This is a genomic window from Wolbachia endosymbiont (group B) of Ablattaria laevigata (assembly GCF_964277395.1).
Lineage (GTDB): Bacteria > Pseudomonadota > Alphaproteobacteria > Rickettsiales > Anaplasmataceae > Wolbachia.
Genome location: NZ_OZ195519.1, coordinates 1 through 115,343, shown reverse-complemented (window position 1 = coordinate 115,343; position 115,343 = coordinate 1). Strand labels below are relative to the sequence as shown.

Below are 115,343 nucleotides of genomic sequence, written 5' to 3'. Positions count from 1 at the left end.
AGGGAGAGCCAGGTCTGAGGGGCTTCAATGGTACGCAAGGTCTTACAGGTAACAAGGGTAAGCCGGGTATAGAAGGATTAAAAGGAGATATAGGACCTCAAGGTATAAAAGGTGAGCCAGGTATAAATGGAACAAAGGGAGATATAGGTCCTAAAGGATTAGACGGAGCTATGGGAATAAAAGGTGATATGGGTGAGAAAGGAGAGATAGGTTCTAAAGGTGACAAAGGAGAACCAGGTGCGAATGGGTTGCAAGGACCTAAGGGAGAGATAGGTTTGCAAGGACCTAAAGGTCAAGTTGGTAGATCTGGTCTTAAGGGTATGCCAGGTCCACAAGGTCCAAAAGGAGATACCGGAGCTCCAGGTGCGAATGGATTGCCAGGTTCCAAGGGAGAAGATGGAATAGGTGCTACATTAGCTGATCAGTTTTTACGTGAGATAAGAAAAGCAAAAAATGAAACTCTGGATGCTAAAAAAGCAGCAGAGGCAGCTAAAAATGCTTCAGAAGGTTTTGCCAAACAAGCTAAAGATACGGAAGATAAGGTTAAAATACTACACAATCAAACAGTGAATCTTACAGGAGAAGCTGAAGATTCTGCTGATCAAGCACTTCAATCCGCAGAAAATGCGGAAGCATTGCATAGTAGCGTAAGAGATATGTTTTGTACAACAAATCCTGCAGATCAAGTTTGTAGTGCACGCAGAAGAAGGAGGGAAACTAAAAAATCATCAGTGACAAGCGGAGCAAGCAGACCAACTTCATTTATATCTCAAGTAATAAATTTCTTTTACCCTGCGGTAGGACAGGACGAATATAAAGTAAAAAATGAAATACAGGAAGTGGCAAAAATAATAGATGCAGCAGATGTTGTAACAAAATTTGAAGAAGTATTGGGAGCAACAGCTGTGAAATGTGGCATTTCAAAGAAAAGTCTAAATTTTGATCCAGTGGAACTGCAGTCAACCATTATCAATAAGTCATTACTTAATGATGAAAATCATAATGAGTTGTTGAAGTTCTTGTGTGTAACTGCAAAAAAATCACTCCCTAATTACAAACAAACTAGTAAATGTTTGTTTACTTTTAAAGATCATATGGAAAAAAGATTAAAAGACAATGAGCAGCAAAGAGCTTTCGTTAATACTGAAAAAATAGTGGCAAATAATGAGCAGCCAAGGAGTTTTATGAGTTATGTCTCTCCTCCTAGTAGCCTCAGTGCTATTAATCAGCAAGTTGTCGGTTATTTAAGGTAATATCATGGAAAAACATATATTTAAAATAGAGGATAAAAACCCGCTCTATAAAAAATTGATTAAACTTCCTGCTGAATATTATATATTAAACAAAAATAGTAAGGTTATCCATTCACATATTGGTACAATTAAAGTAGAGAATATTAATAGTTTAAAGTTAAAGAAGCAGGGAGATAAAATATCTTTATATGAAGGAAACTTACCCCTGCAGGCAGAAAGATCTGATGAAAGTGGAAACTCTATTAAAGAGGATCTTATTGTAGAACAAGAAGCTATAATAAGTACAAATAGAAACAATATTATAGAAAAGCTTGAATCAAAACCTATCTTGATTTCGCTTTACAACATAAAAGATAGTCCTAACTTTGGCCTCAAATTGTCTGGTAGAGATATAACTGGAGTACTCAATTTTATCAATTTTAACGATGAAAATGACCCAGTACTACAAAAAATTCAAGAAGAAAAAGGTGGACTTTATTTTACAATAGAAGGTGATTATATCTATATATCAGATGAAGAAGGAAAATGTCTTCCAGTATGTGAAGATGGTAGTTGCTATAAGTATCAATACACAAAAAATGAACATGATATATTAGAAATTAGTGAGATATCAACAATAATAAAAAACTTAACTAAAACTGAGCAATGCAGTGCGCCAGCTAAGGCAGAGCAGAATTTTACTTTGCAGCAAGGAGAGAAGTTATCGGATAATATCTATCAAGCAGATATCATGTTAAACGGTAAGCTCGTAGCTACTTTACCGAAAATAGGTTACTGCATGCTTGATGACCAATTGGTCATACATAATCACGTTACAGAAGAAGAGATAAAAATTCCTAGAGACTTTCATTACCTTAAAGTCGTTAAGTCTAGTAATAATGATGATTATCAATTAACGTTTTGTAATTTCTTAGGTAATGAGTTTTTTGAACATAAAAAATACGATTCTCAATACTCAAATATTCCAGATAAATATCAATATATAAGTTTAAACTGTATGAAAAAGGAATATAAGCCAAATTTCTGCAAGTTACTTAACGATAAACCATCTTTTTTTATTGCAAAAGGAACTACTAATCAAGATTCTTCAGGCCACTGCCCAGCTGATGTATTTGAATTAACAAAAAGTGGAAAAGGTAAGAAAATGGCTACATTAATTGATCAATTTGGCGTTTTTAATAAAGAGGGTAAGTTTCAATATTGTGATTACCATACAAAAGCAGATTACGATGTTTATGATTCTTATAAAATTAATAAAGAGTACAAAACAACAGATGAATTTCTCTTCAATGATGACATAGTTCTTTATACTATTCCAGAGCTATCTTAACCACGCACAAAGTATATTATAATTGTTTCAATAATTGTTTTTAAAATTGAATCGAGTAGACTTTCAAGCAGTGTAAAAATGTATTCTTTTTAGTTTAGATTCGGTACCATTTTGCCGCTCGTTAGTACCGCAGTGGTTTTGTAATAGAACACAAGCTGCAAAAACTTAAGGAAAAAATGGTCAGTGCTTGACACTGGCATCTAGTTCTTTCTATCAAAAATGCTGTAAAGTGTTCACCAATTTAGTTGGATCCCAGTACTGGGATGACATTATGAAGGCCTAGCAGTTTATGACGGTGTCATTCCAGCGCGTGACGCTGGAATCTAGTTCTTATTACCTGAGTCTTCTGAATCCCAGTACTCGGATGACAAGAAAAGAAACACTGGTTTCAATATTTGCATGCATCTGAACAGATACAGATGGCTCAAATGTTAAAAAAAGTATACGCGTCAAGTTAAGAGCAACTACCTTCTTTGACTTGTCAAGAAAGGTCTTTTTTCCCCAGATTCTATTATCACATGCTGAAATGACATCTCTTGCTTCTTCATGTGATTATGCAAAAAGCCCTTTGAATTTTTACAGCTTGAAAAATCTTTATAAAATTTACTTTCTTTAAACACTTTAACTTTCTCTTCATTGTTTAGTGAGCCATGTTTAGAAAAATACTCATCTGTTATTTGAATATATAAACTAATCAGCTCAGGAAAAGTGTAGTCAGTTTTGTTGGAAGACTTTAAACACGTAATTGGCAATTTATGTATATCTTTATCAGCTTTTTTAGAATCAATACATTTATCATTCTTTCTTAATATTATATGCTGCTTGAAAAATTCTTCATATTCCTCAAAACCTTCAAACACTTCTTTTTCTTGGTTTCTACCGCTTTGATCTATTTTTTCTATTTTTGTTGCAAGTTGTGCTGGTTGTTTTATCGTCTTGTCTCCCTCTTGATTAAAGTATAAGGTGTAAGGGGTAATTGCATTAATAATTTTGTGTGTTTTCCAATGGCAACCAAAAACCTTTAGTACTAATTTGATTATTGGAGCAAGAAAAATTTTTAATTTCGCTATGAATCCAAAATAATAAAGAGAAGCTTGTTTGAGTGAACTAGCAGCCTTATTAACTATACATCTTAGATGTATATCCTTATCTTTAAAATTTTTATGAACCTCTGCTGCTACATGTCCACCTAAGCAGTTTCCGAACAATATAATATCATCTGGTTTTATACCTTTTTCCAACAAGTTAGTTACAACTGATATACCAGATTTAACTCTATTGCTACGTATCAGTGAGTTATTTTTACTTAAACCAAATCCAGGATAATTAAAAAGGTATACAGTAATACCTTGATCTGTAGCCCAATCGAAGTTTTGGAAATAATCTTTGCTAGGACTTAATGCTTTATCTCCGCCAATAAAGTATACCAGATGTTTTTCACCTTGATTATTGTTTTGATTTTTACCAAGAAGCGTAATTGTCTCTATTTTCATCCCGTTTTGAGTTTTTATAAATTCTCTCTCAGTTTGCTCTCTTATTTCTTTCATATTTTAACTCTCACTATAATTATACAAAAAAATCTTAAAAAATCAACAAAATCTCAATTTTATGAACAATATAAACTTTTTAAAATTCATTGAATTATGCTTTCAAACGGTAGTACCGGGGTGTGAGTATAATGATTATCAATATATAAAAGTCATAGCGGATAGGCTTGAAGCGGCAAGTTCAGGTGAAGTGAAAAGAATAATATTCAATATGCCTCCGCGTTCAATGAAGTCTATTTGTGTAAGTGTTGCATGGCCCGCATGGATACTCGGAAATCATCCAACTGCAAGAATAATAGTTGCAAGTTATTCTCGGCTCCTCAGCGAAAAGCACTCACTCGATACAAGGTGCATAATGCAATCTGATTGGTATAGAGAGCTATTTCCGAAAGTAGAATTATGCAAAGATCAAAACACTAAATATAAATTTCAAACAGTGCAGAGAGGATGTCGAATTGCAACATCAGTTGGAGGAACATTAACCGGTGAAGGTGGAGATTTCATTATCGTGGATGATCCACTAAGTCCCGCACAAGCTTTGAGCGAAACATTTAGAAAGCGTGCTGCAAACTGGTTTGATCAGGCTTTAGTAACCAGGCTCAACGACAGAAAAAAAGGAGTTATCGTTCTTGTGATGCACAGACTCCATTTAGAAGATTTAACTGGTCACCTCCTCTGTAAACCAAGAAACATATGGCATCATGTCTGTTTACCAATAATAGCTGAAGATAAGGAGATTATTTATTCAGTTAATAATCATATTCCAGAGCATGAACAGGAAATATACTCAAGAAAAGAAGGTCAATTGTTGTATTCCCTAACTGAAGGAAAAGAAGAAATTGAGATGATAAAAGCTGAACTTGGGAGTTATGGTTTTGCTGCTCAATACCAACAAAACCCTCTACCACTTTCAAGTGCTATAATTAAACGAGAGTGGTTGAAGCGCTATAAAAATTTTCCTGATAGCCTCTTGCATGTAACACAAAGTTGGGATACTGCAATTTCAACAAACAATACAAGTGACTTTAGTGTCTGCACTACCTGGACAAAAGTAGATAATACATTCTATTTACTCGATGTATATCGCGCAAAACTTGAATATCCAAAACTTAAAGAGAAAGTTCTGTCGCTGGCTGCAAGGTGGAAGCCACACGCAATTTTAATCGAAGCAAAAGCAAGCGGTCAGCAATTGGTTCAGGAGCTCAGGAAAAACAGTGATTTACCTATTATTCAAATAGTACCACATGATGACAAATTAACTCGATTTCACCGAATTGTCCCAATTATAGAATCTGAGCGGGTTTTTCTCCCTAACCAAGCAGTATGGCTTAGCGACTTTGAGTATGAGATTTTAATGTTTCCAGAAATCCGTCACGACGATCAAGTAGACAGTACCGTGCAATATCTTCAGTGGGTGAGAAATAATATTGCTAGAGTGGTAGCTATACGTTCATTGTAGCTTGAAAAGGTTCCTCGGAATTGTGTATAATTTTTTTAACTGAGCTTATTTAACTTATCCATTTTCTGAATGATATTTTAGGGTTTATTGAAATAAATACTACGCAAAAATTCTATCTCTGGGTGCTTAGATGAATATCTTTATATTAGACGAAAATCCTGTAACTGCAGCACAAATGTTATGCGATAAGCACATAGTAAAAATGCCGCTAGAAACTGCTCAATTGCTTAGCAGTGTTTTTTCAATAGCATTAAAAGAGCCAAATCCTTTAGTCAGCATTACAAACCAGAATATAGAAGTTCCATATAAACTTACTCACAAAAACCATCCTTGTTCTTTATGGGCTAGACAATCAAAAGGAAACTTTGATTGGTTAATAAAACATGGAAAAGAATTGTGTATAGAATATAGCTTGCGATACAAAAGAACGCATAAATCCGAAGAAGTTATAGATTGGTGCGATAATAACAAGGATTTGCTAATATTTCGATCAGCTGATATACAAGCTTTTACACAAGCGTTACCTGATCGATATAAATGTAATAACCCAATAGAAGCATATAGAGAATATTACCTAAAAGAAAAGATGAGATTTGCTAAGTGGGAAAAAGGTAGAGAAGCACCAGATTGGTTGCTAGACAAAATGCTATAGGTTATAAAATTATCCAAACCGATCATAAAAAAGGTAGAATTGAAGTTGCAAAAGCAATGCTGGCTGATAATGTTGATGTTTATCAAGTTTATTGATCTTTCTATTTGTGAGATTAAAGAATTCAGTAAACTGTTATTCCCAGTATATGGTAGGCTACTTGCACTATAGAGTGTCATGTACACATCTGTACTAAAAAGCAGAGGTAAATCTAAGTCAGTTTAGATATAACATTTACTTTAAAAAACTTTATTTTACGCTGATATTCTAGCGCTTTTCTGTGGTATTTTGTTGGGGTATAATTTGCAAAACTATCTTCCTTATAGGTTAAAAAATTACACTGCTTTATATGTAACTCTATCCACTCTGCATAATCCTGATGATCAGTTGCAATAAATATTTCACCTGTGACAAGTATTTTTTTTGCTAATAAATTTAAAAATTCCGTATTAATTAACCGTCTTTTGTTGTGACTTCTTTTTGGCCATGGATCTGGAAAGAGAATAAAGAATTTTTCAACACTGTGGTCAGGAAAATTGACAATTAATTCTCTTGCATCTTCTGTCCATATTAAAATATTTTTTATGCTGTGTGCTTCTATGCTTTTTAGCAAGGAAGAGACCCCCTTTAAATAAGGCTCACATCCTATAAATAATAGATCAGATTCATTGAATGCCTGATGGAGCATATTTTCACCATTACCGAAACCTATTTCTACTCGTATTCTTTTTTGTAAGTCTACGATCTTTTTTATAGATTCCTTGCTGTTTTTAATAGAATACTTCTTCAAAACATTCAACTTCAACCTAGATCTTCTGGAAAATGACCTAATCCAATTATTATTCCTAGATAACATATCTTACATAACTTAATCTTTTATAGCTTAAACAATTCTCGAAATGAATTAATGAGAATTTACTTGTCACTAATTATTAATATTATATAATATATGAGTTCTAATGAAGTTAAAATTAAAAGGTATGGAAAGTACAGTTGCTATCAAGAGGCTATCATCAAATAGGTTCATAGAAGAGATATTTCAAGATCAATTTGATAATCAAGACAATGACTTTTGTGAAGATTCTTTTGCTAACAAAATCAAAGAAGGAGATGTGGTAGAAGGTATAATCACAAGAAGAAATTCTAATGATATTGTGGTTGATGTTGGTTTAAAGTCAGACGGAAGAATTCTGATTAAGGAGCTCAGTTGTAATGATGATATCACTGTTGGCTCGAAAATTAGAGTTTATGTTGAGAGAATTGAAGATTACCATGGTAATGTTGTTCTTAGTCGTGAGAAAGCAATCAGAGACGAAAAATGGAATAAATTGGAAGAAAGCGCAGTTACAAAAGATGAAGTAACAGGAATCATTAAACGCTCAATTAAATGCGGTTTTATTGTTGATCTTGGTGATGGAATAAGTGCGTTTTTACCGCTGAGTCATGTGGATTTGAAGCAAATAAAAGATGCTAATCACCTTATTGAAACTGAACAAAAATTCATCGTGCTTAAAATGGATAAGAAGCAGGGGAATATTGTAGTATCAAGAAAGCTGGTATTAGAGAAATTGCATGCTGGTGAAAAAATTAAGTTTTTAGAATCTTTAAATGAAGGTGATGTAGTAGAAGGCAAAATAAAAAGCATCACTCACTACGGTGCATTTGTTGGCATTCATGAATCAGATACAGTGGGAGTTATAGATGGGCTGCTACATATTACAGATATCTCTTGGAGTAATGTAAGTCATCCATCTGCAATTTTTTCTTATGGTCAGCATATAAAAACTAAAATTATAAAAATAGATAGAGAAAATGGAAAAATCTCCCTGGGTGTAAAACAATTAGGAGACAATCCTTGGCAAGATCTAGAGTCAAAATGTCCAATTAACAGCGTACACAAAGGATGTGTAACGGGTATAAAAGATTGTGGATTCATTGTTGAGATTAAACCTGGGATTGCGGGTTTGGTACACTCATCAGAAATAACTTGGAGCAAGAGTAATTTACCAATCAGTAGTTTTGTAACAATAGGACAAGAAGTGGATGTAAAAATTCTCGGTATTGACATTATTAAAAATAAGATGAGTTTAAGCACAAAAAGGTGCGTAGAGAATCCTTGGCAAGTATTTATTGATAAATATCCTCTTGGTTCTATTGTTTCTGGTAAAGTTAAAAGCAACAATGGTTCACAAATATCTGTGACTTTTGATAATTCTGAGATATCTGAGGACGTAGAAGGAACAATTTATATGCAAAATCTAAGTTGGTCGAAAAACAATTCAGATGAGATAAAAAAGTATAATGTAGGTGATGAAATAGAAGCAAAAGTGATAAGGGCTAACGTAGATCGGACAAGAATTTATCTTGGAGTAAAGCAAATAGAGTATGATCCTCTTGAAGAACTGATAGAGAAAGTTAAAGTAGGGGATAAAATTCAGGTTACTGTAAGTAAGAGAGAGGAAAATGGTCTAATCGTTGAGGTTGAGAACAATGTAACCCTTTTAGTAGATCAAGAGCATTTACCAGAAAATAAAAAGTTTTCTATATCAGAAAAAATACAAGTTGAAGTAGTAGGTGTTGAAAAATATAATATAATATTATCTGCCAAATAACTTCTTGTGCTTCATATAAATGGCAACGAAATCTGATATAATAGCAAAAGTGGCAAAAAAACACCTTTTGTTAGATAAGGTCATTATAGCAGACATAGTTGATAGTTTCTTTCGAGTGTTTTCAAACACGTTGAAATATCATAATAGAGTTGAAATCAGGGGGTTTGGTTCTTTTTCAATTAGAAGCTATAACTTGAAAGAAGCAAGTAATTTGACGTCACAGAAGGTTGCAAAACATCAATACTTTAAAACTTATTTTCGTAGCAGTAAAAAGTTATCCCTCTTGATAAATGAATAAAAATCTATATTGTAATTTTGAAAGTTGTACAATATAGCATCATATGCAAGTAGTAGAAATAGTTATACATAATAACACATATAAAATATCTTGCGAAAGTAAAAAGAAGGACCATTTATTACAACTTGCTAATAGCTTCAACAAGCTAGTTAGCTCCATATCTCAAAGAACTGGAGGTAAGGGCTCAGATGCATTAAATTTCTTACTTGCAGCATTGACTCTCGAAGACAAAATTTTAGAATTAACAAAGCGATTAGACGAAATAAATCAAGAATGCAAAAAGTATAGGGAGGAAAAAAGAGTAGAATATGCTGAAGTATTAGATAGGGTAAACAAGATTATTGGGTGCATAAGTGATTAAAGCAAGCAATCAAATCGACTACCTCACTACTCAAATCAGGGGGGAGAAGTTTCTTACGAGTGATGTAACAATATAATTCGCAATCATCAAGATCAACTATTTTTTCGTATTCAATTAGTTCACTTAAGGAAAATTTATCAAGATATTTCAATGCAAAATGACCTAAAAGTATATCAGTTTCTTTACAACCCCTATGCCAACTCCTATACATCAGTTTTCTTCTTAATAAGGAGATATCTATCATTGTCATTAAACTTTTTTTTAATTTAAAGACTAAACTAAATACTTGTCAAGCAAGGCGCATTTTAATATACTCAACGTTTGATTAAGATTTAAAACATAGGTGGAATTAATTTCTCATCAACTTAGTGCTGGAATATATTATTTTTTATCGTTTTCTTTAATAATTTCTATCATAGTATTCGTGCATGAATGTGGGCATTATATTGTCGCTAAAGCATGCAAGGTTAAAGTTGAATCTTTTTCTATAGGCTTTGGTCCTGAAATTTTTGGTTTTAACGACAAATCTGGAACTAGATGGAAATTAAGTGCCTTTCCATTGGGTGGCTACGTTAAAATGTTAGGGGATACTAATGCAGCAAGCGTTCCTGTTGATCAACAAAAATTAACTGAAGAAGAAAAATTATACTCATTCCATACAAAACCTCGATATCAAAAAGCAGCAATAGTTTTTGCAGGGCCTTTTGCAAACATGATATTTACCGTTATAGCTTTCACAATATTTTTCAGCGTGGCAGGTTATTATCGTACTCCACCAGTAATTGGTAATGTAATTGAAGAAAGTGCAGCAAAGCAAGCTGGCCTATTACCAGGTGACACTATTACACAGATCAATGAGTACAAAATAAAATACTTTGAAGATATTTCACGCGTGATAATGTCCAATCCTGAAACAAGAATAGAAATTAAGTATAGAAGAAATAACGAAGAGTACAGAACTATTCTAACTCCGTTTACAGTTGAGGATAGAGATGTCTTTGGTAACATAATAGAAAGAAAAACTATAGGAATTACCTCAATTAATATGATAGGGTTAAAACAGTCATCTTTTCTTGGAGCTGCTAGCCTATCAGTGAATGAAACCTACCACACTATGTGTTTAACAATCAAAGCACTCTTTCAAATTGTTGTTGGTAAAAGGAGTATAAACGAAATAGGTGGGCCAATAAAAATCGCAAAATATTCAGGGCAATCAGCCAAAAAGGGATTTATTATGGTTCTATATTTTATGGCAATCATTTCAGCTAACTTAGCTGCAATTAACTTGCTGCCAATACCACTACTAGATGGTGGGCATTTATTTCATTATATTATAGAAGCAGTTATACGTAGAGATTTGAGTTTGAAATATCAAAAATATGCAGTCACTTTTGGTGCTACCATACTGTTTTTGTTGATGGCAGTTGCAATCACAAATGATATTAGGCATCTTTTTTAAGATACATATGAAAAAGTTATTTCACATACTAATAATAATATTTATTTCTTTTCCCACTCTACTTGTTGCTCTAGAAAATAAAGAAAAAGTACAGATAAAAAATATTAAGTATATTGGCAATGAGCGAGTAAGTGATCAAACAATAAGGTTTTATACAAAATTAGAACCAGGTAGTCATATAAATGATGATGATGTAGATTCAGTTATAAAAGATTTATACAAAACAAAGTTATTTGCTAGTATTAACGCCTATATCGATGATGAAAAAAACTTAGTAGTAAAAATTCATGAGAATCCATTGATTAACAAAGTAATATTGAAAGGCAATAAGTTATTTAACAGTAAAGAGTTGCTAAATAACGTTATCCAGTCAAAATCACTAACTATTTTCACTGAAACAAAATTACAAAACGATTTAATAAATCTAGCTACTCTTTATAGGAACAGTGGTAAAATTGGTGTTAAAATTGCATATGAGCTAGATAAGCTTGGTAGCAATAGGATAAACCTAATTTTTAAGATAAAAGAAGGAAGAACATCTAAAATTAAGGGTTTACGATTCATAGGTAATAAAAGCTTTTCAGCAAATGAGCTAGAGCAAGTTATCAAAAGGCATAGCAATGATATATTTAGTAAGTTATTTAGAGCCATTTTTAAAAGCGGAACTCATTATTCACCTCAATATCTACTGATTAACACAGAACTGCTTGATCGCTTCTATTCATCTAAGGGATATATTCAAAATAATATCCAACCAATTGTTGAGGTTGATAATAACAACCAAATAGAGTTAACTTTTTTGATTGATGAAAAGCAGCAATACTTATTTGGAAATAATGAAGTTGATATTGAAACTGAGATTAAGGATTTAAGTTTAAGGGAAGAAATATTAGAATTTATCAAAGAGGAAAATAATCAAATATTTAATAGAGTTAAAATTAACAATACAGCAGAAAAAATAAGTAAACATTTAAACGAAAAAGGATATATATTTGCAAAAGTTAATCCAGAATATACACAACATAACAATATTGTGGATGTAACTTACAAAGTGCTACCAGGTAAAAAGATTTATATAAACCAAATTACTATTGATGGCAATGACCGCACTTTAGATAAAGTAATTAGAAGAAAACTTAGCATGGCAGAAGGCGACGCATATAACACATCTGAGATTCAAAAATCACGTAGAAAACTTATATATAGCGATTTTTTTGAAACAGTAAAAATAAATAGTTATATAGTGGATGAAAATGCAGTAAATCTTGATTTAAATGTCAAAGAAAAAAGAACTGCCTCGTTATCTTTAACAGGTGGCATGTCTCTTCCTGGTGGAGTATTTGTTAAAACCGATTTCACAGATCGTAATTTATTTGGTAGTGGTAAAGAGGTATCTTTTGCTCTTGAAAAAAGTCAATATGTTCTTTCTACTAGTATAGACGCTGTTGAAAATAATTTTAACGATTCTGATACTTCACTAGGCATGAGTATTTTTTATGAAAAACAAGACAAACCAAACACTACTTTCGATACCTGCAACTGGGGAGGAATAGCAAAAGTATCATATAAAATCTCAGAAAATCTAACCAATTCCTTTCAATATTCTTATAAGTATAATCACATACACATGGACAATAAGGGTGGAAAAGATGAGGATATCTCTGAGATAATAAGAGATCAAGAAGGTGAGTATCAGGTTTCATCAGTGGGATACACGTTAGCGTACAATAAACTGGATAACCTCTATACTCCTAAAGAGGGATATTTATTGCGTTTAAGTCAGGATATTTCAGGATTATGGGGAAATGTAAATTTCCTAAAATCTGAATTCTTATCTTTTTATACACACCCTATATTAAGCAAAATTGATGATGATATAACATTGCGCTTTAAAGTAGCAGCAGGTCATATTTTTTCCTATACTAATAAAGAGCTCAACATTGGCCAGCACTTCTTTAAAGGTGGCAATGAGATTAGAGGATTTGACCTTTCCGGCATTGGACCAAGAGCAGAAGACAAAAATCAAAGCTCATTGGGAGGCAAAACTTATTTTAATTTAACACAGCAAGTAGATTTTCCACTATCTAAATTATACGACTATGCTGGTATCAAAGGCTCACTATTTGTTGACTATGCAACACTTTTTGGTTTAGATGAAAAGAAGGGATATAGTGGGAAATATTACGATAGTAAGCTTATAAGAGTATCACCAGGTTTTGGCTTTTCAATGCCTTCTCCTTTTGGTAGAATTAGATTAGATTTTGGGTTTCCTTTAGTAAAGGAAGCTTATGACATAATACCATCGACAAACGTTAAAATTTCTATTGAAGCGGGGATTTAAATGAAATATATACAGTTATTTACATCAGTTATTGCCTTAATTATTTCCTTATTTGTGGGGTATAAGTTTGTAGGGTATCAACCTCAGAGCACGCTTAATACAAAGGCTGCCATTATTGATAGTGATAAGGTTATCAATGAATCTCTGGCTCTGCAAAATATACAACAACAAATAAAGGAGCAGAATTCTAGATTACAGAAGGAATTTGAAAATGAGTTAGAAAAATTTAAGCCATCGAAAGAAGAATTTGACCTTTTGTCAGAAGAAGCAAAAAAAGAAAAGACAGAACAATTTAGTAAGCATACTGTAAGTGTTAGGGATAATTACGCTAAGAAAATGTCAAATTTAGAAGAAAACTATAGAGAAGCAGTAGAAAGTGTCTTTAACAAAATAAAAGAAGTGGCTAAAAGAACGGCAGAAAAAAACAATGTAGATTTAGTACTATTTATTTCAAAAAAGAACCAAGTTCTATACTCTATGGATGAGGTTGATTTATCAGATGTGGTATTAAAAAATGTAAACAAGGAAATACCTGAATTTGCTTTGCAAAGCATTGAGTAGGCTTATGCAATGTAATATCAATGATATTATAAAAATACTACCACATTCTTATCCTTTTCTCTTAGTAGATAGGGTTATAGAATGCGAACCTGGTAAAAGTATAAAAGCAATCAAAAATGTGACTTTCAACGAGCCATTTTTTATTGGTCATTTTCCTGGCCATCCGATAATGCCAGGAGTTTTGATAATTGAGTCTTTAGCTCAGGCATCTGCTATATGTGTCCTCGGTAAAGAAACAATAGAAAATAAAGTTGTTTACTTTATGTCTATTGAAAACGCAAAATTCAGAAGACCAGTTATTCCAGGGGACACGTTGGTTCTTCAATCCAATATAAAAAATGCGTGTTTGGGTGCATGCAAATTTGAGTGTGTTGCATATGTTGGGGAAGAAAAAGCTGCAGAAGCAACAATCTTAGCAAGACTGCAAGAAAAATAAAATCTTCATCTGCAAGAAACAGTATGTACACTGTATAGTATAACAATGCAAATGAATTTCAAAATCTCATTTTCAAACTTATACACTTGTAGTGGATTAATAAAATTAGATGAGACGTTTTTAGATTATATAAAATCGTGCGATGAAAGCTTGTTTTGTTCATTAATTGAAGCAAGAGAAAAAGCAGCTTCTTCTTTGATGTCATCCCAGTGCTTGACACTGGGATCCATAGAACAACCAATGTTGGCCACTCAAATGACAGATAGTCAGTTAATAATAGACCTCTCATATTTACTTGATGAATTTATTGCAAAACTTTTTAATATTGGAAAAGAAGCAGAGGAGCTAAAGAAAAAGCACAACGACTTTGCTGCAATATATAAGTGTAAAAGGTTATTTGTTCAACGCTATGCATTAAAGAAGTACACTGATATAGCAGATATAGATATTGATTATGTTACCAGCAAATTAAATCGCTTTCTTGCCCTACCAACAACAGAAAAAAATTTTGCTGAGCAGGTGATGCGTTGGTTGGAAAATAAAGAGGATCACAAAGAAGAAATAGAACTTGCAGCGCAATATGCAGCGTGGAGAGTGAAAAATAAACAGAGTATACTTTTTAGTATTCACAGAAAAATTGATCACGAAAATCTCGTATCGTTCTTCAAAAAAGAAGTAGACGAAGTTGAGGTATTGTATTCAAGCAAAACAAAAAGACGACATGGTTTTGATCTGACAAGTGAAAAGGTGAGTTTGAATAAAGCATTGGATAATGCTCATTACTGCATATTTTGTCATAAGCAAAATAAGGATAGTTGTTCAAAGGGGCTAAGTAATAACGACAATACCTTTAAACAGTCCCCACTCAAAGTTGAATTGCACGGCTGTCCACTAGAACAGAAAATATCAGAAATGAATCTGGTGAAAAGCGAAGGGTACAGCATAGCAAGCCTTGCAATTGTAGTAATAGATAACCCATTATGTGCAGCTACTGGGAACAGAATATGCAATGATTGCATGAACTCATGCATATATCAGAAACAAGAACCTGTAAATGTGCCAATGATTGAAACAAGGATTCTAGATGATGTGCTCAGTTTACCGTATGGATTTGAAATATATTCTCTGCTTAGCCGTTGGAATCCTTTAAATTTTCAGCGTCCATTGCCAAAAGGAAACACAGGAAAAAACGTCCTAGTTGTAGGGCTTGGTCCTGCGGGTTTTAATTTAGCTCATCATTTATTAAACGATGGGCATAACGTTATCGCCATTGATGGACTAAAGATTGAACCTTTGATCGATAATTTTCAGCTAATTAAAGATTTCGAGCATGAAAAACTAAGTGAACGCACAGCTGGTGGATTTGGTGGAGTAGCAGAGTATGGCATAACCTCTAGATGGAACAAAAATTATCTAAAAATCATTAGACTTTTGCTGGAAAGACGTGAGAATTTCGCACTTTATGGAGGTATTCGTTTTGGTGGCACGATTAATGTTGATGACGCGTTCAACTCGGGTTTTGATCACATCGCCCTAGCACTTGGCTCTGGCAAGCCACGAATGATCAAAATAAAGAATATACTAGCTCGTGGAGTGCGTATGGCATCTGACTTTCTTATGTCGTTACAACTGACTGGCGCTCTTAAATTTGATTCTATAGCAAGTCTGCAAGTTCGTATGCCGATAGTTGTAATAGGGGCTGGGCTTACTGCGATTGACACTGCCACTGAAGCTTTAGCGTATTATCCAATTCAAGTAGACAAATTTCTACTTCGTTATGAGATATTAGTTGATAAGTATGGAAAGGACTGTGTTGAAAAAGATTGGACAGAAGAAGAGCACGAAATTGCGAATGAGCTCATATCGCACGCAAAGTTGATCCAAGCAGAGCAAGAATTAGCAAAAAAAGAAAGTAGAGAAATAAAAATATTAGAGTTAATGCAGAGTCTTGGGGGAGTGAAAGTTGTATATAGAAAAGAGCTGAAAGACTCGCCAAGTTATCGATTAAATAGCGAAGAGGTGCAAAACGCATTATCAGAAGGGATTTACTTTATTGAAAACTTAGAGCCAGTTGAAGTTGTGACAGATAAATATAACCATGCTGAGTCAATAAAACTGATAGACACAAAATCCGGCGAAATCAAACGTATAAAAGCACGTTCTATTTTTATAGCAGCAGGTACTGAGCCAAATACAGTTATTGCAACAGAAGATAAAAAGCATTTTAAATTAAGTAATGGGTATTTTACTCATTTGAATTCATCAGGAAAAGAAATAGACCCAATATTTTCTCCTAAAATGCAAAATAAAGATAGAATATTAGTGTATAAGCAAGGCAATAAAACAATCAGCTTTTTTGGTGATCTTCACCCTTCGTATAGCGGCAGCGTCGTGAAAGCTATGGCAAGTGCTAAGAACGGCTACCCTATTATTTCTCAGCTTTTGAGTGGAGTGATCCAAACAGCTAATCAGCCAGCGTCACGCGCTGGAGTGACGCTGTTCCGTCAAGCTAACAAAGAATTCTTTAATAGAATCAAAGAGCAATTCACTGCAAAGGTTATAAAAGTTCAATATTTAACAGACAAAGTTGTGGAAATAGTGATCAAAGCACCACTTGCGGCAAAGAATTTTAAACCTGGACAATTTTTTAGGTTGCAAAATTTTGAAACCAATAGCAGAAAAACTCACCTCACTATGGAAGGTATAGCAGTAACCGGCACTGAAGTAGACAAAAAAAAAGGATTTATTTCTACTATTGTGCTTGAAACTGGCGGTTCCACTAATTTATGTAAATGTTTTAAAAAAGGTGAACAAATAATTCTTATGGGTCCAACTGGCAGTCCTACTGAGATTGGTTAAACCTATTTTGTACTAACTATACCATAATGTATATTATTTATTAATAAATCTATACTATAATAATGATTTTTATTAAGGTAGTATTATGACACATCAGTTAATATTCACACTTCCAAAAGAAAGCTACTCTATAGCTATAGGACCATGTTCTGCAAAAAGTAGAAAGTGTAAGGAGTTTATAGCAAAAAACGAAGACGTAGGTATGAAATTTCTTATTTCTACTAAAGATGATACTGGCAAAACAGGAAAAATGTCCCTTTGTAAAGATAATAACGGTCAAGATGAGTGTACAACATCCTACACAGTTCAATCTCCAGTAATTTATAATGATCTTTTTAATGATAGCTTTAGCTACGTAAGTGTTCTTTCGGATCATGATAAAGGACATTTAACTAGGATGCGCAATGAATTCGATAAATATAATATTGATTACAAAGTTATGGATGACGGTAAAACACAGAATGTGCTGTCAGAGGATTTTATGATCTAATTTTCATTATACAGCTACTAAAGAGCTTTCTTGATTCCAGTGTCCGCTACTCGAATGCCGTCATTACAGTACTTGATACAGGGATCTATAGCTAAAACAATTTAAGATTCCGCTACGTGTTAGCGGAATCTATGCTGAGACACCGCGGCGGTATCTAAAAAAAGCGTTAAAGACTAGATTAGCAAAGAATTCTTTAATAGAATCAAATATTGCGAAGAGCATAAAAGTCGAATGAGTGCATTGAAAACTGGCAGCTCCATTAGATTTATGCAGATACTTAAAACAAAGAAAGTAAATCACTCTCAACTAGCAGACTTACTGAAGTTCTGGATATTGAATTGATGCCAAATTTTATTTCAAAAAGTAAATAATTTACTAACGCTCGTGCACAAATTAAAAATAAATTATGCACGAGTGTAGCACTGTGAATTAGGAGTGCTATATTAAAGCTTACCTCACTATTAAAGCTATCGGTCAGATTAGATTAAAAACCTAATCTGACCGGTTTCTCTATAACCTTCTAAACCCTGATATAATTATATGGTAATTAGCTTAACTAGTGGTTAATATGCAAATTGATTTTATTTGTATGTTGAGGTAGCATAAACCATACTGTTTTACATCATTGTGCAACTTTATAAATTTTTATTGCTATTTCTATTGACTACATTAATAGTGATAGTCCTAATATTACCTAAAAATTTAGGTACTACACTGAATTGCTCTCATCCAGTTCTAAATTTTGATTTATCTTTTCGCATCGTACTAATATCTTTTTTATCAGTTGCATTTTTAGCTGTTCTACCAACACAAAATTTGACTTTTTCAGAGATGCTATCTTTTTTTGCTTATACTACCTGCTCACTCTGTGCAATTTTATCCAAGCAGATAATGTTGGTTATAATATTCTTTGAATTAATGACCATCAGTGCATTTTTTATTATCGCAGCTAGCTGTAGAGATAGTGGATCTGCAATAAGGTACGCTTGTGTACACTTTTTGGTTGGAGTTATATTGACAGCAGGATTGGCACTTCAAAGCACTAACCTGATAATTTTGGGTTTATTGATAAACTGCGCTTGTTTTCCTTTTTCGTTTTGGGTTGTTGATGCATATCCTGCTGCATCACTACATGGCACTACATATCTCTCTTTATTTACCACTAAAGTCTCTTTTTTAGTGATGCTTTTACACACTTACACCCTATGGCAAGATTGTACTGAAATATTAGCACTTGTAGGCGCCATCACTGTAGTTTACAGCATTATATTTGCTTCTCTTGAGCAAAATATTCGTAGATTTCTATGCTATAATGTTGTAGGACAAATGGGCTTGCTGATTATTGCAGGAGGTTTACTCAGCCCTTCGGAAAAGGCAATACCAATTTTGATGCTACACATAATTTTCTCTCTTGTTTATCAATCATTATTGTTTGTGGTTAGCAATGCGATTATTTCGCGGACAAAAACAATTAGTTTTAATGGAGTGGGTAAATTGATGTCAGTCGAAGGCATGTGTGCTATAATTGCGATATTCACAGTGGCTGCATTTCCTGGAACCGTTGGATTTATTAGCAAATCATACATTACAGCCGAGATTGAAGCAAGTGGTGCTAATTTAGAAGTGTATAAAAATTTATACAAGATTCTAAATTTACTGCTTTATTTAAGCGTGGGGCTCAAGTTTTTCTATTACATATTTATCGCTAAAAGCAAGTCCAAACCTTCAGAAGGGAAAGAAGGTAGAATAACAATGATTATTTTAGCATTCATATGTATAATTGCTGGCAACCCTTACTTGCCTATTTACAATAACCCTTCGATTTTCGATTTTGTGTACAACACAAAAAATATTTTGTCGCAATTTAATTTGTTATTATGTACCACTTTATTGTTTATTCCTTTACGCAAGTTATTTTACCCAAGAATAAATTTTAAAATGGATATTGATTGGATTTTTAGAGCTTTCGTACCCTATATTGTCTTGCTGTTCAATCAATTGGTCTTTAAAGCGAGAGAAATGTCTGCCAACGTACTGCAAAACTTGACTAATTCACTTACTAATTTATACTTTAATAATATTACTAAACTTAAAGAAGTGCTAAGTTATAACTCAGTAAGTTTTGTTTCAGCTTCTTCTCTCTTTTTAATGAGTATTCTACTAATGCTATTATGTTTAAATCGTTAACTGAAAGTTTAAATTCTGTATTTAGTAAACTGAGAGGAAAGTCGATCATTTCTGAAAATGATTTTAATCTTGCCATGCGTGAAATACGTATAGCTTTAATTGAAGCTGACGTTTCACTTGAAGTTGCAAAAAAATTCATCAACGACATTAAAGATAAAGTGATTGGGGAAAAAGTCATAAAAAGTGTTTCTCCAGCACAAATGATAATTAAAATTGTGCAGGATAATTTAGTTGCAGTTCTCGGATCAGAGAAAAGTGACTTAAATCTAGCAGTTAAACCCCCTGCTGTGATTATGATGGTGGGCTTACAAGGTGCAGGTAAAACAACTACCTCAGGAAAGCTTGCTTTAAAGCTAAAAAAGCAAAAGAAAAAAGTGATGCTTGCCTCTTTAGACATTTATAGGCCGGCTGCCCAGAAACAACTTGAGGTGCTAGGTAAACAGATAGACGTACAAACTTTATCTATAGTAATAAATGAGGAGCCTATTGCAATTACAAAAAGGGCACTGGCAGCAGCAAAGAACGATAATTATGATGTATTAATACTAGACACCGCAGGCAGGCTTCATATTGACAATAATATGATGAATGAGTTGAAAGCCTTAAAGGAAATAGCTTCACCTGCAGAAGTTATTTTAGTAGCCGACGCAATGATAGGCCAGGATGCGGTCAACATTGCCAAATCATTCAATGAGGTAATAGGTGTAACCGGCATTATTCTCACCCGTGTTGATGGTGATGCACGTGGTGGTGCTGCTCTTTCTATGAAAATGATCACCGATTGTCCAATTAAATTTATTGCTTGTGGTGAAAAATTAAGTGACCTCGATGATTTTTATCCCGATAGAATTGCAAAAAGGATACTTAGCATGGGTGATGTTGTATCATTGGTTGAAAAAGCTGCTGAGATTGTTGGTCAGGAAGAAATTGATAAGTTACAAAAGAAAGTAAAAAAGGGTAAATTCGACCTAAACGACCTAGTGGGAATGTTAAAAACTCTGAGTAAAATGGATGGCATTAGCAACATAATGAAATTCATCCCTAGTTCATTCACAAAAAAGCTAAGTAGCAGTGTGCCAGACGACAATAAAGTGAAAAAATATATAGCCATCATAAACTCAATGACCGAAAAAGAAAGGCAAAATCCAGATATTTTAAATGGCAAAAGAAGACTTAGAATTTCTAAGGGGTCCGGAACAAGTGTAACTGACGTTAATCTTCTAATTAAGCAGTATAATCAAATGAGCTCTATGGTGAATAAATTCAGTAAAGTTGATCATAATAAACTCAAAGAATCTGATTTAATGGATATGCTGAGCAGAAAATAAATCAGCAGGTAGTAGAATGAAATAAAATCATCAGTTGTAACTGCTTTTGAGTAGTGAAGTAACAAATTCAATAAATTTCCGCAGTTGGAATTGGCATAATAATAAAAATTGATATAAGTTACTTTAGCTATATTTAATGCGTTGTTTTATAGCTAACACACCATACCACCGTGGCACTACACTAGTAACAGAACGACAATTGTCAGTAGCTCAAGTTAGGCTAGATATGGCATTCACAATATCGTTTGTAAACCTATAGCTATATATAATGAATGAATTTTTTTATATATTCGTTATTAGTATTTTGTATTTCTTGGACAGTTCCGTGGTAGATAATATTCCCTTCGTATAATACTGCTATTTTATCAGCTATTTTAAATGCACTATGAATATCATGTGTAATCGTGATAATTGTAGGGTTAAAGTCTTTAGATAATTTTATTATTATCTCGTTTACCATATCTGACATAATTGGGTCCAATCCTGAAGTTGGCTCATCCAATACAATAATTTCTGGATTGTGCGCAATCGCCCTTGCAAGTGCTACTCTTTTTTTCATTCCGCCTGATAGCTCGATTGGAAACATATCTGCTATGCTTTCCTCCAGTCCAACATCATTTAACTTCTCGATTGCTAGCTGTTTTGCCTCCTTTTCGCTGATATTAAAGCGCTTTTTATAATTAAAAGATATATTTTCCCACACTGTAACGTAGTCAAATAAAGCAGAATTTTGAAATAAGACTCCAAATTTATTTTTGCTTTCACTATTTATTTTAATAGACCCTGAGTCTGGTTTTAGCAATCCAATGATTATTTTTGTTAATACAGATTTACCACTTCCTGAGCCGCCAAGTATGACTAATGATTCCCCCTTCGATATATTAAAACTTATGTTGTTTAATATCGTTCTATCATCAAAAGACAAGCTTAGGTTCAATATTGATATTATGGGGCTATACATGTATCAAAGTAATCAAGTAGTTTGCTAAAATGATCAATATGGACGAAAAAACAACAGTTGATGTTGTAGCAACACCTACTCCTCGTGCACCTTCTCTACAATGGTAACCGTAATAACAACTTGAAACAGAAATTATAGCGCCAAAAGCAGTCGCTTTCATTAGCCCAACAACAAAATCGTTTATATTAAAGAATTGAGCTGTATATTTTATGTATATATTTAAATTGTGGTTAAATTCAAAGACTGCGGTGACATACCCTCCAAATATTCCTATTAGATCTGCACATACTGTAAGTATTGGAAATACTATAACTGACGCTAGAATTCTTGGTGCAATTAAATATTTGAAAGGATTGATGTCCAAAGTTGTAAGTGCATCTATTTGTTCAGTGATGCGCATCGTGCCAATTTCTGCTGCAATTGAGGACCCAACCTTTCCTACCATTATTAAGCTAATCAAAACTGGCCCTAACTCTTTAATGATAGTGATCGTAACAAGCTTAGGTACTACTTGTTCTTGATTAATCAATAGACCACTTAAGCTACTTTGTAAAACTATCACCGCTCCTATAAAAACTCCAGTGAGCCCAACAATTGGTAAAGAGAAAAAGCCTATCTCTATAATTTGTTTTGCTACATTGCTAAAATAATACGGTGGCACAAAGCAGTGGTATAGAGATTGAATAAAAAACACAAATGCGTTACCAAGCCTCAACAGAAAGTTGATAAAGCACCTACCGATTATTCTAACACTGTTTACATCAAAGGAACTCACTTTGCATTTATCTTAGCTAAAAATTAGTTTTACTGATTTTATTAAAATTTTTATTAACTCTATCGCAGAGTATAGTCAAGATATATCTTAAGTTCAATATACTTTGATCAAAATGCTTGAGTTTAAGTTTATAAGACTGAATTGTATAAGAAAACCTTACTTATTTCGCTATTTACTTCTTGTAAAAAACATGCTACTAATAAATTGTGTTATATAATTGAATTGGAGTAAGTTTTGGCAGTTCCGAAGAGAAAAAAGTCAAAGTCAAGGCGTAATATGCATCGTTCTCATCATGCTATTAAGCCTAAGAATATTGTGGTATGTGCAACAACTGGAGAATTCATGTTGCCTCATAACATAGCAGTTGACAATAGTTACAAAGGAAAACGTGTTTTCATTAAACAAAAGGCGGAGTAACTCATGATATGTTACCCACGGTCAACAACAACATAGTTATCGCACTTGATGCTATGGGAGGGGATTTTGCACCTCTTTCCGTAATTCAGGGTGCTAGTTTTTTCTTGGATAATCTTGTTGATCCAGGTGTTGAAGTTTTTTTTCATATTTATGGAGATCAGAAAGAAATATCTCCTTTGCTTTCAAAATACAAAAAAGTAATCGATAACTCCGAATTTACCCATTGCTCTGATAATGTTCTTCCAAATGATAAACCCTCTTTTGCACTGAAACATCGCAAAGATTCAAGTATGAAGGCAGCTGTTGAAGCAGTGAAAAAAGGTAAAGCTTTTGGAATGGTGTCTTCAGGAAACACTGGAGCATTGATGGCTATCTCCAGATTTATTTTAGGAACATTACCCAATATCTATCGTCCTGCTATTGTATCTGTCTGTCCAACTAAGACAAAAAGCTTTGCATTGCTTGATCTTGGTGCAAATGTTGACTGTAATACTGACTCATTATTTCAATTTGCATTAATGGGGAGTATATTTGCAAAAATAGCATTAAAAGTTGAAAATCCTGAAGTCGCTTTGCTAAACATTGGTACAGAAGAAGTGAAAGGTACTGACTCAGTAAGAGGAGCTTTTGAGTTACTCAAAAATGCTCCAAGTATTAACTTCAAAGGATATATAGAGGCAAGTGAATTTTTAGATGGTAATATAGACGTAATTGTTGCTGATGGTTTTGTTGGTAATGTAATGCTCAAGACAGCTGAGGCAACTGCTGGTACTTTTATCAGTCTAATAAAACAGGAAGTATTTAACTCATGGATGACAAAAATGCTTGTCGGCATATTGTTGAAACCCAAGCTAAATAAAGCATTAGAGCGTTTTAATCCTAAAATTAGAAGTGGAGCTATGTTTTTAGGGCTAAATGGTATCATTATAAAGAGCCACGGAAATTCTGATGCTATTTCTTTTGCTCACGCTATAAAATTTGCAGTAAATGCAATCAGTGAAAATTTAAACCAGAAGATAATTAACGGGGTAAGTCATATTGAATAAAAGTTTCATATTGAGCACTGGTTCTTACCTACCAAAAAAAATTTTGAGTAATAACGAAATTGCATCGATAGTTGAAACAAACGATGAATGGATAAGGCAAAGAACAGGAATAGTTCAAAGACATATAGCAGATGAAGGAGAACTAACGTCAGATTTAGCTGTTAATGCAGCGAAAAATGCTATAGAAAAAGCGAAAATTTCAATAGATGAAATTGGTTTGATCATAGTTGCAACAACAACACCTGACAAAACTTTTCCTAGCTGTGCAACGATTATACAAAGTAAATTAAAGTGTAAAAACGCATTTGCTTTTGATGTACAGGCAGCATGCTCTGGTTTTATATATGCAGTTACAGTTGCTGATTCACTTATAAAGTCTAACGATAGAATTAAATACGCGCTTGTTATTGGTGCTGAAATAATGTCTAGGATTGTTGATTGGGAAGATAGGTCAACTTGTGTACTCTTTGGTGATGGTGCTGGTGCAGTGATAATGAAATCAGAAATGAGTAGCAGTAGCATTATATCAACAAACTTACACTCTGATGGCAATGTGGACTTATTATGTACAAACGGAGGAATATCCTCTACTCGTGATTCTGGAAAGATACTTATGAATGGAAGAGAAGTGTTTAAACATGCAGTAGAGAAATTAACAGCCTCAGTAGAGGAAACTCTAAAATGCAATAGTTTAAAGATTACTGATATTGACTGGTTAATTCCCCATCAAGCAAACATTCGCATTATTGAAGCAGTAGTAAAGAAATTAGATTTTCCTATAGAAAAAGTAATTAATACAGTTGATAAGCATGCAAACACCTCAGCAGCGTCAATTCCACTAGCCTTAGACTATGCAGTACAAGAATCAAAAATAAAGTCAGGAAATCTGATATTGCTGATTTCAATAGGTGCAGGTTTAGCCTGGGGTTCTGTGTTACTGCGCTATTAGACTTCCTATTACCCACGCTTCTTTTTTCTCAGTTTTATCGTTACATGCTGTACTGACAAAGTTTTGAGATATTATCACAAACATTATATTCACAAGAAATACTTGACTTCACGTGTACTAAGAAGCATTTTATATATGATGTGTGCCCGTAGCTCAGTTGGATAGAGCAACAGCCTTCTAAGCTGTGGGTCGTAGGTTCGAATCCTACCGGGCACATTCTTCTATCAATGCTTTCTATAAATTTTCAAGTATTCTGGTACCACATTTTCAATTGCTAGTGGTCTAATTTTCATTGTTTCGAGATCATCTGACTTTTCGATTGAACTACTCATCATAACTTTCACCTGATCTCGAGTAAGTATAGGGCTTGCATCTCCAGTTATAGGTTTTAACAGCACAGAAACAACTTTACTTTCTAAGAAAAAGGCTATCAATCTTGCCATTGGAAAAGGTACATTGATCAGTAGACACTTTCTGTTAGTCACATTCAGAATAAACTTTAATAAGCTTTTAAAAGAGTAAACTTTTGATCCACCTATATTATAAATTTTTTTATCTTGCTTATTAAAGCTGATAATACGGTATACCACTTCAGCTAAGTTTGTTACACATATCGGCTGAAACTTCGTTATTCCACTACCGATCAACGGCAAAAAAGGAAGAATTGTTGCTAATCTTGCAAATTTATTAAAGAAATTATCTTCTTTACCAAATACAAGACTGGGCTTAATTATCATTGCTCCTTGAAACGCCGAAGCTACAGCTTTCTCACCTTTCAATTTACTTTGGGCATATTTTGATAACTTATCATTTTCTATTCCCATGGCAGAAAAATGTATCATCATGGATACATTTTTTATTTGCGCAGCTTTTGCTATTCTTTCAGCTATTCCAACATGAACTGTATAGAAATCGTATTTTCTTTTTTCATATAATATTCCTACTAAGTTTATAACAACATCACACCCCTCCATACTTTCTAAAATTGATTTTTCATTAAAAAAATCTCCTTCAAGTATTGATATTTGCCCTAAGTTGCCACATAACTTTAGACAAGCAGCTTTTTCCTGATCACGAGTAAATATTCTTATTAAATACCCCGCCGCTGCCAAGCGTCTTACGATGTGTTTTCCTATAAATCCCGTTCCACCAAAAATAACTATACGTTTTATCACAGTTAAAACTTCCAATAACTTAACTTTAAATTAATACAATAGTTTTATTTAATATTCTATTGTGAATTCCTGCACTATAAGGTCCATTCTCATTCCATGAGAACCTTTAACTAAAATTACATCATTACCTTGAACAATATTAGCTAAATTACTTTTCAATTGGTTAGAATCATCGAAATGCATGCCTTTTATATTCTCCGGTAAAAGTTTATTCAATTCTAACATAAATTTACCAACTGTATGAACTTTATTCACATTTTGTTCTACTATAGAGTCAAGCAATTCTGTATGAAATACTATGCTTTCATTACCAAGTTCTAACATATCGCCGAGTAGTGCCACTTTTCTTAAATTAGAATATGTACCTAAAGTTCTTATTGCAGCCTTCATTGAAGTAGGGTTAGCATTATAGGAGTCGTTAATCAAATGTACTAATTTTCCATTGTATTTAGCTTGATGAACATTACCTCTACCTTCTGTTACAGTAAAATTCTCAAGTGCTAGTGGTAATTTCGATAAATCAAGTCCTAGACTTTGCACAACTGCTGTCACAACTAATGCAGAGTATGTAAAATGCTCACCCCGCAAACGTAAATTACAGTTTATAATTTGACCGTTGTGCGGTTTAATTTTTAAATTTATACCGCTATCGTTTCTTATTAGGTCTAACAAACGAACAGTAGCACTTTCATTCTTACCAAAGCTCACTACATTTCTGTCAGCATTTGATAAAAGATAATCATAATGTTTATTATCCTTGTTCAAAACCAAAGTACCATTATTTTTCATACCACATAGGACTTCTAACTTCGCTTGCGCAATATCAAGTAGAGATGAAAAATTTTCAACATGCGCAGGTTCGATGTTGGTAATAACTGCAATATCCGGATTGCTAATCTTCGATAGCTCTTTTATCTCACCAGCTCTATTCATTCCCATTTCAAGGATTAAGTACTGGCAGTTTTTTGGGACTTTTAGAATAGTAAAAGGTAATCCTATATTATTATTCAAGTTATCTTTGTTTGCATAAGACTCTCCATATTGCGATAGAACAGTGTGCAGCATGTCCTTTGTAGTCGTTTTCCCGACACTACCTGTAATTGTAATAACTTTAGCATTAACAAGAACATTTCTAATGTAATATGATGCCATATTATGCAAAGCTTTTAGAGTATCTTGCACAATAATTAGAGGAAAATTTCTATATTTATCTTCGCTTACTACCGCAGCAACAGCTCCTTTTAAAAATGCTTCATGTAGAAAATCATGCCCATCAAATTTCTTTCCCTTGAGAGCAATAAATAAATCACCTTTTTTTATGCTTCTTGTATCCGTTGAAATATTTGAGCTATATACCGAATTACAAACACCCTCCCCTCTTCCGCCAGTAGCATCGATAATATTATTTGCGTTCCATTTTAACATAATTTATCTTTAAAGGTAATTTGAACAAGAAAAGCAGCAAAAATACTACATACTTTGGTAATGTACAAATAATGATTGCTATCTCTATAATTTCATCTTATAATAGATATACAAGCTTAAATATTTTCGTCTATAATTGGGTGTATTTTACTATCTGATTGTAGAAAGTGACTTGGAGGTATGTATGGCAGAAGATGAGTCAAATAAAAAGTCTATTTTGGCTAAGATAAAAGGCGTGTTTTTTCTTGTGCCTAAAGCACTTATTTATCCTATAAAGAAACCGTTTGCTTCAATTGATGAAATGAAGCATGATGCTAAAGTTTCATTAAAAAAGGCTGTGAGTGATGTACCTAAAGAAGAAGAGAAATATGACCCACCTATAAAAACCACAGAAGCTAGTAAGTACCTTGGCATACAAATAACAAAACAAGGAAAAGGAAAGGTAAGTTTTTTAGCGTCAAGAACTTTAACGGGGGATATACCTTACTTGAGTCCAGAGAAATTAGATAAAATAAGGAAAGATCTGCCAAATATAACTATTTCTAGAGAAGAAAACAAAATTGTAATTGAAGTTGATGTTGAGAAGATTATCCAAGAAATAAAAGATAAAAATCCAGGTATAGATGCAAAAGTAATGAAAAAGTACGCTCTTGAAGGAATTTATAATAAAATTGATTATGATCTCAAAAATTTGGCAAAAATTACTGGTGGAGAGTTTAAAGTTCACACAGACCGAAAGTTGCTGTATGATATTGCAGAAAAGTTGTATAGTGGATACGATAGTAAAAAGCAGCAGTCAAAGGAAGTTGTAAGGCCCATGGATAAAGAAAAGTCATCAGAGAAAATTCTAAATAATTGGCAAAAAGCTATTAAACAAGATTTTGAAAGTTGCGAAAGCATAAGAGGTAGGGGGAAATAAATTATGGAGAGTGTTATGAAAGAAGTTAAAATAGAGGAAAGGTATCATAGCCTAACTGTTCCTGGAGATATGTATCATTTACAACCAGAAGTTATTGCTGCAAGAAGGGCAAAAAGAATAGAAACGTTTTCAAAAAGACACCAAATGGACTATGGGTCAGTTTTGCGTGGACAAGATATACAGCTAAAAGACGTTTCAAGTCTTGAAGATGCTTCTAGCGAAGCAGCAATAAGCCCACCTTCTACACCAAATCATAAGCAAAATAGAAGAGGACCAGGAATTTAATAAAGTATGGGTAGTACAGCTTATGATGACACTAATATTTTTGCTAAGATATTAAGAGGTGAGTTGTCTTATGAGGAAATACATAAAAATGAAAATGTGCTAGCTTTTCGTGATAAGTATCCTGATGCACCAGTTCATATTCTAGTTATACCAAAAGCTCAATACGTTTCATACGATGATTTTGTTCTGAAAGCTTCCGAAGAGGAAATAGTAAGTTTTTTTAAAACTGTTAGAGAAATAGCACATAAATATAACTTAGAAAAAACAGGATATAGATTAGTTACTAATCACGGTAAAGATGGAGAGCAAGTTATACCGCACTTTCACATACATATTTTAGGTGGTAAAAGATTAGGAAAGCATGTAAATTCATAGTGTTATATGTTTTTTAAATGAGTGAATATTTAACCATATTAATTTTTATCTGTGTATCAATTGTAGTATCCTTTACTTTAGGTGTATTACCTATGTTTCTTGCAGTCAGTAACCCAGATGGTGAAAAGCTTTCTACATATGAGTGTGGCTTTAATCCTTTATCAAGAGCCAGAAAAAGTTTCGACATAAAATTTTACTTAGTTGCAATATTGTTCATAATATTCGATTTAGAAATTGCTTTTCTTTTCCCTTGGGCCGTTTCTTTATCTAAAATAAGCTATTGCGGATTTTGGTCTATGATGATATTCCTTGCAATACTTACTATAGGCTTTATTTATGAGTGGTGTAAAGGTGCGTTGGAATGGGAGTAAATTTATCTAATGACGACTGGAATCGTTACAAAAAAGAAGGTTTTCTTATCACTAAATTTGGCGATTTAATAGATTATATAATGAACTGGGCAAGGTCTGGTTCATTGTGGCCAATGACATTTGGTCTTGCATGTTGCGCAGTAGAGATGATGCACACTGCATCCAGTCGTTATGATCTTGATAGATATGGCATAATCTTTCGTGCAAGCCCAAGGCAAGCAGATGTTATGATTGTTGCTGGCACGTTAACTAATAAAATGGCAGCAGCATTGCGTAAAGTTTATGATCAAATGGCAGATCCCAAATACGTCGTTTCTATGGGAAGTTGTGCAAATGGCGGTGGCTATTATCATTATTCTTACTCAGTAGTCCGTGGTTGCGATAGAATTGTGCCAGTTGATGTGTATGTTCCTGGATGCCCTCCAACTGCTGAGGCGTTGCTATATGGAATGCTATGTCTACAAAATAAAATAAAACGAACTAAAAATATATAGCATGGATAAAACTGCAAAATACATACAAAAAAAGACTAAATGTGAATGTATTCAGAAAAATGATGGCACTATTGTAATATATTCAGCTTTGAATGACATTCAAAATCACTTACTCTTTCTACGTGATGATGAAAAGTGTAGGCTTGAATTATTAGTTGACGTTTTTGGAGTTGATTACCCAAATAGAGAAAAACGTTTCGAGCTAATATACAATTTGCTCAGCGTTGTACACAATATCAGAGTGCACATAAAGCTTCAGTTATGTGAAGGTGATATACCTCTAAGTGTAGAAAAGATATTTAACGCAGCTTCGTGGTTTGAGCGTGAAGTATTTGATATGTATGGAATAGAGTTTTCTGATCACCCAGATTTACGTAGGATTTTAACGGATTATGGATTCAAAGGTCATCCAATGTTAAAAGATTTTCCTCTCACTGGCTACGAGGAAGTAAGATACGATATAGAGGCAAAAAAGGTTGTATATAATCCTATAGACTTACCACAAGATTTTCGTATGTTTGACAGCTTATCCCCTTGGGAAGGTAGTAAAGCCACAAAAGTAAATATAAAGGAGTAGAAAATGACAGCACAAAGAAAAAAAATATCTTTGATTGGTGCAGGAAATATCGGTGGGACTCTTGCCCATATGATTGCACTAAGAGAGCTAGGAGATGTTATTTTGCTTGATGTAAGCGATGGAATACCACAAGGTAAAGCGCTTGACATTACAGAATCATCTCCTATTGATCGATCTAATGTCAATATTACTGGTACAAATAGGTATGAAGATATAAAAAACTCTGACGCAATTATAATAACTGCTGGCATTGCCAGAAAACCTGGAATGAGCAGAGATGACCTTCTGCAAACTAATGCTGCAGTAATGAAAGAGGTTGGGGAAAATATTAAAAAACATTCTCCAAACGCATTTGTAATAGTGGTTACCAATCCTTTAGATGCTATGGTTTCAGTAGTATACAAATCTTCAAGTCTGCCAACTAATATGATTGTTGGTATGGCAGGAGTGCTTGACTCTGCTCGTTTTCGTTATTTTCTTGCAAGTGAGTTAAATATTTCTGTCGAAGATGTATCTGCTTTTGTGCTTGGAGGACATGGTGACACTATGGTACCACTAATCAATTATGCTTCAATTGCTGGCATTCCACTTACCCAAATCATTGAGATGGGTTTGATTACGCGAGGAAAAGTTGATGAAATAGTTGAGCGCACTCGTAATGGTGGAAAAGAAATAGTTGATCTACTTAAATCTGGATCTGCATACTATGCTCCTGCATCTTCAGCCATAAGTATGCTAGAATCATACTTAAAAGATAAAAGGCGTATATTACCATGCGCTGCTTATCTTAATGGTGAATATGGTGTGAAAGACTTATTCATTGGTGTTCCTACTATTATTGGCAAAAATGGAGTTGAGAAAGTTCTAGAAGTTAAAATGAACGATAGTGAACAAGAGATGTTTTATAAATCTGTAAGTGCAGTAAAAGAGCTCTGTCAGCTAAATTAATTGCCCTATAGAATTTCTTTGAGCTCAAGCTTCGAAAACAGTCTAAAAAAATTATTTGTAGTTATTTTTGCTACTTGTTCCGGCGATTCATTCCATAATTCTGCTAAACAATTCACAACATATTTCACCATTGCCGGTTCATTTTTTCTTCCTCTGTAAGGCTCAGGAGATAGATAAGGTGCATCAGTTTCAACTAAAACACGCTCACGTGGCACATTTTGTGCAATTTCTCTTAGTAAGTTCGCATTTTTAAAAGTAATAATTCCAGAAAATGAAATGTATAATCCCAAGTCCATAGCCTTATAAGCAAGCTCTTTAGAAGAAGCAAAGCAATGCATTACTCCACTAAAAGCGTCCTTCTTCATTTCTGAATTTAACATATCAATCATCTCACTATCAGCATTTCTAGTGTGAATAACTAAAGGTAATCCTGTTACTTTTGCCGCTTCTATATGTGATGCAAAACTTTTTTTTTGATTGCTTTTGTTATCAGATTTATAAAAATCTAATCCAGTTTCACCGATACTAATTACCTTTTTGCCCTTAGTAAATTCAATCAATTCATCAGCATTTATACATTCACCTTTTTCCACATTAGTATCAAGCGGATGTATACCAACGGAGCAGTAGACTTGATCATAGGATGAAGAGATTTTTAATAATTTAGGGATATCATTAATGCTTATACATATGTTATGCAAAATTCTCACACCATTTTGCTCTGCTCTTGAAATTACCTTTGGTATTTCATCATCAGAAAAATAAATTAGATGACAATGAGAATCAACTATCATAAATAGATCCTTTTATGATAGAAGAAAACTCTTCTATCACTTTTTTATAAACTTCTTTTTTGAACGGTATGGCACTGGCTACCAAATCATCCACATTTTGCCAACGCCACTCTTTGAACTCTGGATGATCAGTATAGTTAATATTAATATCCTTATCCTTCCCACAAAATTTCATTAAGAACCACCTTTGCTTTTGGCCAGAATATCTCCCATTCCAGCATATCGGTATAACTTCCTCGGGTAAGTTGTAATATATCCACTCTTTATTTTGAGCCACAACTTCTGCTTCATCAGTACCAACTTCCTCCAATAGCTCACGTAGCGCTGCCTGCTCTAGTTCTTCACCTTCATCAACTCCTCCTTGTGGCATCTGCCAATAAGAGTCACTATCAAAGCGTTTTCCAATAAAAACATTTCCCTGTTTGTTAAATAGCATTATGCCAACACAAGGGCGATACTCTTTCTCCTGGCTAACCACAAATATTCTCTGTTGCTAAATTATCTATCATAGAAGTTCCAACTACTTTTTTACTATTCATTTTTTCAACAATTTTTTTTGCAACTTCTTTTGCGCTTAAGTTTGAGTTATCAATTTCAAGTGAACCTTGAGGCACAAATAGTTTCTTTCCTTTAATTCTTCTCATAGCAAAATCTGAATCAGTAATTTTTCTCTCCTGCTCTCTTTCCTTTAATTGAACGCGCTTTACTAGTTCTCCACTATTACAATATAACACCACAGGGAGAATCTCCACGTTCATTTTTTTACTTAAATTCACCACTGAGTTATATACTTTTTGATCATAGGAATCACCTTTTATCAATTCGTTTGTAAATATATAATGCTTTGATTCTATATGGTATTTTTCCAATATTGCTAACATATTCTCTCTAATCACAAAAATTTCTTCCCATATTTCACTTGTAACCTCAGCGTTTCTGAAATCAATCATATCAAATATAATATTATTAAACAGGTTATTGTCTACTATCACCCCATCAATAATATTACACAGCTCTTTTGCAATCGTAAGTTTGCCACTACCCGGAAATCCGATTAAGTAAATGATCATACCATCAGAAAACTATCATATATTACAAATATATGTATTATAAACGTTACACTAGAAACATATCAAAAATAGTTCATATTCAGAAATTTTGAGTGTATCATTACAGATAAATTATATAATTTAGAATAATGAATGGTGATACAGAATCAATAAAAAATACAATTGTAGATGTAATAGATCAAAACAAAGGTCAAGATATAGTTACTTTTGATGTACAGAATAAAACTGTCATTGCAAAATATATGATCATTGCATCCGGTGATTCGAGCCGCCATGTAAAAGCATTAGCTGAGCACGTGATGAAAAATCTCAAGCAATATGATAAAATAGATGTAGAAGGTATGGATGAAGGTAACTGGGTGATTGTGAATTTTCAAGGTATAATGGTTCACCTATTCAGGCCAGAAGTAAGAGAATATTATAAGATAGAAGAGTTATGGAATTGATTATCCAGGTAGCTGGTATACACTTGCTCAAATGTTGTAATTTTGAAGGCAACCCTTATGAAGTTGGTGGTGTCATTCCAGTGCTTGACACTGGAATCTAGAAAACTTAATCATAAACGAGCACACTATACAACATTTTTGATGAAATTTCATAATAAACTGGATTCCAGCGTCAAGCACTGGAATGACGCCATCGTTAACAACACCGTTTACACACAAAATAACATATTATGAAACATAAATCCGAGTTTTTAAACTTCATTCAAGAAAGAGGATACCTATATCAATGTACAAACATTGATAGGTTAGACCAGCTATTATCACAAGATAATTATATAATTGCATACATTGGGTTTGATTGTACGGCACCAAGTTTGCATATTGGCAGTCTCATTCAAATCATGATGCTCCGTCACCTACAAAAATTCGGTTATAAGCCAATAATTCTACTTGGAGGTGGCACAACAAAAATTGGTGACCCATCTGGTAAAGACAAAGCAAGAAGCGTCTTGCCGATAGAAGATATCAATCAAAATATACTTGGTATAAAGAAAACCCTCGAGAAGATGATATCTTTCGATTATGGAAAAACTGGTGCAATCATAGTAAACAACGCAGATTGGTTAGATAACATAAAATATATAGACTTTTTGCGTGATATAGGGACACATTTTTCTGTAAATCGCATGTTAGGCTTTGATAGTGTGAAAATTAGGCTAGATAGGGAGCAAAATCTAAGCTTTCTCGAGTTTAATTACATGTTGTTACAAGCCTATGATTTTGTCGAGTTGAATAAAAAGTATGGCTGTCGTCTCCAGATTGGAGGGTCAGACCAATGGGGAAATATAGTAAACGGAATTGAACTTGGCAAAAAGTTAAATTTACCTGAGCTGTTTGGTCTTACCACACCTCTTTTATTAAACGCACAAGGAAAAAAGATGGGCAAAACTGAAAGTGGAGCAGTATGGCTTGATGGTAGCATGCTAAAGCCCTATGACTACTGGCAATATTTTCGCAATGTTGATGATCAAGATGTTGGTCGTTTTTTGAGACTTTTCACTGATTTATCAATTGATGAAATTAAAAAACTAGAGTCCTTGAAGGATCAAGAAACAAACGAAGCAAAAAAGGTCTTGGCAACAGAAGTGACAAAAATATGTCACGGTTGTAAAGAAGCGAAACTTGCACGATCTGCTGCAATCTCTGCTTTTGAAAATGAAGACAGTTCATTGCTTTCTGGTTACACTATCACAAGAGAACAAGTTGCAAATGGCATACTCCTGATAGACTTGCTTCATGACACCGGTTTTGAACCTTCAAAAGGCGCGGCAAAGCGTTTAATACAGGGCAATGGATGCAAAGTTAATGATAATACTATAAATGATGTTAACTATATAATAAATTCTGAGAGCTTCAAAGATCAGTCATTCATAAAATTGTCTGCAGGAAAGAAACGCCATATTAAAATTTTAGTGAGTGAAGTAAGAAAGTAAATTTGTCTCTGTTCAGCAGAATAGCAAAATAAGGTAGCCAAGAAAAGATAATTATAGGAACAAATGGATATCATTGAAGCAGCTGACACTGTGGCAGAATCGCTAGGCAACCCTACTATCGCTAGCAGTTTCTTGCTGTCGATTTGCTAAGATTGGTTTATCAACTTGAGTATCAGGCTTTGACAATTTATATATAGCATTGCCAACTATTAGTGCTGTTGCTGTAATTGCAACTACTGCTATAACTATAGGTATTAACTCAGCTGTAATTGCTCCGGCTGTAAAAAGTGCTATAGATATAGCAGTACCTAATAATGCAGTTACTCCACCGGGGCTTTGTTGCATCACTATCTATGAAAGGCTAACTATACAAGCAGCTTATTGAAAATCTTATTTTTTGCAATCAATCTGATCAAATTTAAGAATAGTAATTTATTGTTTGTACTAGTAAATTTAATTCTACTTAAAATAGCTAAAGCATTGAAATTCTTGAATTCTAGCTAGATTAGTGAATGATAGTAAAACTTCTTTTACTTAAATTTAGATATTTACTGACTGTCCTTACTATAAATGCTAGAATAATAAGCTATTGATATTCTACATTTTATCTTTTATTCATCGTAGATAGCGATGCAACAAAACCCAATAGCGTTAACTTAAGGAAAGATGTTAAGGAGTAAAATACTGTGAAAAATAGGACCTTTGGTTTCTATTTTATTTCAATAAAGAAGATATCAGTAAAGCTTATTTATTAAGGTGTCACATAGAGGAGTGCTATAAACGACTCAAAGTAGAAGTAGAATTAGAGAATTTTTCTGAGATAAATTTAGAGATAAGAATTTTGTGCAAACTTGGTCATGTGCAATACTTCATATGTGTGATGCACAAGAGCCTTGGAACCCAGATCAAATTGCTGAGTATCGTTTAAATTTTTCAGTTTTATTTGGTGTAATGAGACAGAAACTTTATCAGGTGCTTATTAGCACCAAAAAACTTTCAAGCCCTTTTTAAAATACGCACTAAAGTTAACGTGAAGATTGTATAGCCGCAATAAAGTAGATAAGCCTAAACGTCATAATGTCTTTAGGAGAGCTTGCTAATTTATTCTCTTAAGTTAACGCCATTGCCTGAACAGATACATAAAAAAGTAGTACTTGCAAGAAAGAGTTACTTAAGAAATTAATTGACTTTGCTATTTTCTCTAACATACCTAGAAGAAATAGATACATTATCTAATGCACTACTAATCCTAGTATTCCTTTCATTAATCGCTGCAGTTGGTTGAAAGGCAGCATAGATGATGTATTGCGGCATATCATTAATTTGTGCTAGAATAAAATTAATACATTCAATATTACCTTTATATATAGCAATGCCAAGTGGTATTAAGCTGTACGTCCGACCGTCTTTATAGTTTATAGTATTTTCAGTAGTCAGAATCTCTTGCAATATACCGCTATTTTGAGCCTGAGTTAAAATCGAATTAATATGTGCATGATTACCTTCATGTATAGCAAAGCCAAGTGATGTTAAGTTGTACGTCCAACCATCTGGAGAATATACAGTATTTTTAGCAGCAAGAACATTTTGCAATATACCACTATTTTGGGCCTGAGTTAAAATCGAATTAATATGTGCATGATTACCTTCATGTATAGCAAAGCCAAGTGATGTTAAGTTGTACGTCCAACCATCTGGAGAACACATAGTATTTTTATTAGCAGTAAGAACTTCTTGCAGCGTACCATTATTTTGAGCTTGTCTTAAAATAGTATTAATATACTCATTGTTATTTCTATATATAGCAAGGCCAAGCAATGTTAAAATGTATGTCCAATTATTCAGAATATCTTGCGATACAACATTATTTTGAATCATTGTTGAAATGTAGTTACAACATTCCTTATTATTTTCATATATGGCAAAGCTAATTGGTGTTAAAATATGCGTCAGACCATCTGAAAACTGTAAAATATTTTCAGCAATAAAAACGCCTTGCAGCATATCATTATTTTGAGCTTTTTCTAAAATAGAACTGATACATTCTTTATTACCTTTATATATAGAGAAACTGAGTGGTGTTAAAGCATACTCCTTAGTATTGAAATACTGTACAATATTTCTAGCAGCAAGAATATCTTGTAGTATTCCACTGTCCTGGGCTTTTGTTAAAATATCATTAATATATCTTGGCTTATTGTAATGTATAGCAAAGCCAAGCGATGTTAAGTTGTACATCAAACCATCTTGATAATTTATAATATTTGGAGCAGTAAGAATATCTTGTAGTATACCATTGTTTTGAGCTTGTTCTAAATAGAATTAACACATTCATTATTGTCTCTATGTATAGCTAGGCTAAGCAGTGTTAAAGTGCGTCCTCCATCTGTTGGAAATCGTGTAGTATATCCTATTGTAAGAACTTTTAGTAAATCATTCTCTGAGGCTACTTTCAAGATATTACTAATTCCCTCACCATTTGATATTACCTTTTTCAACTTAAAATGCAAATTTCGTTGTGCTTGTGTTAAGTTGTTATCATTTAGCATACTCTTGTAACCTCGTTTTAAAGTCAGTGCAGTTTAATTATTCTATGTTAGTATACACCAATAGAAAAAATTTCATCATATGTTCTGGAAAAAATTTACACAGGTTAATGAGGAAACCGTAAGAGAGAGCCTAAAAAAGGTTATAGAGAAGAAAAGTGGTAAGAATGTTGGTGTAGTATCCTCAATTGTTATTAAGGGTAAAGATGTTGCTTTTGCTCTTGAAGTTACTGAGCCAAATGAAGAATTAAGAAAAAATTGTGAGCAAGCTGTTAAGGCGATACCGGGAGTAGGAAAGGTTACTGTAGTTGCTACTGGTCAAAAACAAGCTAGGCAACAAAAAGCTAAACTTCATATCGAAGGAGTGAAAAATATAATTGTCGTTGCTTCTGGTAAAGGAGGTGTGGGTAAGTCGACAGTTGCACTAAATCTAGCTCTTTCGTTAGCAGAATTAAAACATAAAGTTGCGCTAGTTGATGCAGATATATATGGTCCTTCGATTCCTAAAATGTTGGGCACTGAGAAATTAAAACCAGAAATACAGAGTGGTAAAGCAATGCCTATAGAGAAACATGGTCTCTATACTATTTCAATTGGCTATTTTATTGATAAGGACCGCGCAGTAATATGGCGTGGACCTATGATCACAAAAGCACTTTACAATTTGCTAATGGGAACAAGGTGGTCTGATATAGAATATTTAATCATTGATACACCGCCTGGCACTGGCGATGTACATTTAAGTCTGATGGAGAATTTTAGTTTAACTGGAGCAATAATAGTTTCAACTCCACAGGAGCTTGCTTTAGTCGATGCACAAAAAATTTATGATATGTTCACAAAGCTCAGCGTGCCAATTATCGGCATTGTGGAAAATATGAGCTATTTTGTTCAAGATAATTCAAAAATACACATATTTGGAAAAGGTGGTGCAAAAAAAATGTCTGAAGAGCTGGGAGTCAAACTCTTGAGCAGAATTCCTCTAGATCCGCAAATATGTAGTGCTTCTGATTGTGGAAATCCTTCAATACTAAGTGAGGATTTAGTAAGGATTTATGAAGGCATTGCTAAAGATGTTAGGTCTTTTGTATGCAGTCTATAAAGTTTTTTTAAACTACTTTTAAAATAGGTAGAATGTAATTTTAGGTGAATAAAATATTTCAAATGGCAGCAGCGACCTCGTATCTGAACAGACAATAGACTTCTTGGATAACTTAAGAAACAAGTAGTAGAAGCAATATTAGGGAAGGTATAAATTTTGAGCAGGTAAGTAAACTTGATGAAGAGAAGCTTCGAAGACTAAGAGGAGTAAAAAGAAAAACATTGGAAAAATAATAGAAATTTTAATAGAGGAAGAGGCCAAGAAAAAGGCAAGAGGAGGAAAACCAAATATATTTATTAATAGCACTCGAATATTTGTGTAAATACCGTACATATTTCCATATAGCGCAAAGCTATGGAATAAGTGAAAGTTCTTGCTAACGGCTGAATAGAAGATGCATTGATAAAACATCCAGATTTCAGGAAGATAAAGAGCTATTAAAGTTAAATAGGAGTATGCAAAAGTTTTATAAAAAGGGAATGTTCAACTCCCCCATAGAAGATCAAAAAATATCCTTAGGTTATCCAAGAAGTCTATTGTTGGTAAACATAAAAGGCTATTTGCCTTTTTATCTAGTTTATGCAGGAGGTCTATATTTATTGTTGAGTGTGATTTTAGGCATTTCTGCTAAAACGCAACTTTTAAATCGCCAAAATTTCTCCTTGCCTTTACTAATTCCGATTCTTGGAGTGCACACATAATCTGGTTTGAGGTGATATTCATAGAGACAAAATTCATGACTTATAGTAAGGTCTTGTTTATTATGTTCTTTTGTAATGTTTAATTTTTTGCACAGTATGCCTGGCCCGCCTAAATTTGCTTCAAGCGGTTCAGTGAGCTTTAATCCTCGTATTAACACTGCTGCTGGGAATCCTTCTGCTTCTGTTACAATATTTAGACAATAGTACATTCCATATATAAAATATACGTACGAAAACCCTGGCGTACCAAACATTACTGAGGTTCGATTAGTATAGCCTCTTGCTGCATGACAAGCTGGGTCATCCATTCCTATATACGCTTCAACTTCAGTTATTATTCCACTAAAATTAGAAAATTTCAGCATCTTCCCTAGCAGCTCCCCAGCTACGGTTAAAGTTGGCCGTTCATAGAAATTTCTTGGTAATATTGTGTTATTCATCATAGAAGTACAAGTTACTTACATTTGCAAGCAACTCATACTATTTTCGCTTTTCCTTATTTAGATAAGAGGATACCTACATCTCTGAGAAGTAGAAGTTGGTGTTGTTGTCACATTTGTTACATCTGTTGAAGGCTGCTGTAAAACCTTGACTGATTCAGAGCTCTTTTGTTGCAATTGCGGTACTAACGCTTCATATAAAGATTTTGGTTCACGTCTCTTACCTATTTTGACTTCTTTATTTGCACGCAACTGCTCTGCAGTAACACCGTTGCCTTCAAGGAGAGTTACACCATTATTACCATCAATGTTAACTTTAATTTTGCATTCTCTTCCATCAACATACCACTTTAAAGTCATTTCATATAACCCACTAATTATTTCATAAACTCTTTCCTCATTATCACTATCATTATTAATATAGCAAGATGCCCCCCTCTTTTTTTCTTGATTAGGATGACAAAATGTAATTGTTCTTACACCATATTCTTTACATATACTACCGCCTAGAAGTTTAGCTATATCTACTCCTTCTTTATTGGCATGTAGCACAACTCTCACGGTAGGATAAACAATATTCTCTTCCCTTTTGCCTTCTTTTATCATTATGGACCCTATAGTATGATTTTTCATACCTTCAGATATCTCTGCTTTAATTTGGTCAGCAATTTTACCTATGATCTCTTTGCCATGATAGTGAGATTCTCCTTTCTTCGGAGAAAAAGGCTCTTTGTTTGTAGTATTAGTGTCTGGATCATTCTGTAACTCAAAGAATTTATCCCATTCTTCATCACTGTCTAATTTGATATATCCACGCCTGTTCTTGCCTGATGCTGCATTCTGAATACTAGACGATCCTTCTGTTACAGTTGTACCAGAGCTATTGCTTTTACCTTTTAGAAGAACAAGATGCTCTTCTGACCTTTCTTCCTTACTCAACTTTGAAGCTGCATCACCGAAAGAAGGTTTCTCTACTATATGCGTGTAAGAACTTTTAACTCTACTCTCATTATCAGGTACTGTAGTAGCCCACAAAAGCTTTTTAATATAATCTAACATATGCCACCTCTTACCATTAACAAAATATTAGTATGAAAACTTTGTCATAATTAATCAACAACTAAATTTACTCCAAATAAAATGAGCTGATAAAAAGGTATAAATTGAGATTAGGTAAAGCTTTTGGTATAATATCTAGTTAATTTTGAATAGGCAGGTGATCTCAGCTACAAAGACGTTTTTTATCTCATTTATTTTTGGGTTTATTCTCTTTCCCTATTTTATAAAACTTCTAAAAAAGATAAGTAAAGATGGACAACCAATCAGATCATATGGACCAGAAAGTCATTTAATAACAAAAAAGAATATACCACCTATGGGTGGAATAATAATACTAACTTCTGCTTTATTACCAATCCTGCTTTGGACTCAATTAACACCAGAAATTTCATTGCTGGTATTTATAACTCTATTTTTTGCTCTACTTGGATTTATTGATGACTATTTAAAATTGAAGACAAATCACCACCGAGGTTTAAGTGCAAAAACCAAAATACTTATTCAGTTTGTCGTTACTCTGGTCTGTATGTTTATACTTAAGCTACAATCTGCTGAAGGTTTTACAAAAATTTCTCTATTTAGAGAAGTAGCAATCGACCTTGGCTATCTATATCTTCCGTTTGCTGCATTTGTAATTGTCGGCTCTTCTAATGCTGTGAATCTTACAGATGGCCTAGATGGCCTTGCTGCAACTCAAGCCATTACTTCCTTTGCTTTTTTGGGGCTAATTGCATACATCACTCAGACAGATGTAAACATTACTTTATTCTGCATTGCATTTATAGGAGCTATTTTAAGTTTCTTGTGGTTTAACACACATCCAGCAAAAATATTTATGGGTGATGTTGGAAGCCTATCAATCGGTGCAGCTTTAGGACTCACTAGTGTTCTAATTAAAAAAGAAATGCTTTTTGCCGTTATTGGAATAATCTTTGTAATAGAGACTTTATCTGTGATTATTCAGGTATCATATTTTAAATATACAAAATTTAGATATGGAGCAGGAAGAAGAATTTTCCTTATGACACCAATACATCATCACTTTGAAAAGAAAGGGTGGTCAGAAAATACAATAGTTATAAAATTTTGGATAATTTCTATCGTTTGTTCGATTTTTGCTTTAACTTTCTTATTATAGGAACTATGAAATATCCAGATTTCACATTAGAAGATACATTATCAGGAATTATAGCAGGAGTAGATGAAGTTGGAAGAGGTCCGCTTGCCGGTCCAGTGATATCTGCAGCTGTAATATTTACTGATAGAGATACGGTTATTGATGGAATAAACGACTCAAAAAAGCTAACCCCTAAGTGTAGGCAAGTTCTATACGAAAAAATAACGTCTGTTGCAAAATTTGGTATAGGAATGGCAAGCGTAGAAGAAATAAACTCATACAATATTTTGCAAGCAACAAAGCTTTCAATGAAACGTGCGTTGGCAAACTTGAATCTAGAACTAGATTATGTGCTAGTTGATGGTAATCAACCACCTGAAGTAAAATGGCAAGTAAAATCTATAGTGAATGGCGATAGCTTAAGTATATCAATCGCAGCTGCTTCAATCGTTGCAAAAGTTACAAGAGATCGGCTTATGGAAGAATTGCATAATAAACATCCTCAATATAATTGGTATAAAAATAAGGGATATGGAACAAAAGAACACCTCAGCGCTATTGGCCTTCATGGAATTACGAAGCACCATAGAAAGAATTTTGCACCTATAAGAATACTATAGCCTTTAATCACTTACCTTTTTTGAAAGGTATGTTTTCATTAAACAGGCAGACTGTACTTGATCCGTTTCTTAAGGTAAATACCGAGCTTACTCTTTCAATTATCAGGTAGTCATCAACTGTACGAAAATTTATCAAGGATTCATATCCTGCAGAATCAACCATAAAAACTGCCGGGAAATCAGAGTTTATTTTATTAAATTGTAGATATGTAAATTTTCCGTCATCAAAAACCTTAATTGGTATTATTGATTGACTGCCTTTAACGTGCGAGATGGAATAGTTAAAATTCAAGCCTTTCTTTATAACCTCAATATCACTTATATCAGGGATAGTGGTATGACTAGCTTGCTCTAGAATATCACCGTTACTCGTTGAATAAATTTCATCACTGTTGAACAGTGGATAAAGAAACCTTACTTCATATGCTAACCTTGGATCATCTAGCCCGTTTGCTTCTTCAGCATGAAACTCGAAATAATAAACTCTTTTATTGGTAATTATAGTTGCATTAGTATCGGCAATATCATCTATAGGCTTAATAAATAATCTATTACCTTGAGGAAGGAGCTGCCAACCGGTTGCATCACCCATTGAAAGACTCTCTATTACCTCCCCTGGCTCAAACAATATGCTGGATTGATAACCATAAAAGCCCGTGTACTTATGTATAGCCTGTGGATTATAATTCATTACCTTTATGTGGTTATCACCAGCTATTGGTCGTGGTTCCTGTTTTGCAAGTGCATCACCACCACAAAAAAATAATAGTGCAACAAAGAGTACCCTAATCATAGTATCAAAATAAACTGATCTTCATTTTATCATTGATAGACATGCACTGCAACTGTTAAGCTATCCCAGTAGTAAGCGACAGAAAATGCAAGCTTCATAATAATTCATTACTGCAGGAAAAAGGGGAGTGTTAAATAAACTGTGTCAAACCTCCATTTTTTGTTTCTATTTTATTTTTACTTCTCGGTTTGACACAGTTTATTTAACACTTCCTGCAAATTAACTACAGATTTTATGTCTAGGTTACTCCACAAAATTTTTCCTTTCCTTATCCAAGATTCAAATTTATAGTATCGATTCCTTTTTATGAAATATGAAGCCATCTCAAGTTATAGTTAAACCTATATTCAGTGAATTACTTTCACAAGTGCAATTGATTTTAGTGTTATACTGTTCTAACAGTAAAGAAGTCATATAGATAATAATGTCTTTTGTATCCAAACGAATATCATTTTTTTTTGTTAATTTGCTCACTAATAATGTACTTATTGATTTATGTTCATTTACTACTTTTATAGTGAGTAGTGTTTTATCTTCTGTTTTAGTCAGTAAAATAGAAACTAATTCAATTTGTGCCACTGCACTGATTATAGTTATCACCATATTGGAAATTATCTTATTTATTTTTTCAATTAAGTTTTCTGTAGGACATTCACTTACTCTCCACTGAAGCTTTACTTTTTTTTTAATAAATAATTTTCTATATTGGATTTAGTCTTAACAAAGCTGCAATTATCTGATGAATGAGAATACGCTTGCTTCATAACTTTATATTTATATATTAAATCATCGGAGCTTTCTTTAAGCAATGACAATGCTTCGTTTTGCATATTAGGGTTGTTTTCTTCAAGCTCTTCCAATCCACCCACTATTCCTTGCATAGAACTAGCAAAATCATGAAGAATTCGTCCTGATAGGCATTCTGTTATTAACATTATGTTTTTATTCATTGGATAAAAGTATAAATGATTTAAGTTAACCCTATATTGGTAGGCACGTAGTAGTCAATTTAAGAGAAAGTTTCGTTGCGCTTTTTGTGTCAAAGCATTAATGTAGTATTAATAATTATAAGATTTATGAAGGCGCTATGAGTACTTATGCTAAATCTGGAATAGACCTTAAACTATATAATGAACTAATAAAAAAAGTTAAACCTATTATTGAAAAGACTAAAGGAGAAGAAGTAATTAGTGAAGTAGGATCATTTTCCGCATTGTTTGACTTTTCTTCGCTGAGTAAGAAATACGACCATCCAGTACTTGTTTCCTCAACTGATGGAGTGGGCACAAAACTATTAATAGCTCAAGAGGTGAATAAGCATGATACTATAGGTATAGACTTAGTTGCAATGTGTGTAAATGATTTACTTGCACAAGGAGCAACACCTTTATTTTTCCTTGATTACTTTGCAACAGGCGTTTTAAACAAAAACGTTTTATTGTCTGTAATCCAGGGCATTGCAGAAGGGTGCAAGGAATCTAAAATAGCATTAGTTGGTGGAGAAACTGCAGAAATGCCTGGAATGTATGGTAACAATCACTATGACCTTGCAGGGTTTGTGGTTGGTGTTGTTGATCGAAAGCAAATTCTTCCAAATTGTAGTATAATGAAAGCAGGTGACTGTGTAGTTGGTTTAGAATCAAATGGAATTCACTCAAATGGATTTTCTTTGGTGCGCCATATTTTTAAAAGCTTAGGTATAAATTATAATGATATATCTCCATGGAATAATAAATCTTGGGGTGAAATATTACTTAAGCCAACAAAGATATATGTTGATTCTTTGTTGCCTATTATGCCAAAGGTAAAAGGCATTGCGCATATAACAGGTGGCGGGTTAATAGACAATATTCCAAGAATTCTCTCAGAAAATTTATTTGTAGACATAAATATTAATTCTTGGAAATGGCCAGATATATTTTTATGGCTGAAAGAAGAAGGCAAAATAGAAAAGAGAGAAATGTTAAAAACATTTAATTGCGGCATAGGTATAGTACTGATTGTAGATCCCGATAATATGAAGGATGTGGAAAGCCATTTCCAAAAGCGTGGAGAAAAAATTGAGATTATTGGAAAACTTGATGAGGCATGTAACCCTCCACTTGATAGAGTAGTATTTAGTTAGTCTAACTTTACTGACAGTCTTTTTGCAACTTCTGAGTATGCTTCCTTTAAGTTTCCTAGATTTAAACGGAAAACATCTTTGTCTAGCTTTTTATGCGTATTTTTATCCCATAGCCTACAATTATCAGGGCTGATTTCATCGGCTAAAATGATTTTAGTGCTGTTGTTTATCAATTTGCCAAATTCTAACTTGAGATCAACTAAATATATATTTGCATTTGAAAATAGGTCGACTAAGATTTTGTTGATCTTTAAAGTTGTAGTTTTAACTTCTTCCATTTCTTTATGGGATAACCAACCAAAATATAGTATGTGATTTTCATTCACCATTGGGTCGGCTAGGTCATCATTTTTGTAAAAAAACTCGATTATAGGAGATGTAAGTGTCTCACCTTCTTTGATATTAAAACGTTTGCAAAAGCTGCCAGCTGCAATGTTTCTAACCACTATCTCAAGAGGTATTATCTTGAGTTTTTTGACTAGCTGTTCTCTTTCGTTTAAAGTGTTTATAAAGTGCGTGCTAATTCCTGCTTCTTCAAGCTTTTCCATGATAAAAGCACTAACATGATTATTAATTATTCCTTTGCCCTCAATAATTTCATATTTTTCCTTGTTGAACGCTGTAACATCATCTTTAAAGTACTGTATAACAGTTGATGAGTCTTCAGTTTCAATAATGACTTTGGCTTTACCTTCGTATATCGTTTTATTCAGTGACATGATTGATTTAGCTGTATACTATAAGATAATATCAAATTGCTGCTTAGTTTACTACAAATTTGCTAATGACGTTTAGTGTTACAGTGTTAACCATATTTCCAGAAATGTTCCCCGGGTTTTTGAACTATTCTCTTGCCGGAAAAGCGTTAGAAAAAAAAATATGGAACCTTGAAGTAATAAATATTCGTTCTTTTGCAAAAGATAAACATTCAACTGTGGATGATGTTCCATACGGAGGTGGAGCAGGGATGGTTATGCGCCCAGATGTGATTGGTAATGCAGTTGATAATGTGCTTTCTGCTCATAAAAATACTAGATTTATTTATATGACTCCATCTGGTACAAAATTTAATCAGAGCATTGCAAAGGAGTTAACAGAAATTCCTCATGTAACAATATTGTGTGGTCGATTTGAAGGTGTTGACCAAAGAGTAATTGATGTGTATACTCCTTATGAGTTAAGTATTGGAGATTATATACTTTCGGGAGGTGAGCCAGCTGCAATGGTAGTTCTTGATACATGCGTTAGGCTTCTTCCAGGTGTAGTAAGTAATTCCGATAGCGTTACTGAAGAAAGTTTTAGTTATAGTGGTGGTATGCTTGAATATCCTCAATATACTAGGCCTGAGCAGTGGAGTAGGTACAAAGTTCCTGAGGTTCTCTTGTCTGGCAATCACAGAAAAATAAGTGATTGGAGAAGGGAACAGTCATATGTTAGAACAAAGGAACGTCGACCTGAATTGTTGAATGGAGATGATAAATGACAAACTTGCTTGAAAAATTTAACGAACAACAAATACAAAGATTAGCCAAAGAGATGCCAGCTTTTTGTCCTGGCGATGATTTGAAGGTCACTTTTAAGGTAGTTGATAGTATGGGTGAGCGTATACAGATATTTGAGGGCGTATGTATATCAAAAAGAAATCGTGGATTACACTCTTCTTTTTCAGTTAGAAAGGTAAGTCATGGAGAAAGTATAGTATCACAATTTTTTGTTTACTCTCCTGCATTAATTTCAGTACAAGTGATAAGAAAGGGAAAGGTCCGTAGAGCAAAATTATATTATCTGTGCAAGCTATTTGGGAAAGCTGCAAGGATCAAAGAACGTACTACTTATGTTAAAAAAAAATCTAAGTAGATACAATAGGGAGTGATGTCAATTGTATCATCTCAAAACTCTCTCTTATTATCCCAGTGTGTGGCGCACAACTGTACTTTGCCTCCTGCTGTGGTGTCATCCCAATGTTTGACACTGGGATCCAGATTCTCCTTTTGGTTTGTGCTTTCATGGAAAATATAAAAATTATTTGCAGGCAAAGCCTGTTAGATCTCAGTGTCAAGCACTGGAAAAAGGGGAAAGTCTTTTCAAATCCTCATGTAAAGAAAAGTAAATGGGTATAATAAAGAAAAACTTCCTTAAGTTACTTCAATCTAAGCGCGTACATGCTCGTGTAAAAAGAAAAAATAAAAAGAACAGCATTTTATGCTTTTGCTCTTTTACAGCACTGATTGTCTCAATTGGGTGTCCTATATGTATATTACTAAGTATATTAGTTAACTCTTACAGTGCTTTAACAGTAACGAAAATTTTATTGCCAGTTGAAATAAATGCTGATCTTATTTTAACTAATAATCCTGGTGATTTACGATATAAGTCCATTGGCTTACTCAACAATTCTTTACGTAAGGTGTTTGAAGGAACTGATTTTAAAGACGGTGACGAAATTTTAAGTCGTAATTCTTACAAAGAACTAGAGAAATTTTTTCGTAAGAGAGTAAAAAATAGTGGTGAATATGAGATCTGGTTTACCGCATCGAGTGTGATCAATTCACTATATAAAAATAAATGTTTGAATGATCATTATGCTAAATTACTTGATTGGTTAAAGGAGAAGGGAAGAGTAAGAAAATTTTTTAATAAGTCTCTGTTTCTTAAGTCTGATTCTCGTGAGCCTGAGAATGCAGGGATTTTAGGGGCATTTATCGGTTCATTAATGACAATTATAGTATGCTTAGCGTTGGCATTGCCAATAGGAATTATGTCAGGTATCTGTCTTTATGAATTTATGCCTAGAAATAGGCTAATAACCAGTATTGTAGAAATTAGCATGAATAACCTTGCTGCAGTGCCTTCGATAATATTTGGTGTGGTAGGACTGACTCTCTACTTGGGCATATTTGGTTTACCCCGTTCTTCACCGCTTGTTGGCGGGATGACTCTTTCATTTATGATGCTGCCTAATATTATTATTGCAACAAAAAATGCCTTTACAAACGTTCCTATTGCAATAAAAGATGCAGCGTTTGCGCTAGGTGCACCTCACATCAAGGTGATATTGGATCACTCTTTACCGATTGCGTTGCCACGGATAATACATGGTGCAGTGCTTGCAATTGCAAGGATTTTAGGCGAATCTTCCCCTTTACTTATGATAGGCATGGTAGCATTTATTGCTGATACACCTACATCCTTCTTCGATCCGGCAACTGTTTTACCTGTACAAATATACATATGGTCAAGTAGTCCTGAAATTGCATTTATTGAGCTTGCTGCCATTGCAATTATAGCTTTATTGTTAATGCTATTTGCTTTGAATTTAATAGCAAATTTTGTAAAAAGAAAGTTCGAGTTTTTTGATTCATGAAAATTACAATCCTATCTGGTTATGGCTTAAATTGCGAAAAAGAAACTGCATTTGCATTTATGGAATGCAGCAGAAAGCTTGGTATTAATAATATTGAAGTAAAAATCGTTCACATTAATGATATTATAGATAATCCAAGTGAACTGAAATTAAGCAATATACTTGCAATTCCAGGAGGTTTTTCCTATGGTGATGATACTGGTGCTGGTAATGCATTTGCTTTACGTATAAAAAACAACTTGTTAGACGAATTTCAAAATTTCTTATCTCAGGATAAGCTTATTATAGGGATATGTAATGGTTGCCAGATATTAGTAAAATTAGTTCCAGAATTCTCTAATCTAGCTTTAACCTCTAATGATATAGGTAATTACCAATGTCGTTGGATTAGAGTGAGAGTTAATCCGCAGAGTAGTTCTGTTTGGCTACGGGGCCTGAGTGAGCTATATCTTCCTGTTGCTCATGGAGAAGGCAGGTTTTTTATGGATCAAGATATTTTAAATCAATTGATTGAAAATAATTCCGTTGCACTGCGTTACGTTGATGAAAATGGTGACTATGCAAATTTACAATTTCCTTACAATCCAAACGGATCTATATACGACCTGGCAGCTTTGTCAGACAAAAGTGGTAGAGTTTTAGCTTTAATGCCTCACCCAGAGAGAGGAATATTTTTTACTCAGCAGGACAACTGGCCTCTTGAAAAAGAAAAATGTAAACGTTCAGGAGTGGCTATGCCAAAATATGGTGATGGAATGCTCATATTTGAGAATGCACTAAAATATTTTGCGTAAGTATTACAATACGTTACATACAACAAGTTTTAAGCCATAAAAAGTTACTTTCCTTGTTATGACAATAAATCCTTATCTTTGATCTGCAGAGTAGCTTTCTCTAACGTTAGGGATATAATTGTTCCACTTTCCAATTGCTTTTCTCAACAAGAGTATATCTAAATCTAGTGTGTCTCCTATATTCACCTTCTTGCCAAAATTCAATTACCTTTGGGATTACGCAAAATCCCACCCAAAAGTCAGGACGAGAAACTTGTGTATTGTGAAATTCTTTCTCTTTCAATTCTATAGCCTGCTCAAAATCTTGCCAATTTTTCAGAACTCTTGATTGTTTTGAGCACCACGCGCTAATTTGACTATCACGTGCTCGAGAAGAGAAATATTCGTCAGCCTTTTTGCCGCTTAGAAGCCTAACTTCTCCTTCAATTCGTACTTGTCTAGAAAATTCTGTCCAATGAAATACGAGTGCAGCTTTGGGGTTCTCAGTCAATTCTTTTCCTTTTCTACTGTTTGCATTAGTGAAGAACACAAAACCTTCTTTACTATACTCCTTTAGTAATATCACTCTTGCAGATGGAATGCAGTCTTTGCTACACGTTGCTAGCGTCATTGCAGTTGACTCTTTACACGGAAAATTAAGTACTTCTTGATACCACTTTGAGAACAAATCAAAAGGATCTTTTTCAGGTAAGAGTGTCATATGCAAAAATAAAATTTAATTCTGACATGCATTGCAAAAATAAGTGCTACGACCATTTTGTCGTATAAGTGTTATGATATTGTTGCAGATTCTGCAAGGTTTTTGCACTTTACCATATACGTAAAAGTTATTTTGAAAGTATCCAGCAGATCCAGATGGTTGTGCATAATCTTTCAGTGTTGAACCACCAGCAGCAATTGCATCACTCAGAGTATTTTTTATTTCGATAGCAAGTTTTTCGCACTCTATATATGTTAAATCTTGCGCTAGCCTAAGTGGTGATATGCGAGCTCTAAATAAGCTCTCAGAAGCATATATGTTACCTACGCCAACTATTAGCTTATTATTCATTAATACTGATTTGATATTTGCTTTTCTGTTCTTTAGCAACTTCTGTAAATAATGTCCGTCAAATTCATCTGTGAGGGGTTCTATTCCTAGGTTATTAAAAAAATTTAGTTCTTGCTCTCTGTTTAAAACAATCACTAATCCAAACCTTCTTGGGTCATTAAAGATTAGTGAAGTGTTGTCAGAAAATAAGAATATCACATGATCATGTTTGTTCTGTGCTTGATTGTCTTCAGCATATATAAGCTTTCCGCTCATGCCGAGGTGTATGATTACAGCCATACTAGCATCTATATTCGAGATTATATATTTACCTCTACGCTTGATATCATTTATAACTTTGCCCTTTAGCAAATCATCAATATTTTTTGTTATTGGTACACGCAAATTACAATTATTGACTGTCACATTGCTTATTTTCTTATTTTTGATTTTATCAAATAAGAAGTTAGAGATGACTTCCACTTCTGGCAGCTCCGGCATGATACCTCCTTAAAAACTTAAGTTTCTGATGGTAATTTTGTCGTTAAAGCTTCCTCAAATATGTTTGGGTATTCTGCGGCGCTTTCTCCTAAAAATTCCTCACCACAAACAAATTTTGAAAGGGGTCTGCTTTGTCTACTCTGTTGCTGTTTTTTTCTTTTTAGAATATTTTGCTTTAAAGCTTTTGCCAATCTTTTTCTCTCTTCTTCTTTTTCCTTATTTTTTTTCATGTTATTCATTATCATAATACGTGAACTTGCCGTTGTAGCTCAGGTGGTAGAGTACGTCATTGGTAATGACGAGGTCCCAAGTTCGAATCTTGGTAACGGCACACTGAATTATATTCATGTTATTGTAGACGTAAAGTAATTAATAAGGTTTAAGGTAGGAGCAATAAATGGTAGAAAATGTAGTTATAGATTTATCGCACTGGAAGCAGGATATAGATTTTAAGTTAGCGAAAGAAGATGGGATATTAGTCTTAAAAGACAGGAAAAACAACTTATTGGATAAGTATAGCCCTTCCCATAATACAAAGACAACTTTTGTATATCTTTGTTAGTAGTTAGTATCTTACTTATATACTCTCACTTGAAGTCTTTTTCACAATTACTGATGAGTATCTTTACTTAAAATCAACTACAAAGTTAAAAGAACAAGGTTATAGAGGTTTTCTATATTCTTATCAATAGCGCTGTTACTATAGTAATAACACTAAGAATAACTATAAGTTTCTTTGAATGATAGTTGAATTTTGATTGAAATTTTGAGGCTATAAAAACCGCAGGTACCAGTTGGTTTTTATTAGCTAAAGTAAAGGTCAAGTATCTGGAATTCTGAACATAAAATCCCCCTGTGAAAAAAAAAAGATTAGAAAAAAATGCAGTGCACATACGACAGAAATTAAGTATGTGTGTATGCACTCACATACGCTGAAGAGGATACGCTACATTTTTTATGAGTTTAATAAAAAAGATCTGCAGACAAAGATAGATTTTTGAGCTCTAAAAGTATCTCTAATTGTAATTATAATCAGATTTAAAATGTGCGGAAGTAATTTTTAGCTAAAGTAAGAATATATTGTAGAAAAAAGAACCCAAAAGTTAGCGTTATTGGTAATCCAAGCGCTAGTCTTGGTATGACGGCACTGTAGACCTTACAATAAAGACTGAGAGGAAAGTTACAAAGAAAGATTATCATGCTTCTTCCATATCCTTTCTACTTTCTTGTTTTTAAGCAGCTCTAGTGCTTTGTGAAAGTGATGCCTTGTTTTACTTGGCACTATAATGTCATCAATGTATCCATGTGATGCAGCAAAAAATGGATTAGCAAATTTCTCTTTATATTCTTTGATTAACGTTTGCTGGTCTTTTTCATGCCTAAATATAATTTCAACTGCACTTTCAGGGCCCATTACAGCTATTTCAGCGGTTGGCCAAGCATAATTTATATCACCTTTTAAGTGTTTTGAGTTCATAACAATATATGCACCACCATACGCTTTTCTAGTGATAAGACTAATTTTCGGCACGGTCGCTTCAGCGTAAGCGTAAAGCAGTTTCGCTCCGTGTTGTATTATATTATTGTATTCTTGATTTGTACCTGGCAGGAAACCTGGAACATCAATAAGTGTGATGATGGGAATGTTAAATGCGTCACAAAATCTTACAAACCTCGCAGCTTTTCTTGAAGAGTCAATATCTAAGCATCCTGCAAGGTGCATAGGTTGATTTGCAACAACACCAATAGTATTTCCTCCAATTCTGCCAAAGCCAATTATGATGTTACGAGCAAAATCGGGTTTTAGTTCAAAAAATTTCCTTTCATCACACACCTTTTCAATGAGTTCATATATATCATAAGGAGTGTTAGGATTGGTAGGAACTAGAGTGTTCAAAGATTCATCAACATCATCAATTAAGTTGCAGATTGGTACAGATTTCGTTGACTCTTGATTATTTACTGGTAAAAAGGTAAGGAATTCACGGATTCTCAGCAGCATTTCAACATCGTTATTGAACGCAAAATCTGCTACTCCTGTTTTGCTTGTATGAATTTTTGCTCCACCAAGATCTTCGTGGCTTACATCTTCATAGGTAACTTTTTTCACTACATCTGGTCCGGTTATAAACATGTATGAGCTATTTTTTACCATGAAAATAAAATCGGTTAGCGCTGGAGAGTAAACTGCACCGCCAGCACATGGGCCCATGATTAGAGAGATTTGTGGTATAACTCCGGATGCATTTACATTTCTTTGAAAAATTTCTCCGTAACCAGCAAGGGAATTTACTCCCTCCTGAATTCTGGCTCCACCAGAGTCATTTAGTCCGATAATTGGAATCCTGGCATTAATTGCCATATCCATAATTTTGCATATTTTTTTTGCATGCGATGCGCCAAGTGATCCACCAAAGACAGTGAAATCCTGAGAATAAACAAAAACTTTTCTGCCATAAATAGTACCATGGCCAATTACAACTCCATCACCTAAAAAATCAGCATTTTGCATGCCAAAATCAGTTGCGTGATGTTTTACAAACTTATCATATTCTTGAAATGAATTTTCATCGAGCAGTATACTCAGCCTTTCTCTAGCGGTTAGCTTTCCTTTTTCATGTTGCTTGTTAACTCTATCAGGACCTCCTCCTTTTTCGGCTTCTAATGTTTTGATCTTTAGAGTTTCTAGTATTTCAGAGTCTTGCATGTAGTAAAATAACTTTCAAATTGGTTGCAAACTTTATTGAGCTTACAAATCCTATTGATTATACACATACACCGTTACTGCATGCAACGGTGTATGTGTACGATAATTAATGCGCTAGCAATTTCTATTTAATATTTTGAGAATGCTGAGACTCACTAACATTCTGTGCACTTGCACTTGTTACACCTGTTGATGGATTGATTGTTATAACTTCTCTTTCAATTCCTTGTAAGTTTGAAGCCAATGAGACCAATTTTGCTAGAGTCATGTCATTATATTTATCCATCTTCTTATTCTCATAATAGCCAATTTTTATTTTTACAGCTTTGTTTTCCTCGAAGTCCTCAGGACTTATATTATCACTTAAATCAGTACAAAATACGTTACCATTTTCACTAATATCTAAAGCAATACTGCAATCTCTATCACCCACTTTCCAGTTAAATTTAATTATATAAGACTCATTTAGTATTTGATAAAGCCTTACACCATCATCACTTTGTGAAACACGCACCAACCTTTTATCTTCTGGAGATACCAATGTAAAAGCTCCAATTTTTGGATTACTATCCTTTAAGGATTTACCAGGAAATGAGTTATTAAATTTTAACTCACCTCTGCCTTCTTTTAACGATACCCATGCAGTAAATGATTTATCTTCTTTTCCTCTCAACCTCACATCTACAGAATCATTACCTGTATATTCAGCAATTCCTTTTCGAATTACACTCAGAAATTTCTTAGTTTCTTCATCATTGTCACTCAAAAAAAGCTCCTTATTTGCATGTGACCGGGATGGATCATTGAGATTCTCCAATGCTTTAGCTAAAGTTATATAGTTATATATACGTGTCCTGTTGTTATAAGGTGTCCCTAATTTATAAATTTGAGAAGTTAATTGAGCAACTTGATCGAAATTCATTATTAAAGTTTCATTTGCATTATGCATAACGCCTTCGATTCTACATAATAAACTTAAGATAAAATATCCTAATTTTAGGATAGGTATATAATCTATCAAGTCAATAGTTAAAATGAAAAATTTTGATTATAATCTATTATGTACAAAACATGCTCTTAAACTATGCTGAAAATAGTCATAATAGGCCTTCCAAATGCAGGCAAGTCAACTCTATTTAATAGGCTAGTAAGAAGAAAAGCAGCGGTAGTTAGTGACATTCCAGGAGTAACGAGAGATAGGCGTGAAGGAATTGGAAGAATTAGTGATTTAGAGTTTAAAGTTATAGATACAGGAGGATGGAATGACCAAACCAGTTTTTCACTACAAGTTATTGAACAAATAGAGCTTTCTTTATTAAGCGCAGATGTAATTTTTTTTCTTGTTGATGCAAGAGTGCAAAATGAGCAGAACAAAGAGTTTGCAAAGTGGCTGAAGAGAAAAACGAACAAACCTGTAATACTAATAGCAAACAAATGCGAAAGTCATAAATCGGAAAACGTTGATTATTTGCAGTTCTTCAACTTCATAGGTCCGGTGTACATCTCAGCCGAACATAATCTTGGTATGATTGATCTTTATGATGCATTAGCTAGTGTTATTGAAGGTCTTAGCGAAGGCACTGAGCTGCCTGAAAGTGAGTCCATTAGACTGAGGATTGCAATCATCGGTCGCCCAAACGTTGGAAAATCAACTTTTTTAAACAGTTTACTTGCAGAAAATAGACTAATAGTAAGCTCAGAACCCGGTACCACGCGTGACTCTGTGGATATTTCATACGACCATAATGGGAAATTAATCACTCTCATCGACACTGCGGGAATCCGCAGAAAGGCAAATGTTGTTGATAACTTAGAATCAAGATTTGTTGAAAAAAGTATAGAGTCAATAAAGCGCTCTCATGTAGTGATTTTAATGTTAGATTCCTTGCTTGGCATTGAGCAGCAGGATTTATCAATTGCTGAAGCTGCAATTAAAGGGGGGAAGGGAATTATCATTGTTTTAAATAAGTGGGATTTAATAGGTAAGGATGACAGAAGTAAGTTAATAAAATTTGTCAAACAACAGGAAGTGACTCGGTTATTTTTGGAAGTGCCAACTGTAACAATTTCTGCATTGAAAGGTATGCGCTGTGGTGATGTGATAGATAAGTGTCTTGAAGTGAGTGAATCCTTAAACAAGAAGATCAGCACTGCAAAACTGAATAATTGGCTAATAGATGCCGTGGAAAAACATTCTCACCCACTTATAAAAGGTAGAGCAATTAAAATGAAGTATATTGCTCAAATTGGCACCAAACCTCCAGCTTTTTCTTTGGTATGCAACGTCCCGGAAAGTGTTGATGAGAGTTATAAACGTTATTTGACTAATGGTCTTAGAAAAAACTTCTTTGTTGAAGGTGTACCAGTTAGATTGCTTTTGAAAAAGAATAAAAACCCCTATGTAAAGTAGATAATCTTGTTTTACTAATAATATACTTTTTTATCTTAGTAATATTATTAATAAGTAAATAATATTACTAAGATAAGTAGTTGATAAATTAATATTATATAGTAAAGTATTAACTTATTTAGTACTTTTGCTATGAATTATAAAGGACAAGATTTAAGGCCTGGATCTCCACATACTTTCACGGTTGATACACCTTTAGTATTTCAGTGGCTTCCAAAAAGATATGGATACCCGATTCCAGAAAAATATTTGGAAAGATTGAGCAATTGGGCAAAAAGGGAAGATACGCGTGTAGTGAAATTAGTAATAAATGGATCTGGTTTTACTCCTGAGCAACGCAAAGAGTTGGAGAATAAAATATCAAACAGAAAATTTAACCCAAACAAAAATATAGAACTTATAGATTTTAATGAGCTGGATTTAGGAGAGTATGAATTCAGCTTTCACTTACAACCAAATAAGAAAACAGAACTATCTAAATGTCCTTTATACAATGTATCTCAATATTTTAGAGATCTATACTCTATTCCAGAAAGTAAAATTTTGGTGTTGAGATAGACAGTATGCGTATATTTATGTTGTTAGCACTGAAGTCTCCTATGATCTATTTTGATTTTGATATCTTACCTAAAGAAGATAAGAAAGTTGGTGAGATTCAGGCTGTGCATGGCTTTTTGGTTGCTGAAAATGACAGAAAAGGTTATGACTATGATGGTATAGCAAGTATTGAAAATGCTATCATTGCTCTAAGCGATGCTGGTAGAGTAAAAATTATGGAAATTTACAATGAAGTAAAGAATAAGTTTCAAAAAGATTATCCTTTGTTTAAGTTATCAGAACATGAGATTTACAAAATTATGGAAGAGATAGTATATTTCACTCTTTCTAATGACGTTCTTCTTCTTATATCTAGCTATCAAGATTCTAACGAACGTTACAATAGACGTTTGGAAGAAGCAAGATTGCTTATGCAAGAAACATTTGGGTTTAAAACCAATGGAGGAGAAGTTGATATTCAATATGACAATAGCTGGACGAAAAACAAGGATGAATTGTATACCAAAGAAGAAATTGCAAAAATAGATAGTGATACTAGAGTTGCAACTGATATGAAAGGGCTGATTACTGAACCAATATACAACGGCGAGCATATGTATAGAGGTGTAAAAGTAGTAACATAGTACTTAGTGTTCTATCGTTACATGAAACGTTGTCAAACAAGAGTTGACTCTTCACAGATATTGTAGTAATTCATTAACTATGTCAGATGTAAATAACAGTTCTATAATTTTTCTCTTATCAAGCGCTGTCGCTTTAATTTTTGCATATGTGCTAGAGTATTTTTTCAATATGATACCGTGTAAGTTATGTATATACGAGCGAGTAGTTTACTATGTTACAGGGCTACTTGCAGTTGCGTATATGTTCAAAGACAACAAAATCCTAATCTATGCAATGTTTTGCAGCTATCTCATTGGTGCAATAATATCTTTTTATCATGTAGGTCTTGAACTCCACTTATTTCATGATGTTTTAGGCTGTACAGAGCAAGCAAGTGGTAACGTTAGCATAGAAGAGCTAAGAAATAATCTATTAAACCCTAACTACTCTCCGTCTTGTGACAGACCTCATTATATTTTTGGTGTTTCGTTAGCAACATGGAATCTTATTTATCTTATAGTAGCTCTATTCTTATCAGGTAAAATGTATTGTGGAGAAAGAAATAAGGTACAACAGTAACTGGTATAGACGCTGTACTTGTTCGTTACTTGGTGCTGTCCGTAATTTAAAAATTTGGCAAGTCACACCCACTGATTCTTGCACAGCTGTACGAACATTATGGTTCAGCATGCCAGTGCCCTCTTTCTTGTCATCCGAGTAGCTGAAACTGGAAGTGCAGCTATCATCCAAATAACCTTTCATTGTTATGAAAGCAGCCTATTTCTTGTCATCCCAGTGCCCAGATACTGGGATTCAGTTTGTCCATAGTCTCACCAAAAACGTTGTATTTTAGCATAATTTTGTGCTCAATATGCTTATTTGTAGTAAAGATTTCAGCATCAAGTGCTGGCCTGAAGCTTTAGCTATAAATATTAATAAATTTACTAAGTAAAAAAAGGCAAAAGAATCCCTATATAGCGAGTTTTAATAATGTAAATTGATAATGTGCTAACAAGCGTGTTTTGGCTGAAGTAGAAAAAATTTAAAAAACATGTAGCCGCTATAATTTTTATGTAATCTGCCAATAAATATCTGAGTTTTGTTGTTAAACCCGCGGAGATTAAAAATAAGGATAAATACTCTTATTGATATAAGAAGAAAAGTGGGAAGGTTTGTCAAGCCGCTTCTATGCACCTGAGCATTGATCATACGGGTTCCATCTGTTATATATAGTCTTTTGCATACGAAGAAAACTGATGAATGAGTATGATATTACAGTTATAGGCAGCGGTCCTGGTGGTTATATAGCAGCAATTAGAGCGGCGCAGCTTGGACTTAAAACTGCAATTGTTGAAAAGGAGGAAAATTTGGGTGGTATATGCTTAAATTGGGGATGTATACCAACAAAATCGCTACTTAGAGCGTCTGAAGTTTATAGATTAATAAGAAGATCAGAAGAATTTGGCATAAAAGTAAAGGATACAAGTTTTGATATACAATCAATAGTGAAATATTCAAGGAACGTTGTTGATAAGCTATCAAGTGGTGTTGAGTATTTGATGAAAAAAAATAACATCAAAGTTCATCAAGGCTTTGGTAAACTTGCAGGTAACTATGTTGTAAAAATTCTTAATGATAAGAAGGAGGAGGAAATTTCTTCTAAGCATATCATTTTAGCAACAGGTGTAAGGGCAAGAAATCTTCCTGGAATCGAAGTAGATGGAGATTTAATATGGAATGCGCAGCACGCTATGACTCCAAAGAAGTTACCAAAATCTCTACTAATCATAGGTTCTGGTGCGATAGGAATAGAGTTTGCAAGTTTTTATAGTACTTTGGGAGTTGATGTAACAATTATAGAAGTAAAAGACACTATTTTGCCGCTGGAAGATAAAGATATTTCAAATTTAGCACAAGAAATATTCACAAAACAAAGGATAAAAATATATACAAACAGTAGCGTAAAAGCTTTGACTAAAAATAAAGACTTTGCTCAAGTGTTACTAAGTAGTGGTGAGAGCAAAGAATTTGATAGGGTGATTGTTGCAGTTGGCGTGCAAGCAAACACTGAAAATATAGGTTTAGAAAATACAAAAATTAAGTTGAGTCCTTCTGGTTTCATTGAAACGAATGAGTGGTATGAAACAAGTGAATCAAGTGTGTATGCAATAGGTGATGTAGCTGGTCCCCCATGTTTAGCGCATAAAGCAAGTCATGAAGCTGTAATCTGTGTTGAGAAAATTGCCGGTAAAAATGCTCATAAGTTAAAAAAAGAGTGCATACCAAATTGCACTTACTCTCATCCGCAAGTAGCAAGCGTTGGCCTTACTGAGGAACAGGCAATAAAAAGTGGATACGATATAAAAGTAGGAAAATTTCACTCCAACTTTAATGGTAAATCTATTGCACTAAGTGAAACTGAAGGTTTAGTGAAAACAATTATAGACAAAAAAACAGGCGAACTTCTTGGAGCTCACATGATAGGAGCGGAAGTAACAGAGTTAATTAGCAATTTCGCTCTTGCAAAGCAACTAGAGGGAACAGACTGCGACATAAAATCTACGATTTTTCCTCATCCAACTATTTCGGAAATTATACACGAATCAGTACTTGCTGCAGATGATGAATCGTTAAATAGTTAAGCTAACGATCCATTGTTTTAGAGCTACAATTATCCTGATTAGGCGATTCAATTCTAATAGATTGATTACCAATATCAGATTTTTCTAACTTTTCTTTTAACCCTTCAGCTGCTTCTTTCACTTCAAGCTTTTTTTCCTGATTAAGATCCTCTGGGCTTTTTCTTTTACTGTCTAAACCTTGTTGTCTATAAATATTTTTATTGAGTTGTTCTTGCTGAGGTAGATCAACAACTGAGTTAAAAAGAGCTTTTATTATGTTTTTTAATAAACCTCCGCTTCTGCTTTGCTCTTGAGGCTTATTTTTTACGTTAGATTCTTTTTTACTGTCACTACTTTTAGGCATTTTTAACTCAACTATCATAAAGCTTGATAAAATTTTACATGCAAAGTATTAAAAAATAATTAACAATCTATTATCAAATTACTACTTACAGATGACTATTATTCTAGCAACAGGCGGTACAGGTGGGCATGTTTTTCCAGCTATAACCTTAGCAAAAGCACTAAAGGTACAAGGGCACAATTGTATATTATTCACTGATCAAAAAACCATCAATATAGAAAGTTATATTTTACCATTGTGCAAGCCAAGTGGCAACAAATTGAAGTTTCTCTTTTTGTTAATGTATAGTTGTGTATTAGCACTGTATCAAACAAGAAAATTAAAACCAAAGCTAATCATTGGTTTTGGTAGCTACGCCTCTTTTCCAACTCTTTTTGCAGCAAAGATTTTTTCTATACCTATAATTTTACATGAACAAAATATAGTTTTAGGGAGAGTAAATAGATTCTTTTTCAAGAGTGCAAAATTAATTGCAACTAGCTTTCCAGAGACTAAGTATGCAGAAGGTAGTAAATGCGTTTTTACAGGAAATTTTGTCGATATAGAAGCACAAGGCTATTCTAGAGCTGAAACAGTTTTAAACGTGTTAATAATAGCAGGCAGTCAGGGTGCAAATTTTTTTGATGATGTAGTGAGCAGCGTAATTTGTGATCTACCTGTTGAAGTAAAAGAGAGGATTAGAGTAACGCAGCAATGTACGAAGAAAAATATAAACAAGGTCAAGAGTCTATACAAAAATGAAGGAATTGATTGTGAGTTAAGTGAGTTTTTCGATGATATGGAAAATAAACTGGCCAATGCTCATTTGGTAATTAGCAGAGCAGGGGCAACTTCAATAGCAGAGATTACTCTTGCTGAGCGTCCTGCTGTATATATTCCTTATCCTCACTCAAAAGATAACCATCAATTTTATAATGCAAAACATATTGAAGATTCGGGAGCAGCTGTAATAGTTGAGCAAAATAGTAACGCGAAAAAGAATCTAGGAGAGTTGCTAGTTGATTTATTGCAAAATTGTCAAAAATTGCGTGATATGGCTAATAATACTAAGAAAACAAGAATAAGGAATGGAGTTACTGAATTTATTAAGGCAATAGCTCAAGAACTTAGTTGACGAATTGCTTTTTTTTCAAATGCATCCCATAGTTCTTTTTCTAGTGATTTACTATACAACTTATTGATATAAACTACTCCCGTAGGTGAGGTAGTATTAATTTCGAGCAGGAAGTCATCTATAATATCAATACCAACAAATATTAGCCCTCTTTTCTTTAGCTCAGGACCAATTTTATTACATATTTCAGTGTCTCTATCATTCATTTCAATAGATTCAAAACTTGCTCCAAGCCGCATATTTGTTCTAATTTCTCCGCTAGCTTTTGGAACTCGCTTCATTGCTCCTATTGGTTTACCATCTAGCAATAGTATCCTCTTGTCTCTGTCTATATTCTTGCAAAATGCTTGTGCAATTACAGGACATTCATATTTTGCAACCATGAGCTCTGCTACTACTTGAATACTATTTTTGTCCTGTATCCTTATTACGTCGTTTCCTCCATAGCTATATAATGGTTTTAAGATGATATCTTGATAGTTGTGGTAAAAATCTCTCATCATCGATATATTTTCAGTGATCAAAGTTGGAGGAATTAACTCTGGAAATAGTGAAGTAATTAATTTTTCAGGACAATTTCTTATCTCTGTTGGATTATTAATTATCAATGCACTGGTTTTTTCTAAAATATAGGTAGTTGTGATGTAACGCATATCAAAAGGTGGGTCCTGCCTGATAAATATGATATCAATTTCATTTAGGTTGATTACTACATCCTCTTTTGAAATGAAGCTACAATCATCAACGCTGACTTTCTGAGCAAGAGCGATTGGCTGATTTAACTTGAGTGCTAGATTATTAGGGACATAGACAAAAATTTCGTGCTTTCTCCTCTGAGCTTCTTTTATTAATGCAAATGTAGTATCACTTTCGAAGTTTATACTTTTATCCATTTGAAAAGCTACTTTCATTTATTCTTCCTTCTTATTACAATATACTATAGTACCATAAAAGTGTTATTAATGGAGCAAAGTATGGAATTAACAGTAGGAAATAATGCACCTGATTTTAGTTTGCCAACAGATTCTGGCGAGATTTTATCGCTGAGTGAATTTTTTGATAAAAAAAATGTAGTCCTTTATTTTTATCCTAAAGACGATACTCCAGGCTGTACAATGGAGGCAAAAGGCTTTAGAGACAAAATAGAAAATTTCTCTTCTCTTGACACAGTGATAATTGGTGTATCAAAAGATAGCGTTAAGTGCCACGCTAACTTCAAAGCAAAATATTCTCTGCCATTTTCTTTGATTTCTGATGAAAATGCTGAAATGTTGGGAAAATATGGTGTTTGGGTAGAAAAGAGCATGTTTTTTAAGAAGTATATGGGAATAGAGCGGACTACTTTTTTAATAGATAAAAAAGGTAAAGTAGTGAAGATTTGGAAAAACGTAAAAGTTAGTGGACATGTTGATGAGGTTCTAGAGGAAGTAAGGAGAATATAAATTAAAGAATGACTACCCATTGCTATATAAAAAAACTGAAATTATATAACTTTCGTAGTCATTCAAACTTTGAACTGGATTTAGATGATAGACCAGTTGTAGTAACTGGCAAAAATGGTATTGGGAAAACTAATATACTTGAAGCAATCTCATTGCTTGCTAAAAGCAACGGAATGAAAAAAGCAAAAGCAAATGAGATGCAAAATAGATTCAGTAATAAAGATTGGGCAGTACACTATGACTTTTTCAATGGAGCAGAGCTTAACTCAATTGGTATAGGAAAGAATCTTAATAAGAAATTAATACAAATTGATGGGAAAACGCAGTCAAGCTACTCATCTTTGTATAGAATATCTAATGTAATATGGCTAATTCCACAAATGGACTATATTCTTCTTAATTCTCCAAGCGACAGGTTAAAATTTTTAGACCGTATAGTTTCACTATTTGAAGAAAATTACACCTATTGCTACATGAAATATAGAAAAGCTAAACGTGAACGAAGTGAACTATTGAGAGAGAATATCTTGGATGAAAATTGGCTTTCTAGCCTTGAAAACGTCATGGCTACCAATGCAGTTGATATTTTACGTATGCGTTTGTCTGTTTTAAAAATACTACAGGGCACAATTGATAACCATTCTTGTGAGTTTTTTCCAAAGGCAAGTTTGAAATTTAGCAGTCAGCTAACTTTGAACGATACTGCAGAATATTTTCAGAATCGTCTAAAGGAAAACAGAGAAAAAGACTCATTAACTGGTAGAGTAACCTTTTCTGTACATAATGATAATTTTTGGGTTTTTTGCCAAAAAGGGGACATGCCAATAAATCTTTGTTCTACTGGAGAGCAAAAGCTATTACTGCTTTCTATCATCTTATCTAGTGTAAAAGCAAGGTGTATTCATTACAATAAAGCACCTCTTCTTCTGCTTGACGATATAATGTCGCATCTGGATAAAGATTACAGAAAGGTGTTAATGGAGGAGGTGTTAAGCATTCAATGTCAAACTTGGATAACCGATGTAAATCAAGATAATTTCAATAACTATCTTTGCTCTTTCAAGTTTTTTGAATTATCAAGTAAATAAATTTCAAGCGTGCTGTCATACATCAAGCTCATATTCGGTATGTAAATCTCTAATTAAAGCCTCAGCGTGTTTTTTTTGAACAACTATACTGATCTTGATTTCGGACATTGTGACAGCAAGTATTTCTATCTTTTTTTCGCTTAAAACCTTGAGTGTGCGGTACATCACTTCAGTGTTAGACATAACACCAATACCAATTATTGAAATTTTAGCTATATTATTGTTTACGACATAATTTTCATTTTTGTTCAATAACTTTTTCATTAAATCAACATCAAATTTAGAAATCAAAAAGCTTGACCCATGTATCATGTCAATTTTAACGTTTGCTCCTGCTATATCTCTTAAAGTATCCAGAGTATTTGCAAAGTTAGTAAAAGTTACAAGAGCTTCGTGAGTGCTATAAGTTATTCCAGTAATTAAGTATCTTTCCAGTACATCTTTTTCGTGTAGTACTGTAGTGCCTTCTACTTCCTCAAAAGTGGATAACACCTGCACCTTAATATTATGCTTCATTGCAAGTTGTACTGAACGATTATGCAATATTTTAGCACCAGATGACGACATCTCCAATATTTCATTGTAAGAGATAGATTTAAGCTTGCGTGCCCTTGGAACAATTTTTGGGTCTGCTGTATATATTCCGTCAATATCAGTAAAAATTTCACAAGTCCTAATACCAAAGACTACAGCAAAGGCAATTGCTGAGATATCAGATCCTCCTCTACCAAAAGTAGTGATTCTATCATCGTGTATACCCTGAAAACCAGCAATGATTGCAGCAGTATAACCCTCAGCAAAAGATCTTTTTACATGGTCAATTTTTATCTTTTTTATTTTAGACTCAGAATAAAAATTATCCGTTACAATTGGTAACTGCCAGGCGAGCCATGATTTAGCATTAACTCCGATAGATTGAAGAGTGATAGCTAATAATGCGCAAGAGATCTGTTCTCCTGCTGAAAGGAGAACATCATACTCTGATAACTCTTGTCTACAATTTAAATTTGAAATTTGCCTAGCTTGAAAAACCATTTGGTCAGTGAATCCTGCAGCAGCAGATACAACAGCGATTACATTACAACCTTTCTCAATATCATTTTTTATCAGGTTTGCAACTCGATTTAAGTCAGTTAGTGAAGTCCCACCAAATTTTTTTATGATTATTTTGTTCATAGTTACAATAAGGTCAATTTTTCACCTTTCTAGAGAGTACAGTTGTTTAATTAAATGTGTTTTTTCTGGTCACTAATTAAAGTGATATAGGGCTATTCATCTTTATCATTACCAAGTTCTTTTAACATACTGTAGTTGCCTTTTCTAAATTTACCTTTTAAAGATGTAACTCCACTTTCGCTAATTCCACTTAAACTTAATGCTGCTCCACCTAGCTGCAATCCAATTTCAGATGTTTCGGGAATAATTTTACTAGCCCCTAGATCTTTATAAACCTCCACATTATTCAAATCTGGCAAACGTATTATAATATTTACATGCGGAAAATTTGCTGCAACTAGAGAAACTATTTTCTTTATAGTAACTTCGTTCTTTATCGAAACCACAAGAGCTTGAGCTCTTTCTATTCCTACTGATTTTAAAATTTCATATCTTGTAGCATCTCCAAGATATATAGGAAAACTGTCATTTTTTCCTTCTTTTACTATTTTTGATTGAATATCTACAACAACATAACTTAAATGCTCTGCAGTAAGCATTTTTGTTACCATATATCCCACTCTACCAAACCCAGCAACTATTACGTGATTATAAAGGTCTTGTGTGTCTGTTTCGATTGCTTCATCGTCTAGTATTATTTTTTCAGTGCTAAATGAATTTGCTATCCAGTCTCCAATTCCCGATAAAAGAGGAGTAAAAGCCATAGTTACTGTAGTTACCATCATAAGCACTTGAGCGATTTCACTTGATAGTACATCTAATTCATCTGCTAAACGGAATAAAATAAATGCAAATTCACCGCCTTGTGCAAGCAGTAATCCAGCTTGTATTGCAGGTGCACTTCTAAATCCAAAAAATCTACACAATGTATATATAATGGACGTCTTTAAAACGATAAGGATAATTGATAATAAAGTAACGAGTGGTAACTTATTGAGTAAAAGGTCAATATCAATAGACATGCCAACAGTCATAAAGAATAAACCAAGAAATAAGTCTTTAAATGGCAATACTGCATGTTCTACCGAATTCCTGTGTTCTGTTTCTGCAACTAGTAACCCAGCAACAAATGCGCCTAATGCCATTGATAAATGAAATTGTTCAGTAATAAATGCTGATCCTAATATTATCAGAAGTGTTGTTGATATAAAGATTTCATTACTCTCCATTTTGGCAATAACCGAAAACAATGGCCTCAGTAATAACCTACCAGTTACAAATATCAACACCAATGCAATAGCTGCTTGCACTAATGAGCCTGCCAACGAGCTTATTAAGCTGTGTTCAGAATTGCCAGTAAGCAGGGGCACTAGTACTATTAGAGGTACCACTGCAAAGTCCTGCATTAGTAGCACTGCTATTGACAATCTACCAACTTGGCTTGCTTGAGAACCCTTTTCTTGCAGAACCTGCAACACTATTGCTGTTGAGGATAGTGCAAGTCCACCACCAATAACTGCTGCCATGTTTGTATTTACTCCAAAGGCAAGAGCAATGCACCATATTGCTATCATGGTAACTATAACTTGAAGGGAACCAAACCCAAACACATGCCTACGCATAGCGATAAGGCGTTCAAATGTCAATTCAAGACCTATAATGAACAATAGAAAAACTACGCCAAACTCTGCAAAGTTATCCATTACTTCAACTGAATGTATCAGATTAAATCCATGAGAACCAATCAATGCACCTGCAACAAAGTAACCAAGTACTGGGCTAATATTCATTTTCCAAAACGCTATGACTATAAACACAGCAGCAGAGAGTAAAATTATAATATCAAACAAATGCTGAGAGCCGCTGTGCATAATATTTAACCTGTAGAATTAGACCATTTTATTGAACAACCAATGCTTGATTTTTGGTCAACTGGAGGATTGCTAGTTTCTGCAATAAATTTCATGGCTTGAAATAAATCACTACTTCCTACTTCGTAATTTTGAACTTTCTCTTTTTTTGTGTTGTTAAAACGCCCGCGATAGCAGAGGGCTAGTTTGGAATTAAAGCCAAAAAAATCAGGGGTACAAACAGCACCATACTCTTTAGCTACTTCTTGGTTGTTGTCAATCAAATATGGAAATGTAAACTGATTTTCCTTGGCAAAATTAATCATGTTTTCAAAGGAGTCTTCTGGGTACTCATTTACATCATTTGGCATGATTGCAACGGTGTTTACCTGATAATCTTTTTTCAACAAATTAACATCGCTTACTAGATTGCTAATAATTGATTGAACGTAAGGACAGTGATTGCATATAAACATTACAATGAGACCATTTTCCCCATAGCAGTCACTTAATGTATAATATTTGTTATCCACTCCCAGGAGATTGAAATTCTTTGCAGTAAAGTCTAAATCTATCTTAGGAGTGTCTAGCGTAACCATAGCTCATAGAGAATTGTATACCATAATTTATGATCTTATTGCTTAAATGTCAAATGGTTTCTATGTACACTGCTTGCATTTAGCATTGTAATTATAAAATTTATGTTCATAACCTTCGAAGGAATAGATGGTTCTGGTAAAACAACACAGTCTGAGTTACTTGCAAATTATTTCAAGCAAATTCACGGTGAAAATAATGTCGTATTGACTAGAGAACCAGGTGGTACTGATTTTGCAGAAAAAATAAGAGGATTACTACTTAAGGATAATATTGATCCTATTTCTGAACTCTTGCTGCTTATCTCGATGAGGCACGAACATATGAAAAAATTAATATTGCCAGCTCTTAAAGAGGGAAAGACAGTTATTTGTGATCGATTTATCGATTCAACTATTGCGTATCAAGGGTATGGACTAGGTGTTGACTTGAGTCTAATAAGAGACTTACACAAATTAGTGGAAATTAAATATCCAGATATCACATTTATTTTAGATATTGATGTTCAAGTTGGACTCAGCAGAGCAAAGGATAAAAATAAGTATGAAGAAATGAGCATTGATTTCTATCATAAAATTCGAAAAGGATTTCAAGAAATAGCTATAAAAGAATCTAATAGATGTAATGTTATTACTGGAATTGAAAAAAAAAGTGATAATCATGTACACAATGAAATTATTGATATTGCAAAGACTTAGCTATACGTATTGAACTTTTGCTAACCTAAACAGTTACTGCATTAACCTGTGGTAAAAAATTATCAATTTTAGGTGACGTTATTTCATACGAAAGACTCTCTTTTTGATTAGCTAAAAAACTTTGTATTTCATTTTTAGGTTTTTCACTTATTGTTCTATATATTCTTGCGCGATTAATTAGCTCATTTCTACTATTCTTATTGCTTACTTCAGTTATGGTAAAAAATTGATCAAAGTGATTTAACAGATCCTCGTCTTTTATCGAGGATGCAACGCTATCAATTTCTCTTACATATAAAGCAAGTTTGTGCGCTTTGATACGATCCTCAAAACAAAGATTAATCAGTATGTTACAAAACTTATTTTTTGTGATATCTCTTGTTTTTGCTAGCAAAGATTCGATCTCGTCTTGGCAACGCACTCTCTTAACTGACTCAGCAGGTTCAACCATACCTAGAACATTTTCTACTACAGATTTTTTCTCACAACCAAAAAGAAACGTATAATATCCCATAGACAGAGTCAAGAGAAGGAATATAGCTGGAAGCAAGAATGGAGCAAGTACATTTTGCGATCCAGGAAAGATAAACCAGATAGCAGTTGCTGCTGATACAGCTAAAAATAACCCTGACATAACGAGTTTTATTTTTCTTCTGTATCCGTTATCAATAACCGTATTTACGCCAATAAAAGCCACATCAACCATTGCTCATACCTCACTAAAAGTAATATTAGCTTAATAATAGCATTGTTGTGATAAGAAATCAATATTATGAATATTTTAATTAATTTATAAAATCATCCAACCAAATAGAAAAAAGGCAAAAGAAGTCCCGAATAGCGAGTTTTAATAATTTAAATTGATAATGTACTAACAAGCGTGATTTGGCTAAATGTAGAAAAAATAAAAAAGACATGCAGCCACTATAATTTAATGTAATTCACCAATAAATACCTTAAGTTTTTTACTGAATGTTGCGATTGAGCCTACAGGTCAAAAACAAGCTTTGAGTCAGAAATACCATTGCTATTATAATAAGAGAAATCGCGATGTTTGTACAATTGAAAGATGGTTGCGGGAGTAGGATTTGAACCTACGACCTTCAGGTTATGAGCCTGACGAGCTACCGAGCTGCTCCATCCCGCGTCGTTGCTTATTTATTATTATATGCGTAATAATAATAAATAAAAGAATAAAATCACACTATTACATATATTTATATATCTATTAACCTTTCTTAACATGATAGTAAATTATATACATAACAATCTGTGCAATGAAAAATATAACTTGATATTGTGGTTCCCTGTTTTTCAGTGTGCAGGAATTTTAACCTATTTCTCATTAAATTTTGAACCAAGCTGTGCTTTCACTATATCTATTTTTCTCTTGCTTTCACCTATACTAATTCTGATTGCAATATTATACAGGAAATACGCAATATTATGCATTTCTTTAATTGCAGTGCTCATAGGATTTACAGCCAGCAAATTCAGAACAGATTCAGTTAATACTCACATTCTTGATAAGGAAAGGTATGTGAAAGATATTGTTGCTACAGTGAAGGATATTAACGATAGGGGCTCATATAAACAATTTTTGCTTTATGAAATAAAAAACACGAAGTTCAAGCTGGATAACATCAGAATATCAGTTAAAACCAAAGCGGAAGAAGGCATTAAAATAGGGGATCAAGTAAAATTATCAGCAAAACTCTTTCCTCCAAAAATTGCGCCTTCGGAATATGCATATGATTTTGCAAGAATAGCATATTATCAGAAAATAAGTGCAACAGGCTTTGCAACAAGCAAAATAGTCCTGTACAAAAAGGCTGAAGCAAGAAAATTTCAAGAGTATATAGAATCTTTCCGTCAATATATCTATGAAAACCTACAGCAAAATACCAAAAAGCCACACGCGGACATAATCTCTGCATTATTAATTGGCAAAAAAGACGGGATAGATCAAAAAACTATGAATGCGATACGAGATTCAGGTATAGCACATTTATTCGCTATATCTGGTTTACATTTATCGTTTGTTGCTGGTCTATTTTTTATAGTATTCCGTAATTTATTTGCAATATCTGAAACTTTGACTCTTAAATATAACACTAAAAAAATATCTGCATTCTTTACTATCTTGCCAACTACCTTTTATTTGTTGATTACCGGTATGCAAATTTCTGCTCAGCGTGCCTACATCATGGTGATCTTGGTACTTGTTGCAATAATCATAGAAAGGAAATATCGAGGATTAATAGCAATTGCGTTTGCTGCTTCGGTGATACTCATAGTGGAGCCAGAAGCAATCTTAAAGCCAGGTTTTCAAATGTCATTTTCTGCTGTTTTGGCACTAGTTGCCAGCTATCAGATCAATGCTAATAAGTTATTCAAAATAAAAATAATAAAATATTTTGTGTCGATAATGATCAGCTCAATAATAGCAAGTTTAGCAACTGTTCCGTACACAATATACAATTTTAACTATTTTTCAATCAGTGGCATTATCACAAATTTGATTGCTATACCAATAGTTACACTCATTATTATTCCACTTGGAATAATATATGTTTTATTGATTCCTTTAGGTACTCAGTGGATTATAACGCCTCTCATGGAACGCCCAATTGACAGCGTTTTATATATAACAAACGCAATTGCCAGTCTTCAGTATTTGGTTATTCCTATTCGCACTTTTCCTGCCTCATTAATTATTATAATAACGCTTGGGCTATTATGGTTATGCTTGTGGGAAAGGAATTGGCGTTTCTTTGGAATTTTCTTTATTGTGCTAGGTATTTTCTCTAGCGCTATGTATACAACTCCTGACATTCTAGTCAGTGCTGATAATCTTGCTGTAAAAGAAGATGACAATTTACTATATTCCCTTACTAGAAAAAACAGAAATTTTGTTGTCAAAACGTGGGCAAAGCAAAACGGGCAGAATCAAATTGTGAATCATACTAAATTCAGTAATTCAAACAAAAGGCTAAAATGTAATGATTATGACTGTACATATAATAAAGGAAATAATAAGTCAGTGTTGCTAACTCATAAAAGAGAAGATATTTTAGAAAATTGTAACAATGTCGATCTAGTAATTCAGTTAAGCAAGTTTAACTATCCAGCTTGCAATACTAAAATCATCAAATACTCTGACTTAGAGGCATATGGCACACACTCTGTTTGGCTAGCAAATAGTGGCATAAAGGTTAGCAAAGTCCGTTCTAATCGTCCTTGGCATAAGCCAAAAACTTGTTTTTAAAGTATCATTTATATATAATTACTTAATTAGGATGCAAGCATCGAACAGACAAAATCTGTCAAATCAGAAAGAAACACACAAATTTAAGTTTTTAGTAATTTTCAAGTATAATTGTAGAGGGAGCGCCTCTGCAGTTATGATCGACATTTTCAATGGTGCCTAAGTGCCCGTATGCAAGCATGGTCTTGGAAGGAACGGTCAAATCATTGATGGAGTCATTTAGACTACCTCGGTTAGGAGATTGTACTATCAACCGTTCCAAGCTGAAGCGTTTCCCTGTAACAAATTATATGTAGGAGTTACCATGAAAAAAGCAAAAAGTAAATTAGAAATAGTGAATCCTAATGCAGCAGGAATAGACATTGGTTCAGCTGTACACTATGTGTGTGTACCTGAAGGAGGAGATGAACAACGCGTTCAGAAATTTGGCTGCTTTACTGAAGACCTTCATAACTTAGCACAGTGGTTGAAAAAGTGTAAAGTTACAACAGTAGCTATGGAATCAACAGGAGTATACTGGATTCCTTTATTTCAAATACTTGAGTCATATAAATTCGAGGTAAGATTGGTAAATGCACGGCATGTAAAGAATGTACCTGGTAGGAAGTCTGACGTTCAAGATTGCCAATGGCTCCAACAACTGCATAGCTACGGACTGCTTCATGGATCGTTTAGGCCAGATAATCAGATGTGTGTATTGCGCAGTTACGTGCGGCAGCGCAGAAATCTCACTGAAAGTGCATCTACGCATATTCTACGTATGCAGAAGGCATTAATTCAAATGAATATACAATTACACAAGGTTATTAGTCATATTACTGGGATAACTGGTATGAAAATCATTGAAGCTATAATTGAAGGCGAAAGAGATTCTGAAAAATTAGCAGAATTCAGGGACGTGCGAATGAAAAATGATCAGTCTACTATTGCAAAAGCGTTAGCTGGTGACTATAGAGAAGAACACTTATTCACGCTAAAGCAAGAATTTGAACTATATAATATTTATCAAGAAAAAATAGCAGAATGTGATAGAAACATTGAAGCCTATTATAAAACGTTTGAAACAAAGTCTTGTGAAAGCAAACAGCTAAGTAAGCAAAAGAATAAAAATAGCAAAAGTAAGCCAAGCTTTGCTTTGTATGAGGAACTGCACCGAATCACTGGTATGGATTTCACTAAAATTCCTGGATTTGATGTATTAAGTATACAAACCATAATTTCAGAAGTTGGTATAAACCACAGCAAATGGCCAACAGAAAAGCACTTTTCGTCGTGGTTGGGACTCAGTCCTGCTAATAAAGTTACAGGGGAAAAAGTGTTTAATACAAGAACACGTAAAGTCATTAACCGTGCTGCAAATGCTTTGCGAATAGCTGCTCATTCTGTAGGAAAGAGTAAAAGTGCGTTGGGTGCATACTACAGAAGATTGAAAAAACGACTAGGAGCACCGAAAGCAATAACAGCTACTGCAAGAAAAATGGCATGCATATTTTATAGTATGCTCAAATACGGACAGGAATATGTAGAAAAAGGAATGGAATACTATGAAACACGCTATAAAGATAGAATTGTAAAAAATTTGATCAAAAAAGCGAGCGAATTTGGCTACATATTAGTTCAACAAGAAGAGTTAGTTGAGTGAGTTTCTTAGGAGGAAATTTATGCCTTTAGATACAACAAATCCTTTCAATGTTAAAGTAGATCATAATTTTGCCAAAATAGATGATGCTATTGGTTTTTTTCCTAGGTTATGGCGTGCAACAAAGAAATATTCTGTAAGTAACACTCTACCCATAGCGATTGTAAATATTTGGCTTCAATTTTCTTTGGCTTATGTAGCTGCAATAATAATAACCCATAATGATCTAAGGTTTATTACAGATATTTTTAACCCAACATTCATGCCAATTTACACTTTGGTTTCTATTATTCTTTTAACAACTTTTGTAGCCTCTTCTGCTATGAGATATATGCATAAGCAGGAGATAAAAGAAGGAGAAAAGTTGATAGAGGAATTAATAAATAATAAAATTAGAGGTGGCAAAGACAACGAGATGAGTGAAATCGCTGAAAATGCTCTGAAAATAGAGATAAAACCAAATTTAAGTCTTATAGATTCCAAAAAAGCAAACTTTTCAATAGTTTTGCCAATTTCTGAAAATCAGAAAAAAATATTAGATAATCAAATACAAGAGAATAAAAATAAGGCCATTTTTCTTACCATACCATATGTAATTAGTGCTGTAATTATAGTCGGTGCGTTAATACAAAATAGATTGAGCTTTGCCAATATTCAGGCTTTGGAATGGGTTCCAGTTGTACTGGCTAGTATCATTGCTATCGTTGGAATATGTATAACATTCAGCAAGCTAAAAACCAATGAGATAAACAATAATCATAATGTTGTTAAAAAATTTAATAATTTAGATATTCTCTTTCCATGCAGAAGAGGTGGTTTTGTATCGGTAATGGAAAAAAAGACAAAAGATGAGGAAGAAAATGATCCAATATCTCGATTAATAAAATTACTAGATAAGCACTTGACTAATTTTACAGATAAAATTGTTGACTCATTTGATAAGCGCTTAGATGAAGCTAAAGATCTACTTGATAGCAAACTTCTAAAACCTGCAAATGATGAAATTCAAGAAACACTTGTTCATCTACAAGGAATTAGAGGAGACATCAAAAAAGATTTAGATAAGTTGCGTAAGGAAATGATGGTCATTTTAAGCGAAGCTAAAGAGCTGGCAAAAAGAACAAATTCACTAAAAATTGAAAGCATTTTTTCTAGTTTAGAGAATACTATTAAAATCGCTGAAGATAAGGTTGAGCGATTTGAACCAAGCAGATTAGTTGGCTTTTTTCAATCTGGAGAAAGAACAATTAGCGATGATCGTGAGTTCATAGATACATTGGAAAAACAAAAAGAAGAAGCGGAAAAGATAAAGAACGAATTAGAAGAAGAACTAAAAAAAGTAAAAGATGAGCTAGCAGAATTAAAGAATAAACAGACTCAATCAAATGAACCTAATAGCAGTGAAGGCAGTATTACTGCTACTTCTCTTGAAAAACAGCGAGATGAAGAGAAAAAAGCAATAGAAAAACATAGATTATTAAAATCAAAAAAAAGGATGAAAGAGCTGGAGCAAGAAAATGCAAAATTGGAAAAAGAATTATCTGAACAAGAAAAAATGGATGAATGGAGAAAAAAAGTTAACGGTAAAGCAAGTGACTTTCTATATTATTTATTAGAGTCTATTAAGCTAGAAGAAAAAGATAAAAAAGAAGAAAAGAGGGAGTTAACGCTACGGGATTTTGATAATAAAATAATAATTTACTGGAAAGATGGCTCTCAAACAATTTGCCATATTAAAAAACAAGACGGCCTTCAAATTCAACCTAGTACAAAAGTTGATTTTGTGAATCCAGATGTTCATGCAGCATTCAAAGTAGCTTGCGCAGGGTAGTGACCATAGATATAACCTTAAATGTTAATAGTGACGAAAAAAAATTAAGGCTAGATACTTACATAGCTAAAAAGTGTAACATATCACGCAGTAAAGCACAAAGATTGATACAAGATGAGCGGGTAACATTACTTGGCACGCCGATAATTAATAATGACCACATAGTAAAACCAGGTGAAGAGTATATAGTACATCTCGTTCAACCTGACATATCCACATCAATTGAACCTAACTATAATATAAAGCTTGATATCATCTACGAAGATGGGGACATTATAGTTCTGAGTAAACAAAGTAGATTAACAGTACACCCAGGTGCTGGAACAAACAATGATACACTCCTGAATGCAGTGATCGCTCACCTTGGCAAAATTCCATATATAAATACAAGACCAGGAATTGTTCACAGGCTTGATAAAGATACTAGTGGACTCATGGTAATTGCAAAAAATGAACAATCCCACAGCTTCTTGTCTGAACTGCTATCAAATCGTAAAATAAAACGGGAATACTTAGCAGTAATTTGGGGAGCATTACCTAATCTGCAAGGAACAGTAAAAACCCATATTGCTCCAAAACGCAGTAATAAAGAAATGATGTGTGTCACAAAAACAGCAGGTAAATTAGCAATCACTCATTATTCAGTGAAGAAAATTATAGGGCAAGCAAGCCTGGTTAAATGTACTTTAGAGACAGGCAGAACACACCAAATTCGAGTACACATGAGCCACATAGGACATTCTGTAGTTGGTGATCAAGTTTACGGAAAAAATAGTAGTAAAAGTGAAAAACATGCTAAAAACTCTGACTTTATCCGTAATTTCAATAGACAGGCACTACATGCTCACACGCTAGGCTTATATCATCCAAAAAGTAAAGAATATATAGAATTTGTTTCTGATTTACCACAAGACATGCAAGTCTTAATCGGTGAATTTGAAAATATATCTTAACAACATTCATATCAATATTATCATCCATGTTATCAAGAAGTTAATTAATGAGAGAAAAACTGCTGCACTACCTAGATCTTTCACTTTTTTTGAAAGTATATGTTGTTCACTGGAAATACGCTCAATTATTGTTTCAAAAGCAGTGTTAATAATTTCTACAATTAACACCAAAAATAGGCTACTTACCATTACTGCACGTTCTAAATTACTTACATCTAAAACAAACAAAGTTGAAACACATATTATAAAAAGCAGTAACTCCTGTCTGAACGCAACTTCTGATACAAAAGCTGATTTTATTCCTTCACAGGAGTATTGAATTGCTTTTATTAGACGAGTAATGCTTTTCTTCATTATCAATTTTGGAAACTCAATGAATTACACTTATTGCACTCAGGTAAAAAATGCATGAAAACACCTTTCAGTCGTGATCACTTACAAAGATTTTTAAGTTAAAGTCTAGCATATTGTTTGAATCAAGAAAATTAGTACAAAGCCTTTCAACAAACGCTCAAGGCAGTTATATATTGATACTGACACAAAAATCCTTTAATTAAATTTCTCTCTCCTTAGCTTACACGATCCTCATTTTGAAATAAGTAATAATTTATTATAGTCTTGATATTTAAATATTTTGTATCTGCTGTAATGATTTCACTTCCAATTTGCTATTCTTTACATATTGAATTGCAAGCGCTAACGCTTTACTCCCAGAAGCTGTGGTGCTATAAGCTATATTTTGCAAAATAGCAGTTCTCCTGATATCTTTGCTATCTGAGACTGATTTCACACCTTTTGAAGTATTGATTACTAGATTTATTTTTCCATCTTTTAGCATATCAACTATGTGGGGTCTGCCTTCTCTCACTTTATTTACAGCTTTTGCAGCAATGCCGTTATTGTTCAGATGCAAAGCTGTGCCTTTGGTGGCATATATTTCAAAACTCAGTTCTTTCAACATTCGTACAACAGGCAATATATACTCTTTATCATCATCTTTTACTGAAACCAGAGCTGTTCCTTCTGTTGGTAACTTGTATCCTGCAGCCATGTGCACTTTTGCAAGTGCAGCTCCGAAAGATAAGTCAATTCCCATCACTTCTCCTGTTGATTTCATTTCAGGACCAAGTAAAGTGTCAATTCCCGAAAAACGCGTAAATGGAAAAACAGCAGCTTTAACTGCAAAATGATTGAAAGGCTTGTTTTCCTGATTCAATTTTTTACCCAAAATAACCTGAGTGGCAAGCTTTGCAATAGGAATATTGATTACCTTGGAAATAAAAGGAACTGTACGGCTAGCCCTTAAATTCACTTCAAGTATGTATACATCACTCTCTTGAACAGCAAACTGAATGTTTATCAGACCTTTCACTTTTAATGCTAATGCTATTCTCTCAGTTTGGAGCTCGATCTCTTTTATTACTTCGTCACTCAATGTATTTGTCGGTATTGAACATGTTGAATCGCCAGAGTGGATACCAGCTTCTTCAATATGCTCCATAACCGCTGCAATGAAAACTCTTTCCCCATCACATACAGCATCAACGTCAACCTCAACTGCATTGACTAAAAATTTATCAAGAAGCAGCGAACCATGCTCAAAGATTTTAGTGTGATTCAGGACGTACTCTTTGAAGCTATCAATATCATGCAAAATTGACATAGACTGACCACCAAGGACATAGGATGGCCTCACTACTAATGGAAACCCCACCTTTTCTGCGTTGATTAACGCTTCTTCCACTGAATGACAGATAGAATTTTCAGGTTGTTTTAAATTAAGTTGCAAAGCAAGATTTTTAAATCTCATGCGATCTTCTGCAAGGTCAATAGAATCAAAAGATGTACCCAAGATATTAAAACCTCTTTCGTTCAGCACTTTGGCTAATTTTAAAGGCGTTTGACCACCTATTTGAACTATTACACCAACTAGTGTGCCATTTTCTTGCTCTTTACTTAGTATTTCAAGCACATCCTCTGCAATGAGTGGTGCAAAATATAAACGATCAGCGGTATCATAATCAGTTGAAACGGTTTCGGGATTGCAGTTAATCATTATTGTTTCGTATCCCATTTCTTTGGTGGCAGAAACTGCATGAACGCATGCATAATCAAACTCAATACCTTGACCAATGCGATTTGGACCACTTCCTAAAATGACAACCTTTTCTCGGTCAGAAATGTCCGCTTCGCATTCTGTCCTGTTTGTAATGTCTCCCTCATAACATCCATACATATAAGCAGTGCTCGATTCAAATTCAGCTGCACAGGTATCTACACGTTTATAAACTGGATTAACACCAAATTTTTTCCTCATTGCTTCAATTTGCTCTGATGTCATTCCAGTGCGTGACACTGGAATCCACCTATTTTTTTCTTGGATCCCAGCTGGGATGACAGAGGTAGGTCTATTACTTAACTTTGCGAGCCTTGCATCTGAGAAGCCCATTTTTTTCAGCTCTAATATTTCATATGCAGTTTCAGGAAGGCCGTTTTCCTTGATTTTTTGTTCAGCTAATATAATTTGCTGTATATTTTGCAAAAACCATAAATCATAACCTGTAATCGAATTTATTTCTTCTATGCTAATTCCGTGGCGCATTGCGTCAGCAGCAATCAGTAATCTGTTTGGCAGCAATTTTGCTAACTGAGATTTAATATCTGTGTCTTCAGAAAACACTTCATCAAGTCCCGTGAGCCCTGTTTCAAGTGAGCGAAAAGCTTTCTGCAGTGACTCATTAAAAGTACGGCCGATTGACATCACTTCTCCCACTGATTTCATGGAGGTTGATAATTCACAATTTGTCCCCTTAAATTTCTCAAACTCAAATCGAGGAATTTTAGTGACGATATAATCAATCACTGGTTCGAATGCTGCTGGTATTATTGGAGCACAGTCGTTACGTATTTCATCGAGCGAATAGCCAATAGCAAGTTTAGTGACAACTTTTGCAATAGGATAGCCTGTTGCTTTTGAGGCAAGTGCAGAAGAGCGAGAAACCCTTGGATTCATTTCAATTACAACGAGGCTTCCATCTTCTTTAGGATTCACTGCAAACTGAACATTTGCACCACCGGCACTAACATCAATTTCCCTCAGCACTGCTATAGATGCATTTCTCATTTGTTGATATTCAGCATCACGCAGAGTCAAAGCAGGAGCAACTGTGATACTATCTCCGGTGTGCACTCCCATTGGATCAACATTTTCTATTGAACACACTATTATACAGTTATCCTTGCAGTCACGGATAACTTCCATTTCATATTCCTTCCAGCCGATAATTGATTCATCTATCTGAACTTCATTTATTGGTGAAATTTTTAGAGCACTTTCTGTGATATTGAAAAACTCCTCTTTATTGTATGCTATGCCACTACCTGCGCCACCAAGAGTGAATGATGAACGGATGATTGCTGGTAATCCAATGTAATCCAAAGCCTTTTTTATTTGTTCTTGATTTTTTATAATGATACTTTTGGGGTATTTTAGCCCTATTTTATCCATGGATTGGCGAAATAATTCTCTATCTTCCGCTTTTTTTATTGCTTCTCTATTTACCCCTATTAATTCTACGTTGTATTTGTCTAACACTCCATCATCTGCAAGTTTTATTGCACAATTAAGTGCTGTTTGCCCTCCCATTGTTGGTAATATTGCGTCTGGCCTCTCCTTAATTATAATTTTTTCTATGATTTCAGGTAGTACCGGCTCAATATAAGTTGCATCAGAGAATTCAGGATCTGTCATTATAGTTGCGGGGTTGGAGTTAACCAAAATGACTTTATAACCTTCACTTTTTAATACTTTACAGCTTTGCGTTCCAGAATAATCAAACTCGCATGCCTGACCTATAACTATTGGGCCTGCTCCTATTACTAATATAGATTCTATATCTGTGCGTTTTGGCATAATTACAATAACGATCTCTATTCAAGTAATGTTACCAATCTTTCCTGTATATGTGAATTTTTATTAAACCTATTAGCTAACTACTTTTAGGCTTGACGCATAACTGTACGAACATTGCAATTTGCGTGGCAGATTCCAGTGCTTGACACACAGCTGTACAAACATTCATTTTTGAAGGTAAATTGCACAGCAAATGATGTCATTCAAGTAGCTGACACTGGTTCCTTTATGACGGCAGTGCCCAGAGGTGTCATCCCAGTCTGGGATCCAGAAAACTTAACTTTAAATAAGTGGCCGCACAATAAAGACTAGATTCCAGACTGGAATGACACCATAGAGGCACTGGGATGACATCCTTCCTAGTGGACTCAAATCACAATGTTCATACAGTTGTGGGCTTAACGGTATCTTTGCAGATACTATGGTAATTTACTCGGTAGATTTGCTAAGTGGCAAGATTTGTCCTGATATACTGCAGTCATCAGAAGCCAACTCTACGAATTTATTTGTTAACTTCTCAGGCGATACTAATTCAGATATATCTTTTCCCGAAAATGCTTGCTTATACATCTCACTATCGATAGGCTCTTCCGAATACACGGCATTTATGCATAAGTTCGTATGCTTTGTCTCAGATGCATATATCTTCACCATTACTTCTAGTGCAGCCTTACTTGCAGCATATGGTACCCAATATGGATAAGAGGAAGGAGAAAGTGTTATCTCTGAGGTCATGAATATCGCTCTTCCAGCATTAGACTTTTTTAGTATTGGACCCAAATTTTTTAGCAAGTACCAACTGGCAGTAAAATTTGTATTCATTACGTTCTGTAGATCTTCAAGCTCACAATCATGAACAGAGCTCAACTTACCTAAAATTTCAGTGCATGTAATCAGTATATCAAGTGTTCCAGATTCTGATAATTTTGGGCTTTCTATCATATTTGCCAGTTTTTCTACGTTTTCAAAGTCTAAAAGATCAAGCTGAATTAGTTTCACAGAGCCTTCTTTAAGCTCTTCAATTTCGTTATACAATGGCTTGAGATTATCAAGAGATCTGGAAATCAGAATTACACATGCACCTTCTTTTACAAATCTTTTTGCAACAGAAGAACCTATTCCACCTGAAGCTCCGGTAATTAAAGCTATTTTACCTTCTAAGTCACCCATTTCTTTCTCCTTAGCAAGATCTATTGAAATATTTTAGCTGAAAATTAAATTTTGCTCCATATATAAAAATTAAACTTAGCACATAAAAAAATAGTAACGATACTACCACACCACCTAAGCTTCCATATATCAAATTCAGTTGGTCAAAGGAAGCTTTTAAATATTGCTTGAAAGCTGAAGCAGAGATCGTCCAAAGAATAACAGCCACACAAGATCCGGGAAATACGTCTGATAAGTTTTGTTTTATGTTTGGCAATGTGAAATATAGCCAAGATACTATAGTAAAAAGCACAAACTCAATAAGTAAATATCTAGTATAACTTAGCCCTTGGTAAGAAAAATCAATTAACATTGGCACTAATGTAAAAAATACTATAGTCAGAGTTGTAACAAGCGTAATTACTAAAAATTGTAATATACTGAGCACCCTTCTCCATATATAAGGCGATGAAACCGGAACTTTATAGGCCTTATTCAATATCGTTCTAAATCCTTCAATTGTCGATGAGGCAGTCCAAACAGCGCCTACAATTGCCAAGGTTAATAAGCTTTGCGGAGGGCCTGATATTATCTCCCTAATACGTGGCATCAAAGATGATAAAATATCCTGTGGCATGTTATCAATAATAAATGCCCAGCCGACATTGTATTGATCTAAGAAATTTGCGAACGTTGATGCCATGGCTATTAAAACAATAAGAAAAGGAAATATTGATAACAGGATTAAAAATGATAGATACCCTGCATGCTCCACTCCATCATTATAAATTGTGTCAATTAAAGCACGATAAAGGCAATAAACGATACTATAAAATTTCTGTAGCACTTGTAATATAAATAAACTAAGAAAAGTATTCTAAATGAAATAAAGCATACTTTTAAGCAAAAAATCCTCACCGTTTACTTAAATTTAATCAAAATGATAGATAATCCAGCGTTAAATACGGAGGCATAATGAAAAATTTTCTTCTACTTGTAGCTTTAATTCTTTCCTTTGCATTTGATAATGTTTTTGCTGCTACTGTTACTGATGATGCAACAACCAATACAATATGCAAAATAGTAGGCTATACTCACGGTATAGGTGGGCCTATGATTACAATAGTGATAATAGGTGCAGCTTTGCTTGCGATATTTGGCAGAATGCCGTGGCCGGCGCTCTTTGCACTTGGTGCATTTACTGCTGTGTTTTTTGGTGCACCTGTAGTTGTTTCAAAAATAGTACCAGGTGGTGTGATTTGTAAAGATGGTGCAACTGCTTGCCCTGATGGTAAAACATGGAATCCAACAACAAATACATGCGCATAATAAGCATTAAAGCTTCAAAACATTAGCAAATGGTGCTTCTTAAAGAAGCACCATCATTGCACGAACTTGTGACTTAAGCCACCATAAAGGTGTTATTCGAGTAATCCCTCCCTTGTCATCCCAGTGCTTAACACTGGGATCCAGGAAATTTGATTAGATATTAAGTTTATGAGCATAGAAGCAGTTAATTTTATGTTAAAACACAACATTTTTGATGAGGCTGTATTAAGAGATGGATCCCAGCGTCAGCTACTCGGATGACACCATTTGCTACGCAATTTACTTTCAAAAATGAATGCTCGTACAGCTGTGTGTCAGCTACTTACATAACACCTCTCGAAAATTACTTTAGCTACAAATATTAAAAAATTTACCAAGCAAAAAAAAGCAAAAAAGTCCCCGTGTAACGAGTTTTAATAATTTAAATTGATAATGTGCTAACAAGCGTGATTTGGCTGAATGTAGAAAAAATTTAAAAAGCCGCTATAATTTTTATGTAATTTGCCAATAAATATTTGAGTTTTTTACTGATTTTTTGATTGAGCCTGCAGGTCAAAAATAAGGATAAATACTCTTATTATCATGGCAAGGGAGTTGGGGGAATTTGTAAAGTAATCTTTTTCGTTTGTATTCCCTTATGCTTGAGATAACTGCATGCAGGTTCATGGATCTCTTTACTCTTTAATTTCGATGAATTCCCTTTGAAGTTGAATATTGAAAATTAACTGGAGAATTGTGAATTACTTTGTATATGTGATAACAAGCCATGGCGCTCTCAGCAAAGCCATTTAGTATCAATTTTAGTTTGCCTGGATAAGTAGCTATATCTCCGATTGCATATATTCTATCTCTACTGGTTCTAAGTGTAGCTGGGTCGACAGTTATGCGGCCATGTTCTAACTCTATACCCCAACTGTTTATTGGCCAAAGATTCATTGACAATCCAAAAAATGGCAGCAGAAAATCAGTGGATATTTCTTTTTCTTCCTTAGAGGCAATGTTTTTTACTATCACTGCGCTCAACTGCCCATTACCTCCTGCTAGTTCGTGTAATTGATATGGCACTACCAGTTCTATCTTTCCATTATTTTCAAGTGATTCTAATTTATTTCTAGTTTCAGGAGTGCAGCGAAATTCCTTTCTCCTATGTATCACATAAATTTTCTTTGCAACTTTAGAAAGTTCTACAGTCCAATCAGCCGCAGAATCCCCCCCCCCTGCAATGACTATAGTTTTGTCCTGAAAATCAGAAATTTTATTTACATTATAAAATACAGATTTATTTTCATATTCTAATATACCACTTAAGGGTGGACGGTTAGGTTCAAACATTCCGTTACCTGCAGCAATGATAACGGCTTTGCATTTTACCTCTGTACCTATGTTCGTTATGATAGTAAAGTTTTCACCTTCGTTATTTGAAATCTTTTCCACTTTTTGACTTAAATGGTAAACAGGCTCAAACGGTGAAGCTTGCTCCATTAGTCGCTCAATTAATTTTTGGGCAGTAATTACAGGATAACCAGGTATATCATATATTGGCTTTTCTGAGTAAAGAGCTGTGCATTGTCCTCCTGCTTGATCCAAAACATCTATTACATGACATCTCATATCAAGCATTCCCGCTTGAAAAGCAGTGAATATTCCAACAGGCCCTGCACCTATTATTACGATATCGGTTTCCATATTCAGATGGTGATCTATTTATAGATATTAGCTTTCTTTGCTAACAAGGTCAATTTACAAAGGGATGTATTTTTAAAAGATGTGGCTAGATTAGATAAGATTTCCAGCGTTATGAACCACATAGTCCAAATAAGCTCTAAAAATCAGCTATCATAGCGAGATGCTGTGCGGACGGAATGGGATTCGAACCCATGGTACGCTCATCACGTACGTCAGTTTTCAAGACTGGTGCCTTAAACCGCTCGGCCATCCGTCCACCTCTTTTTTACCACAATATTTAATTTCAAGCAATCTATAAAAATCTTACTTGCCTACACAAAAGCTACTAAACACACTATCCAATATTTCCTCAACATTAATAATTCCAATTACTGCACCAAGTTCAAATGCAGCAAGCCTCAAGTCTTCAGATATCAACTCAATTGGATTATAGATATTAAAACGCTGTAAATGTTCCAGTGCTTTCTGCATGTGATTCCTATGTCTTTGCCGAGTAATCACAGGAGTATCTCTATCATGCCCAAATTTTTCCTTTGCCTTCTCTTTTATGAGAGAGATCAATTTGTTTGTACCTATTCCCTTTAGAATAGAAATGGGTAAAAGATCTATGCCATTAATTTTTATATTGTGATTATTGATAACATCGTCAGCTTTGCTCAATACATAAATAGTATCGCTATTTACAACGTTGCAATTGATATTATGACGCTGTTCAAAAGGAAATAGTTCTATTCTTAAATCAGCTTCAAAAGACCTTTTTTTCGCTCGACTTATACCTTCTGATTCTATTGGATCTGAACTCTCACGAATTCCAGCAGTATCAGAGAGAATGATTGGGTATCCACCAATGTCAATATGAGCTTCAAGTATATCTCTTGTTGTGCCTGCATATTCAGAAACAATAGCAATATCACGCTTGGCTAAGAAATTAAACAGAGTTGATTTACCGACATTTGGTTCACCAGTTATTACAATATGTAAACCCTCACGCAACCTTTCGCCCCGTCTATTATCATTTAAATGCTCTTGTATCAACTGCACGAGAGATTGCACTTCATTATTAATTTTTTCCAATTCACTTTTTTCTGCCCAAATGTTCTCTGGAAAGTCTATATATGCTTCGATTTTGGATTGTATCGTTATTAATCTTTGCCTCCAATTGCTGTATAGTCTCTCCAATTCTCCTGATATCTGCTTAATCGCTTGTTTAGCTTGCATTTTCGTCTCAGCATCAATTAAGTCTGCAATCCCTTCTATTTGCGTTAAGTCAAATTTACCATTTAGAAAAGCCCTAAGTGAGAATTCTCCAGGCCTGGCCATAACGAAAATTTTTGATAATTCCTCCAAGATGATTTTTATGACGGCCTTGCTTCCATGCACTTGTAACTCTATAACATCCTCGCCAGTGAAACTGTTTGGAGCAGGGAAATAGATGATTATTCCATTATCTATCAATTGACTGGAATCATCATATAGATCAACTAAAGTAGCAAATCTTGGTTTAATTTCTTTCTTAATATGAAAATGATTTAAAGCTTTAAGCGCGTAGTTGCCTGAAATTCTGACTACTGCAACTCCTGACTTACCAAATACGGTCGATAAAGCGAAAATAGTTTCATTTGTGTTTGTCATTATTGATATAAACTACTTAGCAATATTACACTTAAGAAACCAAAATACCTAAAAAGTCACCCAGGTGAAAATATTTATTTTGAAAACTGATAATATGATTTATAATGGCTGACACAAGTTTTAAATATTTTATGCTCAAGAAATTAGCTTGGTACTGGTCTTTTGTAGAGTTAATTAAAGGGTTTGTTATTACATTAAAATATATGTTTAAGCCAAAGGTTACTTTGAGATATCCTATGGAGAAGGGCCCGTTAAGTCCAAGGTTTCGTGGTGAGCATGCGTTGCGTAGGTATCCAAACGGTGAAGAACGATGCATAGCTTGTAAGTTATGCGAAGTTATCTGCCCTGCTCAATCAATAGTTATTGAAGCAGAGGAAAGAGAAGACGGTAGTCGCCGCACCACACGCTATGATATTGACATGACAAAATGCATATATTGCGGACTTTGCCAAGAAGCATGTCCAGTTGACGCAATTGTGGAGGGTCCTAACTTTGAATTTGCTACTGAAACAAGAGAGGAGCTAATGTACAATAAAGAAAAGCTATTGCGTAATGGTGAAGTTTGGGAAGAAGCAATTGCACTCAGGTTAAAAAAGAACAGGCCGTATTATTAACTAGGTATGTCAACAATTAAAATTTCTTACAGCAAGTATGTAATAGATCTCTTGTACAACTGTTATTTAACTGAAAGATCAGTAGCTCACCTTTTGGTGTCATTCCAGCGCGTGACGCTGGAATCTAGAAAAGAAAGAAACATGGATCCCAGTGTCAAGCACTGGGATGACAAAAGGTCTAATGAATGATAAAAGTTACCTTTTTATCCGAACAAAAAGTAAAAGAATACAGTGGTAGAGTCACTGGCTTTGATATATTACAACCGGATGCTTTGAGAGAAGCAATTGCCTTTAAGGTAAATGGTGAGTTGTATGATCTCTCACGTGAAATTGAATCTGATACAGAGATAGAGGTAATACAACTGAGTGACGAAGCGGGTTTAGATATAATAAGGCATGATGCTGCTCATATAATGGCGCAGGCAGTAAAAGAGCTCTTTCCTAATACTCAGATTACTATCGGGCCAACAATTCAAGATGGTTTCTACTATGATTTTGCTACAGATCGTGCCTTTACCACGGACGATCTTACTGCAATAGAAAAAAAAATGAAGGAAATTATAAAAAGTAACCACAGATTCGTCCGAGAAGTTTGGACTCGTAAGCAGGCAATTGATTTCTTTAGTGATATAGGTGAAAGATACAAGGTTGATATTGTCTCATCAATACCAGAAAACGAAAACCTAACTGTTTATAAACAAGGCAACTTTGTAGACCTATGTCGTGGTCCGCACTCACCATCAACTGGCAGAGTTAAAGCGTTTAAACTTATGAAAGTAGCAGGTGCATACTGGCGTGGCGATTCTAAGGGCCCAATGTTGCAAAGAATATATGGCACCGCGTGGAGAAATAAGGATGAATTAAATACTTATCTTAAACGTCTGGAGGAAGCAGAAAAACGCGACCACCGCAAAATTGCTAAGGATATGGACTTATTTCACATTCAAGAGGAAGCTGTTGGGCAGATTTTTTGGCATGAACAGGGATATACTTTATATAATGTTCTTGAGTCTTACATCAGAAAAAAGTTAATGAACAATGGCTACTTTGAGGTAAAAACACCTATTTTAGTAAGCAAAGAGCTGTGGGAAAAATCGGGACATTGGGATAAGTTTCGTGAAAATATGTTCATTATTGATGAATCTGAAAGTAAAAAGCTAGCAATAAAACCCATGAATTGCCCTTGTCATGTGCAGATTTTTAATTCTCACACCAGAAGCTATCGTGATTTACCGATACGTATGGCAGAGTTTGGCACATGCCATAGAAATGAAAGCTCAGGCTCATTGCATGGAATGATGCGAGTGCGTGGTTTTACGCAAGACGATGCACATATTTTTTGTATGGAAAAACAAGTGAATTCTGAAACTGTAAAGTTTTGTGACCTTTTAAAAGAAGTATATTCAGAACTTGGGTTCAATGAAATTTCTGTGAAATTTTCAGACCGTCCAGATACTAGATCAGGTAATGATGAAGTGTGGGATAGAGCTGAAAGAGCACTGCTTGAAGCAGTTAAAGAAGCAGGGCTTAGTTATGAACTTAATCCTGGTGAAGGTGCATTTTATGGTCCAAAGTTAGAGTTTGTTTTGAAAGATGCAATAGGTAGAAATTGGCAATGTGGAACGTTGCAAGTTGATTTTATTTTACCGGAGCGGCTTGGAGCTTTTTATATAGGAGCAGACGGACAAAAGCACCACCCTGTTATGCTACATAGAGCAATTCTTGGAACTTTTGAACGTTTTATTGGGATTTTGATAGAAAATTATGCAGGAAAATTTCCAATTTGGCTTGCTCCAACGCAACTTGCTATTCTGACCATTATAAATGAAGCTGATGGTTATGCTACTGAAATCAGCAATATTTTAAAAGAACAAGGTGTTAGAATTAAGACCGATTTGACCAATGAAAAAATTAGTTATAAGATACGCTTGCATAGTTCAAATAAGGTACCTATATTATGGGTTATAGGTAAAAATGAGATCATCAATAGAACTGTGTCAGTGAGAAATTTAGGGTCAGAAGAACAAGAGTCTTTTCCTTTGGAAAAGGCTACTGAATTGCTTTTAAAAAGTATTAATTTGAGTTAAGGGAGAAAAACTTGCAAGTTCAAAAGAATAATAAAAACAAAATTAATGAATTCATCACAGCTAAGGAAGTACGCTTAGTTGATCATAATGGTGAAATGGTTGGAATTGTGCCATTAAGACAAGCTTTGGAAGTTGCACAAGGTGTCAATTTAGACTTGGTAGAAATTGCACCTGATTCAACTCCTCCAGTATGTAAAATACTCGACTACAGTAAACAAAAATATGATGCAAAAAAGAAGGCAAGCGAGGCAAAAAAGAAACAAAGAGCATTAACTATAAAGGAAATTAAGCTGGGCCCCAATATTGATAATCATGACTATGAAACAAAATTGCGTCAAACAAGAGATTTTCTTATATCTGGGCATAAAATCAAGTGCACAATGAAATTTAGAGGTAGAGAGCTTATAAATACTGAGGTTGGAGTGGAAAAATTAGAACGGCTAATTCGAGATACTGAAGATATTGCAAAGGTAGAGCTAGCGCCTAAAAGGGAAGGAAATCAATATTTTCTAACTCTGGTTGCTAAGTAGTAAAACGACTTAAAAGTGTAAGTTAAGTTACTGCCCTATCTTCAATTACATGACGAAAATGTCTGATTAGCCCTTGCACTGGCCAAGCTGCAGCATCGCCAAGCGCACAAATTGTATGTCCTTCTATTTGAGTTGTAAGGTCAAGTAGCTTATCTACTTCACCAGGTTTAATATTTCCTGCTACCATTCTTCTCATAATTCTCCACATCCATCCAGTACCTTCACGACATGGTGTACATTGCCCACAGGACTCATGCATATAGAAATGTGATAATCTTTCTATTGCAGCTATTATGTCAGTTGATTTATCCATCACTATCACAGCAGCAGTACCAAGCCCTGATTGTACAGCTCTCAATGAATCAAAATCCATTTCAATAGTATCGCATATAGATTTTGGAATTAATGGTACTGAAGACCCACCAGGTATTACAGCAAGTAAGTTATCCCAACCTCCTCGCACTCCACCTGCATATTTTTCAATTAATTCACGTAGTGAAATTCCTAGCTCTTCTTCAACATTACATGGATTATTTACATGCCCTGAAATACAAAAGACCTTAGTGCCAGTATTATTTGGTTTACCAAGAGATGCAAACCACTCTCCTCCGCGATTTAGGATATCTGGAACCATAGATATAGTTTCAACGTTGTTTATTGTAGTGGGGCAGCCAAAAAGTCCAACACCTGCGGGAAATGGAGGTTTCATGCGAGGAAAGCCCTTTTTTCCTTCAATGGATTCGAGTTGAGCTGTTTCTTCCCCACATATGTAAGCTCCTGCACCCCTATGGATAAACACATCAAGATCATAACCTGACTTGCAGGCATTTTTTCCAATTAAGTTTTCTTTATAGGCTTCCTCAAGTGCTTTTTTTAGAACTAAATGTTCATTATAAAATTCACCCCTGATATAAATATACGCAGCTGATGCGCTGATCGCTCTGCCAGCCAGAAGAATTCCCTCAAGTAGCTTGTGTGGCTCATATCGTAATATGTTTCTGTCTTTACATGTACCAGGTTCTGACTCATCTGCATTGACTACTAAATATGCTTTTGGAGGATTTTTAGGCATAAAGCTCCACTTAAGGCCAGTAGAAAATCCTGCACCCCCTCGACCTCTTAAGCCAGATTTCTTTACTTCATCAATGATTTTTTCTGATCCTAAATCCAGTAATTCCTTTGTTTTTTGCCAACTACCACGTTTTTTTGCACCCTCAAGTAGTGGTGTTTCTTTACCATTTAAGTTTGTGAATATTTTGTCCTGTTCTTTTAGCATGCTTTTAAGATTCTAAGTGATCCCGACGCGATTCGAACGCGTGACCCACTGATTAAAAGTCAGTTGCTCTACCGGCTGAGCTACGGGATCATTTTATTTTTCAGCTATACTAAACAGTAATATAGTTTTTATCCATTTTAATCAAACTAAAATTTTCATGTGTGGTTAAATAAATTATATAATGTACTGTATTAGTGATAATTTAATTAAAAATTTTTGAAGGAAAACTTCTTGTTAATTCAAAGATTCATTTGGTAAAGCTGACGTACAACTCTAAAAAGATAGAGAATTATACATAAATGCAGAATTTGTGCACTATTTAGCAATAGCCTCACAAATAAATATTTCTTGCATTTCAGCCTGAGTGATTTATGCTTTAAGCAAAAGTTGGGGGCATAGCTCAGCTGGTAGAGCATCTGTTTTGCACGCAGAAGGTCAGCGGTTCGATCCCGCTTGCCTCCACCAATCCACAAACAAGAAAAGGGCGGTTAGCTCAGTTGGTAGAGCATCTCGTTTACACCGAGGGGGTCGGCAGTTCGAACCTGTCATCGCCCATTAAATGGAGAGTTTTTAGCCAAAATTTAAAATACAAAAATACACTAAAAACTAATCAAATAAACACGGTATCTCACTGTCAATATTTACCCATAAAAACTCTATTTTTACATAATCTATTAAGAATACTCTCTATTTCTCTACAATATAGGGTATTTTTCAACAATTTAGATAGAGTAAACAAGTCAATAAAAGAATTTAATTTGACAGTAGAGAGAGGTTTGTTTTGAAAAATATTTTAGATTGAGAAAAATTAGTGCTAAGTTGCAAAAATCTTTTTTTAACAGTATACTGTAATAACACTAAGGTACTAGTAGTGACAGGGATTACACAAGAAAAATACTCATCAAAAACTCTAGCATCAGAACTGCAAAATCTTCCAGAACCTAGAGCAAGTCTTAATTCAGCTTATGAAAGCAGTGATATTGATGAGAATATTATTTTAGAACTTCCACTCAATAATTTGCTTTGTCTATTAGAAGCTCCTAAAGATGGCGACGAAGGAAGAAATGCTCGGTCAGGGTATCAAACATGCATAGATTTTATAAGAACTCATTATATTGTAAACGAGCAAGAAATAAACTCTAAAAGTATAGCTCTTTTCATAATAGTCCAAACGAGGTAAAATAAGGTTTTATAGTAGTGAAGGTAAGGATGCCAGCAGCATATAGTTATAAAAAAAGCAATGGAAGCACTAGAAGAAGGAGAAAGCAGTGAAACGGTGGCAGCAAGATTTAAAATTGGAAGAACTACGTTATGGGAGTGGCAGCAAAGAAGAAAAGAAACAGGAGATTTTCAGTCAAAAAAACTTGGAAATGGAGGTTATAATCACAAAATTACTGACTGGAATAAATTTACTGAATTTGCTAAAAAATATGGTGGTATCGGAAATGGCTAAGCTTTGGAGCAATGTTAGTATCCCAACGATCCATCGAGCTCTTAAAAAAATTGGACTCACACGCAAAAAAAGACATATGGATACAAAGAAAGAAACGAAGAAAAACGCGCTGAATTTTTGAAAATTATAGCAACAAAAGAACCTCAAAACTTAGTTTATATAGATGAGTCTGGACACCGAGTTATGGATATTGCCAAAAGGGACAGAGGTTTTATGCTCTAAAATCTGGTAAAAAAATTCAACGAATCAGTATGATTGCAGCCTTAAACGGCAGAAAAATAGTTGTTCCGTTAACATTTGAAGGCCACTGTAATATGGATATCTTTAATAAATGGTTTGAGCAGTTTCTGACACCGATTTTGAAACCTGGACAAACTGTTATCCTTGATAATGCTACTTTTCATAAGTCTAATAAGATTTGCTAAAGGAGTTGGCGCAGAAATTTTATATCTACCGCCTTATTCTCCCGATTTTAACAAAATTGAGCATCATTGGTTTGCTATAAAAAACAGAGCTAGTCCTCTATTCACATCTTTTCGTCATGCTGTTGATTCCGCTTTTCTATAAGCTTTTCGGACTATTATGAAAAGAGCTATAGTATATCCAATCCAGGAATTTTGTCAGTAACTGCCAGTTCTTTTCACTTGAGCGATGCAACAAAGCCCACTGGGATCCAGCCTGTTTTATCTTTTATCATAGAATGAGACGTTCAGCATATTCATCTTTTTCCATTACCATATCATAAACAATCATTCCATGGGAGCGCATAATTTCAGGTGTATCATCACGAATCAATTTATCAATCTTGAAATAATTTTCTTTATACTTCCTTTGACGGATATCAAAACTTTATTTGGTAAAATCAAACCGTGACTTTCGATTTAACCCAATTATACAATTTACTCATTTTACCATCTTGACCGAGCATTCCAGAGTTATTTTTATAAAAAGTGTCAACTATTAGCTTGATAGAGCCTATGGCAGCAGAAAATACGGGATTTTTATCATACTCGCCATCAAGGCCACTGAGAGACTCAGGGCATCCAATGCGGACTTGTTTGTTGAATATATAGCTTGCAATCTCTTTCATGCTTGTGAGTTGACTGGTTCCACCTGTGAGCACTACTTTATTGATTGGATCTTTTTGTTCTTGAAATTGTTCTCTTACCAGTTCAAATATCTCCTCAACTCTAGGTCTTATGATGTCAATAAGTTCGGACTTGGGTACTCGAGTCGGTTCATCATTTTCACTGTTTTGCAGTGTAATATATTCGTTCTCATCTATTGAAGTTACGACAGTGCTACCGTATAGTATTTTTATGCGTTCAGCATGCTCTATACTTGTGCATAGTCCATAAGCTATATCTCGAGTGATGTGAATGCCGCCAATTGGAATGCTGCTTGTGTATATAAGCTTTCCTCTCTTAAAAATTCCAATTGCAGTACACCCACCCCCTATGTCAACAATGGCAGTTCCTAGCTCTTTTTCATCTTCACTTAGACAGGCAAGGCCTGCAGAATATGCGGAAGCAATACAACCAGCCATACTTATCCCGCTATTATTAGTTATACAATTTTCAATGTTGGTAAGCGCTGGACGCGAAGCAGTGACGACATTAACATCAGCAGATAGTCTTTTTCCGTACAATCCACCAACCTCTTTTATATCAGTCATGTCATCCAAGTGATATTTCAGTGGTATATTGTGAATGATAACATTTTCTTCGATATATTTCTCAAACGTCTGAAAGACTACACGTTTTATATCTCGGTCTGAAATTTCGTGATTAGCTGCAATAATTTCGTTATATACGTTAAAAGATGAGACTCCACATCCGGCTACATTCACATATATCTGGTCTATAGTCTCTTCTGATACTTGCTCAGCTAAACCTATAGTTGATGAAATAGAGTAACTTGCATGCTTTGCATCAGTTATTGATCCACCGCTTATACCTTCTGCACTTTTATAACCCGTTCCTATTATTTTATAGCTGAAGTTGCTATTGATCTTAACAATGAGACAGATAATTTTTGTTGTACCTACGTCTAAAACGGCAAAAACATTTCGCTTTGGTTTTATTATTACTGCAGAGTACATTAGTTGACCTTATGACACAATTCCATTCAAATTGTAGCTTCCTTTAATAATTTATATTTCTATTAAAAATACAGCAACATTTTAATATACCCAAAATACTGTACAAAGGAAAAAATAAAACATAAAATTTTAATTTTATGTCTAAATTGCCAATTGTAATTGCCCCTGATGAAAGGTTAACTACACGTGCCAGTGAAGTAATAGATATAACCGATAAAATTAAAGAATTAGTAAACGACATGTTCGAAACTATGTACTATGCAGAAGGTCTTGGTCTTGCTGCAGTACAAGTTGGAGTGCTGAAGAGAATTTTTATCATGGACGTTCAGCCAGAGAAGGCTGAAGATGGGCCAGCAGGATATGAATCAACTGGCAAATTTTGCATGATTAACCCTGAAATTACAGAATTATCGGGTGAACAAGTAATTCTCAAAGAAGGGTGCCTTTCAATTCCAGAGCAAAGCCATGAAATTAAGCGTCCAAAATATTTAACTGTGAAATATAAAAATTTAAATAACGAAGAACAGACGCTAAAAGCTAGTGGTTGGCTTGCAAGGTGTATTCAGCATGAGTTAGATCATTTAAATGGTATATTATACGTTAGACATTTGTCTAAATTGAAGTACGATATGGCTATGAAAAAAGCTCAAAAGGTTAAGAGGCACTATGAACAATGAAGATCTAGAATTGTTGAAGTTCTATCATGAAGTGGGTGTTGACTGCACGCTAACTGAAGGTGAAGAGGAAAAAAAAGTGGAAAATGAGAGAGCTACACAGTCTTCTGTCATCGAGCAGAAAAAAGCCATGTTCCCAAGTGACTGGATCATTGAAGCAAGGAAGCTTGCAAGTGAATGTGGTAGTGTAGATGAACTAAGAAGTGCAGTTAAGTCATTTGAGGGTTGTGAAATAAAAAAAACTGCAACTAATACTGTTTTTTCCGATGGTAATCCAAATGCAAAAATCATGCTTGTTGGTGAAGCACCAGGAGCAAATGAAGACCTGAAAGGCATACCATTTTGTGGTGCAAGCGGAATGCTGCTCGATAAGATGCTCGGTGCAATTAATCTGGACCGCACTAAGGTATATATAAGCAACACCGTGTTTTGGCGTCCACCAGGTAATAGAAAACCAACTGATCTAGAGCTTGATATGTGCAGACCATTTGTTGAGAAGCATATTGCTCTTGTTTTACCGCAGATTCTGATTTTTGTTGGAGGAATCGCATGTTATAGCCTTCTTGATAACACAAAGACTATATCGAACTTGCGTGGCAAATTTCATACTTATACTAACCAATATTTATCTCATGCAATTACCACAGCCGCTATATTTCATCCAGCCTATCTACTTCGTCAACCAGCACAAAAACGCTTAGCTTGGGAAGATTTAAAGAAGATTAGAGAATATCTTGATAATACCAATAACCACACGGACGTTTAGCTCACTACTCGTTGTCATCCCAGTGCCGGCTAATTGCATTAAATATTGAAAAATTTACTAAACAGAGAAAAAGGCAAAAGAAAATCTATCAGCTACTACCTATTTTTTTAATTGGCGTTTTTCATTGTATTAAATGCTTTGATAAGCGCATTTTAGCTTATGTGGGTAAAAGTTTTATAAAGACATAGAGTGCACATAGTACAAAAAATTAAACATCAAGTATATTGAGCTTTTTGTCTTTTTATCTGCACAGACTGAAGATAAATAATATATCTTCACCCTTATTTTAAGGAGAATGGCGGAGTCCGTCAAGTAACTCTTGCCGTTGCTATAGCTGCTTGAGTTCCTGTAATCACAATGTTGGTGCAATGCACGCATGGAATTTTATTTACTCTATAATATGTTGGTTTATAGTAGTACTAATGCAGAAATAAAGGGAGGAGACATTGGAAAGCAATATAAAAAAATTGAAAGGAAATTTTTTAGAACAAGCAATTAGAGTAAATCATGCTGGCGAATATGGAGCCATTTGCATTTATTCCGGTCAAAAATTTATTCTTAAAAAATCTTCCATAATTGACAAAATAATTGAAATGGAGGAGCAGGAAAAAAAACATTTCCACTATTTTAATGAGAAAATCAAGGAGCAAAGAGTTCGTCCTACTGTTTTGTTGCCAGTTTGGGGTGCTTTAGGGGTATCACTTGGTGTTGTAACTGCCATGATGGGTAAAAAAGCCGCTATGGCTTGCACTGCTGCAGTTGAAGAAGTGATCGGAGAGCACTACAAGGAGCAAGTCTTACATTTAGAAGATGGGGAATTAAGAGAAACTATAAGTAAATTTCGCGATGAGGAATTAGAGCACAGAGATATTGCAATTCAGCACAATGCCGAAAGCGCACTTGGCTACAACGTTTTATCTTTGTTCATAAAAACAAGCTGCAAAGCTGCTATTTACCTCTCTAAATTGATTTAATCAATCACTATTTGACAACCAACCACATTTGCCTTTAGTTCTTGTGCTAATTGCTGCCCCATATCCTCTACTACAATCGAATGCGTATGAATGTTTATAATTAATTTCTTAATTATTATCCTAAAAATACATTAATTTAATTCCCTATTAGAGTTTTCTTGTTGTTGTAAACATGTTTGCATAAGACTAGTAGATGGAACGTTTTTAATAGTCTGAGTTAACTCCTCAGGAATATTTTCAAAACTCTTGCCCATAACTTCTAAAACACTTTTCCCCTGTATAAGACAATTCCCTCCAAAGCTTGATTTGTTTTCTAACTTGCTAAACCTTATTTTGCTTTTCTCATCAATTTCTACTACCATTTTGTTACCATCTTTCCGTAGATAAATACTAATCTCTCCTATTTTAGTAGTAAAAAATATTTCAATACCACCTTTTAAGATATCTGTGTAATTTCTTTTTCCATCTTCTGTAATTTCAACTTTTACTATACTTTCCTCAATCTGAAATATGCCAACTTCTAAATCCTTAGCTTTTTCATTATTTAAAGTTCTCGCAGTTTCAACAATACTACCTTGTGGATACTTAATATAAAAATATTTATTATCTACTTCTACTTCAAGATCATATTTATCAATTTGCTTGTTATTTTCTTTCACAATACCTTCATATGCTAGACCCTCTAGCATTTTTTTCTTACTCTTACATTGTTCGTTAAGATCATTTAAATAATTAGAGCCGTAATATCCGCCTTCAATATCGCTATAAAAAGATAATCCTTTTTCTACCCCACCTTTTAACACTAAATTACGAGTGATCTTTTGTATGATATTTTTTGTAGTTGAATTGTGTGGATTTGCATGAAAGCGATTAATTAATTCTTCCATTTTTTCAAATATAAAATTTGTTACAGTCTTATTATCCTTACCGTAATATGAGTTTAATCTTATTCCTTGATTTAAATAACCCTCTATTATGCGTTCCATGTACTTTAAAACGCTTTCTTGCTCATCGTGTTCTGTTATACCTTTTATCATCTCATCACAAAATTTTTTAACTAGAATTTGTTCATCCGTAGTCAATAGTATTTGCAATTTCGTAGAAGATGAGTCTCGCTCAAAAAGATAAATTACTGACAATTCTTCTGCTCTTTTAATAAAGTCATAACTTCTTAGATATTCTGCAACATCTTTGTTTTTTGCGTACCTTTTCTTGATTAAATCCATATGCCTATCTTTACGACTTATAGTCGGTAATTTTGGATTTGATGAACTACTCTGTTGACTATTGAAGAAGCTGTTAGAGAACTGTTCAGGCTCTAAAATAAGATTACTTTCACCTTGTTTACCCACTTGCTTAGACATATTATATACCATAACCACTAAAACTTTTTAGTGATTACTTCAATACATAGATAAGTCAATAAAAATATCTTTTTCTCTTCAGTGCTAAAAAATTGTCAAAAATCTCAAAATTGGTTAATTGCATATAACCTACTTTCTGGTATACATCAAAACTACCGTAGAAAGCTTCAACTTTGAAAGGGATTAACAAATAAAATTCTTGTATTTTGCCTCTACTAAAGTACAATCAGGCTTTATTTAATATTTTTCATGCTTGATGAAGTACATGAGGAGTGCGGGGTATTTGGCATAAGTTACAACCAAAGTGCTGCTTTTAACTCTATACTTGCTCTCCACGCTTTGCAGCATAGAGGTCAAGAGTCTTTTGGCGTAGTAACCAGTAACAACGATAAGCTGCACTCTTATCACTTTCAAGGCCAAGTGAGCAGTGTATTTGATGATATAGATGAAATAAAGAAATCCTTACCTGGAGATTGTGCAATAGGTCATGTTCGATACTCAACAAGTGGTAGTAAATTTGGAGTGCAGCCCATGTTTGGCAAAAGTGGCAAATTTGGGGATTTTGCCATAGCACATAATGGTAATTTAATTAATATTTCTCCGATACGCGAACAATTAATTAAACAAGAGTGCGTTTTTCAGTCAGATATTGATACAGAAGTAGTAGTGCATCTGACAGCAAGCAGTGAAAAAGATAGCTTTTTAGAGAGTTTTATATATGCATTAAAGCAAATACAAGGTGCTTATTCTTTTGTGGCAATCAATCAAGAAGTAGTTATTGGAGTACGTGATCCATCTGGAATCAGGCCTCTTGTTTTAGGAAAGTTAAACGGTTCTTACGTTCTTGCATCTGAAACTTGTGCTCTTGATATAATAAATGCAGAGTTTATTAGAGAAATAGAACCAGGCGAATTAGTTACCATCAGTTCGGATAGTAAGCTAGCCTCAATGTTTCCTTTCCCACAGCAAAAATCAAGTTTTTGTATTTTTGAATACGTTTACTTCTCGAGACCAGACAGCATAATGGAGAAGAGGTCCATATATGATATAAGAAAAGAAATAGGAAGAATACTTGCAGAAGAGAGCCCACCAAAAAACAATGTAGATATGGTTGTACCAATACCTGATTCTGGAATACCTGCAGCTATTGGATATGCAAAGCATTCAGGATTACCTATGGAACTGGGGATAATTCGTAATCATTACATAGGAAGAACTTTTATACAACCCACCGCTGAAGTACGTAAAGTTAGAATAAAATTAAAATTCAATGCTAATAAGCACACTTTGAAAGGCAAAAACATAATTTTAATAGATGATAGTATAGTGCGTGGTAGTACGCTCAGAAATATAATAGTTATGCTAAAGGATGCAGAAGTAAAAGAGATTCACCTCAAAATTTCAAGTCCACCAATTAAGCACTCTTGTTTTTATGGAATAAATACACCAGATTGCAAAGATTTAATTGCTGCGACTCAATCTATAGAAGAGATAAAGGAAAGTATAGGAGTAGATAGCTTAGCCTTTTTGAGTATTGATGGGCTATACAGAGCTGTTAAAGCAGAAAAACGTAACAATGCTACACCGCAATATTGTGATGCTTGTTTCACTGGTGACTACCCAATTGGTAAGTAATCTATTATTAATGAAGGTGAGGTTTTTTCTATGTTATATTAACAGTTTTAAAAATAGATTTTTTGCATAACCATATAGTTTTTGCCTGGGCGTCATTTGAGTGAAAACTACTTTACAAATTTCGTCATTCCCTTTACTATGATACTAAGAGTATTTATCCTTATTTTTGACCTGCAGGCTCAATCACAAAATCAGTAAAAAACTCAAATATTTATTGGCAAATTACACAAAAATTATAGCGGCTTTTTTTATTTTTTCTACATTCAGCCAAAACGCGCTTGTTAGAACATTATTATAGCGCCAATTTACATTATAAAACTCGTCACACGGGGATTCTTCTGCCTTTTTTCTTCGTTTGGTAAATTTCTTAATATTTATAGCTAAAGCTTCAGGCTAGCACTTGATGCTGGGATCCAGCTTTCATTAGAAACGTTGATTACTTTTATGCTAATAATTTTACTACTCTGCTGAACGGATACAATTGAATATAGTATAGTCTTCTGTTCTGACGAGAATAGTTTTATTCCATCCATCAAAAAATGCTAAATTGAGGTATGTATCACCCTTATAGGGCTTGTGAATTTCAGTTATAATAAATTCTGAGATTAGGTTATGCTCTAAAAAAAGGTGTGCTATTTGTGCCCCACCAATCACAAAGACTTGAGAACTACTTTGAATTGACAGAAATTCTTGCATGGAAGAGACAACAGTACATTTTGGACCTCTATTAAAACACTTGTTACGGGAGAAAACAATAGGTGTACGATTCTTTAGTATGCTTTGAGGCACGGTTTCAAATGTCTTTCTTCCCATAACAATAACTTGTTTGTCGGTTACTTGACAAAAGTGCTTAAACTCACTTGGATAATGCCAGGGCAAATCATCATTTATTCCAATTACCCCATTAGGGTCAACAGCCATAATTCCAATAATCTTCATCCCTGTAAGGCAGCTTGGGCTACAAAAAATCTCATGTGGTCACGTACATTATGCACTCTAAGGAAATCAACCTTATTGTGCAGTATAGCAGATGTAGCAATTGTTTCTAAATCTCTATTAGAGGCAGGCTCTGTGGAAAAAGAAGAAATAAATGACTTTCTAGAATGGCCAACTAAAACCTTGCAGCCAAAATTTTGTAAAGTTTCTATACTGCGTAAAATCTGAATATTCTGATACATAGATTTGCCAAAACCAATACCAGGATCAATAATTATTGAATTTTCATCAAAACCCAGGCCTAGTAGTTTGTTAATGCTCTTCTCTGCCCAATTATTTATGATATCAATTGGGTCAGTGTCATGTGGAATAATATTGTCCTTATGTGGTGGTATCGAAAGTGAATGCATAATAACGACACTACACCCACTGCTAGCAACTTCTTTTAAGGTATTACTACTCAGATCTCCCTTCTGATCATTTACCCAGGCAATATTGTAGTGCTTCAAAACGTTTAAAATAACGTCTGGCCAAAAACTATCAATGCTGACTTCAATATCACCATTTTTCATATAGTCGCTAAGATTATCAAGTACTGGTTTTAGACGTTCATACTCTTCCTCTGGTGTCTTTATTGAAGCTCCAGGCCTTGTTGATTGAGCTCCAAGATCAACTATGCTTGCACCATCTGATACCAACTGCAATGCCTGCTTGGTTGCTCGATTCGCATCATAATAAAGACCACCATCTGAAAATGAATCAGGGGTAATATTGACGATACCCATAAGCTTTGGTGAAAGCGTAAAACTCTTTGAAAAACATTCTTGAACATTGAAAGCAAAAGTTTTGTTAACCATTGCCATCAAGTGGAGCAAAAATGGTCTGTGTACCAATTCTGGATGAGGAATTTTAAGGTCAGGTGTATCAAGCGTTAGATCATCCCATAACAAAATATCTAAATCAATAACACGAGGTGCCCATTTTTCGTAGACTTGTGGACGACCAATGTCACATTCAATTTGTTTTAAGCCTTTTAGTAGCTCCTCAGGAGAAGAAGAACAACTTCCATAGACAATCATGTTAAGAAATGGCTTGTTCCAATCAGGTGGAGCACCATTTGGTAAAATAGCCTTAGTTTCTAGAATGATCGAAGACTTTAAGTCTTTTAAATAGCGCTTCTTTAGTAACTCAGTAGCTCTTTGTAAATGGGAAAGGCGATTCCCTATATTTGATCCAATAGAAATATAGATCATTCTTGCAATTCATTACAGTAAGTAAAAAAAACGCCCCCATGCACACCAGGAACTGGTGGTGCGATTTTGTGAGTAGTCACCCTGACAGAAGAAATAATATGCTTCTTTCGCAGCAAAAGGTTATTAATGGCTCTGTATATCTCATGAGTTAAATGCTCGATTAAATTAAATTGCTTGCCCTGAACAAGAGATTGAATATTTTGCACTACTTCCAAATAGCAGATAGTATCTTTAAGTTGATCAGTTGTAAGCCCTGAAGGAGGAGATTTAAAAGTGAAATCAACGTCAATACTCACCAATTGGGGAGAAGACTTCTCTTCTGCACTACATCCCAAATGAACCCAAAGCCGTAAATCAGATATAAGAAGATTACATGCTACCACTGAATTTAGTATCTACTTATAATTAATGACAAACATCAACATTCATCATGCCATCAAGAAAACCCCATAAGAGTTTTGCTCCTTTTTCAGCGCCTTGCATAACTTTCTCTTGCTCTTCTTCGTTTAAATCTGCAATAAGGTTTGCACATTCTTCAGAATGCCACTCATCAGCTTCCATATGAACGGTAAAAAATTTGAGAGAACGCTCATCATTTATTGAATAGTGTTTTTTCAGACCTTCAATTTTAGACTTAGAAACCTCTGGAGTTTGACGTTCATAAGCGTACAGAGCTCCAAGACCTGCTGCAAAATCTGATTTTACAATGTCAAAATAACCATCAACTAATTCTCGTGTCTCCTTAATTTGTGCATTTTCACAAAGTTCTGAACGTGCTACTCCCAGTCCTTCAGCAAAACGCTGCCATAATTCTGGGTGATTCTCGTCGCCTTGTTCTTCCTCTATTAAATTACCAAGTAAAACTTGCCGCATTTTCAAATTCGGACACAAGGAATGTATACCGCTGATATAACGAGGAAAAGCAGCAACATGGTGATAATATTCCTTAGCGTAGGTTTGCAGAGCCTGCAGGCTTAAGCCACCTTCATTCCATGACTCGTAAAATGGGTGTTTTAATAAGTGTAAACTATCTAATTGATTATTAAGTGATTGAACAAATGTCATAAATAAACAGTAAATTGTTTTAGGCTACGTTTAGGTTTATCAAATGTCAAGAGGCATTTCTCACTACTACTTTAATTCCAATAAATATAAAGATAGATACGCTATAAGTTAATTTTTTAGTAAAATTGATTTTTTCTAAAATTTCATGTATTATTAAATCAATATAGTGAAAAACGCAAAATGAAAGTAACAGAAGAAAATACAATAAAAATTAGGGAAGAGTTCGTAGAAGTTCAAAATGGAATGCGAATTCAAAAGATAGTGATGTCAAACTCGAAGAGCAGTGCAGATAGCAGAAAGAAAAAGCATATAGTTTACTTTCCAGGGCTTACATATACTTTTGAAAAAGAGCCAGATGAAGACAAAAGTGAATGGAATTGGGCAGCTGAAGCAGGTATGGATGTTCACCTTATTAATTTTCCTGGTTCTGGAAAAAGCAAAGGCCATTCTTTAAACGGTCGAAATCGAGTAAATGCAGGAATTGGAGTCATTTCAGATCTTCTAAAGCAAGGCATTCACCCAGACAATATAGTACTGTATGGAAGCTGTGCTGGAGGACCAATAGCTGCGGAGGTTTATAAAAAGTTTAAAAAAGATGACAATATTCATTTAAGATGCATTATCAATAAATCCTTTAGCTCATTCAAAAAACTTGTAGTGAAATTACTACACATATCAAAACCTAAATGGCTATTTCCTCCTATAATAAAATTCATACTCAAATGCTTTGGTTGGCACTTTAAGCCACACACAATAGTAAACGACATTACTCCATACACAATTTGTTTTAACTTAGAGAACGATGGCTTTATTAGTAAGCAGGCAAATATAGGTACTAAAATTGCTGACATAGAAAAAAGTCATAGGAAAAAAAACTACCAAAAAAAAGAAACTTTTGAAGGTTTTGAGCAATATAAAGAGTTTTTTATGGAGCATGCCAACTTAGCTAAAATAAAAAACCTTGAACCTGAAGTTGGAATAATGAAAAAATGCTGGAATAAGTTTCTATCGTTACTACCTATTAAGGCAGATGATATTCACTTTTCTTCGATTACAGAATTGTGCTCATCAAGTGAACACAAATACAATCTTCCTGAGCTGATTTCACTCTTTTTAGAATTCACAGATAATTATTTTGAAAAGAAGGGCTCTCTCAATCAAGAGAAACAACCAGAGATAAAAACAGAAGCGATATGTGGAAAGAATAGTGAAAAAGAAATAGAGGAAAAGAAACAGTATTTTACCAATTTAAAGAATTATTCAATAAGTCAGAATATATCTAAAAAGCTAACATCTCTGCAAATATTGAAATAAGTGTTTCTTTTGTGATTAAAAAAACATTGCATCTAGAGTATCTGCCATAAGTGATAATTTTGTGCTTTCATCATAGAGATTGTTTTCACTAGCTAATAATTTCTCACTAATTTGTGGATAAAGTTTAGAAACGTACTTCTCATAGCATTCATCTAGACATTCTTGGTCTGTCCGTTTTGTTTTGTAGGAATGGCATTTCTCCTTACATTGATTATATCTAAATTTAATCCCTTGCTCTCTGTTTGATGCTTGTTGTTGCATAATATTCTCCAATTCAAATAATTCTAATATTAGCATACAAATATGAACATTATGTTAATATCATTACTTTTTAGGTATACATGGCAAATTTATGCCTGGAAACAGTTTTTGGTTATTTCCTAGATTTTCTTTATAAAAACCAAAGGCGCCAGTTGGTTTTTATTAGCTAAGGTAAAGGTCAAATATCTGGAATTCTGGACATAAAATCCTCCTGTATAAATTAGAAAAAAATGCAGCGCACATATGACAGACGTGTGTATACGCTGAAAAAGATACGCTACGTTTTTTATTGAAAAGTTAATTGAAAGTCTGCAGACAAAGATAAATTTTTGAGCTCTTAAAATATCTCTAACTTTAATTATAATTAGATTGAAAATACGCGGAAGTAATTTTTTTGACAATAGATTTCTTTCATAACCAGGCGTCATCCCAGCTGGGATCCAATAAGAAAACCGCGCTGGAACTTTTGAATTCCAGTTATGCAAGGAATCTAATATCATGGAGTTTTCAAACACTAACAACCAAGTACTTTAATAAGGCAAAAAGCTTATCTAAGAGAGTAGGCCTTGCAATTGTATCAATAGTGGTGGGATTGGTAGGACTCGAACCTACGACCAATTCGTTATGAGCGAACTGCTCTAACCGACTGAGCTACAATCCCTTTTATCAACACCTATAATACACGCAAAAGGAAATTTGTCTACTCGCTTATTTCACTATCAACCCAACTGTGTAAATCATTTATTGCGCCAATTTTGCGTGCAATTTCCTTACCATCTTGAAATATGATTAAAGTAGGTATAGATTGAACTCCATACTTACTTGGCACTTCAGTTTCTCCATCTATGTCGAACTTGCAGATCTTGATCTTGCCTTTTCTATCCTCAGCCAATTGCTCGATACGTGGCATCAGACTTTTGCATGGTCCACACCATTCTGCCCAAAAATCTACCAGCACAAATCCTTTGTGGTTAGCAACTTCAGATTCGAAATTTTGATCATTTACCGCTTTAATATCATCACTCATAAAATACCTAAATTTTTATAAATATAGCGTATCAATTAACAGCTGATCAACTAAATTTTTCTGGATTCAAGTGAAGTGATTACATATGATGATTAAAGATATCTACACTCCCCCAACCCATTGAATCTAGCTCAATACGAGTAGGAAGAAATTCAAAGCACTTTTCGGCTAATTCTTTTCTATTTTCACGTTCTAGCATTAAATCTAGCTTTTCCTTTATTTTATGGAGATATAAAACATCAGATGCAGCATAACTTTTTTGCTTGTCTGTTAAATTTTCATTTCCCCAATCAGAAGATTGTTGTTGCTTATTTAATTTTATATCAAGTAGTTCTAAGCACAACTCTTTTAAGCTATGATTATCTGTGTAGGTGCGAACTAAACGTGAGGCTATTTTCGTGCAATAGCAAGGCAGTGCCCAAGTTTGCAGGTAGTAATGTATTATACTCACATCAAATCGCGCAAAGTGAAATATTTTGGTTATATTTTTATCCTCTAATATTTTTCTCAAATTTGGAGCTGTATAATCGTTTTTGAATTGAACTAAGTGAGCGTTGCCATCATTGAAAGAGAGCTGAACAAGGCATAATCTATCTCTGCTATGCAGTAGCCCCATTGCCTCTGTATCAACAGCTATAGATTTTATATCATTCGGTATTGCACTGGCTGGCAGGTCGTCTTTATATATAAATATTCTCATAAATTTAATATGTTTTATGACACATACAATAATCAAAAATGAGTTTTAAGTATACGAAAAGATCATAGAAAATTGGCTCTCATGATTTTCATGTATGTAGGGTTTACAAATTGTAATATGTACCTATAATTAGAAGTAGAACCTAAGCAGAATTTAACTGCGGGAGTAGCTCAGTTGGTAGAGCGCAACCTTGCCAAGGTTGAGGTCGAGGGTTCGAACCCCTTCTCCCGCTCTTTAATTTTAACATAAAAAATTTCCTTCCCCTATTCAACTAATTCAGCTATACTCAAAGTAGCTAAAAGTTTTTTAGAAATTTATTATTTAGGAGGGTTATATGGACAACGATACTAAAGAAATGTTATTTGTCTTAGGTATAGCTACATCAATAGGAGCACTTACAGGCTTAGGGCTCAGTTTTACAACTCTATCACCATTGGTAATGGGTGGAATTGTTGCTTCTGTTGTGGCAGCCTTATTTACATGCATAATAATTTATAATCAAAATTTTTCCAAAAAAAGTTTTTTTACTGGTGCTTGTTTATGTGCTGCAAGCTTTGCAACTGGAGTTGGTTTTGCTGCAGCTGCAACTGCTGTTTTCCCTGGTGCAATGCTTGGAATGGGATCGGCAGCTTTAGCAGGTGCGTTGATAGCACCCATATCAGTAATCGCAGTAGATTATATTATTGAACCAATAGCTAAGAAAGTGAATGAATATATCATATCACCTGTAGTTGAACGTTTTTCTTCAAAAGGGGAAGAGAAAGAGCAAGCTATATAATAATCAATTGACGTTAGCATTTAGTTTTCTTTATAATTTCCTTTGTGAAAGAACAAAAATGCTTATTTGTAACGATAGCTGGTTTGCCAAATGCTGGAAAGTCAACGCTAATTAACAGCATCGTAGGCAAGAAAATTGCAATTGTCACCCCTAAAGTGCAGACAACAAGGACGCAGGTAAGGGGTGTTGCTATATGCAACAATGCGCAAATTGTTTTTACTGACTCTCCGGGAGTGTTTTCAGCAGAAACAAATCTTGAAAAAGCTTTAGTCAAATCTGCATGGGGAGCAGTTAAGGATAGTGACATTACTTTATTGCTTGTTGATGTAAACAATTACCTAAAAAATATAGAAAGAATAAAAACGATATTTGCACGACTGGAGCGCACAAAAGGCAGATGCATTTTGGTTATCAATAAAACTGATTTAGTAAAGAAATCAGAGCTCAAGATGGCACATGAGCACCTAAATTTGCTTTATAAGTTTGAAAAAATTTTTACGATCTCGGCACTGAAGAATGATGGACTTTCTGATCTGACTAGTTACTTGTCTGAAATTGCACCGATAGGCCCTTGGTTTTATGAAAAAGATCAAATAACTGATTCCTCAGCTGATTTTTTATCAGCTGAAATTACGAGAGAAAAGTTATTCTTGAACCTACGTGAAGAATTGCCATACTCTACAGCTGTTATAACTGAACAATTTGAGGAAAAAAAAGATAAGAGTTTAGTCATAAAACAGATCATATTTGTATTGAAAGATAATCATAAGAAAATAGTGCTAGGAAAAGACGGCAGTAGCATAAAAAAAATTAATATCGAGGCGCGTACAGAATTGGAAAAGTTATTTGAGTGTAAAGTTCATCTCTTTTTGTTCGTAAAAGTGCGACCTTGGACTGATCGCCCTGAGGAATATATAAGTAATGCTTAATTCTTTGTTAGTATTTGATATTGAAACTATACCAGATGTAAATTCCTGCAAGAATTTACTAAATATTAGTGATGATAGCAGTGTAGAAGAAAAGAGGAACGCATTAACAAAATATCATCTTGAAATAACAAACGGGCAAAACTCTTTTCTGCGTCAGCCCTTCCACCTTGTTGTAGTCATTAGTTTTTTACTTTGTAATATAACACGCCAGAGCGGTTATGAAATGTTCACACTACAAGAAATAAGATCTGGAGGCACAGTAAACTCCAATGAAAAAGAGCTAGTAAAGGGATTTTTTAACTACATATCAGAGAAAAAGCCAAGACTAGTTTCGTTCAATGGACGCACTTTTGATATACCGGTACTGAAGTACCGTGCTATGGTTCATGGCATTCAAGCAGAATATTTTCACAAAGCTGGCGATAAGTGGAATAGTTACAATCAGAGGTACAGTAGTGATTGGCATTGTGATTTGCTTGAATCTCTCTCTGATTTTGGAGCTTCTGCAAGAATGAAGATGAACGAAGTTTGCGCAGCATTTAATCTTCCCGGTAAGATTGGAGTTGATGGTTCACAAGTTATGGATTTATACGATAGTGGAAAAATACAAGAGATTCGCGATTATTGCGAAACAGATGTGATTAACACCTATTTGATTTACTTGAAGTTCATGCATCATCAAGGAAGAATTACTACAGAAAGCTATAATAAGAGCATAGAAGAACTGCTTTTGGAATGCGAAAAAAAAGAACACCTAAAGAAATTTAAAGAAGAATGGAAAATAACTTCTGGTGAAAATTTTTATATTGAATTTAAATGAGTAGATGCTACAGAGCAATCTAATGATTGCTCTGTATAGTAGTTATAAACTCCTTGTAGTAGAAAAGACATTTTGATGTGCCCTTTGCTTAACTTCTGCTTGTTCAAGCTTAGAAAAATTTTCTAAGTTTTTATCTTGGTATTCCTTTTTTACTTTCTCGAAAAAATTTTGTCCACCAAGAATATAATTACCTAAATTAGCAGCATAATATTGAGCATTACCTAAAACTGCACAGTTAATTCGACTTAATATTCTCGAAGGGTAATAAAAGAGAGAAACGTTATTGTTCGATCGGAAATCCTCTTCATCCATTATTTTAATGGCTTCATGATAACCATCTATTTGATGAACAAAATATCCTTCAGGTACTGATATTCTCAATTGTGCACCTACATGAGCATAACCACAAATACCAGGTGATACCGCTGGTACTGGGTCTTGTCTATGTTGAGTTACTCTAATGGTTTTTTCTTGAAGAACATCATTATAAAATTCACTAGCAGTAAGATCAAAAACTCGTGGATCACCAAAAGTTGCAACATGAACATCTTCAGCTCCTTCTGTTTTATTGAGGCATAAAGCAGCTATCTTAGCAATAGCTCCTCCCATACTGTGACCTGTGAGATTAATTTTAAAATCCTTGATTTCTGATCCCTGTTTTTCAGCATGAGATTTCAAAATGCCATACAGATTAGGCCATGAATCCATAAATGAATTATAGAAACCACAATGAATTCTTCCACCTTCAGGTAAAAATTCCGAAGTAGCAAAAAGTACATTTATATCAGTAATTCCATCATTAAAACTCTGGCTCAGACGAGTACCATGGTAAGCTATTGTTATTTCTTTACCTTTTATAAAAACGTGACCAGCATCTTTTTCAAAGCTATTACCAAATGGAATAATTTCATAACCTTCGCTGATGAGTTCAGCTCTAGTTTTATACATTTTTTCAGTAGATGGAACAATTTCAAAATCTTCTACAATTTCAAATTCAGTTTTGTATACTCTTTGAGCTAGGTTGTTACATCTTTTTTTACTTAATTTACCATCATCATCGCCATAGCTTATCTTGCAGAAATTACCCATTTCTAATAATTTCTCTCTATCAAATCCTGCAATTTTTACAATACTTTCATCTATTTTATAGTCAGAAGGTAAAGAACATGGCTCATTTGGATCAGCACGATTTATAAATTCATAATCTTCAATGATCTCAAATTCATCGTCATATTCTTTCATCTCGTATTTGCCATCATCTACTGAAATAGAATCTGGCTGTTCAGTATTACCTGGCTCTGAGCCTGTAGCAGCACCTGTAGTGCTAAACCAATTTCGTAAAAAACTAAAATCCATAAATACCTTGATTATTAAAAATAAAACAATAATTCACTAATTATAATATAAACTAATATTATTGTCAATAGTTATATTAATATTTTAATCTTTATGTACTTTCACTTGAGTAAATTTTACTTCCAGAGAATAAGTATAGAGTTATAATACACTAACAAGCAAACCTCTGTACTAAATTTTGGTTAATATACACGTTGAGCGTATTAAGAAAGTTGCTTTTAAAGTATTGCATTTTACTTTTATTTTCGCTATAAGGTTGCTTTAAGTTGGATTTTCAACACCTTTATACTATTTATGTTATGATTTTAAAATTTTTTGGGGGCACTTCATGAAAAAATCTATTTATACTAGAACTGCTCTAGCTTCTCTATTGACTTTATGTTCTTTCAGTGGCTTTGCTGCTGACTTTTCTGACGAGAGTATGAAGGAAGTAAAAAAGCAAGAGAGTAACGAGTCAATCAAAACTTCTGGAAAGATGGAAGTGATGAAGACTTCAAATAAGAAACTAAAAGAAAAAATGGACAGGATATGTAATGCTGATCCAAGAAAAAAAGCTGAGGAGCTTAAGAAAAAAGAAGAACTAAGATTAGCAGCTGAGCAGAAGAAAAAAGAGGAGTTAAAATTAGCAGCTGAACAAAAGAAGAAAAAAGAAGAGTTAAAATTAGTAGCAAAACAAAAGAAAAAAGATGAAATTAGGCTAGCAAAAGAGAAAAAAGCAAAGCTTATAGAGGATTCAAAGGCGAAAGCTCTAAGCACTAAAAATTCTAATGTAGAAAAGTCAAAAATTAAGGGTTCTAAAACTAAGAATGCTAAAATTGAAGCTAAAGATATAAAAAAGGATGTAAAAGTTGTTAACAGCAATACAGAGGAAAAAGGTAAGGCAAGTCCTGTTGTTTCAGTTGGTGGTATTGATATTATCAATACCAATCAAGGGGATGGTTTAAGAATAACTTTCGGTGGCGTTGTTGATTCTCAAGGTTATGGTAACCATGGGCTAAGTGGCTATAACCATTATAATGTTATGCCAGGTAAATCTACAGATTATTTTAACAATACTCCAGATAGTATAAAAGGAGCAAATCCAATATTTCCTAAAGGGATAGGGAATATTGGTGATTACAGTGAAAACATGGGCATGATTTCAGATGCAATATTGCACTTAAGAGCTGAAAATAAAAATGAGGATATTGGTCTTCGTTATGGTGCCGATGTACAATTCCATGTTCCAGTTACTGAAGGTAAAGGAGCTTCACAAGGCGTGAATGCTGCAAGAGGTAGAAGTGCACATGTGTTTTTGAATTCAAAATATGGTGATCTGAAACTTGGCTATCAGTTTGGTCCTGAGTCTCTGATGAGACTTGATGCAACAAGAATTGCAACTGTTGATGGAGCTGCAGATAGTGACTGGTTCAGAAAAGTAAACTTAGAAGGAAGTGCTGCAAACTTTCCATTTTACGTAACACCACGTCTTTACACTGAAAGCTTCTCGAGCGAGAGCGAAAAGTTCTCCTTCCGTATGGCAGGAAAGTATAACAAAGAGGTTATGACCACATTGCCGTTTAGAGCTGCTTACTACTCACCAAATTATATGGGTGCAAGATTTGGTATTAGCTACTCACCTCGCTACGATAGTGGTTTATCCGTTGTAAAAGAAATAGCTCCAGGTCTTATCAGAGATTCAAATGATAAAAAAGTAGTAACAGGGGTAAAGCATGAGGAAACGTTAAGACATGTTGGACCAGATTACCAGCATATAATAAGTGCTGGTGCGTCATATGAATATGACTTTAGTAAACATAATGTAAAAGTTAAAACTTCCGTAGTTGGTGAATATGGGTTTTCAAAGCAACCGAGTAAAGATAAGCATCTTTATAAGGAATTTGTAGAGTACAATGACCTGATGGGTGTTAATTTGGGTGTAAGCGCTGATTATAAGATTGATGAAGGTCAAAATATAAAATTCGCTGCTTCTTTTGCATATTTAGGCAAATCTGGTCAACCGAAGATTATCAAGGAACTCGACCCTGCTTCAAAAGAATATAAAGAGACTACTGATATTGCTAGAAAAAATGGCTTAAAGCAATTTAATGACAAGGACACCATGTATTGGACTGCAGGTGCTGGTTATCAATATGAGAATGTTTATACAAGCTTGACATACTTTGGCAGTACAATGAATGATAAAGATATGCTTCATGATGTTGCACTTGGTGTTCAGTATGATCTATCTTCTTGCAATAAGAGCAAGTTTGTTCCTTATGCAGCCTTACATTATTTTATGACTGATGAAAAAGGTGCGCTGAAAGATAAAAATAATGCTGATGTACCTTCTAACCAAGGAATTCTTCTACTAACTGGTGTGAAGTTTTCTTTCTAATTTGTTCTAGTAATACACACCACAACTTGAATGTGGTGTGTGTCTTGTCTGTTAGTGTTTATTTGTCGATCAAATAAACATAAGCCAGTGCGTAACAAACTCTACGAGTATTTATTTTATTCACACAATAAGTAATGTCATCCCAGTCACAGCTGTACGAAAATTGTGGCAATTTGCATAGTAGATGGTGTCATCCCAGTGCTTGACACTGGGATCCATTTTTCCATCATCATCAGAAACGTTGATTACTTTTATACTCGTAAATTTAACTGGATGCCAATGTCTGGGCGCTGGCATGACACCCTATGGCTACTCAGATAATGGATATAATCCCTTACCTATCGAACGTTTTCAAATTCAATCAATTAAGCAGTATGCAAACCAAATTAAAAAACCATTTAACTGGAGAATTACTTACCATCGCTACTTGCTGGAAATTAACACTTGTAAGTGGGGAGGTAATGGGATTCACTGACTATGATAAAGATTTAAATCTCAATAATATACTCTATAAATCTTCAAGCGGTTTTATAGCCAGCAGTATAATATTAAATAGCGATTTGAGAACTGATAATCTAGAAATTGAAGGAATATTAAATAGTGCTGATATTAAAGAAAAAGATGTTTTATCAGGAAGGCATGACTTTGCAAATATTGAAATATTTCTTGTGAATTATAAAGATTTGAGTCAGGGAATTATGAATTTGCATGCAGGAACTTTTGGTAAAGTAACATTAAATAGTGGGAGGTTTATCGCTGAAATTAGAGGTCTTGCGACAAAGCTTGAGAGAAGCATAACAGAGCTATATTCTCCTGTATGCAGGGCACAATTTTGCGATGATAGATGTAAAGCTGATGCTAAAAAGTTTAGTAGAATGAGCACAATTACTAAAGTGATAGATGAAAGAAGATTTGAAGACACTAATTTAATCGAAAGCGATGGATATTATAAGCACGGAGTGTTTAGTTCAGCAACATTTGAAGTTGTAGTTAAAGAATACAAAAATAAAGTAGTTACATTATTTGCTTCTCCTCCATATCAAATTTCTACCGGAGATAAATATTCGATACTTGCAGGTTGTGATAAAGCGTTTTTAACGTGCAAAAACAAGTTTAACAATACTGTGAATTTCCGTGGCGAACCATATATACCAGTTGTTTAGCAGCATAATTTTTAATATTATGAATAAGTATGGAAAGGTGGCTGAGCGGTCTAAAGCACACGCTTGGAAAGCGTGCACATATGAAAATATGTCGGGGGTTCGAATCCCCCCTTTTCCGCACATTATTTCTAGTATAACATAGGATTTTCCGTTTTGTTCTTGAACGTAATAACCATATAGCATTAGCACTTCAGCTCCGCAATTTTTCAGAGTCATCTACGTCAATAAAAGAATAGAGTTATCAAGTTGCAGAGCCGTTCTTGATTTTTGATGACGAAGAGTAGTTGTTATCATAGAAATACATCCAGTAGCCAGCATACCTTCCCTATTCCTAACAATATCTTGCAATACTATACTTAGTATGTGTCATTTCTCACGAGCATCAGCAAACTGCTATATACTCAACCTACCATAATATGTCAATACAATTCTTTATTGAAAATTCCGGAAAACAAGAGAAGCCTCACGCTTTTTACTGTATCTGCTACAGAACAGAAAATGAATCTGCGAGAGTATAGAAACTATCTCCAATATTTTCTAATGTACTCTTTATGTCACTAGCTTGTGAAGAATATTCAGAACTCTGAGATTTCTCTGGAGCTTGATATTGTCTATTGCATCTGGCCTTGCACATAGATTTATCGAGTTTTTCGTACCATTTGGTGTAGTCACTTTCACACTGTCTATGGCACCAGTAATGTCCATCAAATGGATCATGGTTCAGTACTTCTCCCAGATGTACCAGTGTTACTCCATGTTGTATTAATTGATCCTTCAACTCTTGTTCTGGAGCTTTGAATATATTATCTCCCCACCTTCCTGAATTTGTAGCAACAATACCTCTTTGTAAATTAGATACCATAACATTCTCCTTAATTAAAAAATTAACATAATTATAACATATAAGCATTAATACTATACTAACAATAGTATGATTGCTTTTATTGAAAATTTCGGAAGACAAAAGAAGCCTCACACTTTTTTGATATTAAACCTGTACCTTCTACAGAACAGACGCTGAATCTGCAAGAGCATAGAAATTGTCTCCAATATCTTGCAATGTACTCTTTATATCAGTAGGGGTTGACTCCTGTGAATCAGATCTAAATTCGCCATGAGTATCTCTCAGATGACACCACCACTTGCAGTTATTTCGCTCTGCTGTTGCCCACCAACCATCACCTGGCCATTTTCCTTCGCATTCTCTATGGCAACATGTAATGTATCAGCTGATTGTACCCCTTGTCCTGATCCAAAATCATTCAATTTTGATTCATTTCGGTGTATATGTGTTTTTCCATACTGTGCTGGTTTTGAAGAACCGAACACATGTTCCCGATTTGTAAGATTTCCTAGCATAATATTCTCCTTAATTAAAAACTAACATAATATTAACACATCAGTATTAATATTATGTTAATACTGATATAATTATTTCGC

114 protein-coding genes, 10 tRNA genes and 4 pseudogenes (1 of these 128 running past the window's edge) are annotated in these 115,343 nt (G+C 34.2%); 73 read left to right on the top strand and 55 right to left on the bottom strand.

Going from position 1 to position 115,343, the window contains the following annotated elements; translation table 11 throughout:
- Together ACICP1_RS00640 and ACICP1_RS00635 are read left to right on the top strand one after the other, a co-directional pair.
- Positions 1 to 1,253, top strand: partial view of a collagen-like protein gene (locus tag ACICP1_RS00640; protein WP_395460893.1) — the 3' end only. Its footprint begins 2,587 nt before the window's first position; the window shows 1,253 of its 3,840 coding nt (coding positions 2,588-3,840); the start codon falls outside the window, past its left edge; it ends in the stop codon at positions 1,251 to 1,253.
- Positions 1,254 to 1,257: 4 nt separating this feature from the next.
- The gene (locus tag ACICP1_RS00635; protein ID WP_395460892.1) at positions 1,258 to 2,583 is read left to right on the top strand and encodes a hypothetical protein; all 1,326 of its coding nucleotides are present in this window, start codon (positions 1,258 to 1,260) and stop codon (positions 2,581 to 2,583) included.
- Positions 2,584 to 3,047: 464 nt separating this feature from the next.
- Here ACICP1_RS00635 and ACICP1_RS00630 read toward each other — a convergent pair whose 3' ends face one another.
- Positions 3,048 to 4,130, bottom strand: a complete 1,083-nt coding sequence (locus ACICP1_RS00630) for an alpha/beta hydrolase (RefSeq protein ID WP_265041975.1) — start codon at positions 4,128 to 4,130, stop codon at positions 3,048 to 3,050.
- 61 nt (positions 4,131 to 4,191) lie between these two features.
- Between ACICP1_RS00630 and terL the strand changes: the two genes are divergently transcribed.
- Complete coding sequence (gene terL, locus ACICP1_RS00625; protein ID WP_395460891.1) at positions 4,192 to 5,589, top strand: phage terminase large subunit; 1,398 nt, start codon at positions 4,192 to 4,194, stop codon at positions 5,587 to 5,589.
- 130 nt (positions 5,590 to 5,719) lie between these two features.
- Positions 5,720 to 6,241 (top strand): pyrimidine dimer DNA glycosylase/endonuclease V, encoded by a 522-nt coding sequence (locus ACICP1_RS00620; protein ID WP_007302421.1) that lies wholly within the window; start codon positions 5,720 to 5,722, stop codon positions 6,239 to 6,241.
- A 208-nt stretch (positions 6,242 to 6,449) separates the two neighbouring features.
- On the opposite strand, the gene trmB is transcribed toward ACICP1_RS00620, so the two are convergent.
- On the bottom strand, positions 6,450 to 7,094 hold the full coding sequence (gene trmB / locus ACICP1_RS00615) for a tRNA (guanosine(46)-N7)-methyltransferase TrmB (RefSeq protein ID WP_265041917.1): 645 nt from the start codon (positions 7,092 to 7,094) through the stop codon (positions 6,450 to 6,452).
- A 103-nt stretch (positions 7,095 to 7,197) separates the two neighbouring features.
- Between trmB and ACICP1_RS00610 the strand changes: the two genes are divergently transcribed.
- The 3 genes from ACICP1_RS00610 to ACICP1_RS00600 are packed head-to-tail and all read left to right on the top strand — an operon-like array spanning position 7,198 to position 9,509.
- Positions 7,198 to 8,850, top strand: coding sequence for a 30S ribosomal protein S1 (locus ACICP1_RS00610; protein ID WP_264375979.1), 1,653 nt, complete (start codon positions 7,198 to 7,200; stop codon positions 8,848 to 8,850).
- A gap of 19 nt (positions 8,851 to 8,869) precedes the next feature.
- Positions 8,870 to 9,148, top strand: a complete 279-nt coding sequence (locus ACICP1_RS00605; RefSeq protein ID WP_010404234.1) for an HU family DNA-binding protein — start codon at positions 8,870 to 8,872, stop codon at positions 9,146 to 9,148.
- A gap of 43 nt (positions 9,149 to 9,191) precedes the next feature.
- Entirely contained in the window at positions 9,192 to 9,509 is a 318-nt protein-coding gene (locus tag ACICP1_RS00600; protein ID WP_010404232.1) for a cell division protein ZapA, read from the top strand.
- Here the strand turns inward: ACICP1_RS00600 and ACICP1_RS00595 are convergent.
- Positions 9,487 to 9,753: a succinate dehydrogenase assembly factor 2 gene (locus tag ACICP1_RS00595; protein WP_010404229.1), complete on the bottom strand. Its 267-nt coding sequence runs from the start codon at positions 9,751 to 9,753 to the stop codon at positions 9,487 to 9,489. The two genes, ACICP1_RS00600 and ACICP1_RS00595, sit on opposite strands and share 23 nt — an antisense overlap.
- Positions 9,754 to 9,852: 99 nt before the next feature.
- On the opposite strand from ACICP1_RS00595, the gene rseP reads away from it, so the two are divergent.
- From rseP to ffh, 8 genes are all read left to right on the top strand, one after another.
- Positions 9,853 to 10,968: an RIP metalloprotease RseP gene (gene rseP, locus ACICP1_RS00590; RefSeq protein ID WP_395460890.1), complete on the top strand. Its 1,116-nt coding sequence runs from the start codon at positions 9,853 to 9,855 to the stop codon at positions 10,966 to 10,968.
- A gap of 7 nt (positions 10,969 to 10,975) precedes the next feature.
- Positions 10,976 to 13,309, top strand: coding sequence for an outer membrane protein assembly factor BamA (gene bamA / locus ACICP1_RS00585; protein ID WP_395460889.1), 2,334 nt, complete (start codon positions 10,976 to 10,978; stop codon positions 13,307 to 13,309).
- Positions 13,310 to 13,870, top strand: coding sequence for an OmpH family outer membrane protein (locus ACICP1_RS00580; RefSeq protein WP_395460888.1), 561 nt, complete (start codon positions 13,310 to 13,312; stop codon positions 13,868 to 13,870).
- A gap of 4 nt (positions 13,871 to 13,874) precedes the next feature.
- On the top strand, positions 13,875 to 14,306 hold the full coding sequence (fabZ, locus tag ACICP1_RS00575; protein WP_395460887.1) for a 3-hydroxyacyl-ACP dehydratase FabZ: 432 nt from the start codon (positions 13,875 to 13,877) through the stop codon (positions 14,304 to 14,306).
- Positions 14,307 to 14,351: 45 nt separating this feature from the next.
- On the top strand, positions 14,352 to 17,165 hold the full coding sequence (locus ACICP1_RS00570) for an FAD-dependent oxidoreductase (protein ID WP_395460886.1): 2,814 nt from the start codon (positions 14,352 to 14,354) through the stop codon (positions 17,163 to 17,165).
- Between the two features lie 85 nt (positions 17,166 to 17,250).
- Complete coding sequence (locus ACICP1_RS00565) at positions 17,251 to 17,655, top strand: hypothetical protein (protein ID WP_265041921.1); 405 nt, start codon at positions 17,251 to 17,253, stop codon at positions 17,653 to 17,655.
- A 627-nt stretch (positions 17,656 to 18,282) separates the two neighbouring features.
- Positions 18,283 to 19,842 (top strand): proton-conducting transporter membrane subunit, encoded by a 1,560-nt coding sequence (locus ACICP1_RS00560; protein ID WP_395460885.1) that lies wholly within the window; start codon positions 18,283 to 18,285, stop codon positions 19,840 to 19,842.
- A complete protein-coding gene (gene ffh, locus ACICP1_RS00555; RefSeq protein ID WP_395460884.1) occupies positions 19,827 to 21,170 on the top strand; it encodes a signal recognition particle protein in 1,344 nt (447 codons plus the stop codon). The genes ACICP1_RS00560 and ffh overlap by 16 nt, the downstream gene beginning before the upstream one ends.
- Positions 21,171 to 21,429: 259 nt before the next feature.
- Here the strand turns inward: ffh and ACICP1_RS00550 are convergent, their stop codons facing one another.
- Together ACICP1_RS00550 and ACICP1_RS00545 are read right to left on the bottom strand one after the other, a co-directional pair.
- The gene (locus tag ACICP1_RS00550) at positions 21,430 to 22,131 is read right to left on the bottom strand and encodes an ABC transporter ATP-binding protein (protein WP_010405332.1); all 702 of its coding nucleotides are present in this window, start codon (positions 22,129 to 22,131) and stop codon (positions 21,430 to 21,432) included.
- Complete coding sequence (locus ACICP1_RS00545; RefSeq protein WP_029237671.1) at positions 22,124 to 22,906, bottom strand: MlaE family ABC transporter permease; 783 nt, start codon at positions 22,904 to 22,906, stop codon at positions 22,124 to 22,126. The genes ACICP1_RS00550 and ACICP1_RS00545 overlap by 8 nt, the downstream gene beginning before the upstream one ends.
- A gap of 234 nt (positions 22,907 to 23,140) precedes the next feature.
- Here ACICP1_RS00545 and rpmF point away from each other — a divergent pair, with 234 nt between their 5' ends.
- From rpmF to ACICP1_RS00525, 4 genes are all read left to right on the top strand, one after another.
- On the top strand, positions 23,141 to 23,323 hold the full coding sequence (gene rpmF, locus ACICP1_RS00540; RefSeq protein WP_006014434.1) for a 50S ribosomal protein L32: 183 nt from the start codon (positions 23,141 to 23,143) through the stop codon (positions 23,321 to 23,323).
- Positions 23,324 to 23,331: 8 nt separating this feature from the next.
- Positions 23,332 to 24,369, top strand: coding sequence for a phosphate acyltransferase PlsX (gene plsX / locus ACICP1_RS00535; protein ID WP_265030673.1), 1,038 nt, complete (start codon positions 23,332 to 23,334; stop codon positions 24,367 to 24,369).
- Positions 24,362 to 25,318: a beta-ketoacyl-ACP synthase III gene (locus ACICP1_RS00530; RefSeq protein WP_264377619.1), complete on the top strand. Its 957-nt coding sequence runs from the start codon at positions 24,362 to 24,364 to the stop codon at positions 25,316 to 25,318. The genes plsX and ACICP1_RS00530 overlap by 8 nt, the downstream gene beginning before the upstream one ends.
- A 142-nt stretch (positions 25,319 to 25,460) precedes the next feature.
- Positions 25,461 to 25,534, top strand: a tRNA-Arg gene (locus ACICP1_RS00525).
- Positions 25,535 to 25,542: 8 nt separating this feature from the next.
- Here the strand turns inward: ACICP1_RS00525 and ACICP1_RS00520 are convergent.
- Both ACICP1_RS00520 and ACICP1_RS00515 read right to left on the bottom strand, forming a co-directional pair.
- The gene (locus ACICP1_RS00520; protein ID WP_179945645.1) at positions 25,543 to 26,493 is read right to left on the bottom strand and encodes a complex I NDUFA9 subunit family protein; all 951 of its coding nucleotides are present in this window, start codon (positions 26,491 to 26,493) and stop codon (positions 25,543 to 25,545) included.
- 48 nt (positions 26,494 to 26,541) lie between these two features.
- Positions 26,542 to 27,918, bottom strand: a complete 1,377-nt coding sequence (locus ACICP1_RS00515; RefSeq protein ID WP_395460883.1) for a UDP-N-acetylmuramoyl-tripeptide--D-alanyl-D-alanine ligase — start codon at positions 27,916 to 27,918, stop codon at positions 26,542 to 26,544.
- Positions 27,919 to 28,102: 184 nt separating this feature from the next.
- Here ACICP1_RS00515 and ACICP1_RS00510 point away from each other — a divergent pair, with 184 nt between their 5' ends.
- Genes ACICP1_RS00510 through mdh form a run of 7 tightly spaced genes read left to right on the top strand, consistent with a single transcriptional unit; the run spans position 28,103 to position 31,887 of the window.
- A complete protein-coding gene (locus tag ACICP1_RS00510; protein WP_395460882.1) occupies positions 28,103 to 28,837 on the top strand; it encodes a hypothetical protein in 735 nt (244 codons plus the stop codon).
- 3 nt (positions 28,838 to 28,840) lie between these two features.
- A complete protein-coding gene (locus ACICP1_RS00505; protein ID WP_010403548.1) occupies positions 28,841 to 29,122 on the top strand; it encodes a hypothetical protein in 282 nt (93 codons plus the stop codon).
- Positions 29,123 to 29,128: 6 nt separating this feature from the next.
- Entirely contained in the window at positions 29,129 to 29,497 is a 369-nt protein-coding gene (locus tag ACICP1_RS00500; RefSeq protein ID WP_006014413.1) for an HIT domain-containing protein, read from the top strand.
- A gap of 17 nt (positions 29,498 to 29,514) precedes the next feature.
- Complete coding sequence (locus ACICP1_RS00495; RefSeq protein WP_064085468.1) at positions 29,515 to 29,868, top strand: NADH-quinone oxidoreductase subunit A; 354 nt, start codon at positions 29,515 to 29,517, stop codon at positions 29,866 to 29,868.
- Positions 29,859 to 30,362, top strand: coding sequence for a NuoB/complex I 20 kDa subunit family protein (locus ACICP1_RS00490; RefSeq protein WP_265041931.1), 504 nt, complete (start codon positions 29,859 to 29,861; stop codon positions 30,360 to 30,362). Before ACICP1_RS00495 ends, ACICP1_RS00490 begins: the two co-directional genes overlap by 10 nt.
- Position 30,363: 1 nt before the next feature.
- Positions 30,364 to 30,939: an NADH-quinone oxidoreductase subunit C gene (locus ACICP1_RS00485; protein WP_395460881.1), complete on the top strand. Its 576-nt coding sequence runs from the start codon at positions 30,364 to 30,366 to the stop codon at positions 30,937 to 30,939.
- Positions 30,940 to 30,942: 3 nt separating this feature from the next.
- The gene (gene mdh, locus ACICP1_RS00480) at positions 30,943 to 31,887 is read left to right on the top strand and encodes a malate dehydrogenase (protein ID WP_211907691.1); all 945 of its coding nucleotides are present in this window, start codon (positions 30,943 to 30,945) and stop codon (positions 31,885 to 31,887) included.
- Between the two features lie 5 nt (positions 31,888 to 31,892).
- Here the strand turns inward: mdh and ACICP1_RS00475 are convergent, their stop codons facing one another.
- From ACICP1_RS00475 to ACICP1_RS00465, 3 genes are read right to left on the bottom strand one after another with little or no spacing between them, the layout of a single operon-like run.
- On the bottom strand, positions 31,893 to 32,681 hold the full coding sequence (locus ACICP1_RS00475; RefSeq protein WP_010403563.1) for a TatD family hydrolase: 789 nt from the start codon (positions 32,679 to 32,681) through the stop codon (positions 31,893 to 31,895).
- Positions 32,671 to 33,159, bottom strand: a complete 489-nt coding sequence (locus ACICP1_RS00470) for an RNA pyrophosphohydrolase (protein ID WP_265014863.1) — start codon at positions 33,157 to 33,159, stop codon at positions 32,671 to 32,673. The genes ACICP1_RS00475 and ACICP1_RS00470 overlap by 11 nt, the downstream gene beginning before the upstream one ends.
- Positions 33,152 to 33,751: a hypothetical protein gene (locus ACICP1_RS00465; protein WP_395460880.1), complete on the bottom strand. Its 600-nt coding sequence runs from the start codon at positions 33,749 to 33,751 to the stop codon at positions 33,152 to 33,154. Before ACICP1_RS00465 ends, ACICP1_RS00470 begins: the two co-directional genes overlap by 8 nt.
- Before the next feature lie 128 nt (positions 33,752 to 33,879).
- Here ACICP1_RS00465 and rsfS point away from each other — a divergent pair, with 128 nt between their 5' ends.
- Together rsfS and tyrS are read left to right on the top strand one after the other, a co-directional pair.
- Positions 33,880 to 34,197 (top strand): ribosome silencing factor, encoded by a 318-nt coding sequence (gene rsfS, locus ACICP1_RS00460; protein WP_007302263.1) that lies wholly within the window; start codon positions 33,880 to 33,882, stop codon positions 34,195 to 34,197.
- A 230-nt stretch (positions 34,198 to 34,427) separates the two neighbouring features.
- Positions 34,428 to 35,690, top strand: coding sequence for a tyrosine--tRNA ligase (gene tyrS, locus ACICP1_RS00455; protein ID WP_264336526.1), 1,263 nt, complete (start codon positions 34,428 to 34,430; stop codon positions 35,688 to 35,690).
- Between the two features lie 102 nt (positions 35,691 to 35,792).
- Here the strand turns inward: tyrS and ACICP1_RS00450 are convergent.
- Positions 35,793 to 36,020, bottom strand: a pseudogene (locus ACICP1_RS00450) (ankyrin repeat domain-containing protein); the annotation flags it as partial.
- A 388-nt stretch (positions 36,021 to 36,408) separates the two neighbouring features.
- Here ACICP1_RS00450 and ACICP1_RS00445 point away from each other — a divergent pair.
- Positions 36,409 to 36,790 (top strand): annotated as a pseudogene (locus ACICP1_RS00445) (IS4 family transposase); the annotation flags it as partial.
- Positions 36,791 to 36,869: 79 nt separating this feature from the next.
- On the opposite strand, the gene ACICP1_RS00440 reads toward ACICP1_RS00445, so the two are convergent.
- Positions 36,870 to 37,928 carry a hypothetical protein gene (locus tag ACICP1_RS00440; protein WP_395460879.1) on the bottom strand — a complete coding sequence of 353 codons (1,059 nt, stop codon included), beginning with the start codon at positions 37,926 to 37,928 and terminating at the stop codon, positions 36,870 to 36,872.
- Between the two features lie 74 nt (positions 37,929 to 38,002).
- On the bottom strand, positions 38,003 to 38,239 hold the full coding sequence (locus tag ACICP1_RS00435) for a hypothetical protein (RefSeq protein WP_395460878.1): 237 nt from the start codon (positions 38,237 to 38,239) through the stop codon (positions 38,003 to 38,005).
- 79 nt (positions 38,240 to 38,318) lie between these two features.
- On the opposite strand from ACICP1_RS00435, the gene ACICP1_RS00430 reads away from it, so the two are divergent.
- Positions 38,319 to 39,338: a P-loop NTPase gene (locus tag ACICP1_RS00430; RefSeq protein ID WP_395460877.1), complete on the top strand. Its 1,020-nt coding sequence runs from the start codon at positions 38,319 to 38,321 to the stop codon at positions 39,336 to 39,338.
- A 149-nt stretch (positions 39,339 to 39,487) separates the two neighbouring features.
- Positions 39,488 to 39,712 (top strand): annotated as a pseudogene (locus ACICP1_RS00425) (IS5/IS1182 family transposase); the annotation flags it as partial.
- A gap of 203 nt (positions 39,713 to 39,915) precedes the next feature.
- Here ACICP1_RS00425 and ACICP1_RS00420 read toward each other — a convergent pair.
- Both ACICP1_RS00420 and ACICP1_RS00415 read right to left on the bottom strand, forming a co-directional pair.
- The gene (locus ACICP1_RS00420) at positions 39,916 to 40,479 is read right to left on the bottom strand and encodes a DNA-3-methyladenine glycosylase (RefSeq protein WP_214303133.1); all 564 of its coding nucleotides are present in this window, start codon (positions 40,477 to 40,479) and stop codon (positions 39,916 to 39,918) included.
- Between the two features lie 60 nt (positions 40,480 to 40,539).
- Positions 40,540 to 41,538 carry a hypothetical protein gene (locus tag ACICP1_RS00415; protein WP_395460876.1) on the bottom strand — a complete coding sequence of 333 codons (999 nt, stop codon included), beginning with the start codon at positions 41,536 to 41,538 and terminating at the stop codon, positions 40,540 to 40,542.
- Between the two features lie 157 nt (positions 41,539 to 41,695).
- On the opposite strand from ACICP1_RS00415, the gene mraY reads away from it, so the two are divergent.
- Both mraY and ACICP1_RS00405 read left to right on the top strand, forming a co-directional pair.
- Complete coding sequence (gene mraY, locus ACICP1_RS00410; protein WP_395460875.1) at positions 41,696 to 42,676, top strand: phospho-N-acetylmuramoyl-pentapeptide-transferase; 981 nt, start codon at positions 41,696 to 41,698, stop codon at positions 42,674 to 42,676.
- A gap of 5 nt (positions 42,677 to 42,681) precedes the next feature.
- Positions 42,682 to 43,275 carry a ribonuclease HII gene (locus ACICP1_RS00405; protein WP_213863879.1) on the top strand — a complete coding sequence of 198 codons (594 nt, stop codon included), beginning with the start codon at positions 42,682 to 42,684 and terminating at the stop codon, positions 43,273 to 43,275.
- 7 nt (positions 43,276 to 43,282) lie between these two features.
- Here ACICP1_RS00405 and virB9 read toward each other — a convergent pair whose 3' ends face one another.
- The 3 genes from virB9 to ACICP1_RS00390 all read right to left on the bottom strand — a co-directional run bounded on the left by virB9 (position 43,283) and on the right by ACICP1_RS00390 (position 45,018).
- Entirely contained in the window at positions 43,283 to 44,068 is a 786-nt protein-coding gene (gene virB9 / locus ACICP1_RS00400) for a P-type conjugative transfer protein VirB9 (RefSeq protein WP_265014869.1), read from the bottom strand.
- Between the two features lie 324 nt (positions 44,069 to 44,392).
- The gene (locus tag ACICP1_RS00395; protein WP_125855783.1) at positions 44,393 to 44,758 is read right to left on the bottom strand and encodes a histidine phosphotransferase family protein; all 366 of its coding nucleotides are present in this window, start codon (positions 44,756 to 44,758) and stop codon (positions 44,393 to 44,395) included.
- Complete coding sequence (locus ACICP1_RS00390; RefSeq protein WP_012481935.1) at positions 44,743 to 45,018, bottom strand: hypothetical protein; 276 nt, start codon at positions 45,016 to 45,018, stop codon at positions 44,743 to 44,745. Before ACICP1_RS00390 ends, ACICP1_RS00395 begins: the two co-directional genes overlap by 16 nt.
- Before the next feature lie 137 nt (positions 45,019 to 45,155).
- On the opposite strand from ACICP1_RS00390, the gene purM reads away from it, so the two are divergent.
- A complete protein-coding gene (purM, locus tag ACICP1_RS00385) occupies positions 45,156 to 46,193 on the top strand; it encodes a phosphoribosylformylglycinamidine cyclo-ligase (protein WP_395460874.1) in 1,038 nt (345 codons plus the stop codon).
- Here the strand turns inward: purM and purC are convergent.
- Complete coding sequence (gene purC / locus ACICP1_RS00380; protein ID WP_264377528.1) at positions 46,190 to 46,912, bottom strand: phosphoribosylaminoimidazolesuccinocarboxamide synthase; 723 nt, start codon at positions 46,910 to 46,912, stop codon at positions 46,190 to 46,192. The two genes, purM and purC, sit on opposite strands and share 4 nt — an antisense overlap.
- Before the next feature lie 65 nt (positions 46,913 to 46,977).
- On the opposite strand from purC, the gene trmD reads away from it, so the two are divergent.
- A complete protein-coding gene (trmD, locus tag ACICP1_RS00375; RefSeq protein ID WP_353281607.1) occupies positions 46,978 to 47,676 on the top strand; it encodes a tRNA (guanosine(37)-N1)-methyltransferase TrmD in 699 nt (232 codons plus the stop codon).
- Positions 47,673 to 48,050, top strand: coding sequence for a 50S ribosomal protein L19 (gene rplS / locus ACICP1_RS00370; protein WP_264375216.1), 378 nt, complete (start codon positions 47,673 to 47,675; stop codon positions 48,048 to 48,050). Before trmD ends, rplS begins: the two co-directional genes overlap by 4 nt.
- Here the strand turns inward: rplS and ACICP1_RS00365 are convergent.
- Positions 48,043 to 48,201 carry a hypothetical protein gene (locus tag ACICP1_RS00365; RefSeq protein ID WP_264730073.1) on the bottom strand — a complete coding sequence of 53 codons (159 nt, stop codon included), beginning with the start codon at positions 48,199 to 48,201 and terminating at the stop codon, positions 48,043 to 48,045. The two genes, rplS and ACICP1_RS00365, sit on opposite strands and share 8 nt — an antisense overlap.
- A 102-nt stretch (positions 48,202 to 48,303) precedes the next feature.
- Between ACICP1_RS00365 and ACICP1_RS00360 the strand changes: the two genes are divergently transcribed.
- On the top strand, positions 48,304 to 49,557 hold the full coding sequence (locus ACICP1_RS00360) for a DUF3333 domain-containing protein (RefSeq protein WP_395460873.1): 1,254 nt from the start codon (positions 48,304 to 48,306) through the stop codon (positions 49,555 to 49,557).
- On the top strand, positions 49,554 to 50,351 hold the full coding sequence (locus ACICP1_RS00355) for a phosphoribosylformylglycinamidine synthase subunit PurQ (protein ID WP_064085770.1): 798 nt from the start codon (positions 49,554 to 49,556) through the stop codon (positions 50,349 to 50,351). Before ACICP1_RS00360 ends, ACICP1_RS00355 begins: the two co-directional genes overlap by 4 nt.
- Positions 50,352 to 50,457: 106 nt before the next feature.
- On the opposite strand, the gene pdxH is transcribed toward ACICP1_RS00355, so the two are convergent.
- Genes pdxH through ACICP1_RS00340 form a run of 3 tightly spaced genes read right to left on the bottom strand, consistent with a single transcriptional unit; the run spans position 50,458 to position 52,121 of the window.
- Positions 50,458 to 51,051 (bottom strand): pyridoxamine 5'-phosphate oxidase, encoded by a 594-nt coding sequence (gene pdxH / locus ACICP1_RS00350; RefSeq protein WP_395460872.1) that lies wholly within the window; start codon positions 51,049 to 51,051, stop codon positions 50,458 to 50,460.
- A gap of 15 nt (positions 51,052 to 51,066) precedes the next feature.
- Positions 51,067 to 51,882, bottom strand: a complete 816-nt coding sequence (gene mutM / locus ACICP1_RS00345) for a bifunctional DNA-formamidopyrimidine glycosylase/DNA-(apurinic or apyrimidinic site) lyase (RefSeq protein WP_029237631.1) — start codon at positions 51,880 to 51,882, stop codon at positions 51,067 to 51,069.
- Positions 51,883 to 51,899: 17 nt separating this feature from the next.
- Positions 51,900 to 52,121, bottom strand: a complete 222-nt coding sequence (locus ACICP1_RS00340) for a hypothetical protein (RefSeq protein ID WP_236080327.1) — start codon at positions 52,119 to 52,121, stop codon at positions 51,900 to 51,902.
- 19 nt (positions 52,122 to 52,140) lie between these two features.
- Between ACICP1_RS00340 and ACICP1_RS00335 the strand changes: the two genes are divergently transcribed.
- Both ACICP1_RS00335 and ACICP1_RS00330 read left to right on the top strand, forming a co-directional pair.
- Positions 52,141 to 52,213: transfer RNA gene (locus tag ACICP1_RS00335), tRNA-Thr, on the top strand.
- A 66-nt stretch (positions 52,214 to 52,279) separates the two neighbouring features.
- Positions 52,280 to 52,444: a hypothetical protein gene (locus tag ACICP1_RS00330; protein WP_241653867.1), complete on the top strand. Its 165-nt coding sequence runs from the start codon at positions 52,280 to 52,282 to the stop codon at positions 52,442 to 52,444.
- Between the two features lie 618 nt (positions 52,445 to 53,062).
- Here the strand turns inward: ACICP1_RS00330 and ACICP1_RS00325 are convergent.
- Both ACICP1_RS00325 and ACICP1_RS00320 read right to left on the bottom strand, forming a co-directional pair.
- Positions 53,063 to 54,589: an acyl-CoA carboxylase subunit beta gene (locus ACICP1_RS00325; RefSeq protein WP_395460871.1), complete on the bottom strand. Its 1,527-nt coding sequence runs from the start codon at positions 54,587 to 54,589 to the stop codon at positions 53,063 to 53,065.
- A gap of 124 nt (positions 54,590 to 54,713) precedes the next feature.
- Entirely contained in the window at positions 54,714 to 55,538 is an 825-nt protein-coding gene (locus ACICP1_RS00320) for a hypothetical protein (protein ID WP_395460870.1), read from the bottom strand.
- Positions 55,539 to 55,673: 135 nt separating this feature from the next.
- Here ACICP1_RS00320 and der point away from each other — a divergent pair, with 135 nt between their 5' ends.
- From der to lpdA, 5 genes are all read left to right on the top strand, one after another.
- Positions 55,674 to 56,999: a ribosome biogenesis GTPase Der gene (gene der, locus ACICP1_RS00315; RefSeq protein ID WP_264330803.1), complete on the top strand. Its 1,326-nt coding sequence runs from the start codon at positions 55,674 to 55,676 to the stop codon at positions 56,997 to 56,999.
- 132 nt (positions 57,000 to 57,131) lie between these two features.
- Positions 57,132 to 57,557 carry a hypothetical protein gene (locus tag ACICP1_RS00310; protein ID WP_395460869.1) on the top strand — a complete coding sequence of 142 codons (426 nt, stop codon included), beginning with the start codon at positions 57,132 to 57,134 and terminating at the stop codon, positions 57,555 to 57,557.
- A 41-nt stretch (positions 57,558 to 57,598) separates the two neighbouring features.
- Positions 57,599 to 58,180, top strand: coding sequence for a hypothetical protein (locus tag ACICP1_RS00305; RefSeq protein WP_395460868.1), 582 nt, complete (start codon positions 57,599 to 57,601; stop codon positions 58,178 to 58,180).
- Between the two features lie 79 nt (positions 58,181 to 58,259).
- Positions 58,260 to 58,739 (top strand): disulfide bond formation protein B, encoded by a 480-nt coding sequence (locus ACICP1_RS00300; RefSeq protein ID WP_064085878.1) that lies wholly within the window; start codon positions 58,260 to 58,262, stop codon positions 58,737 to 58,739.
- A 677-nt stretch (positions 58,740 to 59,416) separates the two neighbouring features.
- Positions 59,417 to 60,802 (top strand): dihydrolipoyl dehydrogenase, encoded by a 1,386-nt coding sequence (gene lpdA, locus ACICP1_RS00295; protein ID WP_139686719.1) that lies wholly within the window; start codon positions 59,417 to 59,419, stop codon positions 60,800 to 60,802.
- A gap of 1 nt (position 60,803) precedes the next feature.
- Here lpdA and ACICP1_RS00290 read toward each other — a convergent pair whose 3' ends face one another.
- Positions 60,804 to 61,163 carry a hypothetical protein gene (locus ACICP1_RS00290; protein WP_395460867.1) on the bottom strand — a complete coding sequence of 120 codons (360 nt, stop codon included), beginning with the start codon at positions 61,161 to 61,163 and terminating at the stop codon, positions 60,804 to 60,806.
- A gap of 73 nt (positions 61,164 to 61,236) precedes the next feature.
- On the opposite strand from ACICP1_RS00290, the gene ACICP1_RS00285 reads away from it, so the two are divergent.
- On the top strand, positions 61,237 to 62,259 hold the full coding sequence (locus tag ACICP1_RS00285; RefSeq protein ID WP_353281599.1) for a UDP-N-acetylglucosamine--N-acetylmuramyl-(pentapeptide) pyrophosphoryl-undecaprenol N-acetylglucosamine transferase: 1,023 nt from the start codon (positions 61,237 to 61,239) through the stop codon (positions 62,257 to 62,259).
- Here ACICP1_RS00285 and gshB read toward each other — a convergent pair.
- Positions 62,244 to 63,170 carry a glutathione synthase gene (gene gshB / locus ACICP1_RS00280; RefSeq protein ID WP_264682504.1) on the bottom strand — a complete coding sequence of 309 codons (927 nt, stop codon included), beginning with the start codon at positions 63,168 to 63,170 and terminating at the stop codon, positions 62,244 to 62,246. The two genes, ACICP1_RS00285 and gshB, sit on opposite strands and share 16 nt — an antisense overlap.
- 63 nt (positions 63,171 to 63,233) lie before the next feature.
- Here gshB and bcp point away from each other — a divergent pair, with 63 nt between their 5' ends.
- Together bcp and recF are read left to right on the top strand one after the other, a co-directional pair.
- Positions 63,234 to 63,701, top strand: a complete 468-nt coding sequence (gene bcp, locus ACICP1_RS00275) for a thioredoxin-dependent thiol peroxidase (protein ID WP_264682501.1) — start codon at positions 63,234 to 63,236, stop codon at positions 63,699 to 63,701.
- Positions 63,702 to 63,709: 8 nt separating this feature from the next.
- Positions 63,710 to 64,789 (top strand): DNA replication/repair protein RecF, encoded by a 1,080-nt coding sequence (recF, locus tag ACICP1_RS00270; RefSeq protein ID WP_264682499.1) that lies wholly within the window; start codon positions 63,710 to 63,712, stop codon positions 64,787 to 64,789.
- 15 nt (positions 64,790 to 64,804) lie between these two features.
- Here recF and ACICP1_RS00265 read toward each other — a convergent pair whose 3' ends face one another.
- From ACICP1_RS00265 to ACICP1_RS00255, 3 genes are all read right to left on the bottom strand, one after another.
- Positions 64,805 to 65,965 carry an aspartate kinase gene (locus ACICP1_RS00265; RefSeq protein WP_395460866.1) on the bottom strand — a complete coding sequence of 387 codons (1,161 nt, stop codon included), beginning with the start codon at positions 65,963 to 65,965 and terminating at the stop codon, positions 64,805 to 64,807.
- Positions 65,966 to 66,057: 92 nt separating this feature from the next.
- A complete protein-coding gene (locus tag ACICP1_RS00260) occupies positions 66,058 to 67,776 on the bottom strand; it encodes a monovalent cation:proton antiporter-2 (CPA2) family protein (RefSeq protein ID WP_010403808.1) in 1,719 nt (572 codons plus the stop codon).
- A 5-nt stretch (positions 67,777 to 67,781) separates the two neighbouring features.
- Positions 67,782 to 68,354, bottom strand: a complete 573-nt coding sequence (locus ACICP1_RS00255; RefSeq protein ID WP_064085908.1) for a thioredoxin family protein — start codon at positions 68,352 to 68,354, stop codon at positions 67,782 to 67,784.
- Between the two features lie 102 nt (positions 68,355 to 68,456).
- On the opposite strand from ACICP1_RS00255, the gene tmk reads away from it, so the two are divergent.
- Entirely contained in the window at positions 68,457 to 69,050 is a 594-nt protein-coding gene (gene tmk, locus ACICP1_RS00250; protein WP_010403811.1) for a dTMP kinase, read from the top strand.
- Between the two features lie 25 nt (positions 69,051 to 69,075).
- Here tmk and ACICP1_RS00245 read toward each other — a convergent pair whose 3' ends face one another.
- Positions 69,076 to 69,756, bottom strand: coding sequence for a hypothetical protein (locus ACICP1_RS00245; RefSeq protein WP_265041969.1), 681 nt, complete (start codon positions 69,754 to 69,756; stop codon positions 69,076 to 69,078).
- A gap of 364 nt (positions 69,757 to 70,120) precedes the next feature.
- Positions 70,121 to 70,197 (bottom strand) — tRNA-Met (locus tag ACICP1_RS00240).
- Between the two features lie 96 nt (positions 70,198 to 70,293).
- Between ACICP1_RS00240 and ACICP1_RS00235 the strand changes: the two genes are divergently transcribed.
- The 4 genes from ACICP1_RS00235 to ACICP1_RS00220 all read left to right on the top strand — a co-directional run bounded on the left by ACICP1_RS00235 (position 70,294) and on the right by ACICP1_RS00220 (position 76,741).
- Entirely contained in the window at positions 70,294 to 72,318 is a 2,025-nt protein-coding gene (locus ACICP1_RS00235) for a ComEC/Rec2 family competence protein (protein WP_395460865.1), read from the top strand.
- Between the two features lie 304 nt (positions 72,319 to 72,622).
- Positions 72,623 to 73,960, top strand: coding sequence for an IS110 family transposase (locus tag ACICP1_RS00230; RefSeq protein WP_395460864.1), 1,338 nt, complete (start codon positions 72,623 to 72,625; stop codon positions 73,958 to 73,960).
- A 19-nt stretch (positions 73,961 to 73,979) separates the two neighbouring features.
- Positions 73,980 to 75,788, top strand: a complete 1,809-nt coding sequence (locus tag ACICP1_RS00225) for a coiled-coil domain-containing protein (RefSeq protein ID WP_395460863.1) — start codon at positions 73,980 to 73,982, stop codon at positions 75,786 to 75,788.
- Entirely contained in the window at positions 75,788 to 76,741 is a 954-nt protein-coding gene (locus ACICP1_RS00220; RefSeq protein ID WP_395460862.1) for an RluA family pseudouridine synthase, read from the top strand. Before ACICP1_RS00225 ends, ACICP1_RS00220 begins: the two co-directional genes overlap by 1 nt.
- A gap of 6 nt (positions 76,742 to 76,747) precedes the next feature.
- Here ACICP1_RS00220 and ACICP1_RS00215 read toward each other — a convergent pair whose 3' ends face one another.
- The 4 genes from ACICP1_RS00215 to ACICP1_RS00200 form a co-directional block, all read right to left on the bottom strand.
- Positions 76,748 to 77,095 (bottom strand): diacylglycerol kinase, encoded by a 348-nt coding sequence (locus ACICP1_RS00215; protein WP_064085518.1) that lies wholly within the window; start codon positions 77,093 to 77,095, stop codon positions 76,748 to 76,750.
- A gap of 271 nt (positions 77,096 to 77,366) precedes the next feature.
- Positions 77,367 to 80,654, bottom strand: a complete 3,288-nt coding sequence (gene carB, locus ACICP1_RS00210; protein WP_264686883.1) for a carbamoyl-phosphate synthase large subunit — start codon at positions 80,652 to 80,654, stop codon at positions 77,367 to 77,369.
- A gap of 429 nt (positions 80,655 to 81,083) precedes the next feature.
- Positions 81,084 to 81,824 (bottom strand): SDR family NAD(P)-dependent oxidoreductase, encoded by a 741-nt coding sequence (locus ACICP1_RS00205; RefSeq protein WP_265041910.1) that lies wholly within the window; start codon positions 81,822 to 81,824, stop codon positions 81,084 to 81,086.
- 10 nt (positions 81,825 to 81,834) lie between these two features.
- Complete coding sequence (locus ACICP1_RS00200) at positions 81,835 to 82,650, bottom strand: YihY/virulence factor BrkB family protein (RefSeq protein WP_264682477.1); 816 nt, start codon at positions 82,648 to 82,650, stop codon at positions 81,835 to 81,837.
- A gap of 128 nt (positions 82,651 to 82,778) precedes the next feature.
- On the opposite strand from ACICP1_RS00200, the gene ACICP1_RS00195 reads away from it, so the two are divergent.
- Positions 82,779 to 83,132, top strand: coding sequence for a TrbC/VirB2 family protein (locus ACICP1_RS00195; protein WP_395460861.1), 354 nt, complete (start codon positions 82,779 to 82,781; stop codon positions 83,130 to 83,132).
- A gap of 681 nt (positions 83,133 to 83,813) precedes the next feature.
- Here ACICP1_RS00195 and ACICP1_RS00190 read toward each other — a convergent pair.
- The 3 genes from ACICP1_RS00190 to mnmE all read right to left on the bottom strand — a co-directional run bounded on the left by ACICP1_RS00190 (position 83,814) and on the right by mnmE (position 86,450).
- Positions 83,814 to 84,818, bottom strand: coding sequence for an NAD(P)/FAD-dependent oxidoreductase (locus tag ACICP1_RS00190; RefSeq protein WP_265041907.1), 1,005 nt, complete (start codon positions 84,816 to 84,818; stop codon positions 83,814 to 83,816).
- Between the two features lie 168 nt (positions 84,819 to 84,986).
- Positions 84,987 to 85,074 (bottom strand) — tRNA-Ser (locus tag ACICP1_RS00185).
- Between the two features lie 47 nt (positions 85,075 to 85,121).
- Positions 85,122 to 86,450 carry a tRNA uridine-5-carboxymethylaminomethyl(34) synthesis GTPase MnmE gene (gene mnmE / locus ACICP1_RS00180; RefSeq protein ID WP_264376016.1) on the bottom strand — a complete coding sequence of 443 codons (1,329 nt, stop codon included), beginning with the start codon at positions 86,448 to 86,450 and terminating at the stop codon, positions 85,122 to 85,124.
- A 131-nt stretch (positions 86,451 to 86,581) separates the two neighbouring features.
- Between mnmE and nuoI the strand changes: the two genes are divergently transcribed.
- The 3 genes from nuoI (at position 86,582) to infC (ending at position 89,681) form a co-directional block, all read left to right on the top strand.
- Positions 86,582 to 87,064, top strand: a complete 483-nt coding sequence (nuoI, locus tag ACICP1_RS00175; RefSeq protein ID WP_395460860.1) for an NADH-quinone oxidoreductase subunit NuoI — start codon at positions 86,582 to 86,584, stop codon at positions 87,062 to 87,064.
- A gap of 185 nt (positions 87,065 to 87,249) precedes the next feature.
- Entirely contained in the window at positions 87,250 to 89,151 is a 1,902-nt protein-coding gene (gene thrS, locus ACICP1_RS00170; protein ID WP_264704515.1) for a threonine--tRNA ligase, read from the top strand.
- A gap of 11 nt (positions 89,152 to 89,162) precedes the next feature.
- Positions 89,163 to 89,681 carry a translation initiation factor IF-3 gene (infC, locus tag ACICP1_RS00165; RefSeq protein WP_010404127.1) on the top strand — a complete coding sequence of 173 codons (519 nt, stop codon included), beginning with the start codon at positions 89,163 to 89,165 and terminating at the stop codon, positions 89,679 to 89,681.
- Positions 89,682 to 89,703: 22 nt separating this feature from the next.
- Here infC and nuoF read toward each other — a convergent pair whose 3' ends face one another.
- Together nuoF and ACICP1_RS00155 are read right to left on the bottom strand one after the other, a co-directional pair.
- Positions 89,704 to 90,957, bottom strand: coding sequence for an NADH-quinone oxidoreductase subunit NuoF (gene nuoF, locus ACICP1_RS00160; protein ID WP_064085745.1), 1,254 nt, complete (start codon positions 90,955 to 90,957; stop codon positions 89,704 to 89,706).
- A gap of 17 nt (positions 90,958 to 90,974) precedes the next feature.
- Positions 90,975 to 91,047, bottom strand: a tRNA-Lys gene (locus tag ACICP1_RS00155).
- A 299-nt stretch (positions 91,048 to 91,346) separates the two neighbouring features.
- Here ACICP1_RS00155 and ACICP1_RS00150 point away from each other — a divergent pair.
- The 4 genes and pseudogenes from ACICP1_RS00150 (at position 91,347) to ACICP1_RS00135 (ending at position 92,977) form a co-directional block, all read left to right on the top strand.
- Positions 91,347 to 91,422 (top strand) — tRNA-Ala (locus ACICP1_RS00150).
- Between the two features lie 17 nt (positions 91,423 to 91,439).
- Positions 91,440 to 91,512 (top strand) — tRNA-Val (locus ACICP1_RS00145).
- 316 nt (positions 91,513 to 91,828) lie between these two features.
- Positions 91,829 to 92,137 (top strand): hypothetical protein, encoded by a 309-nt coding sequence (locus tag ACICP1_RS00140; protein ID WP_264704516.1) that lies wholly within the window; start codon positions 91,829 to 91,831, stop codon positions 92,135 to 92,137.
- Between the two features lie 29 nt (positions 92,138 to 92,166).
- Positions 92,167 to 92,977: pseudogene (locus ACICP1_RS00135) on the top strand (IS630 family transposase).
- A gap of 295 nt (positions 92,978 to 93,272) precedes the next feature.
- On the opposite strand, the gene ftsA reads toward ACICP1_RS00135, so the two are convergent.
- A complete protein-coding gene (ftsA, locus tag ACICP1_RS00130) occupies positions 93,273 to 94,511 on the bottom strand; it encodes a cell division protein FtsA (RefSeq protein ID WP_010403853.1) in 1,239 nt (412 codons plus the stop codon).
- 137 nt (positions 94,512 to 94,648) lie between these two features.
- On the opposite strand from ftsA, the gene def reads away from it, so the two are divergent.
- The 3 genes from def (at position 94,649) to ACICP1_RS00115 (ending at position 96,925) form a co-directional block, all read left to right on the top strand.
- Positions 94,649 to 95,188: a peptide deformylase gene (def, locus tag ACICP1_RS00125; protein WP_007302315.1), complete on the top strand. Its 540-nt coding sequence runs from the start codon at positions 94,649 to 94,651 to the stop codon at positions 95,186 to 95,188.
- The gene (locus ACICP1_RS00120; protein WP_264682893.1) at positions 95,178 to 95,951 is read left to right on the top strand and encodes a uracil-DNA glycosylase family protein; all 774 of its coding nucleotides are present in this window, start codon (positions 95,178 to 95,180) and stop codon (positions 95,949 to 95,951) included. The genes def and ACICP1_RS00120 overlap by 11 nt, the downstream gene beginning before the upstream one ends.
- Before the next feature lie 446 nt (positions 95,952 to 96,397).
- On the top strand, positions 96,398 to 96,925 hold the full coding sequence (locus ACICP1_RS00115) for a demethoxyubiquinone hydroxylase family protein (protein WP_007302313.1): 528 nt from the start codon (positions 96,398 to 96,400) through the stop codon (positions 96,923 to 96,925).
- A gap of 131 nt (positions 96,926 to 97,056) precedes the next feature.
- On the opposite strand, the gene ACICP1_RS00110 is transcribed toward ACICP1_RS00115, so the two are convergent.
- Positions 97,057 to 98,289 (bottom strand): hypothetical protein, encoded by a 1,233-nt coding sequence (locus ACICP1_RS00110; RefSeq protein WP_395460859.1) that lies wholly within the window; start codon positions 98,287 to 98,289, stop codon positions 97,057 to 97,059.
- 249 nt (positions 98,290 to 98,538) lie between these two features.
- Between ACICP1_RS00110 and purF the strand changes: the two genes are divergently transcribed.
- Complete coding sequence (purF, locus tag ACICP1_RS00105; protein ID WP_395460858.1) at positions 98,539 to 99,924, top strand: amidophosphoribosyltransferase; 1,386 nt, start codon at positions 98,539 to 98,541, stop codon at positions 99,922 to 99,924.
- A gap of 459 nt (positions 99,925 to 100,383) precedes the next feature.
- On the opposite strand, the gene ACICP1_RS00100 is transcribed toward purF, so the two are convergent.
- From ACICP1_RS00100 to ACICP1_RS00085, 4 genes are read right to left on the bottom strand one after another with little or no spacing between them, the layout of a single operon-like run.
- On the bottom strand, positions 100,384 to 100,863 hold the full coding sequence (locus tag ACICP1_RS00100; RefSeq protein WP_264682892.1) for a dihydrofolate reductase: 480 nt from the start codon (positions 100,861 to 100,863) through the stop codon (positions 100,384 to 100,386).
- Positions 100,860 to 102,113, bottom strand: a complete 1,254-nt coding sequence (gene folP / locus ACICP1_RS00095) for a dihydropteroate synthase (protein WP_395460857.1) — start codon at positions 102,111 to 102,113, stop codon at positions 100,860 to 100,862. The genes ACICP1_RS00100 and folP overlap by 4 nt, the downstream gene beginning before the upstream one ends.
- Positions 102,110 to 102,496, bottom strand: a complete 387-nt coding sequence (locus ACICP1_RS00090) for a dihydroneopterin aldolase (RefSeq protein WP_052264775.1) — start codon at positions 102,494 to 102,496, stop codon at positions 102,110 to 102,112. Before ACICP1_RS00090 ends, folP begins: the two co-directional genes overlap by 4 nt.
- A gap of 22 nt (positions 102,497 to 102,518) precedes the next feature.
- The gene (locus tag ACICP1_RS00085; protein ID WP_265022238.1) at positions 102,519 to 103,178 is read right to left on the bottom strand and encodes a CADD family putative folate metabolism protein; all 660 of its coding nucleotides are present in this window, start codon (positions 103,176 to 103,178) and stop codon (positions 102,519 to 102,521) included.
- A 180-nt stretch (positions 103,179 to 103,358) separates the two neighbouring features.
- Here ACICP1_RS00085 and ACICP1_RS00080 point away from each other — a divergent pair, with 180 nt between their 5' ends.
- On the top strand, positions 103,359 to 104,492 hold the full coding sequence (locus ACICP1_RS00080) for an alpha/beta hydrolase (RefSeq protein WP_353278617.1): 1,134 nt from the start codon (positions 103,359 to 103,361) through the stop codon (positions 104,490 to 104,492).
- Positions 104,493 to 104,507: 15 nt separating this feature from the next.
- Here the strand turns inward: ACICP1_RS00080 and ACICP1_RS00075 are convergent, their stop codons facing one another.
- The 4 genes from ACICP1_RS00075 to ACICP1_RS00060 all read right to left on the bottom strand — a co-directional run bounded on the left by ACICP1_RS00075 (position 104,508) and on the right by ACICP1_RS00060 (position 106,480).
- Complete coding sequence (locus tag ACICP1_RS00075; RefSeq protein ID WP_395460856.1) at positions 104,508 to 104,753, bottom strand: hypothetical protein; 246 nt, start codon at positions 104,751 to 104,753, stop codon at positions 104,508 to 104,510.
- A gap of 584 nt (positions 104,754 to 105,337) precedes the next feature.
- Positions 105,338 to 105,414, bottom strand: a tRNA-Ile gene (locus ACICP1_RS00070).
- A 39-nt stretch (positions 105,415 to 105,453) separates the two neighbouring features.
- Entirely contained in the window at positions 105,454 to 105,780 is a 327-nt protein-coding gene (gene trxA, locus ACICP1_RS00065) for a thioredoxin (protein ID WP_007302120.1), read from the bottom strand.
- 79 nt (positions 105,781 to 105,859) lie between these two features.
- Positions 105,860 to 106,480 carry a ribonuclease D gene (locus ACICP1_RS00060; protein WP_007302121.1) on the bottom strand — a complete coding sequence of 207 codons (621 nt, stop codon included), beginning with the start codon at positions 106,478 to 106,480 and terminating at the stop codon, positions 105,860 to 105,862.
- Between the two features lie 159 nt (positions 106,481 to 106,639).
- On the opposite strand from ACICP1_RS00060, the gene ACICP1_RS00055 reads away from it, so the two are divergent.
- The 4 genes from ACICP1_RS00055 (at position 106,640) to ACICP1_RS00040 (ending at position 109,007) form a co-directional block, all read left to right on the top strand.
- Positions 106,640 to 106,712: transfer RNA gene (locus tag ACICP1_RS00055), tRNA-Gly, on the top strand.
- Positions 106,713 to 106,814: 102 nt separating this feature from the next.
- Positions 106,815 to 107,258, top strand: coding sequence for a hypothetical protein (locus ACICP1_RS00050; RefSeq protein ID WP_395460855.1), 444 nt, complete (start codon positions 106,815 to 106,817; stop codon positions 107,256 to 107,258).
- Positions 107,259 to 107,302: 44 nt separating this feature from the next.
- Entirely contained in the window at positions 107,303 to 108,187 is an 885-nt protein-coding gene (gene era, locus ACICP1_RS00045) for a GTPase Era (RefSeq protein WP_052264868.1), read from the top strand.
- A complete protein-coding gene (locus ACICP1_RS00040; protein ID WP_006015158.1) occupies positions 108,180 to 109,007 on the top strand; it encodes a 3'-5' exonuclease in 828 nt (275 codons plus the stop codon). Before era ends, ACICP1_RS00040 begins: the two co-directional genes overlap by 8 nt.
- A 42-nt stretch (positions 109,008 to 109,049) precedes the next feature.
- Here ACICP1_RS00040 and ACICP1_RS00035 read toward each other — a convergent pair whose 3' ends face one another.
- The gene (locus ACICP1_RS00035) at positions 109,050 to 110,363 is read right to left on the bottom strand and encodes a lipase family protein (protein ID WP_265017065.1); all 1,314 of its coding nucleotides are present in this window, start codon (positions 110,361 to 110,363) and stop codon (positions 109,050 to 109,052) included.
- A 328-nt stretch (positions 110,364 to 110,691) separates the two neighbouring features.
- Between ACICP1_RS00035 and ACICP1_RS00030 the strand changes: the two genes are divergently transcribed.
- Positions 110,692 to 112,740 carry a porin gene (locus ACICP1_RS00030; RefSeq protein ID WP_395460854.1) on the top strand — a complete coding sequence of 683 codons (2,049 nt, stop codon included), beginning with the start codon at positions 110,692 to 110,694 and terminating at the stop codon, positions 112,738 to 112,740.
- A gap of 120 nt (positions 112,741 to 112,860) precedes the next feature.
- On the opposite strand, the gene ACICP1_RS00025 is transcribed toward ACICP1_RS00030, so the two are convergent.
- On the bottom strand, positions 112,861 to 113,037 hold the full coding sequence (locus tag ACICP1_RS00025) for a hypothetical protein (RefSeq protein ID WP_395460853.1): 177 nt from the start codon (positions 113,035 to 113,037) through the stop codon (positions 112,861 to 112,863).
- 77 nt (positions 113,038 to 113,114) lie between these two features.
- Here ACICP1_RS00025 and ACICP1_RS00020 point away from each other — a divergent pair, with 77 nt between their 5' ends.
- Together ACICP1_RS00020 and ACICP1_RS00015 are read left to right on the top strand one after the other, a co-directional pair.
- Complete coding sequence (locus tag ACICP1_RS00020; RefSeq protein WP_029237622.1) at positions 113,115 to 113,903, top strand: DUF2163 domain-containing protein; 789 nt, start codon at positions 113,115 to 113,117, stop codon at positions 113,901 to 113,903.
- Positions 113,904 to 113,934: 31 nt separating this feature from the next.
- Positions 113,935 to 114,021 (top strand) — tRNA-Ser (locus ACICP1_RS00015).
- Between the two features lie 366 nt (positions 114,022 to 114,387).
- Here the strand turns inward: ACICP1_RS00015 and ACICP1_RS00010 are convergent.
- Positions 114,388 to 114,765, bottom strand: coding sequence for a hypothetical protein (locus ACICP1_RS00010; protein ID WP_395460852.1), 378 nt, complete (start codon positions 114,763 to 114,765; stop codon positions 114,388 to 114,390).
- Positions 114,766 to 115,028: 263 nt separating this feature from the next.
- Entirely contained in the window at positions 115,029 to 115,262 is a 234-nt protein-coding gene (locus tag ACICP1_RS00005; protein WP_395460851.1) for a hypothetical protein, read from the bottom strand.
- Positions 115,263 to 115,343: the final 81 nt, after the last annotated feature.

Coding starts and splice junctions, on each gene's coding strand:
- ACICP1_RS00635 (WP_395460892.1), top strand. CDS start 1,258: ATGGAAAAACATATATTTAAAATAGAGGATAAAAACCCGCTCTATAAA.
- ACICP1_RS00630 (WP_265041975.1), bottom strand. CDS start 4,130: ATGAAAGAAATAAGAGAGCAAACTGAGAGAGAATTTATAAAAACTCAA.
- terL (WP_395460891.1), top strand. CDS start 4,192: ATGAACAATATAAACTTTTTAAAATTCATTGAATTATGCTTTCAAACG.
- ACICP1_RS00620 (WP_007302421.1), top strand. CDS start 5,720: ATGAATATCTTTATATTAGACGAAAATCCTGTAACTGCAGCACAAATG.
- trmB (WP_265041917.1), bottom strand. CDS start 7,094: ATGTTATCTAGGAATAATAATTGGATTAGGTCATTTTCCAGAAGATCT.
- ACICP1_RS00610 (WP_264375979.1), top strand. CDS start 7,198: ATGAAGTTAAAATTAAAAGGTATGGAAAGTACAGTTGCTATCAAGAGG.
- ACICP1_RS00605 (WP_010404234.1), top strand. CDS start 8,870: ATGGCAACGAAATCTGATATAATAGCAAAAGTGGCAAAAAAACACCTT.
- ACICP1_RS00600 (WP_010404232.1), top strand. CDS start 9,192: ATGCAAGTAGTAGAAATAGTTATACATAATAACACATATAAAATATCT.
- ACICP1_RS00595 (WP_010404229.1), bottom strand. CDS start 9,753: ATGATAGATATCTCCTTATTAAGAAGAAAACTGATGTATAGGAGTTGG.
- bamA (WP_395460889.1), top strand. CDS start 10,976: ATGAAAAAGTTATTTCACATACTAATAATAATATTTATTTCTTTTCCC.
- ACICP1_RS00580 (WP_395460888.1), top strand. CDS start 13,310: ATGAAATATATACAGTTATTTACATCAGTTATTGCCTTAATTATTTCC.
- fabZ (WP_395460887.1), top strand. CDS start 13,875: ATGCAATGTAATATCAATGATATTATAAAAATACTACCACATTCTTAT.
- ACICP1_RS00570 (WP_395460886.1), top strand. CDS start 14,352: ATGCAAATGAATTTCAAAATCTCATTTTCAAACTTATACACTTGTAGT.
- ACICP1_RS00565 (WP_265041921.1), top strand. CDS start 17,251: ATGACACATCAGTTAATATTCACACTTCCAAAAGAAAGCTACTCTATA.
- ffh (WP_395460884.1), top strand. CDS start 19,827: ATGTTTAAATCGTTAACTGAAAGTTTAAATTCTGTATTTAGTAAACTG.
- ACICP1_RS00550 (WP_010405332.1), bottom strand. CDS start 22,131: ATGTATAGCCCCATAATATCAATATTGAACCTAAGCTTGTCTTTTGAT.
- plsX (WP_265030673.1), top strand. CDS start 23,332: ATGTTACCCACGGTCAACAACAACATAGTTATCGCACTTGATGCTATG.
- ACICP1_RS00515 (WP_395460883.1), bottom strand. CDS start 27,918: ATGTTAAAATGGAACGCAAATAATATTATCGATGCTACTGGCGGAAGA.
- ACICP1_RS00510 (WP_395460882.1), top strand. CDS start 28,103: ATGGCAGAAGATGAGTCAAATAAAAAGTCTATTTTGGCTAAGATAAAA.
- ACICP1_RS00505 (WP_010403548.1), top strand. CDS start 28,841: ATGGAGAGTGTTATGAAAGAAGTTAAAATAGAGGAAAGGTATCATAGC.
- ACICP1_RS00500 (WP_006014413.1), top strand. CDS start 29,129: ATGGGTAGTACAGCTTATGATGACACTAATATTTTTGCTAAGATATTA.
- ACICP1_RS00495 (WP_064085468.1), top strand. CDS start 29,515: ATGAGTGAATATTTAACCATATTAATTTTTATCTGTGTATCAATTGTA.
- ACICP1_RS00490 (WP_265041931.1), top strand. CDS start 29,859: ATGGGAGTAAATTTATCTAATGACGACTGGAATCGTTACAAAAAAGAA.
- ACICP1_RS00485 (WP_395460881.1), top strand. CDS start 30,364: ATGGATAAAACTGCAAAATACATACAAAAAAAGACTAAATGTGAATGT.
- mdh (WP_211907691.1), top strand. CDS start 30,943: ATGACAGCACAAAGAAAAAAAATATCTTTGATTGGTGCAGGAAATATC.
- ACICP1_RS00475 (WP_010403563.1), bottom strand. CDS start 32,681: ATGATAGTTGATTCTCATTGTCATCTAATTTATTTTTCTGATGATGAA.
- ACICP1_RS00465 (WP_395460880.1), bottom strand. CDS start 33,751: ATGATCATTTACTTAATCGGATTTCCGGGTAGTGGCAAACTTACGATT.
- rsfS (WP_007302263.1), top strand. CDS start 33,880: ATGAATGGTGATACAGAATCAATAAAAAATACAATTGTAGATGTAATA.
- tyrS (WP_264336526.1), top strand. CDS start 34,428: ATGAAACATAAATCCGAGTTTTTAAACTTCATTCAAGAAAGAGGATAC.
- ACICP1_RS00440 (WP_395460879.1), bottom strand. CDS start 37,928: ATGTACAACTTAACATCGCTTGGCTTTGCTATACATTACAATAAGCCA.
- ACICP1_RS00435 (WP_395460878.1), bottom strand. CDS start 38,239: ATGCTAAATGATAACAACTTAACACAAGCACAACGAAATTTGCATTTT.
- ACICP1_RS00430 (WP_395460877.1), top strand. CDS start 38,319: ATGTTCTGGAAAAAATTTACACAGGTTAATGAGGAAACCGTAAGAGAG.
- ACICP1_RS00420 (WP_214303133.1), bottom strand. CDS start 40,479: ATGAATAACACAATATTACCAAGAAATTTCTATGAACGGCCAACTTTA.
- ACICP1_RS00415 (WP_395460876.1), bottom strand. CDS start 41,538: ATGTTAGATTATATTAAAAAGCTTTTGTGGGCTACTACAGTACCTGAT.
- ACICP1_RS00405 (WP_213863879.1), top strand. CDS start 42,682: ATGAAATATCCAGATTTCACATTAGAAGATACATTATCAGGAATTATA.
- virB9 (WP_265014869.1), bottom strand. CDS start 44,068: ATGATTAGGGTACTCTTTGTTGCACTATTATTTTTTTGTGGTGGTGAT.
- ACICP1_RS00390 (WP_012481935.1), bottom strand. CDS start 45,018: ATGAATAAAAACATAATGTTAATAACAGAATGCCTATCAGGACGAATT.
- purM (WP_395460874.1), top strand. CDS start 45,156: ATGAGTACTTATGCTAAATCTGGAATAGACCTTAAACTATATAATGAA.
- purC (WP_264377528.1), bottom strand. CDS start 46,912: ATGTCACTGAATAAAACGATATACGAAGGTAAAGCCAAAGTCATTATT.
- trmD (WP_353281607.1), top strand. CDS start 46,978: ATGACGTTTAGTGTTACAGTGTTAACCATATTTCCAGAAATGTTCCCC.
- rplS (WP_264375216.1), top strand. CDS start 47,673: ATGACAAACTTGCTTGAAAAATTTAACGAACAACAAATACAAAGATTA.
- ACICP1_RS00365 (WP_264730073.1), bottom strand. CDS start 48,201: ATGAAAGCACAAACCAAAAGGAGAATCTGGATCCCAGTGTCAAACATT.
- ACICP1_RS00360 (WP_395460873.1), top strand. CDS start 48,304: ATGGGTATAATAAAGAAAAACTTCCTTAAGTTACTTCAATCTAAGCGC.
- ACICP1_RS00355 (WP_064085770.1), top strand. CDS start 49,554: ATGAAAATTACAATCCTATCTGGTTATGGCTTAAATTGCGAAAAAGAA.
- pdxH (WP_395460872.1), bottom strand. CDS start 51,051: ATGACACTCTTACCTGAAAAAGATCCTTTTGATTTGTTCTCAAAGTGG.
- mutM (WP_029237631.1), bottom strand. CDS start 51,882: ATGCCGGAGCTGCCAGAAGTGGAAGTCATCTCTAACTTCTTATTTGAT.
- ACICP1_RS00340 (WP_236080327.1), bottom strand. CDS start 52,121: ATGAATAACATGAAAAAAAATAAGGAAAAAGAAGAAGAGAGAAAAAGA.
- ACICP1_RS00330 (WP_241653867.1), top strand. CDS start 52,280: ATGGTAGAAAATGTAGTTATAGATTTATCGCACTGGAAGCAGGATATA.
- ACICP1_RS00325 (WP_395460871.1), bottom strand. CDS start 54,589: ATGCAAGACTCTGAAATACTAGAAACTCTAAAGATCAAAACATTAGAA.
- ACICP1_RS00320 (WP_395460870.1), bottom strand. CDS start 55,538: ATGCATAATGCAAATGAAACTTTAATAATGAATTTCGATCAAGTTGCT.
- der (WP_264330803.1), top strand. CDS start 55,674: ATGCTGAAAATAGTCATAATAGGCCTTCCAAATGCAGGCAAGTCAACT.
- ACICP1_RS00310 (WP_395460869.1), top strand. CDS start 57,132: ATGAATTATAAAGGACAAGATTTAAGGCCTGGATCTCCACATACTTTC.
- ACICP1_RS00305 (WP_395460868.1), top strand. CDS start 57,599: ATGATCTATTTTGATTTTGATATCTTACCTAAAGAAGATAAGAAAGTT.
- ACICP1_RS00300 (WP_064085878.1), top strand. CDS start 58,260: ATGTCAGATGTAAATAACAGTTCTATAATTTTTCTCTTATCAAGCGCT.
- lpdA (WP_139686719.1), top strand. CDS start 59,417: ATGAATGAGTATGATATTACAGTTATAGGCAGCGGTCCTGGTGGTTAT.
- ACICP1_RS00290 (WP_395460867.1), bottom strand. CDS start 61,163: ATGATAGTTGAGTTAAAAATGCCTAAAAGTAGTGACAGTAAAAAAGAA.
- ACICP1_RS00285 (WP_353281599.1), top strand. CDS start 61,237: ATGACTATTATTCTAGCAACAGGCGGTACAGGTGGGCATGTTTTTCCA.
- gshB (WP_264682504.1), bottom strand. CDS start 63,170: ATGAAAGTAGCTTTTCAAATGGATAAAAGTATAAACTTCGAAAGTGAT.
- bcp (WP_264682501.1), top strand. CDS start 63,234: ATGGAATTAACAGTAGGAAATAATGCACCTGATTTTAGTTTGCCAACA.
- recF (WP_264682499.1), top strand. CDS start 63,710: ATGACTACCCATTGCTATATAAAAAAACTGAAATTATATAACTTTCGT.
- ACICP1_RS00265 (WP_395460866.1), bottom strand. CDS start 65,965: ATGAACAAAATAATCATAAAAAAATTTGGTGGGACTTCACTAACTGAC.
- ACICP1_RS00260 (WP_010403808.1), bottom strand. CDS start 67,776: ATGCACAGCGGCTCTCAGCATTTGTTTGATATTATAATTTTACTCTCT.
- ACICP1_RS00255 (WP_064085908.1), bottom strand. CDS start 68,354: ATGGTTACGCTAGACACTCCTAAGATAGATTTAGACTTTACTGCAAAG.
- tmk (WP_010403811.1), top strand. CDS start 68,457: ATGTTCATAACCTTCGAAGGAATAGATGGTTCTGGTAAAACAACACAG.
- ACICP1_RS00245 (WP_265041969.1), bottom strand. CDS start 69,756: ATGGTTGATGTGGCTTTTATTGGCGTAAATACGGTTATTGATAACGGA.
- ACICP1_RS00235 (WP_395460865.1), top strand. CDS start 70,294: ATGATAGTAAATTATATACATAACAATCTGTGCAATGAAAAATATAAC.
- ACICP1_RS00230 (WP_395460864.1), top strand. CDS start 72,623: ATGAAAAAAGCAAAAAGTAAATTAGAAATAGTGAATCCTAATGCAGCA.
- ACICP1_RS00225 (WP_395460863.1), top strand. CDS start 73,980: ATGCCTTTAGATACAACAAATCCTTTCAATGTTAAAGTAGATCATAAT.
- ACICP1_RS00215 (WP_064085518.1), bottom strand. CDS start 77,095: ATGAAGAAAAGCATTACTCGTCTAATAAAAGCAATTCAATACTCCTGT.
- carB (WP_264686883.1), bottom strand. CDS start 80,654: ATGCCAAAACGCACAGATATAGAATCTATATTAGTAATAGGAGCAGGC.
- ACICP1_RS00205 (WP_265041910.1), bottom strand. CDS start 81,824: ATGGGTGACTTAGAAGGTAAAATAGCTTTAATTACCGGAGCTTCAGGT.
- ACICP1_RS00195 (WP_395460861.1), top strand. CDS start 82,779: ATGAAAAATTTTCTTCTACTTGTAGCTTTAATTCTTTCCTTTGCATTT.
- ACICP1_RS00190 (WP_265041907.1), bottom strand. CDS start 84,818: ATGGAAACCGATATCGTAATAATAGGTGCAGGGCCTGTTGGAATATTC.
- mnmE (WP_264376016.1), bottom strand. CDS start 86,450: ATGACAAACACAAATGAAACTATTTTCGCTTTATCGACCGTATTTGGT.
- nuoI (WP_395460860.1), top strand. CDS start 86,582: ATGCTCAAGAAATTAGCTTGGTACTGGTCTTTTGTAGAGTTAATTAAA.
- thrS (WP_264704515.1), top strand. CDS start 87,250: ATGATAAAAGTTACCTTTTTATCCGAACAAAAAGTAAAAGAATACAGT.
- nuoF (WP_064085745.1), bottom strand. CDS start 90,957: ATGCTAAAAGAACAGGACAAAATATTCACAAACTTAAATGGTAAAGAA.
- ftsA (WP_010403853.1), bottom strand. CDS start 94,511: ATGTACTCTGCAGTAATAATAAAACCAAAGCGAAATGTTTTTGCCGTT.
- def (WP_007302315.1), top strand. CDS start 94,649: ATGTCTAAATTGCCAATTGTAATTGCCCCTGATGAAAGGTTAACTACA.
- ACICP1_RS00120 (WP_264682893.1), top strand. CDS start 95,178: ATGAACAATGAAGATCTAGAATTGTTGAAGTTCTATCATGAAGTGGGT.
- ACICP1_RS00110 (WP_395460859.1), bottom strand. CDS start 98,289: ATGTCTAAGCAAGTGGGTAAACAAGGTGAAAGTAATCTTATTTTAGAG.
- purF (WP_395460858.1), top strand. CDS start 98,539: ATGCTTGATGAAGTACATGAGGAGTGCGGGGTATTTGGCATAAGTTAC.
- ACICP1_RS00100 (WP_264682892.1), bottom strand. CDS start 100,863: ATGAAGATTATTGGAATTATGGCTGTTGACCCTAATGGGGTAATTGGA.
- folP (WP_395460857.1), bottom strand. CDS start 102,113: ATGATCTATATTTCTATTGGATCAAATATAGGGAATCGCCTTTCCCAT.
- ACICP1_RS00085 (WP_265022238.1), bottom strand. CDS start 103,178: ATGACATTTGTTCAATCACTTAATAATCAATTAGATAGTTTACACTTA.
- ACICP1_RS00080 (WP_353278617.1), top strand. CDS start 103,359: ATGAAAGTAACAGAAGAAAATACAATAAAAATTAGGGAAGAGTTCGTA.
- ACICP1_RS00075 (WP_395460856.1), bottom strand. CDS start 104,753: ATGCAACAACAAGCATCAAACAGAGAGCAAGGGATTAAATTTAGATAT.
- trxA (WP_007302120.1), bottom strand. CDS start 105,780: ATGAGTGATGATATTAAAGCGGTAAATGATCAAAATTTCGAATCTGAA.
- ACICP1_RS00060 (WP_007302121.1), bottom strand. CDS start 106,480: ATGAGAATATTTATATATAAAGACGACCTGCCAGCCAGTGCAATACCG.
- ACICP1_RS00050 (WP_395460855.1), top strand. CDS start 106,815: ATGGACAACGATACTAAAGAAATGTTATTTGTCTTAGGTATAGCTACA.
- ACICP1_RS00040 (WP_006015158.1), top strand. CDS start 108,180: ATGCTTAATTCTTTGTTAGTATTTGATATTGAAACTATACCAGATGTA.
- ACICP1_RS00035 (WP_265017065.1), bottom strand. CDS start 110,363: ATGGATTTTAGTTTTTTACGAAATTGGTTTAGCACTACAGGTGCTGCT.
- ACICP1_RS00030 (WP_395460854.1), top strand. CDS start 110,692: ATGAAAAAATCTATTTATACTAGAACTGCTCTAGCTTCTCTATTGACT.
- ACICP1_RS00025 (WP_395460853.1), bottom strand. CDS start 113,037: ATGCCAGCGCCCAGACATTGGCATCCAGTTAAATTTACGAGTATAAAA.
- ACICP1_RS00020 (WP_029237622.1), top strand. CDS start 113,115: ATGCAAACCAAATTAAAAAACCATTTAACTGGAGAATTACTTACCATC.
- ACICP1_RS00010 (WP_395460852.1), bottom strand. CDS start 114,765: ATGGTATCTAATTTACAAAGAGGTATTGTTGCTACAAATTCAGGAAGG.
- ACICP1_RS00005 (WP_395460851.1), bottom strand. CDS start 115,262: ATGCTAGGAAATCTTACAAATCGGGAACATGTGTTCGGTTCTTCAAAA.